This is a genomic window from Litorilinea aerophila (assembly GCF_006569185.2).
GTDB classification, from domain to species: Bacteria; Chloroflexota; Anaerolineae; order Caldilineales; family Caldilineaceae; genus Litorilinea; species Litorilinea aerophila.
On sequence record NZ_VIGC02000012.1, the window covers coordinates 57,672 to 173,014 of the forward strand.

92 protein-coding genes, 1 tRNA gene, 1 pseudogene and 3 riboswitches (1 of these 97 only partly in view) are annotated in these 115,343 nt (G+C 65.9%); of the genes and pseudogenes, 60 read left to right on the forward strand and 34 right to left on the reverse strand.

What is annotated here, in order from left to right; genetic code table 11:
* Positions 1-144: 144 nt before the first annotated feature.
* Entirely contained in the window at positions 145-1,194 is a 1,050-nt protein-coding gene (locus FKZ61_RS10970) for a YheT family hydrolase (protein WP_141610167.1), read from the reverse strand.
* 197 nt (positions 1,195-1,391) lie between these two features.
* On the opposite strand from FKZ61_RS10970, the gene FKZ61_RS10975 reads away from it, so the two are divergent.
* The 8 genes from FKZ61_RS10975 to FKZ61_RS11010 all read left to right on the forward strand — a co-directional run bounded on the left by FKZ61_RS10975 (position 1,392) and on the right by FKZ61_RS11010 (position 11,099).
* Positions 1,392-2,678, forward strand: coding sequence for an aminotransferase class I/II-fold pyridoxal phosphate-dependent enzyme (locus FKZ61_RS10975; RefSeq protein WP_170199571.1), 1,287 nt, complete (start codon positions 1,392-1,394; stop codon positions 2,676-2,678).
* A 7-nt stretch (positions 2,679-2,685) separates the two neighbouring features.
* The gene (locus FKZ61_RS10980) at positions 2,686-3,585 is read left to right on the forward strand and encodes a quinate 5-dehydrogenase (RefSeq protein ID WP_141610169.1); all 900 of its coding nucleotides are present in this window, start codon (positions 2,686-2,688) and stop codon (positions 3,583-3,585) included.
* Positions 3,586-3,611: 26 nt separating this feature from the next.
* Positions 3,612-5,018 (forward strand): 8-oxoguanine deaminase, encoded by a 1,407-nt coding sequence (locus FKZ61_RS10985; RefSeq protein WP_141610170.1) that lies wholly within the window; start codon positions 3,612-3,614, stop codon positions 5,016-5,018.
* Positions 5,019-5,032: 14 nt separating this feature from the next.
* Positions 5,033-7,813, forward strand: a complete 2,781-nt coding sequence (locus FKZ61_RS10990; protein WP_141610171.1) for a CBS domain-containing protein — start codon at positions 5,033-5,035, stop codon at positions 7,811-7,813.
* 1 nt (position 7,814) lies between these two features.
* Complete coding sequence (locus FKZ61_RS10995; RefSeq protein WP_170199572.1) at positions 7,815-8,831, forward strand: NAD-dependent epimerase/dehydratase family protein; 1,017 nt, start codon at positions 7,815-7,817, stop codon at positions 8,829-8,831.
* A 205-nt stretch (positions 8,832-9,036) separates the two neighbouring features.
* A complete protein-coding gene (locus FKZ61_RS11000; protein WP_141610173.1) occupies positions 9,037-9,357 on the forward strand; it encodes a hypothetical protein in 321 nt (106 codons plus the stop codon).
* Complete coding sequence (locus FKZ61_RS11005; RefSeq protein ID WP_141610174.1) at positions 9,347-9,553, forward strand: hypothetical protein; 207 nt, start codon at positions 9,347-9,349, stop codon at positions 9,551-9,553. The genes FKZ61_RS11000 and FKZ61_RS11005 overlap by 11 nt, the downstream gene beginning before the upstream one ends.
* A gap of 124 nt (positions 9,554-9,677) precedes the next feature.
* Positions 9,678-11,099: an FAD-dependent oxidoreductase gene (locus FKZ61_RS11010; RefSeq protein ID WP_141610175.1), complete on the forward strand. Its 1,422-nt coding sequence runs from the start codon at positions 9,678-9,680 to the stop codon at positions 11,097-11,099.
* Positions 11,100-11,171: 72 nt separating this feature from the next.
* Here FKZ61_RS11010 and FKZ61_RS11015 read toward each other — a convergent pair.
* The 5 genes and pseudogenes from FKZ61_RS11015 to FKZ61_RS11035 all read right to left on the reverse strand — a co-directional run.
* A pseudogene (locus FKZ61_RS11015) lies at positions 11,172-11,738 on the reverse strand (DsbA family oxidoreductase); the annotation flags it as partial.
* A gap of 522 nt (positions 11,739-12,260) precedes the next feature.
* Entirely contained in the window at positions 12,261-13,646 is a 1,386-nt protein-coding gene (locus tag FKZ61_RS11020; protein ID WP_211358523.1) for an ABC transporter substrate-binding protein, read from the reverse strand.
* Positions 13,647-13,746: 100 nt separating this feature from the next.
* Positions 13,747-14,589, reverse strand: coding sequence for a carbohydrate ABC transporter permease (locus FKZ61_RS11025; protein ID WP_141610178.1), 843 nt, complete (start codon positions 14,587-14,589; stop codon positions 13,747-13,749).
* Position 14,590: 1 nt separating this feature from the next.
* The gene (locus FKZ61_RS11030) at positions 14,591-15,529 is read right to left on the reverse strand and encodes a carbohydrate ABC transporter permease (RefSeq protein ID WP_211358518.1); all 939 of its coding nucleotides are present in this window, start codon (positions 15,527-15,529) and stop codon (positions 14,591-14,593) included.
* 445 nt (positions 15,530-15,974) lie between these two features.
* Positions 15,975-16,047, reverse strand: a tRNA-Arg gene (locus FKZ61_RS11035).
* Between the two features lie 158 nt (positions 16,048-16,205).
* Positions 16,206-16,328: riboswitch (glycine riboswitch) on the forward strand.
* 2 nt (positions 16,329-16,330) lie between these two features.
* A riboswitch (glycine riboswitch) is annotated at positions 16,331-16,398 on the forward strand.
* A gap of 102 nt (positions 16,399-16,500) precedes the next feature.
* Here FKZ61_RS11035 and gcvT point away from each other — a divergent pair.
* The 3 genes from gcvT to FKZ61_RS11050 all read left to right on the forward strand — a co-directional run bounded on the left by gcvT (position 16,501) and on the right by FKZ61_RS11050 (position 19,371).
* Positions 16,501-17,592: a glycine cleavage system aminomethyltransferase GcvT gene (gcvT, locus tag FKZ61_RS11040; RefSeq protein WP_141610179.1), complete on the forward strand. Its 1,092-nt coding sequence runs from the start codon at positions 16,501-16,503 to the stop codon at positions 17,590-17,592.
* A 94-nt stretch (positions 17,593-17,686) separates the two neighbouring features.
* Positions 17,687-18,088 carry a glycine cleavage system protein GcvH gene (gene gcvH / locus FKZ61_RS11045; protein WP_141610180.1) on the forward strand — a complete coding sequence of 134 codons (402 nt, stop codon included), beginning with the start codon at positions 17,687-17,689 and terminating at the stop codon, positions 18,086-18,088.
* The gene (locus tag FKZ61_RS11050; RefSeq protein WP_170199574.1) at positions 18,085-19,371 is read left to right on the forward strand and encodes an ABC transporter substrate-binding protein; all 1,287 of its coding nucleotides are present in this window, start codon (positions 18,085-18,087) and stop codon (positions 19,369-19,371) included. Before gcvH ends, FKZ61_RS11050 begins: the two co-directional genes overlap by 4 nt.
* A gap of 173 nt (positions 19,372-19,544) precedes the next feature.
* Here FKZ61_RS11050 and FKZ61_RS11055 read toward each other — a convergent pair whose 3' ends face one another.
* The gene (locus FKZ61_RS11055; RefSeq protein WP_141610182.1) at positions 19,545-20,024 is read right to left on the reverse strand and encodes an SdrD B-like domain-containing protein; all 480 of its coding nucleotides are present in this window, start codon (positions 20,022-20,024) and stop codon (positions 19,545-19,547) included.
* 327 nt (positions 20,025-20,351) lie between these two features.
* On the reverse strand, positions 20,352-22,133 hold the full coding sequence (locus tag FKZ61_RS11060; protein WP_211358519.1) for a matrixin family metalloprotease: 1,782 nt from the start codon (positions 22,131-22,133) through the stop codon (positions 20,352-20,354).
* A gap of 415 nt (positions 22,134-22,548) precedes the next feature.
* Between FKZ61_RS11060 and FKZ61_RS11065 the strand changes: the two genes are divergently transcribed.
* From FKZ61_RS11065 to FKZ61_RS11095, 7 genes are all read left to right on the forward strand, one after another.
* Positions 22,549-23,979, forward strand: a complete 1,431-nt coding sequence (locus FKZ61_RS11065; protein WP_141610184.1) for an FAD-linked oxidase C-terminal domain-containing protein — start codon at positions 22,549-22,551, stop codon at positions 23,977-23,979.
* Positions 23,976-25,103, forward strand: a complete 1,128-nt coding sequence (locus tag FKZ61_RS11070; protein ID WP_211358520.1) for an FAD-binding protein — start codon at positions 23,976-23,978, stop codon at positions 25,101-25,103. Before FKZ61_RS11065 ends, FKZ61_RS11070 begins: the two co-directional genes overlap by 4 nt.
* A gap of 5 nt (positions 25,104-25,108) precedes the next feature.
* On the forward strand, positions 25,109-26,383 hold the full coding sequence (gene glcF, locus FKZ61_RS11075) for a glycolate oxidase subunit GlcF (protein WP_141610185.1): 1,275 nt from the start codon (positions 25,109-25,111) through the stop codon (positions 26,381-26,383).
* Between the two features lie 271 nt (positions 26,384-26,654).
* Entirely contained in the window at positions 26,655-27,029 is a 375-nt protein-coding gene (locus FKZ61_RS11080; protein ID WP_141610186.1) for a DUF1257 domain-containing protein, read from the forward strand.
* Positions 27,030-27,056: 27 nt separating this feature from the next.
* Positions 27,057-27,251: a DUF2997 domain-containing protein gene (locus FKZ61_RS11085; RefSeq protein WP_170199578.1), complete on the forward strand. Its 195-nt coding sequence runs from the start codon at positions 27,057-27,059 to the stop codon at positions 27,249-27,251.
* Positions 27,229-27,438, forward strand: coding sequence for a hypothetical protein (locus FKZ61_RS11090; protein ID WP_141610188.1), 210 nt, complete (start codon positions 27,229-27,231; stop codon positions 27,436-27,438). Before FKZ61_RS11085 ends, FKZ61_RS11090 begins: the two co-directional genes overlap by 23 nt.
* Positions 27,422-28,171, forward strand: a complete 750-nt coding sequence (locus tag FKZ61_RS11095; RefSeq protein ID WP_141610189.1) for a hypothetical protein — start codon at positions 27,422-27,424, stop codon at positions 28,169-28,171. Before FKZ61_RS11090 ends, FKZ61_RS11095 begins: the two co-directional genes overlap by 17 nt.
* Positions 28,172-28,185: 14 nt before the next feature.
* Here the strand turns inward: FKZ61_RS11095 and ruvB are convergent, their stop codons facing one another.
* Positions 28,186-29,262, reverse strand: coding sequence for a Holliday junction branch migration DNA helicase RuvB (gene ruvB / locus FKZ61_RS11100; RefSeq protein ID WP_141610190.1), 1,077 nt, complete (start codon positions 29,260-29,262; stop codon positions 28,186-28,188).
* Positions 29,263-29,661: 399 nt separating this feature from the next.
* On the opposite strand from ruvB, the gene FKZ61_RS11105 reads away from it, so the two are divergent.
* Complete coding sequence (locus FKZ61_RS11105) at positions 29,662-30,039, forward strand: TraR/DksA family transcriptional regulator (RefSeq protein WP_141610191.1); 378 nt, start codon at positions 29,662-29,664, stop codon at positions 30,037-30,039.
* Positions 30,040-30,074: 35 nt separating this feature from the next.
* Positions 30,075-30,755 (forward strand): uracil phosphoribosyltransferase, encoded by a 681-nt coding sequence (upp, locus tag FKZ61_RS11110; RefSeq protein ID WP_326838561.1) that lies wholly within the window; start codon positions 30,075-30,077, stop codon positions 30,753-30,755.
* Here upp and lipA read toward each other — a convergent pair.
* From lipA to FKZ61_RS11150, 8 genes are all read right to left on the reverse strand, one after another.
* Positions 30,737-31,705: a lipoyl synthase gene (gene lipA, locus FKZ61_RS11115; RefSeq protein WP_141610192.1), complete on the reverse strand. Its 969-nt coding sequence runs from the start codon at positions 31,703-31,705 to the stop codon at positions 30,737-30,739. The genes upp and lipA overlap by 19 nt on opposite strands.
* Before the next feature lie 113 nt (positions 31,706-31,818).
* On the reverse strand, positions 31,819-33,372 hold the full coding sequence (locus tag FKZ61_RS11120) for an O-antigen ligase family protein (RefSeq protein ID WP_141610193.1): 1,554 nt from the start codon (positions 33,370-33,372) through the stop codon (positions 31,819-31,821).
* Between the two features lie 7 nt (positions 33,373-33,379).
* Entirely contained in the window at positions 33,380-35,284 is a 1,905-nt protein-coding gene (locus tag FKZ61_RS11125) for a glycosyltransferase family 39 protein (RefSeq protein ID WP_141610194.1), read from the reverse strand.
* Entirely contained in the window at positions 35,281-37,662 is a 2,382-nt protein-coding gene (locus FKZ61_RS11130) for a hypothetical protein (RefSeq protein ID WP_141610195.1), read from the reverse strand. Before FKZ61_RS11130 ends, FKZ61_RS11125 begins: the two co-directional genes overlap by 4 nt.
* A gap of 81 nt (positions 37,663-37,743) precedes the next feature.
* The gene (locus FKZ61_RS11135) at positions 37,744-40,179 is read right to left on the reverse strand and encodes a hypothetical protein (protein WP_141610196.1); all 2,436 of its coding nucleotides are present in this window, start codon (positions 40,177-40,179) and stop codon (positions 37,744-37,746) included.
* A gap of 2 nt (positions 40,180-40,181) precedes the next feature.
* Positions 40,182-40,964, reverse strand: a complete 783-nt coding sequence (locus FKZ61_RS11140) for a glycosyltransferase (protein WP_141610197.1) — start codon at positions 40,962-40,964, stop codon at positions 40,182-40,184.
* An 8-nt stretch (positions 40,965-40,972) separates the two neighbouring features.
* Positions 40,973-42,130 (reverse strand): DegT/DnrJ/EryC1/StrS family aminotransferase, encoded by a 1,158-nt coding sequence (locus FKZ61_RS11145; protein WP_170199580.1) that lies wholly within the window; start codon positions 42,128-42,130, stop codon positions 40,973-40,975.
* Between the two features lie 32 nt (positions 42,131-42,162).
* Positions 42,163-44,142, reverse strand: a complete 1,980-nt coding sequence (locus FKZ61_RS11150) for a glycosyltransferase family 39 protein (protein WP_141610198.1) — start codon at positions 44,140-44,142, stop codon at positions 42,163-42,165.
* Positions 44,143-44,522: 380 nt separating this feature from the next.
* Here FKZ61_RS11150 and FKZ61_RS11155 point away from each other — a divergent pair, with 380 nt between their 5' ends.
* The 3 genes from FKZ61_RS11155 to FKZ61_RS11165 all read left to right on the forward strand — a co-directional run bounded on the left by FKZ61_RS11155 (position 44,523) and on the right by FKZ61_RS11165 (position 46,913).
* Positions 44,523-45,524 (forward strand): trypsin-like peptidase domain-containing protein, encoded by a 1,002-nt coding sequence (locus tag FKZ61_RS11155; RefSeq protein ID WP_141610199.1) that lies wholly within the window; start codon positions 44,523-44,525, stop codon positions 45,522-45,524.
* A gap of 336 nt (positions 45,525-45,860) precedes the next feature.
* On the forward strand, positions 45,861-46,676 hold the full coding sequence (gene trxA, locus FKZ61_RS24275) for a thioredoxin (protein WP_141610200.1): 816 nt from the start codon (positions 45,861-45,863) through the stop codon (positions 46,674-46,676).
* A 15-nt stretch (positions 46,677-46,691) separates the two neighbouring features.
* Positions 46,692-46,913: a DUF2905 domain-containing protein gene (locus FKZ61_RS11165; protein WP_141610201.1), complete on the forward strand. Its 222-nt coding sequence runs from the start codon at positions 46,692-46,694 to the stop codon at positions 46,911-46,913.
* Between the two features lie 134 nt (positions 46,914-47,047).
* Here the strand turns inward: FKZ61_RS11165 and FKZ61_RS11170 are convergent, their stop codons facing one another.
* Positions 47,048-48,163, reverse strand: coding sequence for a mandelate racemase/muconate lactonizing enzyme family protein (locus FKZ61_RS11170; RefSeq protein WP_170199582.1), 1,116 nt, complete (start codon positions 48,161-48,163; stop codon positions 47,048-47,050).
* A 187-nt stretch (positions 48,164-48,350) separates the two neighbouring features.
* Here FKZ61_RS11170 and FKZ61_RS11175 point away from each other — a divergent pair, with 187 nt between their 5' ends.
* From FKZ61_RS11175 to FKZ61_RS11185, 3 genes are all read left to right on the forward strand, one after another.
* A complete protein-coding gene (locus tag FKZ61_RS11175) occupies positions 48,351-48,863 on the forward strand; it encodes a MarR family winged helix-turn-helix transcriptional regulator (RefSeq protein ID WP_141610203.1) in 513 nt (170 codons plus the stop codon).
* Positions 48,864-49,006: 143 nt separating this feature from the next.
* Positions 49,007-50,749, forward strand: a complete 1,743-nt coding sequence (locus FKZ61_RS11180; protein ID WP_141610204.1) for an ABC transporter ATP-binding protein — start codon at positions 49,007-49,009, stop codon at positions 50,747-50,749.
* Positions 50,742-52,601 carry an ABC transporter ATP-binding protein gene (locus FKZ61_RS11185; RefSeq protein WP_141610205.1) on the forward strand — a complete coding sequence of 620 codons (1,860 nt, stop codon included), beginning with the start codon at positions 50,742-50,744 and terminating at the stop codon, positions 52,599-52,601. The genes FKZ61_RS11180 and FKZ61_RS11185 overlap by 8 nt, the downstream gene beginning before the upstream one ends.
* A gap of 101 nt (positions 52,602-52,702) precedes the next feature.
* Here FKZ61_RS11185 and selB read toward each other — a convergent pair whose 3' ends face one another.
* A complete protein-coding gene (gene selB / locus FKZ61_RS11200; RefSeq protein WP_141610206.1) occupies positions 52,703-54,637 on the reverse strand; it encodes a selenocysteine-specific translation elongation factor in 1,935 nt (644 codons plus the stop codon).
* A 9-nt stretch (positions 54,638-54,646) separates the two neighbouring features.
* Positions 54,647-55,969 (reverse strand): coiled-coil domain-containing protein, encoded by a 1,323-nt coding sequence (locus FKZ61_RS11205; RefSeq protein WP_141610207.1) that lies wholly within the window; start codon positions 55,967-55,969, stop codon positions 54,647-54,649.
* A gap of 683 nt (positions 55,970-56,652) precedes the next feature.
* On the opposite strand from FKZ61_RS11205, the gene FKZ61_RS11210 reads away from it, so the two are divergent.
* The 8 genes from FKZ61_RS11210 (at position 56,653) to FKZ61_RS11245 (ending at position 62,600) form a co-directional block, all read left to right on the forward strand.
* Positions 56,653-57,825, forward strand: coding sequence for a glycosyltransferase family 4 protein (locus FKZ61_RS11210; RefSeq protein WP_141610208.1), 1,173 nt, complete (start codon positions 56,653-56,655; stop codon positions 57,823-57,825).
* A gap of 26 nt (positions 57,826-57,851) precedes the next feature.
* A complete protein-coding gene (locus FKZ61_RS11215; protein WP_141610209.1) occupies positions 57,852-59,141 on the forward strand; it encodes a glycosyltransferase in 1,290 nt (429 codons plus the stop codon).
* Between the two features lie 21 nt (positions 59,142-59,162).
* Positions 59,163-60,254 (forward strand): Gfo/Idh/MocA family protein, encoded by a 1,092-nt coding sequence (locus FKZ61_RS11220; RefSeq protein ID WP_141610210.1) that lies wholly within the window; start codon positions 59,163-59,165, stop codon positions 60,252-60,254.
* A gap of 143 nt (positions 60,255-60,397) precedes the next feature.
* Entirely contained in the window at positions 60,398-60,937 is a 540-nt protein-coding gene (locus FKZ61_RS11225; RefSeq protein WP_141610211.1) for a glycine/sarcosine/betaine reductase selenoprotein B family protein, read from the forward strand.
* 18 nt (positions 60,938-60,955) lie between these two features.
* Complete coding sequence (locus FKZ61_RS11230; RefSeq protein ID WP_141610212.1) at positions 60,956-61,264, forward strand: hypothetical protein; 309 nt, start codon at positions 60,956-60,958, stop codon at positions 61,262-61,264.
* Positions 61,264-61,638: a hypothetical protein gene (locus FKZ61_RS11235; RefSeq protein ID WP_141610213.1), complete on the forward strand. Its 375-nt coding sequence runs from the start codon at positions 61,264-61,266 to the stop codon at positions 61,636-61,638. The genes FKZ61_RS11230 and FKZ61_RS11235 overlap by 1 nt, the downstream gene beginning before the upstream one ends.
* A 72-nt stretch (positions 61,639-61,710) precedes the next feature.
* Positions 61,711-62,196, forward strand: a complete 486-nt coding sequence (locus tag FKZ61_RS11240; protein ID WP_141610214.1) for a peptidylprolyl isomerase — start codon at positions 61,711-61,713, stop codon at positions 62,194-62,196.
* Positions 62,197-62,315: 119 nt separating this feature from the next.
* Positions 62,316-62,600 (forward strand): Lrp/AsnC family transcriptional regulator, encoded by a 285-nt coding sequence (locus tag FKZ61_RS11245; protein ID WP_141610215.1) that lies wholly within the window; start codon positions 62,316-62,318, stop codon positions 62,598-62,600.
* A gap of 21 nt (positions 62,601-62,621) precedes the next feature.
* On the opposite strand, the gene FKZ61_RS11250 is transcribed toward FKZ61_RS11245, so the two are convergent.
* Positions 62,622-65,450, reverse strand: a complete 2,829-nt coding sequence (locus FKZ61_RS11250) for a hybrid sensor histidine kinase/response regulator (protein ID WP_141610216.1) — start codon at positions 65,448-65,450, stop codon at positions 62,622-62,624.
* Between the two features lie 66 nt (positions 65,451-65,516).
* Positions 65,517-66,569 carry an ABC transporter substrate-binding protein gene (locus FKZ61_RS11255; RefSeq protein ID WP_141610217.1) on the reverse strand — a complete coding sequence of 351 codons (1,053 nt, stop codon included), beginning with the start codon at positions 66,567-66,569 and terminating at the stop codon, positions 65,517-65,519.
* A gap of 378 nt (positions 66,570-66,947) precedes the next feature.
* Between FKZ61_RS11255 and FKZ61_RS11260 the strand changes: the two genes are divergently transcribed.
* The 6 genes from FKZ61_RS11260 to FKZ61_RS11285 all read left to right on the forward strand — a co-directional run bounded on the left by FKZ61_RS11260 (position 66,948) and on the right by FKZ61_RS11285 (position 75,093).
* Positions 66,948-67,541, forward strand: coding sequence for a GIY-YIG nuclease family protein (locus tag FKZ61_RS11260; RefSeq protein ID WP_170199584.1), 594 nt, complete (start codon positions 66,948-66,950; stop codon positions 67,539-67,541).
* A gap of 93 nt (positions 67,542-67,634) precedes the next feature.
* Positions 67,635-68,045 (forward strand): MGMT family protein, encoded by a 411-nt coding sequence (locus FKZ61_RS11265; protein WP_229964212.1) that lies wholly within the window; start codon positions 67,635-67,637, stop codon positions 68,043-68,045.
* 24 nt (positions 68,046-68,069) lie between these two features.
* Positions 68,070-69,239 (forward strand): baeRF7 domain-containing protein, encoded by a 1,170-nt coding sequence (locus FKZ61_RS11270; protein WP_141610219.1) that lies wholly within the window; start codon positions 68,070-68,072, stop codon positions 69,237-69,239.
* Between the two features lie 88 nt (positions 69,240-69,327).
* Positions 69,328-71,055, forward strand: coding sequence for an NrfD/PsrC family molybdoenzyme membrane anchor subunit (gene nrfD, locus FKZ61_RS11275; RefSeq protein ID WP_141610220.1), 1,728 nt, complete (start codon positions 69,328-69,330; stop codon positions 71,053-71,055).
* Positions 71,056-71,237: 182 nt separating this feature from the next.
* A complete protein-coding gene (locus FKZ61_RS11280) occupies positions 71,238-74,075 on the forward strand; it encodes a molybdopterin-dependent oxidoreductase (RefSeq protein WP_407659900.1) in 2,838 nt (945 codons plus the stop codon).
* A gap of 4 nt (positions 74,076-74,079) precedes the next feature.
* Entirely contained in the window at positions 74,080-75,093 is a 1,014-nt protein-coding gene (locus tag FKZ61_RS11285) for a TorD/DmsD family molecular chaperone (RefSeq protein ID WP_170199586.1), read from the forward strand.
* Here the strand turns inward: FKZ61_RS11285 and thiD are convergent.
* The 10 genes from thiD to FKZ61_RS11335 form a co-directional block, all read right to left on the reverse strand.
* Complete coding sequence (gene thiD, locus FKZ61_RS11290) at positions 75,060-75,866, reverse strand: bifunctional hydroxymethylpyrimidine kinase/phosphomethylpyrimidine kinase (protein WP_141610222.1); 807 nt, start codon at positions 75,864-75,866, stop codon at positions 75,060-75,062. The genes FKZ61_RS11285 and thiD overlap by 34 nt on opposite strands.
* Positions 75,863-76,495: a TenA family protein gene (locus FKZ61_RS11295; protein WP_141610223.1), complete on the reverse strand. Its 633-nt coding sequence runs from the start codon at positions 76,493-76,495 to the stop codon at positions 75,863-75,865. Before FKZ61_RS11295 ends, thiD begins: the two co-directional genes overlap by 4 nt.
* On the reverse strand, positions 76,492-77,178 hold the full coding sequence (gene thiE / locus FKZ61_RS11300) for a thiamine phosphate synthase (RefSeq protein ID WP_141610224.1): 687 nt from the start codon (positions 77,176-77,178) through the stop codon (positions 76,492-76,494). Before thiE ends, FKZ61_RS11295 begins: the two co-directional genes overlap by 4 nt.
* 108 nt (positions 77,179-77,286) lie before the next feature.
* Complete coding sequence (locus FKZ61_RS11305; protein WP_141610225.1) at positions 77,287-77,925, reverse strand: thiamine phosphate synthase; 639 nt, start codon at positions 77,923-77,925, stop codon at positions 77,287-77,289.
* Positions 77,922-78,701, reverse strand: coding sequence for a thiazole synthase (thiG, locus tag FKZ61_RS11310; protein ID WP_141610226.1), 780 nt, complete (start codon positions 78,699-78,701; stop codon positions 77,922-77,924). The genes FKZ61_RS11305 and thiG overlap by 4 nt, the downstream gene beginning before the upstream one ends.
* Before the next feature lie 101 nt (positions 78,702-78,802).
* A complete protein-coding gene (thiS, locus tag FKZ61_RS11315; RefSeq protein WP_141610227.1) occupies positions 78,803-79,015 on the reverse strand; it encodes a sulfur carrier protein ThiS in 213 nt (70 codons plus the stop codon).
* A 3-nt stretch (positions 79,016-79,018) separates the two neighbouring features.
* Entirely contained in the window at positions 79,019-80,173 is a 1,155-nt protein-coding gene (gene thiO / locus FKZ61_RS11320; RefSeq protein WP_141610228.1) for a glycine oxidase ThiO, read from the reverse strand.
* Positions 80,174-80,209: 36 nt separating this feature from the next.
* Positions 80,210-81,562: a putative hydroxymethylpyrimidine transporter CytX gene (gene cytX, locus FKZ61_RS11325; RefSeq protein WP_141610229.1), complete on the reverse strand. Its 1,353-nt coding sequence runs from the start codon at positions 81,560-81,562 to the stop codon at positions 80,210-80,212.
* A gap of 184 nt (positions 81,563-81,746) precedes the next feature.
* A riboswitch (TPP riboswitch) is annotated at positions 81,747-81,853 on the reverse strand.
* A gap of 227 nt (positions 81,854-82,080) precedes the next feature.
* Entirely contained in the window at positions 82,081-82,728 is a 648-nt protein-coding gene (locus FKZ61_RS11330; protein WP_170199588.1) for an AAA family ATPase, read from the reverse strand.
* Between the two features lie 11 nt (positions 82,729-82,739).
* Positions 82,740-83,693, reverse strand: a complete 954-nt coding sequence (locus tag FKZ61_RS11335; protein WP_170199590.1) for a hypothetical protein — start codon at positions 83,691-83,693, stop codon at positions 82,740-82,742.
* 466 nt (positions 83,694-84,159) lie between these two features.
* On the opposite strand from FKZ61_RS11335, the gene FKZ61_RS11340 reads away from it, so the two are divergent.
* From FKZ61_RS11340 to FKZ61_RS11385, 10 genes are all read left to right on the forward strand, one after another.
* Positions 84,160-86,247: a beta-galactosidase gene (locus FKZ61_RS11340; protein WP_141610230.1), complete on the forward strand. Its 2,088-nt coding sequence runs from the start codon at positions 84,160-84,162 to the stop codon at positions 86,245-86,247.
* A gap of 35 nt (positions 86,248-86,282) precedes the next feature.
* Positions 86,283-88,409 carry an alpha-amylase family protein gene (locus FKZ61_RS11345; RefSeq protein WP_229964214.1) on the forward strand — a complete coding sequence of 709 codons (2,127 nt, stop codon included), beginning with the start codon at positions 86,283-86,285 and terminating at the stop codon, positions 88,407-88,409.
* A 455-nt stretch (positions 88,410-88,864) separates the two neighbouring features.
* Positions 88,865-90,910, forward strand: a complete 2,046-nt coding sequence (locus tag FKZ61_RS11350) for an ABC transporter substrate-binding protein (protein ID WP_141610231.1) — start codon at positions 88,865-88,867, stop codon at positions 90,908-90,910.
* 160 nt (positions 90,911-91,070) lie between these two features.
* Positions 91,071-93,119 carry an ABC transporter substrate-binding protein gene (locus tag FKZ61_RS11355; protein ID WP_170199592.1) on the forward strand — a complete coding sequence of 683 codons (2,049 nt, stop codon included), beginning with the start codon at positions 91,071-91,073 and terminating at the stop codon, positions 93,117-93,119.
* A 103-nt stretch (positions 93,120-93,222) separates the two neighbouring features.
* On the forward strand, positions 93,223-94,209 hold the full coding sequence (locus FKZ61_RS11360; RefSeq protein WP_141610233.1) for an ABC transporter permease: 987 nt from the start codon (positions 93,223-93,225) through the stop codon (positions 94,207-94,209).
* 57 nt (positions 94,210-94,266) lie between these two features.
* Positions 94,267-95,424 carry an ABC transporter permease gene (locus tag FKZ61_RS11365; RefSeq protein ID WP_141610234.1) on the forward strand — a complete coding sequence of 386 codons (1,158 nt, stop codon included), beginning with the start codon at positions 94,267-94,269 and terminating at the stop codon, positions 95,422-95,424.
* 248 nt (positions 95,425-95,672) lie between these two features.
* A complete protein-coding gene (locus FKZ61_RS11370) occupies positions 95,673-96,743 on the forward strand; it encodes an ABC transporter ATP-binding protein (RefSeq protein WP_141610235.1) in 1,071 nt (356 codons plus the stop codon).
* A gap of 31 nt (positions 96,744-96,774) precedes the next feature.
* Positions 96,775-97,851, forward strand: coding sequence for an ABC transporter ATP-binding protein (locus tag FKZ61_RS11375; RefSeq protein ID WP_141610236.1), 1,077 nt, complete (start codon positions 96,775-96,777; stop codon positions 97,849-97,851).
* 13 nt (positions 97,852-97,864) lie between these two features.
* Complete coding sequence (locus tag FKZ61_RS11380) at positions 97,865-98,218, forward strand: hypothetical protein (RefSeq protein WP_141610237.1); 354 nt, start codon at positions 97,865-97,867, stop codon at positions 98,216-98,218.
* A gap of 27 nt (positions 98,219-98,245) precedes the next feature.
* Positions 98,246-99,418: a TolB-like translocation protein gene (locus FKZ61_RS11385; protein ID WP_141610238.1), complete on the forward strand. Its 1,173-nt coding sequence runs from the start codon at positions 98,246-98,248 to the stop codon at positions 99,416-99,418.
* 30 nt (positions 99,419-99,448) lie between these two features.
* On the opposite strand, the gene FKZ61_RS11390 is transcribed toward FKZ61_RS11385, so the two are convergent.
* Positions 99,449-100,042 carry a protoglobin domain-containing protein gene (locus FKZ61_RS11390; RefSeq protein ID WP_141610239.1) on the reverse strand — a complete coding sequence of 198 codons (594 nt, stop codon included), beginning with the start codon at positions 100,040-100,042 and terminating at the stop codon, positions 99,449-99,451.
* A gap of 968 nt (positions 100,043-101,010) precedes the next feature.
* Between FKZ61_RS11390 and cynR the strand changes: the two genes are divergently transcribed.
* Positions 101,011-101,928: a transcriptional regulator CynR gene (cynR, locus tag FKZ61_RS11395; protein ID WP_141610240.1), complete on the forward strand. Its 918-nt coding sequence runs from the start codon at positions 101,011-101,013 to the stop codon at positions 101,926-101,928.
* A 132-nt stretch (positions 101,929-102,060) separates the two neighbouring features.
* Here the strand turns inward: cynR and FKZ61_RS11400 are convergent, their stop codons facing one another.
* Complete coding sequence (locus tag FKZ61_RS11400; RefSeq protein WP_170199594.1) at positions 102,061-103,218, reverse strand: mandelate racemase/muconate lactonizing enzyme family protein; 1,158 nt, start codon at positions 103,216-103,218, stop codon at positions 102,061-102,063.
* A 587-nt stretch (positions 103,219-103,805) separates the two neighbouring features.
* On the opposite strand from FKZ61_RS11400, the gene FKZ61_RS11405 reads away from it, so the two are divergent.
* The 9 genes from FKZ61_RS11405 to FKZ61_RS11445 form a co-directional block, all read left to right on the forward strand.
* Positions 103,806-105,002 carry an efflux RND transporter periplasmic adaptor subunit gene (locus FKZ61_RS11405; RefSeq protein WP_141610242.1) on the forward strand — a complete coding sequence of 399 codons (1,197 nt, stop codon included), beginning with the start codon at positions 103,806-103,808 and terminating at the stop codon, positions 105,000-105,002.
* An 8-nt stretch (positions 105,003-105,010) separates the two neighbouring features.
* Complete coding sequence (locus FKZ61_RS11410) at positions 105,011-107,935, forward strand: ABC transporter permease (RefSeq protein ID WP_141610243.1); 2,925 nt, start codon at positions 105,011-105,013, stop codon at positions 107,933-107,935.
* 31 nt (positions 107,936-107,966) lie between these two features.
* Complete coding sequence (locus tag FKZ61_RS11415; RefSeq protein WP_141610244.1) at positions 107,967-109,013, forward strand: ABC transporter ATP-binding protein; 1,047 nt, start codon at positions 107,967-107,969, stop codon at positions 109,011-109,013.
* A gap of 86 nt (positions 109,014-109,099) precedes the next feature.
* The gene (locus FKZ61_RS11420; protein WP_229964215.1) at positions 109,100-109,870 is read left to right on the forward strand and encodes an ABC transporter ATP-binding protein; all 771 of its coding nucleotides are present in this window, start codon (positions 109,100-109,102) and stop codon (positions 109,868-109,870) included.
* A gap of 54 nt (positions 109,871-109,924) precedes the next feature.
* Positions 109,925-111,019 carry a Gfo/Idh/MocA family protein gene (locus FKZ61_RS11425; protein WP_141610245.1) on the forward strand — a complete coding sequence of 365 codons (1,095 nt, stop codon included), beginning with the start codon at positions 109,925-109,927 and terminating at the stop codon, positions 111,017-111,019.
* Between the two features lie 14 nt (positions 111,020-111,033).
* Positions 111,034-111,753 carry a haloacid dehalogenase type II gene (locus FKZ61_RS11430; protein ID WP_141610246.1) on the forward strand — a complete coding sequence of 240 codons (720 nt, stop codon included), beginning with the start codon at positions 111,034-111,036 and terminating at the stop codon, positions 111,751-111,753.
* An 18-nt stretch (positions 111,754-111,771) separates the two neighbouring features.
* Complete coding sequence (locus FKZ61_RS11435) at positions 111,772-112,767, forward strand: Gfo/Idh/MocA family protein (RefSeq protein WP_141610247.1); 996 nt, start codon at positions 111,772-111,774, stop codon at positions 112,765-112,767.
* A 186-nt stretch (positions 112,768-112,953) separates the two neighbouring features.
* On the forward strand, positions 112,954-114,966 hold the full coding sequence (locus FKZ61_RS11440) for a hypothetical protein (protein ID WP_141610248.1): 2,013 nt from the start codon (positions 112,954-112,956) through the stop codon (positions 114,964-114,966).
* Between the two features lie 84 nt (positions 114,967-115,050).
* Positions 115,051-115,343 carry the 5' end (the start) of an alpha-L-fucosidase gene (locus FKZ61_RS11445; RefSeq protein ID WP_326838563.1) on the forward strand. 1,042 nt of this gene lie beyond the right edge of the window, so only the first 293 of its 1,335 coding nucleotides appear in the window; its start codon is at positions 115,051-115,053; its stop codon lies off the right edge, out of view.

Genomic DNA, 115,343 nt, shown 5'->3' on the forward strand with positions numbered 1-115,343 from the left:
GCACGACGCCCTGGAACGCCAGGAACCGCGCGCTGTTTCGGCGCCTGGCATCCTGGGGCCGATTGTAACACAAAGAGAGAGCAGCTCGAAACGTCAACCAGGGCAAGGGGTGCCCATCCCCCCAGGGGCCAGGCCCGGCGGGCTCTACCCCTCGTCGGCCTCGTCTTCGGCCAGCGCAGCCAGCAACAGCTCGGGCAGGCAATGCTTGAAGGGGAAAAGATCCACAAAGCCCACGTGGCCGCCCACCGGGTAAATCTGAAGATCCAGCAGGGGGTGGGGGGTCAGGGCCTGGAGGTCGACCACAGGGATGACCGTGTCGTCGGCGGTGGCGATGATGGTGGTGGGCACGGTCAGGCGCTGCAGCAGGGCGTCGTGGACTGTGTAGCGGCGGAAGTAGTCGTCCGCATCCCGGTAGGGCGTGTAGTGGCGCACCAGCCACTCGGTCATCTCCCGCAGCCGGGGCAGTTTCAAGAGGGGGCCGAAGTGGTAACGCTCCGGGAAGAGGCGCTCTTTGGCCAGCAGGGAACGGACCCAGCGCCGGCGGAAATAGAAGCGCACATCCCGATGGGCGTCGATGTTGTCCGAGGCCCGGGCCGGGTTCACCGCCGGGCAGATGGCCACGACCCGGCGCAGGTTGGGGAAGGGGACCGCCCGATGGCGGATGGCCAGGCGCAGGGCAAAGTTGCCGCCCAAAGAGGCGCCCACGATGTAGAAGGGGCGACGGTCCGCCATCTCTGCCACCCGCCCTACCGCCACAGCCACCTCGTCCAGGAGGGTCCCCAGGAAGAGGCCGGGATTCAGCGCGTACGGATCCACGTGGTAGCCGGGCCCGTGATCCCGCAGGTTGAGCCGAAAGACATCATACCCGGCCTGGGCCAGCGCCCGACAGAGGACCAGGTTGTAGGACGAGTGGCTACAACCTTCCCAACCGTGCAGGGTCAGGACCAGCCCCCGGCTGGCTCCCTCCGCCTGGTGGGGCACGTAGTACCCCAGGAGCCGCACCCGTCCTCGGGGATCCATGCCGGTGACATCCCGGCCTGCATCCAGCAGGATCGGCTGCTCCAGCCGCCGGAGCACCGCCACGCTGCGCGGCGTCCACCGGGCCAGCAAGGTCTGGGCCCGGGCCGAACGGACCCACGGATGAGGCCGAAAGGGCCGGAAGGTGGATGGCGATGGGTGGCGAAGTTGCATCATGGCCTCCTTCTTTGCACTGGAGCCCCCATTACGCTACAATGGCAGGATAGTTTGTTTGCTCACCCAGGACGTTCGTCCCTGCCGGTCAGGGCCGAATGCAGGCTCTCCCTGCACACCCGGGCAGGGATGGGACGCTCCAGGGTTGCAGACAGACGTATATCCCATCTGGCTGCGGAGTTCAACCCAGGAATATTCAGATGCTCAAACGCTCAAAGGACATGCACGTAAGCCCCGACTGGTCAACGACTGACGGCGTCGACGCCGTCGCCAATGGGTCTGACACCCCCCCACCCCAGGATGGATTCACCGCCCGGATCGAGGCGCTGTGGGAGCGCATCGAGAACGCCAAGGCGGAGAAAGTTTACTATTACCTGCAACCCATCGACGAAATCGATGGCCCTTGGGTCCAGACGGAAAACCAGCGCAAACTCATGTTTGCCACCTACAGCTACCTGGGCCTGTTGAAACACCCCCGCATTATCCAGGCGGCCCAGGCTGCAGCGGAGAAGTACGGCACCGGCACCCACGGCGTGCGTATCCTGGGTGGTACCCTGGACCTCCACGTGGCCCTGGAGGAGCGCATTGCCCGGTTCGCCGGCCGGGAAGATGCCATCGTCTACAGCAGCGGTTACGTCACCAACCTGGCCACCATCAGCACCCTGGTGGGCCGGGGCGACTGGGTGATCTCGGACCGGTGGAACCATGCCAGCATCGTGGATGGCTGCATCCTGGCCCAGGGCAAGTTCAAGCGCTTCCGCCACAACGACATGGACGACCTGGAGCGGGTCTTGAAACATGCACCCGCCAGTGCCGGTAAACTGGTGGTGGCGGACGCGGTCTTCAGCATGGATGGCGACATTTTCAACCTTCCCGACGCGGTGGCGCTCTGCCGCAAGTATAACGCACGGCTGATGGTGGACGAAGCCCACAGCCTGGGCGTGCTGGGGGCCACGGGCCGGGGCATCGAGGAGCACTTCGACATGCCCGGCGCCGTGGACATCAAAATGGGCACCCTGAGCAAGACCATCCCCGGCATCGGCGGCTACATCGCCGGCGACCGCAAGCTGATCACCTACCTGCGCCACTCGGCCCGGGGTTTCGTCTTCAGCGCGGCCCTACCCCCCCAGGTCACCGCCGCCATCCTGACCGCCTTCGACGTGCTGGAGGAGGAGGGCGTGGCCCTGAACCGCATCCTCCAACGCAACGTGGAGCACTTCATCAGCGGCCTCAAGGCGGCCGGCTTCGACACGGGCATGACCTGCACCCCCATCGTGCCCATCATGGTGCAGACGGAAGAGCGGGCCATGGGCATGACCAAGTACTGCCAGGACCACGGCATCTTCGTCCTGCCGGTGCTGCCACCCGCGGTCCCCGAGGGCACAGCACGGCTGCGGGCCAACGTGACCGCGGCCCACACGCCCGAGGATATCGACTTTGCCCTGGAGGTCTTCGTCCAGGCGGGCAAGCAGGTAGGCGTCATCTGAGCCGGCCATGAAACGCGCGGTCTCCATCAGCCTGGGCAGCAGCCGCCGGGATCATGCCATCGAGACGACCCTGCTGGGGGTGCCCATCCGCCTGGAGCGGGTGGGCTGTGACGGCAACCTGCGCCTGGCCCGGGAGCGCTTCCTGGCCCTGGACGGCCAGGTGGATGCCTTCGGCGTGGGCGGCGCGGACCTGCAGCTCCAGGTGGAGGACCGGGTCTATCCCCTGTATGCGGTGCAAAAGCTGGTGGCCGGCCTGCGCACGCCCGCGGTGGACGGCGGCGGCATCCGCCGGGTGGTGGAGCGTCAGCTGGTCCCCCGCCTGGAAGCCCAGCTGCCCGTGCCCATCCAGCCCCGGCGGGTCCTGATCGGCACGGCCGTGGCCCGCTATGACCTGGCCTGCAGCTTTGAGGCGGCCGGCTACGAGGCCATCTACGGCGACTTCGGCTTTGGCCTGGGCCTGCCCATCCCCATCCGCAGCCTGGCCACCGTCCGTCGGCTGGCCCGGCTGCTCATGCCCATCATGGGGCGTCTCCCCTTCCACTGGCTCTACCCCACGGGCGACAAGCAGGACGAGATCGTGCCCCGCTTCCAGGCCTGGTACCGCTGGGCCACGGTCATCGCCGACGACTTCCACTACCTCAAGAAACATCTGCCTGAACGCCTGGACGGCAAGATCGTGGTCACCAACACCACCACGCCCCAGGACGTGGAGCTGTTGCGCGAGCGGGGCGTGGCCTACCTCTGCACCATCACCCCCCGGCTGGAAGGGCGCACCTTCGGCACCAACGTCATGGAAGCGGCCCTCACCGCCATCGCCGGCCAGGGTCGGCCGTTGACACCCCCGGAATTGCGCGCTATGCTGAGGGAGGAGGACCTGACGCCCACGGTGCTGGCGTTGAATCCGTAAATCACCCCAGCCAGCGGAGGAAAGGCATGGCCATCAAAAACGGGGCCAGAACGGTCATCGAACACGCAGAGATGCTGGTCACCATGGACGCCCAGCGCCGGGAGATCCGGGATGGCGCCGTGGTGATCGAGGAGAACGCCATCGTGTGGGTAGGCCCCACGGCACAACTGCCGCCGGAACTGGTGCGGGAGGATGCCCGCCGTATCCAGGCCCGGGGCCAGATCGTGCTGCCCGGCTTCGTGAACACCCACCACCACTTCTACCAGACCCTTACCCGGGTGATCCCGGCCGCCCAGGACGCAGTCCTCTTCGACTGGCTCAAAACCCTCTACCCCATCTGGGCCGAGCTGCGGCCGGAAGATGTGCGGGTGAGCACCCAGCTGGCCCTGGTAGAGCTGCTCCTGAGCGGCTGCACCACCAGCAGCGATCACCACTACCTTTGGCCCAACGGCAGCCGGCTGGACGACCAGTTCGAAGCGGCCGAGCAGGTGGGCGTCCGCTTCCATGGCGCGCGGGGGAGCATGAGCCTGGGCGAAAGCCAGGGCGGTCTCCCCCCGGACCGGGTCACCGAGGACGAGGAGTCGATCTTACAGGACTGCCGGCGGGTGGTGGAGGCGTACCACGACAGCCGGCGCTTTGCCATGCGCCGGGTGGTCCTGGCGCCCTGCAGCCCCTTCAGCGTCACCGGGGAGCTCATGCGGGAGAGCGCGGCCCTGGCCCGCAGCTTCGGGCCGGAAGCCAACGTCCACCTCCACACCCACCTGGCCGAGACCCTGGACGAGGAGCGCTTCTGCCTGGAGCGCTTCGGCCAGCGGCCGGTGGAGTATGCCGGGGCGCTGGATTGGATGGGCGATGACGTGTGGCATGCCCACTGTGTCCACCTGAACCAGGAGGAAATCGGCCACTTCGCCCGCACCCACACCGGCGTGGCCCACTGCCCCACCAGCAACATGCGCCTGGCCAGCGGCATTGCCCCCGTGCGCGCCCTCTGTGCAGCCGGGGTGCCCGTGGGTCTGGGCGTGGACGGCAGCGCCAGCAACGACAGCAGCCACATGCTGGCCGAAGTACGCCAGACGCTGCTCCTGCAGCGGGTGCTGGGGGATCCCCAGGCCATGACCGCACGCCAGGCCCTGGAGCTGGCCACCCTGGGCGGCGCCGCGGTCCTGGGCCGGGACGACATCGGCGCGCTGGCGCCGGGCATGGCCGCGGACATCATCGCCTTTGACCTCAACGCCCTGGCCTACGCGGGCGGCGCCGTCCACGACCCGGTGGCGGCGCTGGTCTTCTGCCACCCCCAGCCGGTGACCTGGGCCATGGTCAACGGACGCCTGCTGGTGGAGGGGGGCGAGGTGCGCACGGTGGATTTGCCGACCCTGGTGGCTCAACATAACCAGGCCGCGCGGGCGCTGCTGGCCCGGGCGGGCTACGCCTGAGGAGCCCAGCCCCCATGGCCGGCGAAACCTTCGATGTCATCCTCACCCACGAGCACACAGACTTCGACGCGCTGGCGTCCCTGCTCGCGGCGGCGCTGCTCTTTCCAGAGGCGCTGCCGGTGTTGCCCCGCCAGCTCAACCGCAACGTGCGGGATTTTCTGGCCCTCCACAAGAACCACCTGCCCTTCCTCACCGACCGGGAGCTGCCCCGGGGCCGGGTGCGGCGAGCCATTTTGGTGGACACCCAGTCGGCCAACTGGGTCAAGGGGATGGATGAAAACGTAGAGCTCTTCATCATCGATCACCACCCGGCGGATGGCGACCAGAGCCGGGCCAGCCGCTTCTGGTTCGAGCCGGTGGGCGCCAACACCACCATCCTGGTGGAGAAGCTCATGGAACAGGGGCAAGATCTGACCCCGGTCCAGGCCACCCTGCTGGCCCTGGGCATCCACGAGGACACGGGCAGCCTCACCTATTCGTCCACCACCCACCGGGACGCGCGCTGTCTGGCCTGGCTGCTGCAGCCCGAACATCACGTAAACCTGGAGGTGGTGGCCCAGTTCCTCCACCACCCCCTGAGCGAGGCCCAGCGGGCCCTGCTGGAACAGCTCATCGCCCACAGCGAATTCCTGGAAGTGGCCGGCCACACCATCGTCATCGCCCAGGCCACCGCGCCGGAGTTCAAGGAGGAGATCAGCGCGCTGGCCAGTCGCCTGCGGGATTTCCACGAGACCGATGCGGTTTTCCTGGTCATCGACCTGGGCGACATCGTCCAGGTGGTGGCCCGCAGCACCACCGACGAGATCGACGTGGGCAAGGTGGCCGAGGGATTGGGCGGCGGCGGACATACCCGCGCGGCCGCGGCGCCGGTCCACGGCCCGGGCGTGAACACCCAGACGGTGCGCGACCGCATCGTGGCCCTGGTGGAGCAACACAGCCGCTCGGCCTTGACGGTGGGGGACATCATGAGCGCGGGCCGCCCCCAGATCCTGCGCCCCCACATGACCATCCAAGAGGCCCTGGAACTCATGCAGCGGTACGGCCACGAAGGCTTCCCCGTGGTGGAAGAGCTGCCCGACGGCCGAGAGGTGCTGCTGGGCGTCCTCACCCGGCGGGAGGCGGACCGGGCCGTCAGCCACAGGTTGGGCAACGAGCCGGTCACCCGCTTCATGCGAGCCGGCCAGGTGACCGTGCGCCCCGACGACGCCGTCTCCACCCTGCGGCGGCGGATGATCGAGAGCAACTGGGGCCAGATCCCGGTGGTGGACGACCAGGGCCACATCATCGGCATCGTCACCCGCACCGACCTGATCAAGCTCTGGGACGAGAAGGCCCTGCCCCGGCGCCATGCCGAGGAAATTGCTGCCCGGCTCCAGTCCAGCCTGACGCCGGTACAACACCACCTGCTGGCGCTGATCGGCGATGAGGTGGACCAGATGGGCTACACCGTCTACGTGGTAGGCGGCTTTGTGCGGGATCTGCTCCTGGGCACCCGGCAGGCAGGGAGCCTGGCCCTGGACATGGACATCGTCATCGAGGGCAATGCCATCGAGTTCGCCCAGCGCATGCAGCGCCTCTACGGCGGGCGGGTAGTGCCCCATCGCCGCTTTGGCACGGCCAAGTGGCTGCTGGACGACCCGGATCACCCGGTGGACCGGGAAAAGCTGCTGGCCGGGCTAGAGGCAACGGAGAAAGAGGCGGCGGACCTGCCCCCGCACCTGGATTTCGTCACGGCCCGGACGGAGTTTTACACCGAGCCTACCGCCCTGCCTACGGTGGAGCGCAGCAGCATCAAGCTGGACCTCCACCGCCGGGACTTCACCATCAACACCCTGGCCGTCTGCCTGAACCCGGAACGGTGGGGGGAATTGCTGGACTTCTACGGCGGCCTGAACGACCTCAACGCGGGCATCATCCGGGTGCTCCACAGCCTCAGCTTCGTGGACGATCCCACCCGCATCCTGCGGGCCGTGCGCTACGAGCAGCGCTTCCGCTTCCGCATCGAGCCCCGCACCCTGGAGCTGCTTCAAGATGCCCTGGAGCTGCTGGATCGGGTGTCGCCGGCCCGGCTGCGCCATGAATTTGAACGCATCCTCCAGGAAGAGGAGCCAGAGCGCACCCTGGCCCGGCTGGCAGAGCTGGGCGTGTTGGCCCGCATTCACCCCGAGCTGGAGGTGGACGAATGGCTGGCCGACCGCTTCGCCCGCCTGCGGGCTGCCCTGGCCGCCCCGCCCGAAGACCCGGAGAGCGACCCGGCCCTCCGGGAAGAGGCCATCGAGCGCCTCTACTGGGGGCTGCTGGTCTTCCGGCTCACGCCCAAGGCCAACCAGGCCCTCTTCCGCCGCCTGGGCCTGCGGGGAGAGACCCAGCGGCTGGTCCAGGGGCTGATGACCTTCCGGGCGCACCTGGAGGAGCTGGACACGCCCGGGTTGCCGGCCAGCCGGGCGGTGGCCATCCTGGATGAGGTGCGGCCGGCAGCTGTGGCCCTGGCGGCCATCGCCTGCGCCGACCGGCCCCAGATCCAGCAGGTGTACCGCCAGTATCGAGACGTCTGGCGCCATGTCCAGCCCGAGCTGGACGGCAATGACCTGATCGCCCTGGGGCTGCCCCGGGGCCCCCTGTACCGGCGCATCCTGACGGCCCTGCGGGCAGCCCGCCTGGATGGCAAGATCCAGAGCCGGGAAGAGGAGGTGGAGATGGCCCTGGCCCTCGCGGCGGAGGCAGGCGCGGACAAGGTCCAGCGCACCGCCAGGAGCCGGGCCCAGGAGCATGGGCAGGCCGGGAAGGGGATCTGACATGGGGATGCAGGCGGGAGACACGGTGCTGGTGACCGGCGCCACCGGCTACATCGGCGGGCGCCTGGCGGAACGGCTGGTGACCGAAGAGGGGGTGCACGTCCGTGGGCTGGTGCGCAACCCGGCCAAGGCCGCTGAGCTGGCCCGGCGGGGCATCGAGGTGGTCCCCGGCGACATCACCGATCCGGCCTCCCTGCAGGGAGCCATGGCGGGCTGTCAGGTGGTCTTCCACGCGGCGGCCTGGGTGAGCGAAGCCGGCAGCCGGGACGAGGTTTGGGCCGTCAACGTTCAGGGCACCCAGAACGTGGTAGACGCCGCCCTGGCTGCGGGCGTTCAGCGGCTGGTCCATGTCAGCTCCTGTGCGGTCTACGGTTCCCTGCAGCAGTTCGACATCGACGAAGAAACGCCGCCCCGGCGCACCGGCAACCTCTATGCGGACTCCAAAGTGGAGGCAGAGGAGGTGGTCTTCCGGGCGTGGCAGGAGCAGGGTCTGGCGGTGGTGGTGGCCAGGCCTTCCCAGGTGTACGGGCTGGGTTCGCCCCAGTTCACTTTACGCCCGCTGGAGGCTATCCGCAGCGGGAAGATGCTCCTCATCGACGGGGGCCGACACCTGTGCAAGCCCATCTACATCGACAACCTGGTGGACGGCCTCATCTGCTGTGCAAAGGTGGAGGCCGCCGTAGGCCAGGCCTTCAACTTCACCGATGGCCCGCCCGTCCCCTGGCGGGAATTTTTCGGTGCCTATGCCCGCATGCTGGGCGTGGAGCGGCTCCCTGCCGCCCCCTATCCGGTGGCCTGGCTGGCTGCGGCCCTTTTTGAGCTTCAGGCGGCCGTGCGGGGACGGAAGGCCAGCCTGAACCGGCGGGTGGTCAAGGCGCTGCGCAGCAACAACAGCTTCAGCAACCGCAAAGCCCGCACGGTGTTGGGCTGGGAGCCCAGGGTGGATCTGGCCGAGGGCATGCGCCGGACCGAAGCCTGGCTGCGGGCCAATGGCTATCTGGAGAAGAAGCGGCCGTAGGTTCCATTTCCATACGGGACGCCTTCGTGCGGTATGGAAACCGCATCTACCCGCCTGATGCCCCTTCCTGATTCGCACCCAAGATCTGGGATGTACCCAATCCCGGGGGGTGATTTTGTCCGGTCCTCCCCTTTTGTTACAATAGGCCTGTACTGGGTAATCCGCCGTTGCCAGTGCAACGGCAGCCGTCAACAGGGATGCAGACGTGGACCTGGCCTTCTGGCGTGACATTTCGCTCATCTGGTTGTCGTTGATCTGCTTCGTGGCCCTGGTGATCCCCCTCGGGATCGCCTATTTCGCGGTCAAGGGCATCAACGCCCTGTCTGCTCGAGTGCCCCCGCTTCTTCACCAGGCCCAAGAAATCAGCCATACCGTTCGAACCCGGACAGAGAGCGCCAGCCTGCAGGTGGCGACGCCTGTGATCCGCACTCGCCGCCAGGCGACACGGCTCACCACGGCCCTCCGCGCCCTCTGGCCACGATCCCCGCGTGACCTTTCTGCCAAGGAGACAATCCATGAGCCATAAGACCCGAGCTTTGCTGATCGGCATGGTCGCCGGCGCGCTCCTGGGTGCCGCCTTCGCCTGGGTTGCCAGCGACGATGTCGATCAAAATGGAGAAGAAAGCCCCCTGGCCCATCTGGGTCCTGCTGATTATTTCCAGCTGGGCATCAGCATTTTGACCCTGGCGCGCCAGTTTGGCGGCATGCTCAAACGAGTTTAATGGGCGCTCATCTTCCCCAAGGGCGCGCACCTGGCCAGCTGGCAATCAGCGGTGAACTCGGTCAGGCAGCGTCCATGCCGGGCAGATGAGCCATCGAGGGAGAGAAAGGCAGAGGTGATCCATCGTGTCTACCCGACTTGGTACCCCCGAACGTCCCCTGTACGTGGCCATCATCGGTGCGGGGCCTTCGGGCTTCTATGCAGCCGGGGCCTTGTTCAAAGAGGATATTGTCGTCCACGTGGACATGTTCGAGCGGCTGCCCGCGCCCCACGGCCTGGTCCGCTATGGCGTGGCGCCGGATCACCAGAACATCAAGGCCGTGTCCAAGGTATATGACCGCACGGCCAAGGAGCCGGGCTTCCGCTTCTTCGGCAATGTGGAGTTCGGCCGGGACATCACCCACGACGAGCTGCGCCGCCACTACGACGCCATCATCTACGCCGTGGGTGCCCAGACCGACCGACGGCTGAACATTCCCGGCGAAGATCTGCCCAACAGCATGTCGGCCACCGAGTTTGTGGCCTGGTACAACGGCCACCCCTACTTTGCCGACCTGGCCCCGGACCTGAGCGTGGAGAGTGCCGTGGTGGTGGGTGCCGGCAACGTGGCCATGGACGTGGCCCGCATCCTGGCCAAGTCCGCCGACGAGCTGCGCCACACGGACATCGCCGACCATGCCCTGGCTGCCCTGGCCGAGAGCCAGATCAAGGAGATCCACATCCTGGCCCGCCGTGGTCCGGCCCAGGTGAAGTTCACCAATGCCGAGATCCGGGAATTTGGCCACCTGGAAAACGCGGATCCCATCGTCTTTGAGCGGGAGCTGAAGCTAGACCCGGCCAGCAGCGCCTCCATCAAGGATGACACCGCAGCCCAGAAGAACATCGACTACCTGCGCGCCTATGCCGAGATCGGCGCCACGGGCAAACCCCGGCGGGTCTACTTTCGCTTCCTCCTTTCGCCGGTGGAAATCATCGGCGAGGATGGGCGGATCGTGGCTGTGCGGGCAGAAAAGAACCAGCTTCGCCCCACCCTGACCGGCTACATCAATGCCTATGGCACAGGCGAGTATGAGGAGATTCCGGCCGGTCTGGTGCTGCGCGCCGTGGGGTACAAGGGCATTCCCCTGCCCGGCGTCCCCTACGACCCTCGCACAGGTGTGATCCCCAACGATGTGGGGCGGGTCATGAACCCGGAGACCGACAAGTTGGTGCCTGGGGAGTATGTGGTGGGCTGGGCCAAGCGGGGTCCTACGGGCGTCATCGGCACCAACAAGCCCGACGCGGTGGAGACGGTGAACAGCCTGCTGGAGGATCTGCAGGCCGGCAAGCTGCCCCCTGCACCGGAGCCAGACCCTGATCGGGTTGTGGCGCTCCTGGAGGAGCGGGGGGTGCCCTACGTGTCCATCGACGACTGGTGGAAACTGAACGAACTGGAGATCCAGGCCGGCAAGGAACAGGGGCGGCCCCGGGTCAAGTTCGTTCACATCGACGAGATGCTGGAGATCCTGGGCAAGCGGGTCGCCCGGACCGCCCAGGACACGCCCTGAGGATGGCGCACAGTTACCACGACAGCCAGTAAAAACCAGGGCCGCCGGTTGGTGCCGGCGGCCTTTTTCTGTTCAGGATGGGCCAGACTCCTCCGCGGCCAGTTCGGCGGCCACATGCCGCACCACCTTTTCCAGCAGGTGAAGGGGCTGGGCGCCAGAAACCAGATATTTCTCCGCAAAGACCAGGGCCGGCACGGCAGTGAGTCCATAGGCCTGGGCCTGGGCGATGTCCTCATCCACAGCCTGCTGGTAAACGGGATCTGTCAACGCCTGGAGGAAGGCCGTGGCATCCAGGCCCACCTCCCGGGCCAGCTCCGTCAATACGTCCGGCTGGCCAATGTCCTGGGCCTCTTGCCAGTAGGCGCGCATGACCCGGTCGTGATAGGCGGCGCCTTTGCCCTGGGATTCGGCGTATTTGTGGCCGATCAGGGCAGGGCGGCTGTCAATGCCGAACGGCCCCGGGTTCATCTCCAGCCCGTACTGCTCCCGGGCGATGGCGTAGAGACGAGGTCGGGATTCCTCAATCCGCGCCCGATAGTCGGGTGAAATGGGGGTACCGGCCGGGCGCAATTCAAAGGCGCGCCAGCGGACGGTGACCGGGTGTCGTGCTTCGAGCTGCTCCAAACTGGAGGCCACGAGAAAGCACCACGGTCACGCAAAGTCGGACCAGACGTCGATACGGATTCGCTCTTGGGACATAACAAACTCCATGAAATGCGGCCTGCTGACCTGCGGGAGATCCCTTCTGGAGGCCGGGTCAGCCGCTTCACAGCCGCACCAAGACCGGCAGGGAACTGACAGGATTGTACGGTGGAACCCTGTCTCCTGTCAATCCAGGGGCCGGTTAGGTCTGGCGACAGGGGCGCAGGGCGGGTCTCTGGCCCGCCGAACGTGGCCGAATCCACCATCCGGGGTTCCACCGCGACCCACACCACGACGGAGGCTTCCACACCTGCCTGGGCGCTGGTTTTTGGTCCCATCCCGACCAACAGGAACAGCAGCCCCCAAACAAAATCACCAGACTGCCGGGGATTCGCTGGTTGGCCATGATCTCCGTTGGTCCAGGGACAGCCGATGGAGCCGATGGAAAGGGGGCGATGAACAGAATGGCCCGATCCTGAAACGGATCGGGCCACCGAATGCAATGGGCCATCGCCCGGCTCAGATGAAGCCCTGCTGGCGCCACTTCTCGAAGATGGGAACGATCTCCCCTTCTGCCCACGCCACCGCCTCTTCGGGCGTCATTTCCCCCCGGGCGGCCAGGGCAAACATGTTGGGAATGATGAAGGTGTCGAAGACCTCGCCGATGGCCGGGCTGGCCACCCCCGGATAGCCCACGTTGGTCGCCCAATCCTGGGCGGTGGCCAGGATGGCGTATTTGTCCGGCGGATCGGCCTTGGGATCTTCGGCCACCAGGTCGGCCAGGTCGGGCACAGTTTCCGGGAAGGAGGGGAAGTTGTAGAACTCGCTCTTGATGAAGGCCGTCCGATAGTCGGCGGTCAGGTCCAACAGGAACTTCTTGGCGCCCTCCACATTCTCGCTGAAGTTCCAGATGGCGTAGACGCCCATCACGTGCTCCAGGCCGATGCGCCGCACCGGACCGGCAGGGGCCGACCAGAGGCCGATGTTGCGGGCCAGCTCCGGGTCGTCCTTTTCGGCCGTGCGCAGGGCGGAGATGGCGTTGAGGATGAGGGAGCCCCGGCCGCTGAGGAGGAAGCGGTTGTTGGAGGAGGCATCCCACGCCAGGACCTCGGGTTCCATGGCCTCCTGGAAGAGGGCCACGCCCATCTTCACCGCCTCCACCGTCTCCGGCGAGTTGATGACCACGTTGGCGTCCTCATCCTGGACGGACGAGCCGTAGGAATACATCAGGGCGCGCAGGGCCATGTTGGAGTCGATGTCTGGCGAAATGCCGATGCCCAGGGGGTGGCCCATCTCTTTCAACTTGCGGCCCACCCGCAGGATATCCTCCCAGGTGTCCGGCGTGGAACCGGGCTCGGCCTGCTCCCACAGGTCGGTGCGCCAGTGGATGGGATCCGGTACCCAGTTGTCTGAAAAGCCGAACCATTTGTTGGTCTTGGGGTTGTAGGTGCTGGCCCGGGCCAGGGGATGCATCTGGCCGAAGCGGTTCTCCGCCTCCTCGATCACATCGGCGTGGTCGATCACTTCTGGCTCGAAGGCAGAGGGCGGGCTGATGAAACCGAAGAGGTCGTGCCCGCTCTGGGCGGCCACCTCGGCCGAAGCGCGCGCCAGCAGCTCCGAGAAGGCGATGTGATCCACGATCACCTCGGTGTTGTTCTCCGCGCCCCACTGCTTGGTGAATTCGCCGTCGAACCACTCATCATAGGCCGGCACGAAGTGGCTCCACTGGATGATCTTCAGCGTGGTGGGCGCCGCGGCAGCCGGCGCAGATTCGGCCGCGCTGCCCGCCTCCCCGGCCGGGGGCGTAGCCACCGGCGCACAGGCAGCCAACCCGGTGACGGCCAGCCCTGCTCCTACTCCTCTCAGAAAGTCCCGTCTCGAAATGCGTCTGCGTTGGCGGTCCATGGATATTCTCCTTTCGAAATCATCGAAAAACCCATGCTCCTGGAGAAACGAAAACCGATGGACAGAGAACCAGGCCGGGTTTGCCCCGGGGGACGCGCCCCTACTTCAGCGCGCCGCCGGTGATGCCGGCGATGAAACGGTCTAGAAAAGCGTTGTAGATCAGGGCGATGAAGACGCTGGGCAACAGGGCCGCGGCCATCAGCGAGCCCCAGTAGAAGACATCGCCCCGGATCAGGTCCGTGGGCACCCCAACGCTGATGGTCTTGTGGGCCGAGGATGAGATGAAGGTCAGGGCGTAGACGAACTCCTGGGTGGAGAGGGTGAAGGCGAAGATCACCGTGGTGAGGATACCCGAGATGGAAATGGGAAAGATGATGCGGACCAGCGCCCCCAGGCGGCTGCAACCGTCCACCAGCGCGGCATCCTCCAACTCCAGGGGAATGGATTTGAAGAAACCCATCATCAACCAGGTGCAGAAGGGCACGGTAAAGGAGGGATAGACCAAAACCAGCGACCAGAGGGAATCCTGCAGCCCCAGCAGGCTGATGACCCGGGAGAGGGGAATGAAGAGCAGGGTGGGCGGAATCAGGTAGGCCAGGAAGATCATGATGGCCAGGCGTTCCCCCCAGCGGCCGATGAGGCGGGCCAGGCTGTAGCCCGCAGGCACGGCCAGCACTACGGTGATGAGCACCACAATGATCCCCACCAGGCTGGTGTTCCCCAACCAGCGCACGTAAGGCGTGTTGAAAAAGAGCAGCCGGATGTGATCCAGGGTCGGTGGCTCGTTGAACAGGAATGGGTTGTTGGTTGGGTTATAGAGATCCCGGTTGGCCTTGAACGCGGTGATGACCATCCAGAAGAAGGGGAAGGCCGACAGCAGCGCAAAGCCGATGGCAATGCCATAGACCAGCAGGCGGGTGGCAAGCTTGCGGTTGAGGCTCATGTCACACTCCCACGTCAGTCCGACTGGCCAGCCGCAACATGAAGATGCTGGCGATCAAAAGCACCGGGAACAGGAACAGGGAAATGGCAGCGCCCTGGCCCAGATCGTTGGAGATGATACCGATCTGGAAGGCCCAGGAAGCCAGCACATGGGTGGCGTTGACCGGCGGCCCGCCCCGGGTGAGCACGTAGACCACGCCCATATCCGTGAAGGTGAAGACCACGCCGAAGAGCAGGGCCACACTCATGATGGGCAGCATGAGGGGGATCAGGATGTGGACCAGCCGGGTCCAGAAATTGGCACCGTCCACCGCCGCCGCGTCCATCACATCCTGGGGAATGGAGGTCATCCCCGCCAGCAGGATCACGGTGGCAAAGGGCAGCATCCGCCAGACGTGGACGAAGATCACCGCGGCCATGGCCAAATGCGGTTCGCCCAGCCACTGGGGAAAGTCGTAAGGCCCGATGATGTGGAGGGCCCGCAGCAGCCAGTTGACCACGCTGTACTGGGAGTCAAACATCCACTTCCAGCCGATGGTGCTGAGCGCGATGGGCGCGGCCCAGGGCAACAGGATCAAAAAACGCAACAGATTCCGCCCGCGGAACTGATTGGCCAGGGCCAGGGCCAGGATCTTGGCCAGCACCAACACCAACACCTGGGAGATGATGGTGAAGATGAACGTATTGGCCAGCGAGCGGCGAAACAGGGAACTCTGCAGGATGTCGATGTAGTTTTGCAGGCCCACGAAGCTGTAGTCAAAACGGCCGGCGATGGTGGTGTTGAGGCTGAGGTAGATGGCGTAAAAGAAAGGGACGCCGGTTAAGAGAAACACGAAGAGGACGGCCGGCGCCAGCATCAGGATGCCCAGCAGCCGTTCACTATCCACCACATGCCTGAAATCGAACCGTCGGACTTGAGGTTTGGGTGCGACCGCTTCCAAGGTTTCTTCCTTTCCTCCCCCCTGAGTCCACTGCAGAAACCACGGACTTCACCACTTTCTTTACACTTGGGTTCAGCCACAGATTCCATAGAAAACACGGATTACACAGATCGAGCTGGATAAAAATCTGTGTTCATCTGTGGGCTCTGTGATCGAATTCAATCTGCAAAGGTGGTGACAGATTTCGCCAGATTTCTCGCTGGGAGTCCTCTGCGCCTGCTGCGTTTCTGCGGTAAAAGAACGCCTTTTGCAGGGGAATCAAAAAAGAAAAACACCGACAACCAAGATGCAACCACCAGATACGACCAATGTGAGGGAATGGAACCGGGCCTGAAGCCAGAACCTGACCGGCAGACAGGAACCCACGTGGGGAAGATGTAGGAGGGCAGTCAGTTGGTTCCTGCCAGGACACCGTTGAAGACGGTGTCAGGGAGCCACAAGTCAGCACCCCCTCCAGGATTCGAACCTGGGACCCACAGATTAGAAGTCTGTTGCTCTATCCACTGAGCTAAGGGGGCAGGACGACACCTTTCAGCGCGATTGTAGCCAACATCCCGGCGAAAGTCAAAAAACAGCCGTTTTACCCTGGACACCGCCCCTGCCCACAGCGACCTGACCTTGCCAACATCTGCCGCTCCGGGTATACTGGCCCTGCAAAACCAGGATCGACAGCCGTTTGAAGAACACGAGAGAGCGCCTCCCAAAAGCCACCGGCCTGGGAGGCCGCCGAAGGTGCAAGCGCCATTCGCCACCCGAGGGATGGCGTGACTCTCTCAGGCAAAAGGATCGTGTTCGGACGGAACTCTGGAGAGAGCTCGCTGCAGGCGAGTCGCCGACGGGGATGAAACTCTCAGGCGCCAGGACAGAGTGGACACCGGGTAACTTCCTGGTATCCACTCTTTTTGATTGGCGCCTGGATGAAACAGCGCCTGTCTGGCCTGGACAGGGCCACCCACAGAAAGGACGACGGCATGCAACGAACCCGCCTCTACGCAACCCACGTGGCCATGGGCGCCCGCATGGTGGACTTCGCGGGCTGGGAACTGCCGGTTCAATACCCTTCCGGCCCCACAGCCGAACACCACGCAGTCCGCAACGCAGCCGGCCTCTTCGACATCGACCACATGGGCCAGTTCGAGCTGCGGGGACCCGACGCCGAAGCCTTCCTCCAGCTGGTCCAGGTCTACGATGTAGCCGCCATGCAGCCCTACGACGCCCATTACAGCCTGCTCACCTATGCCGACGGCACCATCGTGGACGACATCTTCCTCTACCGCCTCCCGGAACGCTGGCTGGTGGTGGTCAACGCGGCCAACCGGGCCAAAGACCTGGCCTGGCTCCAGGCCCACCTGAACGGCTTCCAGGTCACCCTGGACGACATTTCGGACACCACCTACATGCTGGCCCTGCAGGGGCCCAAAGCCGAAGCCATCCTTCAACGGTTGACCCCCGCGGACCTGGCCTCCATGCCCGCACGCACGGCCCGGGAAACCACCCTGGACGGCGTCCCGGTGCTCTTGGGGCGCACCGGCTACACGGGCGAAGACGGCTTCGAGATCTACGCACCCGACGCCCAGGCAGAACACCTCTGGCAGCGCATCCTGGAAGCCGGTGCCGACGATGGCCTCCTGGCCTGCGGCCTGGCCGCCCGGGACAGCCTCCGCTTCGAGGCCTGCCTCCCCCTCTACGGCCATGAAATCGACGCCGCCACCAATCCCCTGGAAGCCCGGCTGGGCTGGGTCATCGACTGGGGCCACGACTTCATCGGCCGGGAGGCCCTGCTGAAAGTCCGGCTGGAAGAGCCCCAGCGGCTGCTGATCGGCTTCGAAATGCTAGACCGGGCCGTCCCCCGCCAGGGATACCCCATCGCGGTGGATGGGGAGGTGGTGGGCCACGTGACCACCGGCATGAAAAGCCCAACCCTGGACAAATTCCTGGGGCTGGGGTACGTGCCCCGACAGCACAGCAAACTTGGCACCGAGCTGGAGATCCTGGTGCGGGGCACCCCTCGCCGGGCCCGGGTGGTCAGGCGCCCCTTCTACAAGCCCCGCTACAAGGGGTAAACGACGCCGCAAAGAAACGCCCCGCCAGGGCGGCACCGAACCCAACGCTTTCAGGTCACAATCCATTGCATGCACCATGACAGGAGACGAAACCATGGCGGACTACCAACTGGACAGCAACGCCAAGTACGCTCGGACCCACGAATGGGTTCGCATCGAAGATGGGCTCGCGGTGGTGGGCATCAGCGACGCAGCCCAGGACATGCTCAGCGACGTGGTCTATGTGGAGCTGCCCCAGGAAGGGGACGAGGTGGAAGCGGGCCAGGAGGTGGCCGTGGTGGAATCGGTCAAGGCCGCCGAGGATGTGATCGCGCCGGTCAGCGGCAAGGTGGTTGCGGTCAACCGCGCCCTGGAGGATAAACCGGAGCTGGTCAACGAGCAGCCCTACCAGGCCTGGTTCTTCAAGCTGGAGCCCACAGCCGCGTTGGAAGAGGAGCTGGCACAGCTCATGTCGCCCGAGGAATACGACCGCTTCGTCGACGAAGAGTCCCATTGAGGCGTTGTTCCCATCCGTTCAGTCGATATCTGGTCCTGCTGGCCCTTCTGGCCGGGCTCACGGCCGGCTGTCGCGCCCTGCCCCTGGAGATCCCCCTGCCCGACTTTCTGGCACGCCAGGAAGCAGCCCAGGAGGAGCCGATCCAGCTGCGTTGGGGAGGGGGGGCCACATCTCCAGGAGAGCGGGAACTGATTCAGGCACAGCTGGCCCGGTTCCAGGCCACAGAGGAGCGCATTACTGTGGAGGCCCGGTGGACAGACAACCTGGCCGAGACCCTGCCGGGTGCCCAGGCCACGGGCGAGGCGCCCGACGTTTTTCTGGCCACCGGCAACCTGCTCCCCCAACTGGTGGCCGACCAGGCCCTGGTGATCCTCCCCAACGACTGGATTCCAGCCGCCGACCTGTACCCGGGCCTGGAAGGGGCCTGGCTGCAGCGGGGCACGACGGCCTGCCTGCCCCGGGATCTTGCCACCCTGGCCCTGGTGTACAACCGGGAGCGCTTTGACAGCGCCGGGTTGACCTACCCGGACAGTAGCTGGGGCTGGCAGGAGCTCTACAACGCGGCCGCCGCCCTGACGGATGCCAACAACGGCCTGTACGGCCTGGTGCTGGCTGCCGATATCAGCCGCTGGCTGCCCTTCGTCTACCAGGCAGGAGGCCGTCTGCTCAGCGCCGACGGCCAGACCCTGGCCCTCCACAGCCCGGAGGCCCTGACGGCCACTGAGTTTTTCCTCTCCCTCTTCCAGGAGGGGCTGGCAGTGACTCCCGACCAACTGGACAGCACCTGGAACGGTGAAGGCTTTGGCCGGGGACGGGCCGCCATGACCCTTGAAGCGAACTGGATCGTCTCCTACCTGGCTGCGGAGTTCCCAGAGCTGCGCTATGGGGTGGCTGAACTGCCGGCGGGGCCGGCGGGACGGGCTACCCTGGCCTTCACCACCTGCTACGCCGTGGCCGCGTCCAGCCCCCACCGGAACGAGGCCGTGGCCCTGGCCGATTTCCTGAGCCAGCCCGGACATCTGGCCGAATGGGCAGAACACACCCTGCACCTACCCGGCCGGCGGACCCTCCTGCCCAGCTGGCGGGCCGCTCACCCCGACCTGGATGCCTTTGCCCGAGGAGTTGACTACGGGCAGCTCTGGCAATTGCCGTCCCCCCTCCAGGGGCTGATCCCCCTGGCCAACAGCGACCTGCAGGCCGCCATGGACGGCGACCTGACCGCGCAGGAGTTCCTGGACCAGCTGAACGCCCGGGGGCAGCGCGCCCTGGGCACAGGCCCCTGACAGGGCGTCCCCGACCATCCCTCCGACGCGGTGGAACGCCGATGAAACCGCAGGAGCGCCGGGAACGTGCAAAGCTCCCCAATAAAAAAGGCCCCGGCGCCAAACCGGGACCTTGAAGAGGCCACCCCGACGGGCACACCAGCGCCCGTCGCTCCAGATAACTGATGCCGAGCCTACCGCACCACCACCGGCAGATAGAGCGCAGTGCTCACATCCAGCAGGAATTCCGAAGCGATGGTCACCTCATCCAGGATGATCACCTGGGCATTGGCCTCCCCGTTCCGTTCTGACCAGATGCGATAGGTGCCGGGTTCCAGGTTGCGAAAGACAAACTGGCCGGCCTGGTCAGTCACCTCCACCATGATGGGCCGCCAATCTTCCGACTGCTGAGGCCAGGCCTCCAAAAACACCGGCGTATCCGCGGCCACAGGTTCGCCCACATCCAGCCTGCCATTCTGGTTCAGATCGGACCAGACCACGCCCGACAAAACCAGCCCCCCTGCTTCAGCGGCCTGAACGTGGCCGGGCTGCCCCACAGCCAGCAACAAAAGTGCCAGACCGACCCAGGCCAGCCAGCGAAAACGGGCGCTCCGCCTGCGGGCTTCTCTCGTCCTCTGGGTTAACTGCTGGAGATAATGATTTCGGCTCTGCATGTGTCACCTCTGTCTGTCTGCCTTGTGGCCGCTCTGCTCCATCCCGGAGCGCGTCTGTCTCTCCGTGGCTGTCACCCGGCAGGGTAACAGCTTTTGCTGTCCCCAATATATCCCAATTTTGCCGTTTGAAAGCCGTCAAAATGCTGTCAAAATGGCCATGAAGCAGGCAGAAAGACAGGAACGGCACCGTTTCGGTGCCGTTCCTGTCAAAAACATTTCCAGATGGGGAGTGGGTCAGAGATATTGTTCAAGCTCGTCGGTGCAGGATGGAGGGGCAGGACATGCCCTGTCCGTGACTCCGACGATTGCGAACCATGCCCGAATCGGTCAGCGTTCGACCAGGGGAAGGAACACGTATTGGAGCCCGGGCCCGTCGGAGGCCCCGGTCAGGCTGAACAGGGCAAACTGGGCAGCCCGATCTGTGGTCACCGAGAGCCAGTTTTCGTCCGGGTTGCGATCATAGGCGGCGGGATCGGTAGCCACGTCGGTCCACTCATCCTCGGGCCGCAGGCGGTAATACAGGTACAGGGAGGTCTCATCCAGGCCGGCCACGGCCTGGTCGCTGTAGTGCAGGGTCACGGTGATGGGTTTGAAGAAGCGCAGCCCGACCACCACTTCCCCCTCCTGTTCCGCCTCCAGGCTGAAGGCGTGGTTGGCATACTGGAGGCCGGCCAGGGCGCTGGCGTCCACCAGGGAAATGGGAGCATAACGCAACAGGGTGGGCCGATCCACCGCCCCGCTGGGCACATCCACATCCACGGATACAGGCCCAGGCTGGTTCACCTGCAATTTCACATGGGCGTCCGGGTTGACCAGCACCTGGGTGGGTGAGCCCGACGTGGGCGTCGGTGTGGGCGTGGTGGGCTCCACGGTCAAGGTCGGCGTCAGGGTGACGCGAGCCGTGGGCGTGGGGGTGGGAGTCGGCACCGTGGGCGCCGGTGTGGGCGTGGACGACGGCGTAGGGGTGGGGGTGGGCACCGTCGGCCCGCAGGGCACGCTGTTGCAGGGGTAGATGAAGCTGATGCCGGCCCGATCGTTTGGGTGAAGGGTACGGCGAATGCTGGCCGGCCCCATGGTGATGGAGGCATACATCACCGAATCGGGCTCGCTGTCGTGCCCCAGGGCCAGCCAATGGCCCATCTCGTGGATAACCACGCTTTCCAGGTCCAGTTCGTTGTAGGCGGGCGACCCCACTGCATCCCAGCGCAGATCATCGTTGAGCCAGATGTCCGCCTCTCGAATGTACCCGGTGCTGGAGCTGTACCAGACCTGGGCCATCCCGGCGGCGCCATCCGTCCCCTGATGCATGAAGAGGATCTCATTCGCCTGGTTGTAGCCGATGGCGGTGGAGTCGGTGGGGCCGTCGTACACCAGCAGGAAGTCAGCCGTTTCGACCTGATTCCAGACGTCCGCAGCAGCCAGGATGGCCCGCAGGAAATCCTCGGCCGTGCCGTTGTCACCGTTCACCTGGTCAGTGTTGATGTTGACCCGGAAGTGCACCTTCGGGCTGGGGCCTTCCCAACGAAGCTCCCGGTAAACGAAATCGGCCGCCTGCACCGGCGACGGCGGCACCTGGGCCTCGCGCGCCTGCCAGTCGGCGGGGAGGCTCACAGGGCGCCCCTGCCCATGTAACCGGTCTACGATGGCCTGGAGCAGGGCCTCCAGGGTATACGACTGGCCATGCCCGGAGATGGCGTGGCCGTTGACCACCGTGAACACCCCCTCATCGCCGCCGACCACCGTCCACCCATCGCCCTGGGGGGCCAGGAGCAGCAGGACCTCTTGCCCCACCGCCAGGCGGGCCGCATGGGCCACCAGCAGCGCCACATCTTCCTCCGGCAGCGTACCGCCCGGGGTCTGCACCCACAGGGGTGAAGGAGCCTCGCCGGCCACCGGGTAGTGCACCTGGATCTGATTGTCGGTCACCAGGGCGGTGTGATCCTGATTCCATCGGCTCTGGGTAGCGGCCACCTGGCCCCGCACGATGAGGGGCGCAGCGTCCACCAATGCCAGCGCCTCGCCGCCCGTCTCGTCCTGTGCCACGGCGCTACGGCCATCCAGCAGGACGGTGGCAAGGGTGAGGGTCAACACCATGGGTAGAAACAGCAACGAAAAAATTGCAACCGCGATTCTTGGGGTATGGGACATCGGGCCGCCTTGATGATTCATAGTTAACTCCGCTATTAGAACACCGCAGAAATCCGGCAGGCGTCAAGCGCTTCTCGACTCTCGCGGTGATCTCCTCCTTTTGGGATGGTGCATCTGGACGATGCACGCTCTCTACTCCCAGTATGACGGGCCCGGGAGGAAAATGCATGGGGCCAATGTCGAATCCATCTTGGGCGAATGATGGATCTACTTTTTTCCCAGGATGAACATACCCTGGGGCAAAAGTCCTAGTGTAAATGTATGGCCCAGGTGAATTGACCGGGCAGTGGCGGATGCGCTACAATCGAATCACCCACAATCTCACGTCAATGGTCCACCCGTGTTTGGTTGACCTGTGCCCAAAGGACATGCTCGGATGGTAACCGCTCCGTTTTTCGCCGCCCTGGCCCGACTCATCCCCCCGCAGCGGCTCCTGCAACGCCCGGAACAGCTGGCTCCGTATGAATCGGACGCCCTGACGGCCTTCCGCGCCCGTCCGGCCGCCGTGGTTCTGGTGGAAAGCCAGCAGGAAGTCATCGACGTAGTTCGCCTCTGCCATGAACACGGCGTCCCTTTTGTGGCCAGAGGCAGCGGCACCAGCCTCTCCGGGGGCTCCCTCCCCCTGGCCGACGGCATCGTCATCGCGCTGAACCGGCTCAACCGGATCCTGCAGCTGGATCCCCGGCAGCGCATCGCGGTGGTGGAACCGGGGGTGATCAACCTGGACGTCACCAAGGCGGCCGCGCCCTACGGCCTCTACTACGCACCCGATCCCTCCAGCCAGCTCATCTGTACCATCGGCGGCAACGTGGCCTTCAACTCCGGCGGCGCCCACTGCCTGAAGTACGGCATGACCAGCAACCACGTGCTGGGCATCAAGGCCGTCCTGCCCGACGGCGAGGTGGTGGAGATGGGCGGCCCCAGCCTGGAGAACGTGGGGCCCGACCTGCACGGCTTCTTCGTGGGCAGCGAGGGCCTGTTCGGCATCGCCCTGGAGATCACCCTGCGCCTCCTGCCCAAGCCCGAGAGCTACCGCACGGTGCTGGCCGCCTACGCCAGCCTGGAGGCCGCCGGCGACGCCGTGGCCCAGGTGGTGGCCTCTGGCCTTTTGCCCGGGGCCATGGAGATCATGGACCACCTGGCCATCCAGGCGGCCGAGGCCGCCGTCCATGCCGGCTATCCCCAGGACGCCGCGGCTCTCCTGATTGTGGAGCTGGAGGGCGAGCAGATCCAGGTAGACGCCGAGTTCCAACAGCTGATGCAGGTGATCCAGGCCAGCGGCGCCACCGAAATTCGGGTGGCCCACGACGAGGCCGAACGGGCCCGCATCTGGAAAGGGCGCAAGGGCGCCTTCTCCGCAGTAGGCCGCCTGAGCCCCGACTACATCGTCCAGGACGGCGTGGTGCCCCGCAGCCGCCTGGGCCAGGCCCTGGCCCAGATCGAGAAGCTCAGCCAGGCCTACGGTCTGCGGGTGGCCAACGTCTTCCATGCAGGCGACGGCAACCTCCACCCCCTCATCCTCTTCAACGGCCGGGAGCCAGGCGCCCTGGAACGGGCTGAGGCCCTGGCCGGCGAGATCCTCCGCATGTGCATCGAGCTGGGTGGGTCTATCACCGGGGAACATGGCGTGGGGATGGAGAAGCGCCAGTACATGCCCGAAATGTTCAATGAGACGGACATGGCCGTGATGCACCAGGTCCGCCGCCGGGTGGATCCCAAGGAACTGGCCAACCGGGGCAAGATGTTGCCGGGCATGGCCCCCCACCCGCAGCCCATCCAAACGCAGGAGGTGATGGTACAACCATGAAGACGCCAACCATGGATGCCTCCGTGCAACGGCTCCGGCCCACCACGGTGGAAGAGGTCCAGGAAGCCGTGGGCCGCCATCCCCGGATCAAGCCGGTGGGCAACGGCAGCAAACGTGCCCTGGCCCGTCCTGGACCCGGGGAAACCGTGTTGGAGCTGGGGGGGCTTGCCCAGATCCTGGAGTATGAGCCGGCCGAATACACCTTCACTGCGCTGGCCGGCACGCCCGTGGCCACCATCCAGGCCGCCCTGGCCGAACATGGCCAGTATCTGCCCTTCGACCCGCCCCTGGCTGAACAGGGCGCCACCCTGGGCGGCACTGTGGCCGCCGGCCTGAGCGGATCCGGCCGATATCGCTATGGCGGCGTGCGAGACTTCCTCCTGGGCGTGCGCTTTGTGGACGGCCAGGGACGCCTGGTGCGAGGCGGCGGCAAGGTGGTCAAGAACGCCGCCGGCTTCGACTTTCCCAAGCTCATGGTGGGCAGCCTGGGCCGGCTGGGCGTGCTGGTAGAGGTCTCGTTCAAGGTCTTTCCCCGCCCCCCTGCCTATGCCACCCTGGTTGTCCCCCGCCCCTCCCTGGAGGACGCCCTGGAGACCCTGGCCAGGGTGGCCACCGCGCCCCTGGATGTGGAAGCCCTGGACCTGGTGCCCGGTGAACAGCCCCAACAACAGGCGACCCTCCACCTGCGCCTGGGCGGCCTGCCCGAGGTGATGGCCGCGCGGGCAGACCGGCTGCGAGAGTTCGTGGGCGGCGGCGAGCTGTACCAGGGCGAGGAGGACGCGGCCCTCTGGCGTCAGGTGGCCGGGTTCCAGTGGGCGCCGGCAGACCATACGGTGGTCAAGATCCCGGTCACGCCGACCACCATTCCGGCGCTGGAGGAGCGCCTGGCCTCCGTGAACGCCCCCCGGCGCTATGCCGTGGGCGGCCACCTGGCCTGGCTTGCCTGGCCTGGCCCCCTGACCCAGCTGGACAGATGGCTGGCGGAGCTGGGGCTGGGCGGCCTGGCGATCCTGGGGTCGGCCGAGCCGGTGGAGCTGGGGGTGCGCCGGGGGCTGCCCTTTTTGCGGCGCATCCAGGAAGCGCTGGATCCGGAGAAGCGTTTTTCAACCACAGAGCGGACATAGTACCCATGCAACACGCCATACCCGTGGAACACCTTGGGCCCCAGGGCGATGCCATGGCCCATGCGGTGGAGAAATGTGTACACTGCGGCTTCTGCCTGGCTGCCTGCCCCACCTACAAAGTGCTGGGCGAAGAAATGGACTCCCCCCGTGGCCGCATCTACCTGATGAAAGAAGCCCTGGAAGGGCATCTGACGGTGGACGCCATGGCCCCCTACATCGACCGCTGCCTGGGCTGCATGGCGTGTGTCACCGCCTGTCCGTCCGGCGTGGAATATGGCGAGCTGCTGGCGCCTTTCCGGGCCTTTGCCGAACCCAAACGCAGTCGCACCGGTCTGGAACGGCTGACCCGTCTTCTGGTCAAGGAGACCCTTCCCTACCCCGGCCGCTTCCGCCTGGCCGCCTCCCTGGGCCACCTGGCCAGGCCTTTCCAGCGCCTGTTGCCCGGCCCCTTCGCGGCCATGCTGGAGCTGCTGCCAGCCAGCCTGCCCACGGCGCCCCGCCTGCCGGAGCGCTACCCGGCTGTCGGTCGGCGGCGGGCCCGGGTGGCACTGCTGGCCGGCTGCGTCCAGCAGGTGTTGGCGCCCCAGATCAACTGGGCCACCTTGCGGGTGTTGGCCCGCAACGGCGTGGAGGTGGTCATTCCCCGGGGGCAGGGCTGCTGTGGCTCCCTCTCCATGCACATCGGCGAGGCAGAGCAGGCCCGGGCCCTGGCTCGACGCAACCTGGCTGCCTGGCCCGAAGACGTGGACGCGGTGCTCACCAACGCGGCCGGCTGCGGCTCGGGCATGAGGGAGTACGGGTTACTGTTCAAGGGCGAGCCAGAGGAAGAAGCGGCCCGGCGCCTGGCGGAAAAGACCCAGGACGTCAGCGTCTTCCTCCAGGAGCTGGGACTGGAGCCGCCTCCGCCCCTGCCAGAGGCCATCACCGCGGCCTATCATGACGCCTGCCACCTGGCCCATGCCCAGCGGGTCACCGCCCAGCCCCGTCGGCTTCTGGCCAGCGTGCCCAACCTCTCCCTGGTGGAGATCCCGGAGGGCGAGCTCTGCTGCGGCTCGGCCGGCACCTACAACCTGGAACAGCCCGAGGTGGCCGCGGAGCTGGGCGAACGTAAGGCCCGGAACATCCTGGCCACCGGAGCCCAGGCCGTCATCACCGGCAACATTGGCTGCATGACCCAGATTCAGGCCCACCTTCAGGCCTTGGGCCATGACCTGCCCGTCTGGCATACCATGGAAGTGTTGGATCGGGCCTACCGTGCGGCGCAACCCTCCCGCGGTTGAGATTCCCCATCTGTCATTGTGAGGGAGATGGCGCCGCATCGGGAGAGTGCGCCTCTGAGGATGCGCCCTCCACGAAAGGAGCGCCACTACAACGCGGAGTCGGCATCCTCAGAGGCCGCCCCAGACAGAGTGGATCCGCCGGTGGGCAACCATCGTGACGTGCTGAATCTGCACAGGTAGCTGAAGTGATGGTGTGGTATAGTTGAAAGGGACTGTGTGGGAGGTCTCAGGCCGGCCAGGCCCATGGCCGTGCAGAAGAGCGAGGGATCGGATGTCCAAGTTTGTGAAAGTCAAGACAGAACTGCGAGATGTGGCCCTGATCAAGCGGGCCCTGGACGACCTGGACATGGCGTACCAGGAAAACGCCGAGTTTGTCCACCGCTGGAGCGGCTTCCGGGGTGTGTTGCCCCTGGTGGTCCGCCAGGGCCATGTCCAGTTTGGCCTGCGTCCCACCGACGGCGGCGCCTACGAAGTAGTGGGCGACGACATGCAGATGGCCACCATCAGCAAGGCCCTGCAACAGCTCCAGCAGCGTTATGCCTACCACAAGGTGCTGGAGGAAGTGTCCCGGGCCGGCTTCGACCTGGTGGAGGAGAAGACCGGCCGCGATCAGGTGATCCGCCTCACCGTGCGGCGCTGGGCCTGAGCGAGCATGAGCGCGAAGGAGCCATCCATGAACCGGCAAGAGATTGAGATCGCCATCCTGCCCGATGGCCGCATCGAGTACACCATCAAGGGGGTCAAGGGAAGCGCCTGTGAGAGCATCAGCGCGCTGCTGGAGCAGTTGGGGCAGGTGGAGGTGGAAGAGCGCACCGGCGAGTACTACGACCAGGATGTGACCGGCCATGTCTCTCTCCACAACGCCTGAGACGCCGGAGGCCACCCCGGCTTCCAGCACCCGCTGGCCCATCGAAACCGAAGTCTACATCCTCCCCGACGGACAGGTCGTTTTCGCCGATCTGCCGGCCGAGCTGGCCACGCGGCTGGAGGTCATCGGCTCCGTCGAGCCCTGGACGCCGCAAGGCGATGCGGTAAGCGATGGCAACGAACAGTAGCATTTTTCTGACCGAAGAGACCACCCAGCCAGTCCGGATCCGCCAGCTCTTCCAGCATCTGGAGCTCTTCAGCGAGGGGGAGCCGCCCCGCCATGCCCTCTTTGTCCTGGGGCGGCCGAACCTGGCCGATGCCCTGTCGGAGCCAGGCGCCGGCGACCAGCTCCTGGTGATCGATCCGCCGGCCCGGGCCACCGAGCGCTTCCGCCTGGAAGGCCAGGTGGCAGCCCTCTACACCGGCCCCACGCCCCAGGAGCCGGCCCTGCCCCTGGTGCAGACCCAGGCCGGCGGCGTGGCCCACATCCGGGTGGGCGAGCACTTTCTGGACATCCACAGCCAGCAGCACCACACGGTGGTGCACCTGCCGGCCCTGGGCATCCTCTGTGGCGGCGATTTCGGCAGCGACGTCATCCCGCCGATCCTGGCGCCCGGTTCCACGGGCGACGACGAACTGGCCACCCTGCGTCTGCTGGCCCGGCTGGTGAAGGGGCACCGCCTTCAGATCTACGTGCCCCGCACAGGTGATCTGGGTACCGACAAATTCCAGGTGATGCAGCGGCTGGCCGCCGATGTGGCCTACCTGCATGGCCTCCGGCGGGTGGTGTCGGCGGCCGTCAGCCGGGGGGAAGATCCTGGGGCGATCCAGGCCCTGGCAGTTACCTTGCTCCCCACCAGCTGGCAAACCCCGCAAGGGCAACAGGTCCACGCCCGGAATGTGGACAACTTCCTCTCCTGAGGGCTGCCGGTATACTAGCTAGAGGAGTCGTCAAAGAGGCTGTTTTGGGCGGGCCGTTCCGGGTAGGGAACGCCCATGTGCTCGTAGGCGGCCCGGGTCGCCACCCGTCCCCGGGGCGTCCGATCCAGAAAGCCCAGTTGCAGCAGATAGGGCTCCACCACATCCATGATGGTGTCCCCCTCCTCGCTGATGCTGGCGGCCAGGGTCTCCAGGCCCACGGGGCCCCCGCCAAACTTGTTGATGATCCCATCCAACACCCGCCGATCCAGTTCGTCCAACCCCAGCTCATCCACATCCAACAGAGCCAGGGCCTGACGGGCCACGGTGCGGTCGATGACGCCGTTGGCCCGCACTTCCGCATAATCTCGCACCCGGCGCAGGAGCCGCAGGGCCACCCGGGGCGTTCCCCGGGAACGGCGGGCGATCTCCATCGCGCCGGCCGGGTCGATCTCCACCTGGAGGAGGCGGGCCGCCCGGCTGACGATCTCCTGGATGGCCTCCTGCTCGTAGAAGTCGAAACGCTCCACCACGCCGAAGCGGGCCCGCAGGGGCGCCGTCATCAGGGCCAGGCGGGTGGTGGCGCCGATGACGGTGAATTTGGGGAGCCGCAACTGGATGTTGCGGGCGCTGGGGCCGCTGCCCACCACAATGTTGAGGGAGTAGTCCTCCATGGCAGGATACAGGATCTCTTCCACGGCCCGGCCCAACCGATGAATCTCGTCGATGAAGAGGATGTCATTCTTGCGCAGATTGGTGAGGATGGCGGCCAGGTCGCCGGCCTTTTCAATGGCCGGGCCGGCGGTCACCTTCAGGTTGGCCGACATCTCGTTGGCCAGGATGTGACTGAGGGTGGTCTTGCCCAGGCCGGGGGGACCGTAAAGCAAGACATGATCCAGCGCGTCGCCCCGGCGCCGCGCAGCCTCCACCAACACCTGGATTTTTTCCCGCAGGCGATCCTGGCCGATCATCTCCCGCAGGGTGCGGGGACGCAGGGCGTGGTCGATGGGCCCATCATCCGGCTGGGCCTCACCGGAGATGGCCCGGGAAGGTTTGGGAGCCTGGGGGCCAGTCATGCTACGTTCATCTGCCATGGTTCGCCTGCCAGGGGATAGGTGAGGATCCTGTTGACTTTTCGTCCTGCACAATCATGGATATTTGCCCCTTGCACGTTTGTTCTAGTGCCTCTATTATAGCATCGATTTTGACCTTTGCCCTAAAAGCTGCTATAACCTGTCTATTCTTTTGCCGTAGACTCCTTGACAGCAAAACTCCTGTAGGGGCCGTCTCCTGCCGCCCATGCTGAAACCGAATGGAGGGGCAGGCAAGAATTGCAACCTGGACCACAGCCACAGGCCGACGGGGCGTGGACAATAGGCTCATCCACCCCATGGTCCGAAGGTTTTCCCGGCAGCCGGCGGCAACTTCGGGGGCTGGCACGCCCAGGATGGAAGTGTGCAGGAGTTCAAGAAAATCCTGAGGAGAAAATCAGCATGTTACGTGACGATTTTGTAGAAAAAGAAAAACAAAAATTGCTGGAAGAGCGGGAGCAGGTCCTCGATGAACTCACCCATCTGCGGGAATTGATGCAGAGCGAGGTGGATGTGGAGCCCGATGAGGGCGACGCAGAGATCTTCGAGCGGGAGAAGAACGCCGCCCTGATCGCCGTGCTGGAAAACAAGCTGCAGGGCATCGAGGCCGCGCTCCGCTCCATCGAAAAGGGCCAGTATGGCATCTGCGAGCGCTGTGGCCAGCCCATTGAGCTGGAGCGGCTGGAAGTCAAGCCGGACGCCACCCTCTGCGTCAAGTGTCAGCAGGAGGTGGAGCGCCGCAACCGCCGCAGCCGCCCCACCCGGCCGTTCGAATGGTAATCCAACCCCACGCCAGCCAGTAAGGATTTTGCCTCGTGTCACGTTCCGATCTGTCGTCCGCGTGGGGCACCGCCGGCAACGTCTATCCGTCGGCCCATCCTTTGGCCCGCCACAAGCTGACCCTGCTCCGCCGCAAGACGACCGAACCCAAAAAGTTCCGGGAGCTGGTCGCGGAGCTGGCCATGATGCTGGTCTATGAGGCCACCCAGGACCTGCCCCTGCACCTGGAGCCCATCGAAACACCCCTCACCGTGACCCAAGGGGCCACCATGGCCGCCAAGATCGGCCTGATCCCCATCCTGCGGGCCGGGCTGGGCATGGTGGAAGGGGCCTGGAAGCTGCTGCCCCAGGCCGAGGTGTGGCACCTGGGCCTCTACCGGGACGAGAAAACCCTCCAGCCGGTGGCCTACTACAACAAGCTGCCCACGGAACCCACCGTCCAGCTCTGCCTGATCCTGGACCCCATGCTGGCCACGGGCGGCTCGGCCATCGCCGCGGTGGATGTGCTCAAGAACTGGGGGGTCTCTCGCATCAAGTTCGTCGGCCTGATCGCCGCGCCCGAAGGGATCACCGCCCTCCACAGCGTTCACCCGGATGTGGACATCCACGTGGCCGCCGTAGACGAGCGGCTGACCACCCGGGACGATCCCTTCCCGCCGGGTTTCATCTGGCCCGGCCTGGGCGATGCCGGGGACCGTCAGTTCGGCACAGGCTGAAACTGACGGGCCTGCAGGGCCAGGTGCGCCTGGCCATCGGCGTGATAGCTGCTGCGCACCAGCGGGCCACTCTCCACCCACTTGAACCCCCGCCGTTCACCCTCTTCCTTGAGCCGGGCAAACTCGTCGGGCGTGTAGTAGCGCACGATGGGCAGGTGAAAGCGGCTGGGCTGCAGATACTGGCCGATGGTCATGATATCCACATCATTGGCCCGCAGGTCGTCCATCACCTGGAGGATCTCCTCCCACGTCTCGCCCAACCCCACCATAATGCCGGACTTGGTCAAGGTGGACGGATCCATGGCCTTGGCCCGCCGCAACAACTCCATGCTGCGGGCGTACTTGGCCTGGGGCCGCACCGTGCGATAGAGGCGGGGCACCGTCTCGGTGTTGTGGTTGAGGATCTCCGGCTGCGCGTCCATGACGGTCTGCAGGGCTGCCCAGTCGCCCTTGAAGTCCGGGATCAGGACCTCCACGGTGCAGCCCGGCACCAGTTTCCGGATCCAGTAGATGCTCTCAGCAAAGACCCAGGCGCCGCCGTCGGCCTGCTCGTCCCGGTTGACGCTGGTCAGCACCGCGTGCTGCAGGCCCATGGCCCGCACGCTTTCGGCAACCCGCCGGGGTTCGTCCGGGTCCAGGGGGCCGGGCCGGCCCGTCTTGATCTTGCAGAAACCGCAGCTCCGGGTGCAGGTGTCCCCCATGAGCAGGAAGGTCGCGGTGCCCCGCCCCCAACATTCGCCGATGTTGGGACACAGGGCCTCCTCACAGACCGTGTGCAGGTGCTTGCCCCGGAACAGCCCCCGCAACTCCCGGAATTTGGGGCTGTCCGGCGCCTTGACCCGCAGCCACGGCGGCCGCCGCCCCCGGGTTAACTGGCCCGGTCCCTGGGGAGCCGGCTCCAGGGTGATGGTGCCCAGTTCAGTCTTGGTCACATTGGTTTGTTCAGTCATGGATGCCTGCCTCTTTCAGGTGGATGGACATGTCCCGATTCAACCAGCTTTCAGAGTCTGGGCCTGTCAGGTTCCTTCCCATGGCCTGGCATGGCAGAAGGGACGGGTGCGTCTCAGGTGGGCGGAGTCTGGCGGGTGTAACGCTCTGCACCCTGGGGGGCCTCCAACGCCTGGTACGCATCCGAAGGGACAGTGACCGGCTGTAGGGCCAGGGATGGCTCCTGGGCCTGCTGTCGCTGGATCAAGATGGTCGCAGTGGCCAGCCCCACATGCAGCCAGAAGAGCACGGTCATGTGGGGGTAGGCCAGGTTGAACCAGTAGTGGTCGAAGATGCCGCTCACCAGCGCGCCCAGGACCGCGCCGGCCGATCCCAGCAGGATGGCCTCCAGCCGGGGGTCATAGCCCTGGCGCCAGGAAGAGAAGACCATGGCGAAGAAACCCACCATGACGGCCAGGAAGATGCCCAGGCCGATGATGCCCATGTTCTCGGCCATGATCAGGTAGAGCATGCTCACGCCCAGGTAGAGGTCGATGTCCGGCACGCCGGTGAAACCCACCCCGAAGAGGGGGTAGCGGCTGATCAGGATCAGCGCGTCCTTGTACTCGCCAAAGCGCATCTGGGTGGCCAGGTCCTCGCCGGCCAGCCCGGCCATCAGCCGGGCCACGTAGTCCTGGGTCTGGGGCAAGAGGAAAAGCAGCAGCACCCCGACCAGGCCCAGGGGAATCAGGCGCCGATACTTCAAAACGGCCAGCAGACCCAAGGAGGTGGCCAGACCCAGGAGGGCCGAGCGACTGTAGGTCAGGTAGAGGGCCAGGACCGCGGTCAGCAGCATCAGGGCCGTCAGCCAGCGGGGAAGCAGCCGCCGCGCGGCGAAGAGCTGGGGTGCCAGCAGCCCCGCCACCAGGATCAGCATGCCGCCCAGCACATTGGGATCCACGGCCGTCCCGATGGCCCGCATGGTACCCTCGGGGTCATCTTCGATCCAGCGCAGGGCTCCAAAGCCGCCCGGATAGTCGAAGCGGGCCAGGCGATCCAGGATGGCCACGGTCCACTCCTGGGGGATGTAGTAAAAGATCACCGCAATGAGGGCACAGCCCCAGCCTGCCAGCAACAGCCAACGCACCACCCAGGAGAGCTCGTCCGGCGTGCGCACGGTGTTCACCGCCACGAAGAAGAGGCTGATGCCCAGCAGGATCTCGGCGAAACGGCGCACGAAGTAGCTGTTGGCGCTGGCGTAGGTCAACCCCCGGGCGAAGCTGAAAATGGCCATGAAGATGAAGAGGAGCACCAGCAGCCCCAGGGGAGAAGCCTCAAAGGCCCGCTCCTGGCCGGTAATCAGGCGAAAAACCCAGACGAAAAAGAGCGCCCCCAGGGCCACGTCCAGAAAGGTGGGCTTGAAGCCGATGTCCACGGGCAGGGAGCCGAAGGGCAGCAGGTAGACCACCGCAGCCAATGCCACAAAGCCCCAATGGGTGTCGGCCAGGATCATCAGGCCGCCCACCAGGGCCACCGCGGCAGCCAGGGCCAGCAGGGGCCCCACAATGCCGATGAACAGGGCAATGAACAGGGCGCCCAGCCCCAGGATCCCGCCCAGGGCAGCCCGCCGCGCCCACGGGTTGGGCGCAAAGAGCAGCCGTTGAACCCTCTGGTAGCCGGTGGTTAACATCTCTCTCCTACTCTGCTGGAAGAACCACCACCGTGGCCAGCGCCACCCGGTCCTCTCCATCCCGGGTCAGCAGCCGGGGCGCACCGGACACGGCGGGATCATAGACCCCTGCGATCAGGGTGTAGGAACCCGACGGCAGATCGTCGGGTATCAGTATACCATAGGCGGCCACCACAGCCCCGTCCGCGCGCAAGGCGTCGGTGGGCAAGGGCCGGTCGTCCTGGGCCACCAGACGCCCGCTGCCGTCCAGGAGCTGGACGCTGACCTTTTCGCTGCCCTGCAAGGCCGCCCCGGCGGAGCGCTGCCAGGCCAGGTGAACGGCCAGCAGGCCACCCGGAGGCAGGGCCATCGGCTCTGCGCTGAAGCCGGCCAGGGTCAGCCCCCGATCCAGGGCCACGGCCAGGGGGGTCAGGGCCGGTGGCCGCACGTAGACGACCAGGGGCCAGTTGCCGATCTCCCGGCGCACCACCGGGCTGTACGCCTCCTGCAGGGCCGCCTCGGCAATGCCGTCCGGATCCCAGTTGGCCGCCGACTGGATCGGCAACAGCACCCGGCGCACGTCCGCCTCCACCAGGATTTCCACCAGCGCCTGGGCACCGGCCCGGTCGTGGGCAGCCGGGGGCAGCACCAGATGTTCCACCGGCCCCCGGTAGTAGTACCACAGGGTGGGGTCAGGATAGTTCTGCACAATGCGGACAGCCGCAGGCGGCATGGCCGCGCTGAAGCGCTCCAGGGCGGCCGCCAGGAGGCGCCAGCCCCGGGTCTTGCCGTAGGCCGGCTCTGTGTGGTACCGGTAGAGGCCGGCGACCATGCCGCCCACCATCAGCACCGCCAGTAGCCCTGCGGCCAGGCGGGGCCAGCTTCCCCGGCCTGCGCCCAGGCGAGTTACCCCGGCCAGCCCGGCCGCAAGGAGCAGGTAGAAGGGCGGCGCCGCGGCCACCAGATAGCGCTCATTGAAGATGGGCCGCCCCCGGGAACTCCAGGCGATGGCGGCCAGGGGCACAGCCAGGTAGAGGAGCAACAGCCACCCGCGCCACCGCTCCTCCCTGGCGCTCCACGCCCGAAGCAGGGTCACCCCGCCCAGAAGGACGAGGAACAGACTAAGCCCTGCCCACAGCCACTGCTGGCCCAGCGCGGCCGGAGGAGTCCCTGCCTCCCCCACGGCAAAGACGCTGAAGCTGCGCCGCAGCAGATCCGGCAGGGGCGGCGAATCGCCGTTGCCGTGGTAGCCGGCCAGGATGTGGCGGGCCGCCCAGAGCCATGGCCCGGTCCCGGCCAGGATGCCGGCTTGGATGCCGGCCCAGCCCAGCAACCGGCGACGGTGGTGCGCCCAGGGCCAGGTTGCCAGCAGGGCGTACAGGTTGAGGGCCACCAGGACGAAGGCGTTGAAGTAGTGGGTGTGCAGGGCCAACAGGCCGAGGATCACACAGGCTATGGCCCGGCCCCACCGGGGCTGTCGCAGCCAGGCCACGGCGGCCACGGTGACGGCCAGGGTCAGGGCCAGGCTCATGCTGTACATGCGCGCGTCCTGGCTGTGCCAGATGGCATAGGGGCTGATGGCCAGCAGGGCTGTGGCGCCCAGCAGCGTCCCCGCAGGCAGCGCCAGCCGGCGGCCCAGCGCCGCCATCAGGGCCACGGCCACGGTTCCAAACCAGGTGCTCAGGAAACGGAGGGCAAACTCGCTGTGGCCAGCCATCCCCAGCCAGTAGTGGGCCAGCACATAGCTGGCCACCGGGTGGGGCTCCTCCAGCTCCAGGGTCGCCTCCACAATGGCGACAGGCGAGGGCAGGCTGAAAAAGTAGCCAAAGGCCTCGTCCCCCCGCAGCTCCTGGGCGCCCAGCCGCCAGACCCGGAGGGCGAAGGCCAGGAGGAGGATCGCCAGCAGGGAAAGCCGTGCCCGCCGGAGACTCATGGCGGCGTCCCCTTGCGCCGTCGGCGAGCCCAGGCCACGCCCCCCCACAGCGCCAGCACCAGCAGCGTCCCCCCGCTGATCCACAGGCCCTGGCGGACGCTGGCCGGGCGGTAGGCCAGCTCCAGCTGCACCGGGCCGGCAGGCACGGGGACGCCCAGCAGGGTCAGGTCGGCGCGGGTCACGGCGAAAAAGGGCAGGCCGGGGATGGGGGACTCTCCCTGGGGACAGAGGGCGTCCTGAGCCGGTAGTCCTGCAGGTGTGCAGGAGACGTCTACCACCTGCCAGCCGGGCATCCAGTTCTCGCTCACCACCAGCAGACCGCCGTCCCGGCTCTCCACCTGAACCCGTAGCCGATCCGGCGCCAGGCGTCGCAGGGAAATTGCCGGGACTTCCTGCCCCTGGGAAAGAGACAGGGCGCTCCCGGCGGGCAGGGCCGACCCTGGGGGCAGGAGCGCGGTCTGCTCCAGATCGAAGCCATGGTCCGCCAGCAGAGCCAGGGCCTGGTCATCGTCCACCGCCAGCACGGCCCCGGCCAGCCAGGCCCGGGGGTTGGGCGTCTCCAGGCGGTGGAGGTAGGTGGTGTCGGTGGCCTGGGGAAACTCGGCCAGCAGCTGGGAAGGGACGAAGAGCTCCCGCCGCCAGGTCAACACGTGGGCCACGCCGGTGAGCTGCCACATGCGGTCCAGGGGGAACTGGTCGAAGAGCGCGGCGTAGGCGGCCAGGCGCAGGGGGCTGCTGCCCCACACGTCCTCGATCTGCAGCCGCATGCCGTAGTCGTCGTAAATGCGGTACTCGTTGTAGACCCGCCCCGGGGTCGATGGATCCCCGTTGTGGGGCCCCTGGGCCACGGCCGCGGCCAGGGCTTCCATCTCCGGCGCCAGCTGCACCTTCCGGGCCGGCGACACCCAGTCCAGGTTGGTGCCCAGGTTGGCCCAGAAGAGGTTGGCCAGGGCCAAAAGCAACACCCAGTGGCTCCGGCGGGGACTCCAGCCGGGCAGCCACAGCATCAGGCAGAAGGCCATGGCCAGGGCCAGGGTCACAAAGGCGATGAGCAGGTAGTGCCAGGGGCCGACCGCGGTCCGGCCGGGGAGTTGCCACAACAGGCCGAAGGCATAGACGCCCCCGGTCACCAGGCTGCCGAAGAGCAGGGCCACCCGCCGCCGCGTCCCCAGGGGCAGGCGGGGGAGGGCGGCCGCGCCATAGCCAGCCAGGACGCTCAGCCCCAGGGCCACCAGGTACGCGGCCCGTTCCTGCCCCCGAAAGAGGGACCAGCCCGGCGCGTAGCGGTAGAAGAGGGGGTAGAGGAAGCCGTGATCGCCGTAGGCGAGCAGCAAGGCCACCAGGGCGACGGCGCCGAAGAACAGGATGCCCGCGCGCCCCTCGCCATCCCCGGGCAGCCCCCGGAGCGCCCCCAGGGCCACCGCCACCAGCCCCAGGCCCATGACCCCGATGTACAGGGGCGAGTACTGGGTCAGGACGCCGGGCAACAGCAGCTGCCAGCTATCCTGCAGGGGGAAGCCGCCACTGACGAAGGCGTAGTCCACCCGGGCCCGGACGCTCAGCCGGGTAAATTCCAGGCCCGGCCAGAGCTGGGCCGCACTCAGCCCGAGGGCAACCAGCAGGAAGATGCCCACGCCCGGCAGCCGGTGCCAGCGCTCTTCCCCAGCCTGCCAGCCGCGCGCAAACAGGAAAACCAGCCAGGCCGCCACCACATAGCTGGCGTGCAGAAAAGTCTGGGGATGGCCGGCCAGGAAGGCGACCCCGTAGGCCAGGCCCGCAGCCACCCACCAGCGCCAACGGCGCGGCCCCCCCATGGCCCGGAGCAGCAGCCAGAGGACCAGGGGCAGCCAGATGGCCGTCCGCAGGATGGCCAGTTGCAGGGGCGGGTAGCCGGTCAGGTAGCCGGAGAAGGCGAAGAGCGCGCCCGCCAGGAAGGCCGCGCCGCCCACCCCGGTGAGCGCCCGCACCAACAGATAGACGAAGAAGCCGGCCAGGGCCACCTGGACCGCCGCCTCCACCTGCAGCAGGTAGAGACGGGCAGCCGGGCTCTGCCAGGGCAGGGTCAGGCCCAGCAGCAGGTTAGAGATGGGGTAGAAGACGGCCGCCTGCACATCGGCCAGGAAGGGATGGCCCGCATAGGTGTACGGGTTCCAGAGGGGGAGCCGCCCGGCCAGCAGTTCCCGCTGCTGAAAAAGCTGGAACGGCAAAAAATGGTGGGTGAAGTCCCCATCGGGAAAGGTGGCCAGACCCAGGAGCAGGGGCAAGAAAAAGAGGAGGGCCAGGCCGGCAAACCCCACCCCGGCGCGGGCCGTCCGCTCCCATCCGCCTGGACGGGATGCACCGACCCAATGGATGACGCCCTCGACGATCCTGGCCATCGCGTCCCAACCTTGCTCAAGGAACACCCTTCAGACAGCAACCCACTTCACCCAAACCGCCCCCAATCCCCCAGTCACCCATCACTGCACCACCACATTCCCCAACACCACAAAGTCCCCGCCCGTGGGCGTGCGCAGGCGCTGGGCCGCGGCCGGCATCTCGGGATCGTACAGGCCGGCGATCAGGGTGTAGGAACCCGGCGGCAGAGAGGTGGGCAACTGCAGCCCCGCCCGCTCGGTCAAGGCCTCTCCCGGGGGCAGCCCACTGAAGGACGCGTAGCCGTCGTCCGGCGCGGTGTCCAGCAGGGCCACCGGCACCCCGTCGGGCCCCAGCAACTGGACAAACCAGCGCAGGGGACGGTCCACCGGCTGGAGCAGCTGATAGGTCAACTCCACCGGGATCACGTCGTTGGCCACGGCCCGGCTCGGAGCCCGCACGGTCAGGAGCTGAACAGGAGCGGCCTCCGGCCCGGTCAGCGTCACGTCCAGGCGGTGGACAGGCGCCTGGGCCAGCAGGGGCGGCGTGGCGTAGCTCAGCAGCCGGTAGTCGTCATACCAGAGGTCGATGGCCTTGTAGGCATGCTGGCTGAGCCAGCGCTCCACCGTGTTCTCCGGCGCATTGGCCGGCAGCCCCCCGGTGATGAACCAGATCCGCCGGGAGGTCTCCAGTACGTCGCCCAACACCTGCTGCGCTTCCGGGTGCTCCATGCTGTTGGCGGCATAGCCAAAGATGGGCAGGGCTTCCCGACAGAGGCCGCCCAACCAGTTCATGGGCACCTGGTAGGCAAAGGGGGCCACGGTGATGAGGGCGTCGCCGGACTTCTCCTGGGCGCAGATGGAGGCCAGGGCAGCCCGGTACCCCCGGTCGGGCTGACCGTAGTGGGGATCCTGGCCCGCTTCCCCCAGCCAGGTGCCCATCAGCACCAGGGGCACCAACAGGACCAGGATGCGGGCCGGCCGGCTGGGGAGCTCCGGCCCGCCGGATGCATCCATCCCCCGCCACCAGAGGCCCATGCCCACGGCCAGGGTCACCAGCGCAGCAGTCCCTACCCACACCACCAGCCAGAGCACCGTGCCGTCGGCCCGCAGCCAGGCCAGGTCGGTGTTGGCCACAAAGCCTTGCCCCCACAGGCGCAGCTGCCCAAAGACGGGACTGTAAAGGAAGTCGCCCATGCCTTGGGCCGGTGGGCCAAAGCGCAGGGGATCCGACCAGTCGGTGGGGAAGATGGAGCGCAGCTGGATCTCGTAGTTGACATAGTTCAGGGAGACGGCCAGGAGTTGCACGACCATCGAAAGTCCGGCCACCGCGGCCAGGGCCAGACCCTGCCCCCCCAGGGCCGCCACGAGCGGGCGCAGTGCGCGCACGCTCATCCGCCGGCGGCGGGCCTGCCACCGCCGCAGGTTCACATCCAGCCGGGCCAATGGGATCACCAGGGGCAGGCACCAGAAGGGTGTCAGGGGCACCAGGAAACGTGGCCCCCAGGCAAAGCCCCCCCACCACATCCACCAGGTGCTGTACAGCCCCACCAGGGCCAGGCTCAGGACTGCGATGAGGGTCGCCTCGGCCCGGTGGCGTCGCCAGAAGGCGGGCCAGGCTACCAGCCCGGCCACCAGCAAGGGCGTATGCCAAAAGACGCCCCGGTACGGGCTCAGCAGAAGCCCCCAGGCGCCCTGGAGGATGGGCGTGGTGAAGCCCTCGCCCTGGTCAAAGTGATAGCCCGTGTCCAAAGGGTTGCCGAAGCGCAGGAAATTGTAGGCCAGGAGGACAAGGCCGGCCAGGGCGAGGGGCGCGCCGAAGGCCAGGCCCAACGCCAGCCAGCGCCGAAGGGGGACGCCCTCCTGCCAGCGGCGGCGGACACACCAGAGGCCATAGCCGGCCAGGATGGCGATCAGCACTCCGTGGGCGGTCACCGTGGCCAGGGCCACGCCCGCGGCGCTCCCCGCCAGCCACATCCAGCGGCGGCGGCCATCCTGGGACCAGGCCAGCAGGCCGTAAAAGCAGGCCAGCAGGCTCAGGGCGCTGAGGGGCTCGCCGAAGAAGTGGTTGGCGTAGGGCCAGGCGATGGTGCCCAGGCCGAAGAGAAGGCCCAGCACCAGCCCCACCCGGTCGTTGTAGCCCAGCCGCACGGCCGTTCCCCAGAGCAACGCCGCGGTGAATGCGGTCACGATGCCATTCCAGAGCAGGGTGGCCTGGAGCAGGCCCACACCGATGCCCAGCCGGGCAATGGCCAGCCAGAGCAGATACCAGGGCAGGGCCAGGAAGGCAGGAGCCGGCCCCTTTTTGCTGTAGACCTGCCCGTCGGGACCGAAGGCGCCCAACACCTCGCCGGGGCTGTTCACCCACTGGGTCCAGGCGATGGCGTTGGTATCCACATCGCCCCGCAACCCCACGGACTCGGTCACGGCGAAGAGGCTGACCTCGTCCACGATGTGGAAGCGGCCGGCATTGGTGAGGGTGTAGACGCAAATCAGGGCGGAAACCAGCAGGGTCATGCCATATCGTCGAACCTGAGCCATGCTCACACCCCGAAGATCCGAAGCTTGATCACCGCGATGGTGTAATCCCGGAAGATGCGCCAGAAACCGGTCTTGCTGTCCCCGTGGCGACGAAGGATGTAAAAGACCGGCACCTCCAGAATCTTCCAGTTGTTGCGCCAGGCCACCAACAACAGACGGATGAAATAATCGCCGTAGCCGTAAAAGATGCGGGAAAACTTGGGCTCCAGCTGCAGGAGACGCTCCCGGCGCACGGCGAAGAAGCCGCTCAGGTTGTCCTGGATTTGGGTGTGGAAGAGGAAGCGAATGAAGACGTTGTAGAGCAGGCTCAGGCGATAGCGGAGGGCATCTTCCATGCCGCCCCGCATGACAAAGCGGCTGCCGATCACCAGGTCGTAGTAGCGCAGCAGATCCACCATCTGGGGGATCATGGCTGGATCGTGGTTGAAATCGGTGTCCATCACCACCAGGGTATTCCCCTGGGCCCGCAGCAAGCCATCGCAGATGGAGCGGGCCAGGCCCCGGTCCCGGGTGCGCACATACAGGCGGATCCGCCCTTGCCCGGCGGCCACGGGGCCGGTTTCACTGCCGTCGGGCGCCTGGGCAAGCCCGTAGCGCTCCCGCACCACCTGGGCCGTACCGTCCGGGCTGCTGTCGTCCATCACCAGGATCTCATAGCGCCAGGGGTGGGGTGCCAGCTCCTGCTGGATGGCCTCGATCAGGTCGCCGATGTTGTCCCGCTCGTTGTAGGTGGGCAGCACAATGGAGACGTCCACAGCGCCCTCCGATGGTATGGTATCAGGCATGATCTGGCTTACCGGGCTAGTTTGCGGATGGTCTCGCAGATGAACGCCACCTGGCCGTCGGTCAGGCGCGGAGAACTGGGCAGGTTCAACCCCACCCGGCTCAGGGCCAGCGCGGTGGGGCGCGGCTCGGCGGACCGGTACGGCGGCAGGGTGTCCAGGGGATGGAAGAAGGGGCGGCTGTCGATCCCCTCGGCCCGCAGGGCGACGATGAGTTCATCCCGACTGAGGGGATAGGGCTTCTGAACCAGAATGGAGTACATCCAAAAGATGTTGGTATAGCCGGGCGCCTCGGTGGGCAGAGTGATGCCTGGGATGTCGGCCAGGCCGGTCTGGTAGAGGCCGGCGATGGTCCGCTTGCGGCGTAAGAACTCCTCGATGCGGGTCATCTGGGCCACGCCGACGGCTGCCTGCAGGTTGGTCAGGCGGTAGTTGAAGCCCACTTCGTTGTGCCAATAGCGGCTTTCGGGCGGCATGGCGTGGTCCCGCAGCATGCGACAGCGGTTGGCCAGGGCCTCGTCGTTGGTGGTGACCATCCCCCCCTCGCCGGTGGTGATGACCTTGTTGGCGAAGAAGCTGAAAGCAGCCACATGTCCCAGCCCCCCCGTTCGCCGGCCGCGGATGGCCGCGCCGTGGGCTTCGGCCGCGTCCTCCACCACCCACAGGTTGTGGGCCCGGGCCAACTCGTTGATGGCGTCCATGGGCGCGGGGTGGCCGTAGAGGTGCACGGGCATGATGGCCCGGGTCCGGGGGGTGATGCGGCGGGCCACATCGTTGGGATCCAGGGTCCAGGTGACGGGATCCACGTCGGCGAAGACGGGCGTGGCCCCCGTGTAGTGGACGGCATTGGCCGAGGCCACGAAGGTGAGGGCAGGGACGATCACCTCATCGCCCGGACCAATGCCCAGGGCATGGAGGGCCAGGTGGAGGGCGGTGGTGCCATTGCTGGTGGAGATGCCATGGGCCACGCCACAGAAGCGGGCGAACTGGGCCTCGAACTGCTGGACATATTTGCCCAGGCTGCTGATCCAGCTACTGCGCACCGCCTCGGTGACGTACTCCAACTCCAGGTCGCCCAGCCAGGGTTCGTAGACCGGGATGAAGTTGGCCGGCCGGGGCGACTGTTCATGTTCCAGAAAAGGCAACAGCGATAATTGGGTCGGTATCATTATTCACAATGGAGTTTGTAATGGTATACGGCTCATTCGACCGTGATCTCCCCCAACAGGCCTTCCAGGCCGAGGGGATTGCCGGCCCCGTCCACCAGGCCGAGGGGCTCCAGCGTCTCCGCGTCGTAGACCAGCAGACGCAGCTCATAACGGCCAGGCGGGATCTCCGGCGGCTCCAGCATGTAGACGTTCAGGGGCCGGTCGGTAAACGTCCACTCGGCCGGCAGCAGGTGCCGGTCGTTGAGCAGCCGCTGGTCGCTCTGGGCCAGCCGGGCACCCTCGCCGTCGTACAGGGCCACCCGGGCCTTCAGGGGCCGGTCCACGCTGCCGTCTGGCACCCGCTGCCAGCGCAACACCACGGGGATCTTCTCGCCGGGGGCCAGGGGCCGGGTCGGCAGGGAGACGGCTTCCGTCTCCACCGCGGCGGCGAAGCGAAGTTGCAGGGGTACCAGGTTGGGGGCCAGCTCAAAGTGGTTGGGCGGCGCGAGCTGCCACCAGTCGATGGAGTAGCCCTGGAACCACTTTTCGCCGGCCCGTTCGCCCTCCTTGTCCAGCAGGAACGCCACGGCCCTGCGGGGATCGGTGTCGCTTTCGAACCACTGCACCCAGAAGACCCGCTCTGCCTCCCCTGCCCACTGGTTCAGGCGCTGGTCCACGGTGTTAATGTCCACGAACAGATAGCGGGCAGGGGCAGCCTCCGGCCCCTGGGGCTCCACCTCCGGGTCGATGGCGTAGCGCCCGTAGTAGAAACCAAAGGGATACTTCTGGTCCACAAACACCACATCCCCCGGCTGGACCGTCTCCCGCAGCCAGGCAGTCACCCCGCGGATGTCCTCCCGGGCAAAGCGGGGATCGTACAGGTCCCCATGGACGCCAGCAGCCAGGCCCACTCCCAACACCAGCAGAACGGCCGGCCATAGGGGACGCCAGAGCCGTCCCAGGCGGGCCAGGGCCAACCCCATGAGCGCGTACAGGGCCGGGGTGACGAAACTGCTGTAGCGGACGTTGAAGGCGCCCCGATCCAACACTGCGATGTAGTATAGGCTCAGTCCACCCAGGAGCCAAAATACCAGGAAGGGGATATGGCGCCCGCCCCAGGAGAGCCGGGTCAGCCCGACCCCCACCAACACCAGGACGCCCCACAGCCAGAGCGGCCCCAAGCCGGCCAGGCGCTCCGGGGTGAAGGCATAGCCGCCCAGGTAGGCCTGCCAGTTCTGCCACAGGTATTCGGCGACGGTGGGCACCACCAGGTTCGGGTTGGCGTAGGTGGGGATCTGGCGCAGGGCAATGGGGGTCACCGGCGCCACCAGGATCAGGCTGGCCAGGCCGCTACCCAGGAGGCGCCGCCACTCCTGTCGAGGCTGCTCCTGGAAGAGGGTCCACAGGCCCCACCAGACGTACCAGGCCACCAGGATGAAGGCTGCGTTGTAGTGGGTCAGAAAGGCCAGAGACGAGAAGAGGGCATACAGCCCCACAGGCACCCACCCCCGCCAGCCGGGCGGCCGGAGTCGGGCCGGCTCGGTGGCGGCCAGCAGGGCCAGGGCCGCGGCCAGGAGCAGGGCAAAGCCCACGGTGTACATGCGGGTCTCCTGGCTTTCAGCCAGCCAAAAGGGGGAGACCGCGGCCAAAAAGAGGACCATCCCGGCAGCTTCCTGGCTGCCCACCCGCCGGGCCAGGGCAAAGAGGAGGGCCACTCCCAGCACGCCGGCCCAGACACTCAGGAAACGCATCAGGAAGGCCAGATGTACGGGATCCAGGGAGGGGGTGGCGCCGGCCAGGCGGCCCCACAGGTGCAGCAGCCAAAAGTAGACGGGGGGATGGATGTCCAGCTCGGGCGCAGTGGCGATGTGGAGAAAGGGGCGCAAGGCCACGTCGATGTTGCGGGCCTCGTCCCACCAGATGTCCTGGCGGGTCAACTCCTGGAGGCGCAGGGCAAACGCCGCCAGCAACAACACCATCGCCACCCCTGCCCCCGACCAGGAGCGGGATGGCCTGATCCTGCGTCGAGCCATGTCCACATCCACACTCACTGAAAGCCATCCTCAACTTGCTGGCGCTAGTCCAGTCTGGCGTCAATACCACGGCAGAAATTCCGGGTGCCCTCTGGGCGCACCCCCTCTGGTGGGAACTGTCGGCGAATTTCTGTCGGGATTGACCAGGCCCCGGTCGTACGGGGTCGCCGAATGGCCCATTTTAAACGACCCCAGCCGGGTACGCCAAAGTATCGGGGCCCGCAACGGGCAGGCACAGGGGGCGGCCCCTACAATTGGGCGCGGCCCTCGGCCCCGGTGGCCGGGTGGGCAGGCTCCGGCTTGACATCCCGCCCAAGTCCGCCTACGATCCCAGGGCCGTTGGACGCGTCCATCCCCCCATTCCCACCTGGAGGATACCCATGCCCTGGGATACCAACCTGATCAATCTGCGGGACATGCTGGCCGGTCTCTACTGGGACGTGGGCGAGGCCCGCCGGGTGGCCCAGGAGGCGGGCCTGAATGTGCTCCAGATCAGCTTCCAGCCCAAGCCCATCAACAACTGGCACAACATCCTCACCGAGGCCATGAACCAGGGGGGCGATGCCATCCAGGCCATCATCGACGTGGCCCGCAAGGAGTACCCGCGGAACGAACAGCTGCTGGACCTGGCCCAGCGCCACGCCCTCTCCGCCGTCCGCGGGCCGGACATCGCCACCGAGCTGGAATGGAAGGTGCCCGAGGAGGGCGAACACTGGGAGAAGATCATCGGCGTCCAGAGCACCCTGCTGCCCATCGCCTTCCTGGAAATCGGGCTGCAGAAGGCTCGCTCCGTGGCGCGGGTGGTCCGGGGAGACGGCGACACCGGTTCCGGCTTCCTCACCGAACACAACCTGCTGGTGACCAACCACCACGTCCTGCCCACCGCCCAGGAGGCCCACCAGGCCCGGGTGGAATTCAACTACCAGAAGACCGCGGACGGGCTGGACTGTCCGGTCAGCACCTTCCGGTTGGATCCGGACAGCGGCTTCGCCACCGCTGCGGAGGATGACTGGACCCTGGTGCGCATCCTGGGCGACGCCAACGCCGAGTGGGGCGCGCTGCCCCTGCGTCCGGCCACCCCCCGCAAAAACGACCGGGTGATCATCATCCAGCATCCCAGCGGCGGCCCCAAACAGATCGCCATGTACCATAACATGGTCGCCTACGTGGACGACCGCCGCATCCAATATCTGACCGACACCCTGCCCGGCTCATCCGGTTCCCCCGTCTTCGACCACGACTGGAACGTGATCGCGGTCCACCACAGCGGCGGCTGGCTGCGGGAACCGGGCTCCAAACAGGCCTTCTACCGCAACGAAGGCATCCACATCAACCTGGTCATCCAGGGCATGCAGCGCCTGCTGGGCACCTCCTCCGGATGATGCCCCAGCGAGGCATTGAAATGCCTCGCCATCGGGCGGATGGATGGACCACGGTTGAATGGGGTCCTACCCTCTGCGCCCTCTGCGTCTCGGCGGTGTTTGTTATCGTGACATCAAAGGCGCTACTGCACAAAGGTCAAATTAGGACGCTGACCCACGCAGATGGACGCTGATTCGGGTGATTCTCTCCTGCGCTTCTTTGCGCCTTTGCGTTCAAAAACGCCCTTTTTGCAGGGGAGTCGTCAAACAGATCGCAAACACAACGCTGATGCAGCGTTGACACGCAGATGGGAGAATGGAGGGGAAGCAGAAAGAACGAGGGCAAGGGGGAACATTATGGCCATCGATACGGTCATTCATACCAATCAATATAGCATCGACCGGGTGCTGAAGGCCGGCGTGCCGGTCTTGCTGGTGTTCTGGCGCCCGGATGCCAAACCCAGCACCGAGCTGGATCCCACGTTGACGGATCTGGCCGCCCGCTTCGCGGGCAAGGCGATCATCGCCAAAATCCATGCCGGCGAGGAAGAGACCCTGGTGCGGCGCTACGGCGTACGCGCCCTGCCGACGCTGGTGTTCGTCAAGAACGGGGAAGTGGTCGCCCAGGCCGAGGGGGCCGCCCAGGCCGGGGCGTTGGAAGCCTGGCTGCGCTATCTGGTGGAGGGCGGCAGCCGCCCGGCCCTGCCCAGCGGACCGGCGGTGCCCCTGCGGGAGCCGGCCCGCACCATGGCGGGAGCCAGCACAGGCCAGCCACAGCCCAGGCCCGCCAGCCGGCCCACCGGGCAACGTCAACGCCCGCGGCAGCCCGCGGGCCAGCAGCCCCCGGCCAACGGCAAGCCGGTCACCCTGACCGACGCCAATTTCCAGCAGGTCATCAACGGGCCGCAGCCGGTCCTGGTGGACTTCTGGGCGCCCTGGTGTGGCCCCTGCAACATGGTGGCGCCCGCGGTCGAACAACTGGCCCAGGAGTTCCAGGGCCGGGCCGTGGTGGGCAAACTCAACGTGGACGAAAACCAGCGCACGGCCCAGCAGTATCAGATCATGAGCATCCCGGCGCTCTACATCTTCAAGAATGGCCAGGTGGTGGACCGGCTCATCGGCGTGCAGCCCCTGGCCGCCCTGCGCCAGCGCCTGGCTCGACATGTGAACTGACGCGAGGGACGAATCATGGCGGAAATGGGTCGCATGCTCATGTGGATCGGGGCCATGCTGTTTGTCATTGGCCTGATCTTTGCGTTCGCCGGTCGCATCCCCGGGCTGGGTCATCTGCCGGGAGACATCGTCTACCGGCGGGGGAACTTCACCCTCTACGCGCCCCTGGGTACCATGATCCTGCTGAGCATCCTGCTCACGGTGGTGCTCAACCTGGTGGCCCGGTGGATGCGCTGACCGCTGATAGCGACTGGGTCGGCATCCTCAGATGCCGACCCAGTCGCTATGGTGGTCCATGGGCGGCGTGAGCATCCTCAGACGCGTTGTAATCTGTGGAATCTATGGCTGAAAAGAAAATGCAAAGATAGGGATCAATGGGCCACCGACCCATCGGCATGGAAGTAGCCGGTAATCTTCTGGGGTCGGTAGGGGAATTGGGCCAGGCGGCTCTCCACGATCTCCACGCCGATGCCGGGCCGGTCGGAGACCCGGATGTACCCCCCTTCCCGGGTGACGGGCTCATCCACGATTTCGTTGTAGGCGTCGGCGAAGGTATGGCTCTCCATGAGCACGTAGTTGGGGATGGCCGCGTCCAGGTGCACGAAGGCGGCCACGTTCACCGGGCTGCCCATGAGGTGGGGGAAGATGCCCACGAAGGCGGCCTCCGCCATGCCGGCGATCTTTTTGAGCTGGGTGAAACCACCGGCCAGGGAGAGGTCCGGCCGGATCAGGCTGACCACCTGACGGTCGATCAGATCCTTGAACTGCTGGATGGCATAGAAACGCTCGCCCGTGGCGATGGGCAGATGGACGTGGCGGGCCACATAGGCCAGCGCCTCCACACTCTCCGGCGGCAGGGGATCCTCGTAGTAGAGGAGCCGGTACGGGGCCAGCTCACCGGCCAGCACAATGGCCTGCTCCGGCCGCAGGTTGCGGTGGATCTCCACCCCCAGGTCGATGCCATCGCCCACGGCTTCCCGGATGGCCGCCACAATGGCCACCGCATCGTCGATCACCTGGGTGGGGGTCTTCTGCTCCCAGTCGGGGAAGAAGGGCATGGTGCGCAACGACAGATAGCCGGCTTCCACCTGCTCCCGGGCGCTCTCGGCCCGGGCCTCCACACTGTCCCCCACCACGTTGGCGAAGACCTTGACCCGATCCCGGCATTTGCCGCCCAGCAGCTGGTGGACCGGCAGCCCCACCGACTTGCCCAGGATGTCCCACATGGCCATGTCCAGCGCACTCAGGGCCGCGCTCAACACCGCGCCGGCAAAGTGGGTGTTGCGCGAGACCACCTGATAGTGGTGCTCCATCCGCCGGGGATCCTTCCCCACGTAGTAGTCGCTCAGCTCCTCGATGGCATGGTAGACGCTCTTATGGTGCGCCCAGAGACCCGCCTCGCCGTTGCCCACGATCCCTTCGTCCGTGTAGACCCGGACCAGCAGGAATCGGTCCACCAGAAATGGGGTAATCCGCTCGATTTTCATGGCTACTCCTGAGCTGGGGTTTGTGAGCTGGGGTTGATAAAGGATGCCCACCCATTGTACCACAGCCTTCCGCCCCACCCCCGTTCCATTTTGACAGAAATTACTTTGCCGGCTAATATTATGCCGGCAAAGTAATTCACGTGCAGTCCCCGTGGCCGGGATTCGTACGGCCACCGTCAGGAGCACCATGGACCATCCACCGGGCGACCGCCCCCCTGAAAACCCAGCCAGAAGCTCATCAGGCGAAAAGACACCCCAGGATACCCCGGGGCACGACGAGTCCCTGGACCGGCTGCTGGTCCACGTCTGCCGGCTCCACTACGTGCGCGCCCACGCCCTGCTGGAAGAGATCGGCCTCTACCGGGGCCAGCCGCCCCTGTTGGAGGCCCTCTGGCAGCAGGAGGGGCGCACCCATTCCGAGCTGGCCGCCCTGCTCCACATCCATCCCGCCACCGTCACCAAGATGATCCAGCGCATGGAGCAGGCGGGCTTTGTGGAGCGCCGCCGGGATCCCCAGGACCAGCGCGTCTCCCGGGTCTACCTCACCCAGGCGGGCCGGGATATCCGCCAGCAGGTGCGGGCCATCCAGCGGCAGATGGAAGCGGACGCGTTCGCCGGCCTGGAGCCAGCCGAGCGGGAGCAGATTCGCCGGCTGCTGGAGCGAGTCCGGGACAATTTGGCGCGTCTGGCCAGCCTGTGACGGGTAGGTGGCCGCGTACGTAAACCCATGCTTCTGGCATGGTGCGTAGTCCGTGGAGAGGCCCACGCACCATGCGCCACAACATCCACAGGCACATTGACGCCGCTTTGCACGACACAGACACAAAAAGGCTATCTGCTGCAATGAAATCCTTTCGAGAACTGATCCCCTTTCTCCGGCCCTATCGGCTGGCCGTCTTCATGGCCCCGCTCTTGATGCTCGTCGAAGTCGCCATGGACTTGATGCAGCCCCGCCTCCTGGAGCAGATCGTGGACCGCGGCATTGCCCAGGGCAACATGCGCCTGGTGATCCAGACCGGCCTGCTCATGGTGGGCCTGGCGCTGGTGGGCGCGGTGGGCGGCGTGGGCAACACCTTCCTGGCTGTGCGCATCGCCCATCGCTCCGGCGCAGACCTGCGGGATGCCCTCTTCGCCCGGGTACTGGACTTTTCCTTCGGCAACCTGGATCGCCTGGAGACAGGACAGCTCGTCACCCGCCTCACCAACGACGTGACCCAGGTCCAGGAGGTGGTCCTGATTCTGGTGCGCATTCTGGTGCGCGCGCCCCTGCTGCTGGTGGGCAGCCTGATCATGGGTGTCCTCACCAGCCCCAGGCTGGCCCTCCTGCTGCTGGCCCTCTCCCCCTTCATCCTGGGGCTGCTCTTCTGGGTGATCGCCCGGGCCCATCCCCTCTTCGCTGCGGTGCAGGAACGGCTGGATCGGGTGAACACGGTGATGCAGGAGAATCTGGCCGGCGTGCGGGTGGTCAAAGCCTTTGTGCGCAGCGCCTATGAGCAGACACGCTTCGGCCAGGCCAACGACGCCCTGCGGGACCAGACCATCCAGGCCATGCAGCTGATGGCCCTGGTGATGCCCCTGATGATGCTCTTCGTCAACCTGGGCGTGGTGGGGGTGATCTGGTTCGGCGGCCGCATGGTGGTGGGTGGCCAGCTGGCCGTGGGTCAGATCATCGCCTTCGTCAACTACCTGCTCCAGGCCCTCTTCTCCTTGATGATGGTGGGCATGCTGCTGGTGCGGGTCTCCCGAGCCGCGGCCTCGGCCGATCGCATCGTCGAGGTGCTGCATAGCCAGCCGGACATCCAGGACCGCCCGGACGCCGGCGACCTGGCCCAGGTGCAGGGCCAAATCTGCTTCGAGGATGTGACCTTCAGCTACAACGGCCAGGCCCAGCCGGTGTTACAGGAGATCCGCTTCAGCGCCAGCCCCGGCGAGACGGTGGCCATCCTGGGTGCCACCGGTTCCGGCAAGTCCAGCCTGGTGCACCTGATCCCCCGCTTCTACGATGTGAAGGCCGGCCGGGTGCTGGTGGATGGGGTGGACGTGCGCCAGGTACGGCAGGCGTCCCTGCGGCGTCACATCAGCGTAGCCCTCCAGGAAGCCGTGCTCTTCACCGGGACCATCCGGGACAACATCCGCTACGGCTGTCCCGACGCCAGCGAGGAGGAAGTCATCGCCGCGGCCAAAGCAGCCCAGATCCACGATTTCATCGTCCAGCTTCCCGAAGGCTACGACACCCGGGTGGGCCAGCGGGGCGTCAACCTCTCCGGCGGCCAGAAGCAGCGCATCGCCATCGCCCGGGCCCTGATCCGCCGTCCGGCCATCCTCATCCTGGACGACAGCACCAGCGCGGTGGATGTGGAGACGGAGGCCTGCATCCAGGAGGCCCTGGCCAGTGCCATGGCCAACCACACCCGCATCATCATTGCCCAGCGCATCAGCTCGGTGGTGGCTGCCGACAAGATCATCGTCCTGGACAACGGCCGCATCTGCGGCATGGGAACCCACCAGGAGCTGCTGGCCACCAACCCGATCTACCAGGAAATCTACACTTCCCAGTTGGGAAATGGGGTGAAACAACATGGCTGAACAACGGACCCAACCACGCCAGGTTCCTCCGCTCTTGGGGCCGGGCGGCCCCGGCGGGCCGGGTGCCGGCCTGGGCAGCGGCCAGAAACCGCGGGATGCCCGGGGCACCCTGCGCCGCATCTGGGGCTATTTGCGCCACCAGAAACAGGGATTGGCCTTCGTCTTCCTCATGAGCGCCCTGAGCACCGGCCTGGGCCTGCTGGGCCCCTGGCTCATGGGCATGGCCATCGACGACTACATCATGGCCGGCGACCTGGTGGGGCTGGCCCGCATCGCCTGGCTGATGCTCATCGTCTACCTGCTCACCTCCCTGACCACCTGGCTCCAGACCTACGCCATGGCCGCGGTGGCCCAGCAGGCGGTCCACGCCATCCGCCGGGATCTCTTCGCCAGGCTGCAAACCCTCTCCCTCCGCTTCTTCGACCAGCGCCCCCATGGCGAGCTCATGAGCCGCCTGACCAACGACGTGGAGAACATCTCCAACGTCCTGACGGAGGGTGTGACCCAGTTTTTCGCCAGCATCCTGATGCTGGTGGGCGTGGCCGCCATGATGCTGGCCCTCAACGTGCGCCTGGCCGCGGTCAGCCTGGTGACCATCCCCCTGATGGTCTCCCTCACCTCCTGGGTGGCCCGGCGGACCCGCAGCGGCTTCCGGGCCCAGCAGCGTACCCTGGGCGAACTGAACGGCCTCATCGAAGAAACGGTGACGGGCGAGCGGGTGGTGAAGGCCTACGGCCAGGAGCAGGCCACCCTGGACGCGTTCCGCAAGGCCAACCAGGCCTATCGGGATGCGGCCATCCACGCCCAGACCTACGCGCTGATCCTGGGGCCCATGACCAACTTCGTCAACAACGTGGGCTATGCGGTGGTGGCTTGCGCCGGCGGCTGGATGGCCCTGCTGGGCTGGGTGACCGTGGGCACCATCGCAGCGTTCGTCAACTATGCCCGGCAGTTCGGCCGCCCGCTGAACCAGATCGCCAACCTCTACAACGCCATCCAGTCCGCCATCGCCGGCGCCGAGCGGGTCTTTGAAGTGCTGGACGAAGTGCCGGAGATCACCGATGCGCCCGGCGCCATTGCCCTGTCCCAGATTCGGGGGGAGGTGATTTTCGAGGATGTCTCTTTCAGCTACGACGGGAAGACGCCGACCCTCAAGGGGGTGAGCCTCCACGCCCGACCGGGCCAGGTGGTGGCCCTGGTGGGCCCCACCGGCGCGGGCAAGACCACCATCGTCAACCTGCTCACCCGCTTCTACGACGTGGACTCGGGGCGGATCACCATCGACGGCCACGACATCCGTCACATCCAGGTGGATACCCTGCGCCGGCACCTGGGCATCGTGCTCCAGGACACCTTCCTCTTCTCCGGCACGGTGATGGAGAACATCCGCTACGGCCGGCTGGACGCCACCGACGAAGAGGTCTACCAGGCAGCCCGGCTGGCCAATGCGGACCACTTCATCCGCAGCCTGCCCCAGGGGTACCAGACCCTGCTTTCCGAACGGGGCAGCAACCTGAGCCAGGGGCAGCGCCAGCTCCTGGCCATCGCCCGGGCCATCCTGGCCGCGCCCCAGATCCTGATCCTGGACGAGGCCACCAGCAGCGTGGACACCCGCACAGAGCTCCAGATCCAGGAAGCCTTTCTACGCCTGATGCAGGGGAGAACCAGCTTCGTCATTGCCCACCGCCTGAGCACCATCCGCAACGCCGACCAGATCCTGGTCATCCGCGACGGTCAGGTGGTGGAGCGGGGACGCCACGAGGAGTTGCTGGCCCGCCGGGGATTCTACCACCAGCTGTACACCAGCCAGTTCCACTTTGTGCTGCCAGAACACCCGTACAGCCCGGCGTAAAAGCCGCGGCAGAAATTGGCGGCGTTAAAATTGGCGGCGTTAAGAGGCATCCTGGGCGGCCCGGCGTGTTGGATGCCCCCATCGTCTGGCGGGCGCCGTCCTCAGCCATCCACCAGGCCGGCCCGCAGCACCCGCAGGTCCCCCTCCCGGCGGGTGATCCGTCGGGCGTCCATCTCTTCCAGCAGGGCCTGGGCATACTTGCGGCTGGTCTGGAGCAGGTCCCGAGCCTGGGCCAGGGTGATGGTCCCTTGCTCCTGGAGGAAGGCCTGGACCTGGGCCACCGCGGCTTCGAATTCTTCCCGGCGGAACAGGACGCCGCCCCCCAGGCGCACCAGTTGCCCCTGCTCGATGAGCATCTCCAGCAGGGGCTCGTCGCCGCCCAGCAGGCGGAGGACGTCGCCAGGGTTGGGGGGAGACATGCCGGCCCGGGCAAAGGCCGCGAGCAGGCGGTCCACCCGGGCCTGCTGCTCGGGGGAGGGGCGGGGCACAAAGCCCGGCAGCCAGACGACGCTGTCGTCGGCCTCCAGCAGGCCCTGCTCCTGGGCCCGCTGGATCAGCGCGTTGAAGATCCGGACGGAGAGGCTGCCGCCATCCCGCTGGCCCAACACCCGGCTACGCAACTCCCCCCGGGGCATCCCCCGCCGCAGGGGAAACTGGGCATGGAAATGCTCCACCTGGCGGGCCATCCGCCCAACCAGCTCCTCCCACGCCTCGGGCGTCAGCCAGACCGGCTCGCTGCCGGCATCCAGGGCCAGGGCCGCGCCGCTCCGCTGGAGCTCGGCCAGGGTTTCCTGGGCCACGGCCAGGTCCAGGCCGCTGTGGGCGAAGAGTTCTGCCGCCGGGGTGAGGGGGAAGCGGGCGAGGGTCTGAAGCAGGATCTCGTCCGGCGTGCCCTGGGCCAGGGTCTGAAAACGTGCCAGCACGGCGGGGTCAAAGCGGCGCCATCGGCGGCGGGGATGGGGGTTGAGGATCTGGCCGCCGCCCAGGGTCATGCTGGGAGAGGGCTGGCGCAGGATGTAGCGGTCGCCGGCTGCCACCACCACCGGCCGGGCCAGGCGCAGCTGGAGCCAGCCCTGCTGGCCGGGTTCCAGGCGTTCCGTCCCCAGGAGGCGCACCCGGGCCGGCACCTCCGCGGCGCCGCTGAAAAAATCCACAGGCTGGTTGTGGGTCAGGGGCTTGGGCGCGTCGGCCAGGAGGCGAAAGGAGACGTCCACCAGGAGGGTGGGCTCCAGCGTGCCGGGCTTGACCACCACATCCCCCCGGTGGATGGCGTCGGCGCTGACGCCGCTGAGGTTAATGGCCACCCGGCTGCCCGGCGCTGCCCGCTGGATGGGCTGCCGATGGGACTGGAGCCCCCGGATCCGGGCCGAAATGCCCGGCGGCAGGATCTCCACGGCGTCCCCGACGGCCAGGTGACCGTCGCTCAGGGTGCCGGTGACAATGGTGCCGAAGCCGCTGAGGGTGAAGACCCGGTCCACAGGCAGGCGGGGGCGTCCCCGCTGGCGGCGAGGGGGGAGATCTCCCAAAAGCCGGGCCAGGGTCTGGCGGAGCTCGTCCAGGCCGGCGCCGGTGCGGGCGCTGACGGGGACGATGGGCGCCCCGGCGAAGCGGGTTTCCTGGAGCAGCTCGGCCACGTCCAACTCCACCAGCGCCAGCCACTCGGGATCGTCTACCAGATCAACCTTGGTGAGGGCGACCATGCCCGTGGGCACGGCCAGCAGGTCCAGGATGGCCAGGTGCTCCCGGGTCTGGGGCATGACGCCTTCATCGGCGGCGATGACCAGCACGGCCGCGTCGATGCTGCCCACGCCGGCCAGCATGTTCTTGATGAAGTCGATGTGGCCGGGCACATCCACAATGCCCACGCTTTCCACCGAGCCATCGGGCTGGGGCAGGTCCATCCAGGCGAAGCCCAGGTCGATGGTGAGTCCCCGGGCCTTTTCTTCCTGGAGGCGATCCGGGTCGATGCCGGTCAGAGCCCGAACCAGGGTGGACTTGCCGTGGTCCACGTGGCCGGCGGTGCCGATAACGCGCATGGAAAAGCCCTAGCCCCGGGGGGCGCCGTTCTTCTGCTCGGCCGAGTTGTCGCCGGTCATCACGCCGGGCGTGCGACGGCCGGCCACCTGGCTGGCGTAGAGTTCGGCGTTGCGCCGCTGGCGCTGCCACTCCTCCTCCATGGTGCGCACCTTTTCGTCCCGCTCTTTGACCGCGTTCTGCATGCCTTCCAGCCAGGCCTGGGCGGTGGTCAGGAAGTAGTTGCCGTAGGTTTCCTGCAACTTCCAGAGCTGTTGGATGAGGGCCTCGTGGACCTTCAGGTCGTGGTGGATGGGGGGGAAGCGCTCCACGATCTCCCGGTTGAACTTGTCCTGCTCGGACCAGAGATGTTCCTGGCGTAGCTCGGCCTTGCGGCGTTTCTTCTCGAAATCTTCCCGGAACTCGTCCATCTCCCGGCGGGTGCGCTCTTCGGCCAGGCGCTGGAGCTCCTGCACCTGGCTCTGCTCCCGCAGGATCAGGTCCTTGAACTCCTGCATCTCGTGGACGGCCCGGCGGCTGATGTCGATCTGCTGGGCGAAGTTCTGCACCCGCTCGTAGGCCTGGTTGACCAGGGACTTGTGTTCTTCCAGGGTCTCCTGCCAGCGGGCGATGACCTGTTCCCGGTCGACGATGGTGGAGCGGACCTTCTCCATGAAGGTGACCTGCTGCTCCCGCAGGTTCTCCACCATGGGTGGGATCTTCTCCACCTCGTTGGCCGTCTTGCGCACGCTTTCTTCCAGGATGGGAATGCGGCCGGACACGGCTTCGATGCGCTTGAAGAGCTCCACCGTCTCCTGTTGAAGCTGGGCGATGCGTTTGGTGTCGCTGGTGCGCTGCTCGGCCAGGAAGGGAATCTGGCGGGTGCGCTCCTCGATCTCCTTGGCCAGGGCGCCGATCTGGTTGCGCACGCCCATGATCAGCTCGGAGAGCCGGTCGTCCTCCACCGAGCGGATGTCGATGGCTTCTTCCAGGCGGGTGATGCGGGGCAGCTCCTTGCGCAGCTCGCTGATCTCCCGGCTGAGCATCTCCCGGTCGCTCAAGCGGGCCCGCTCCAGCTCCCGTTGCCCCTGGACCCGGGCCTCTTCGATGCGCTCGATCATGCCGGCCAGCTCGTGCTTGGTGTTTTGGATCGCGTGCTCGATCTGGCCGAACTTGGCCAGGTGTGCCTGGGTGCCGGCCACCCGGCTCTCGAGTTCCTGGATGCGCCGGGCCTGCTCGATGATGTCGGCGGATTGGGCCTCGATGCGCTGCTGCAGCCGTGCGATCTCGGCGCGATCCCGACGGTGTTCTTCGTCCAACCAGTTGACCATCTGGGCAAGTTGGGCTATGTCCATGGTATCTCACCTCAAGTGTCAGGCTCATCGACCGCCTGGGTCGATTCAGCCAGCGGCAGCGCGCTGGCGAAGGTCTGCATCCAGGTTCGCGGAGTAGATGAGCGAAGTATCAGATCCATCCTATTGGCGCGAAACGTTCTTGATTATACCATTGCCGGAAGTGGGCCATCAAACGGGCCTGGATCGGGGGGTATAGTTCAAGATCGTCGGCGTTCGCCCATCGGACGCCGACGTAGGGGCGCTGCTTGCTGCGCCCGGCACGGACAGGGCAAGTCACGGACAGGGCAAGTCACGGACAGGGCGGGGACCCCTCTGGGCCCCTGTCCCTACAGCCTGCACCGACAAATATGAAATATACCTGGATCGGGGATGCGTCGCTGTTCAGCGTTCATCGGCGTGAATCTGCGTCCTTTTTTCACGGCTTTCACGGCAGGATGCCGATTCCCCGTCGAAATCGTAAACGACTGAAACTGACTCTGGCGTCTGGAGGGAGCGGAGAAAGGCGCGGCTTTGGTTTGACCAATGGCAAAGTCGGCTGCTAAAATGCCGTCAACTTTTGGTTGCACGGGCCACCTGGGTAGGTGTCAGCGTAGACAGATGACCCTGGCTGTGGTAGCAGATGGCATTGTGGCCGGCACGGTCGGTGTTCGTTCCCTGCAGAGCTTCCCAATGAGAATACCACTATGCAAATTGGCGTTGATGCTCGGCTGATGTACCATCAGCCTGCCGGGATCAGCCGGTATACCTGGCACTTGCTCCATGCCCTGGCGAAACTGAACCAGCGTGATACGTTTACCATTTTCCAGCACCGCAAGCACCGGACCCCCCTGATTTCTCAGCCCAATTTCCGCCGGGCTACCTTGTTCGCGCCGGTCCACACACGGCTCGAGCAGTTCATGCTTCCCCTGGAGCTGCTCCTGCACCCGCTGGACCTGCTCCACAGTCCGGACTTCATTCCGCCCCTGCACGCGGCGGTGCCCACGGTCATCACCGTCCATGACCTGGCCTTTCTCCACTGGCCCCACTTCCTGACCAAGGACAGCGCGGCCTACTACGGCCAGATCGACCGGGCCGTGCGCCGGGCGCGCCACATCATCGTGCCCAGCGAAAGCACCCGCCAGGACCTGATCGCCCAACTGGGCGTCCCCCATAACAAGGTGAGCGTCATCTACGAAGCCGCGGACGCCCGCTTCGTGCCCCTGCCCCAGGAGACCACCCGGCAGGAGGTCTGCCGCAAGTTCGGCCTGCCGCCCACCTACGTGCTCTTCGTGGGGACCATCGAGCCGCGCAAAAATGTGAACGGCCTGCTCCACGCCTTCCGCTACCTGCTGGACAAGTACGGGTTGCGGGATGTGGGCCTGGCCATCGCCGGGGGCAAAGGCTGGCTATACGAAGAGACCCTGGCCACCATCGAAACCCTGAACCTGCAAAAGCAGACCTTCCTCCTGGGCCGGGTCAGCGACGACGACCTCCATAAGCTCTACGTGGGAGCTCGCTGCCACGTCCACGCCGCCCACTACGAAGGCTTTGGCCTCCCACCCCTGGAAGCCATGGCCTGCGGCACCCCTACCATCGTCAGCAACGTGAGCAGCCTCCCCGAAGTGGTGGGCGACGCCGCCCTCCTGGTCCACCCCAAAAACTGGGAGGAGATCGCGGTGGCCCTCCACCGTCTGCTCACCGACGATGACCTCCACGCCGAGCTGCGGGCCAAGGGGCTGCAACGGGCCCGCTGCTTCAGCTGGGAAATCGCCGCCCGCAAGACCCTGGAAGTCTATCAACAGGCGCTGACATCGCCGTCCTCCCTGCCCGCCGCCGGGCGCACGCCCGCGTCCTCCCGGCCGGCCAATCGCCTGTAGCCCGCGGAGTGATCCAGGCCAAGGACATGCGGATTCTGGTACTGACGCCCCAGCTTCCCTATCCCCCGCGCCAGGGCACCACCATCCGCAACTACAACCTGATCCGGGAGCTGGCCAGGCGACACCAGGTTGACCTGGCCACCTTCCTGGCCCCTGGCGAAGCCCTGAGCCCGGAGAATCGCCTCCACCAGCACTGCCGGCGCATCCTCACCGCCTCCCAGCCAGCACGCAGCCTGGCCCAACGGGCCTGGACCACCCTCACCTCCAGCCGGCCCGACATGGCTCTGCGGCTGGAAAGCCCCGCCATGCATCGCCTGGTACAGGAGCTGGCCCAGACAGAGGCCTATGACATCGTCCAGGTGGAGGGGATCGAGATGGCCCAGTACGGCCTGCAGGCGGTGAGGGCCAGCCGGGAAGGCCGCCCAGCCCTGATCTTCGACGATCACAACTGCGAGTACCTGCTCCAGCAGCGCAACGCATTCACCGACCTTCGCCAACCCCGCCGCTGGGTGGCCGCCGCCTACAGCCTGATCCAGTGGCTGAAACTCCGCCGGTACGAGGCCCACATCTGCCGGGCCGCGACGGCCACCGTGGCCGTCAGCCCGGCCGACCGTGAGGCCCTCCAGCGCATCGTGCCCGACGTCCCCGTGGCGGTGGTGCCCAACGGCATCGATCTGGAAGCCTATCGCCCGGCCCCGGCCCAATCAACCAGTCCCAACCTGGTCTTCACCGGCAAGATGGACTACCGTCCCAACATCGACGCCGCCCTCTGGTTCGGCCAACAAGTGTTGCCCCGGGTTCGGGAGCAGATGCCCGAAGCCCGCTTCCAGATCGTGGGGATGAACCCCCACCCGCGCCTGGACGTATTGCGCAGCGACCCGGCGGTGGAGATCACCGGTGCCGTGCCGGATACCCGACCGTACATCCACGCCGCGGCCGTCTACGTCATCCCCATGCGGGTGGGCGGCGGCACCCGCTTCAAGGCGCTGGAGGCCATGGCCTGCGGCAAGGCCATCGTCAGCACCCGCCTGGGGGTGGAGGGCATTCCCGTGACCCACGGCCAGGAGCTCCTCCTGGCCGACACACCGGACGCCTTTGCCGCCGCCGTGGTTCATCTGCTGCAGGATCAGGCCGAGGGCGGCGCCCAGGGCCGGCAGCTGGGCCACCAGGCCCGCCGCTTTGTGGAAGACCACTACGGCTGGGCCCAGATCGTCCCCAGGCTGGAGGCCGTCTATCAGGCTGCCCTCCAGCCTGGAACCGGAACTGGAAACGGCCCATCCGTCTTTCGTCCTTCGTCGACCTCGACCGAAGAGTGAACGATGACCGAGGAGTGAACGATGCAGACAAGCGAACGAACCGTCCGGGTCGGTTTTATCGGCGCAGGCTGGACCGAACGGGTCCAGATCCCCACCTTCCAACTGGGTGGCCTGACCGCCCAGGCCATCTGCGCGGGCCACGTGGAGAACGCCCAACGGGTGGCCCAGCGCTGGGGCATCCCCGAGGTGTACGCATCCTGGCAGGAGCTCATCACGGCCGAAACGGTGGACGTGGTGAGCATCGTCACGCCGCCCTACCTCCACCGGGAGATGGCCGTGGCCGCCCTGCAGGCCGGCAAGCACGTCATCTGTGAAAAGCCGGCGGCCCTCAACGTAGCCGAAGCCGAAGCCATGCTGGCCGCGGCCCAGGCCGCGCCCGATCAGATGGCCATCCTCGACCATGAGCTGCGCTTCCACCCCCTGCGGGCCCAACTGCGCCGGCTGGTGCGTAACGGCTACGTGGGCAACGTGCTCACGGTCAACATGGACTGGCGCTACCCCTACCGGCTGGACCCGGCTACGCCCTTCAGCTGGCACCATGACGCGACCCGGGGCGGCGGCATGCTGGCCGCGCTGGGCAGCCATCTGTTGGACCTGGCCCGCTGGATCTTCGGGCGCATCGAGGCCATCAGCGCCCGGCTTCAGATCGGCCACTACTATCGCACCGACCCGGCCACCAACACGCCCCAGCAGGTCACCGCGGACGACCACGCGGAGCTGTGGCTGCGCTTCCACAGCGGCGCCCAGGGCACCCTGGTGGTCACCGGTCTGGACCCCGAACACCGGGGCATGGCCCTGGAGGTGGTGGGCACCGATGGCGCCCTGCGCCTGGACCGGTCGGATCGGCTCTGGGGCAAGCGAGGGGCCGCCTTCCCCAACGGCGAGTGGGAGCCCATCGAGCCGGAGGAGCCCCTGGTGGATCGCGCCCAACTGCCCATCGACACCCCCTTTGCCGTGGGCAGCTACTACCTGGCCCGGGCCGTGGCCGGCGCCCTGAGCACCGGCGTCACCACCCTGCCCGATGCGGCCAGCTTCTACGACGGCCTGGCCGTCCAACGGGCCCTGGACGCGGCCCGGCGCAGCCATGGGGAGATGCGTTGGGTGCAGCTATGACGGGCGCAGCCAGCAGCACCCGCCTGCGCCGCCCTGTTGTTGACGTTATTGCGCGGGCGGTGATTTCCCACTACAATGAAGACCTGTTGGCCCGCCCCCAGACTGCAACCGGTGACAACTGCAACCGGTAAAAGAGGAAACATATGGCCCAAACCGACCGTGGCTCCTGGCTGGAACGTCTCAGCAACCGCATCTTCGCCATCCCATCGGTGGCCCAGTGGTGGGCCCGCTGGCGGGCCGGGCGCATGCCCGCCGTGATCGATCCAGCCACCGGCATCCCCTTTGCCCGGCTGGCGAAGCCCCTGGCCCAATGCCGGGCCGCCCTGATCACCACCGGCGGCGTCCATCGGGTCGACCAGCGCCCCTTCGACATGGAAAACCCGGACGGCGACGCCACCTATCGGGAGATCCCGGGGGACGTGGCCCTGGCCGAGCTCACCATCACCCACAAGTATTACGATCACCGGGACGCGGACCAGGACATCAACGTCATCTTTCCGCTGGAACACTTTCGCGACCTGGCGGCGCAGGGCGTCATCGGCCAGGTAGCCCCACGCCATTTTGGCTTCATGGGCCATATCGATGGCGAGCTGATCCAGGTACTCACCCGGCGGACCGCGCCGGAGGTGGCCCAGAAGCTGCGGCAGGATGAGGTGGACTTTGCCCTCCTGACGCCGGCCTGAGGGCTGTGCAATCGGTCCGTGGGACTGATCGCACGAGCCATCGAATCGGTGGGGATCCCCACCGTGGCCATTTCCCTGGCCCGGGATCTGACCGAGGCCGTCGGCGTGCCCCGGGCGGTCTTCGTCCGCTGGCCCCTGGGCCACCCGTTGGGGGAGCCCCACGCGCCGGCCCAGCAGCGCACGATGATCTTCGAGGCGCTCAAACTGCTGGTGCATGGCCGACAGCCAGGCCAGATCGTGGAGCCGGGCTTCCGCTGGCGGCGGGAGAGATACAACGAACCGAACTGGGACGCCTTGCAAAACCCGGAAACCCTGGATACGCCCTGATGAGCCTACACGACCGTCCGTCGGCCCCGGCGCCGAGGCTGCGCTGGACCGGCATCCTGTTCGCCCTGGCCGCCAATCTCTTCCTGGTCACCGCGGCCCACCTGTTCGTCGGGCGGCTGTTCGGGCCAGGGGCCCTGGCGCCAGAGCTGTTGGCCACAGTAGCCGCGCCCGTACTGGCCGGCGTGGCCACGGCCCTCTACGTGGAGAGCCGGGGCGCCATGCACGCCTTCATCGGCGGCATGGCCAGCGCCGTTCTCCTGGGCTTGCTGGTCTTTGCCGGGGTGTGGCAGATGGCCATCTTCGCCGGGGCCTTCTGCACCCTGGGCGGTGCGCTGACGGAGATCCTCCTGCGGCGTCGCCGCCGGGATCGTTGACCAGGTGAAACTTTCGACTGAAACCTTGATTGAAACCTTGATTGAAATCTTGTAAGGAAAGGACAAAACCCCATGCCCCATAAACAGTGGTCGCAGCCCCCCGCCATGCAGATCGACCCCGACAAGCGCTACACCGCGCAGATCGAGACCAACCGGGGGACCATCGTCCTGGAGCTCTATCCCGAGTACGCGCCCAAGACGGTCAACAACTTCGTCTTTTTGGCCCGGGAAGGCTTCTACGATGGCGTCTCCTTCCACCGGGTCATCAGCGACTTTGTGATCCAGGGGGGCGACCCCACGGGCACCGGCCGGGGTGGCCCAGGCTACCGCTTCGAGGACGAGGTGAAGGACAACCCCCTGCGCCACGAGACCGGCGTCATCTCCATGGCCAACGCCGGCCCCAACACCAATGGCAGCCAGTTCTTCATCACCCACTCGCCCCAGCCCCATCTGGACGGCAAACACACGGTCTTCGGCAAGGTGATCCAGGGCCAGGATGTGGTCAACGCCATCCGCCAGGGGGACAAGATGCTCAAGGTGGTCATCCGGGAAGAGTGAGGGAGGCGGCTTCAGGGTTCGTCGATTGGCAATAGCAACGTAGTGGGTGGTGCGTAGAGCGTGGTTCATGGATCGGTGGATGCCCTACGCACCTCGCGCCAGAAGAGAGGAGGCAAGCGATGGTAACCGCAATTGTGCTGATCAACGTCCAACATGGTCGCATCAACGAGATTGCCGAGCAGCTGGTGGAGATGGATGGGGTGGCCGAGGTGTACTCGGTGGGCGGCCGCTTCGACCTGGTGGCCATCATCCGGGTCAAGACCAACGAACAGATGGCTGACCTGGTCACCAACCGCATGTTACGCATCGACGGCATCGAAAAGACCGAGACCCTGATCGCGTTCAAGGCCTACTCCAAGCACGACCTGGAGCGCATGTTCGCCATCGGCATCGAGCGGGCATAGGCCCACCCGCAGCCGGGGCGACTACCGGGAACTCGCCCCGGCCTGGGTCGCAGAAGCCTCTCCGGCCGGCAGACCATTCACGGGTGGCGGTTCCCCTTCCACCGACTGGGCCAGCCAGCGCTCCAAGAGAGCCTTCAGATCCTCCAGGCGCACGGGCTTGGCCAGGAAATCGTCCATGCCCGCCGCCAGACAGGCCTGCCGGTCGCTCTCCATGGCATTGGCCGTCATGGCGACGATGGGAATCGGCTTTCGACGCCCATGTTCCGCCGCCCGGATGGCCCGGGTCGCCTCGAAACCGTCCATTTCGGGCATCTGGCAATCCATCAAGATCAGATCGCAGGCCAGGTGAAGGGCTGCCTGTACAGCTTCTTTGCCGTTGGCTGCCAGATGGACTCGATAGCCCAGCCGTTCCAACATGCGGCGGGCCACCTTCTGGTTGACCAGGTTGTCCTCGGCCAGCAGAATGAGGGGAGCTTGCTCGCCGGCGCGGCTGGCCGGGAAGCTCTCCGGGGTTTGGGTCGGCGACGGCGTGGGCAGCCCAACCCGGCGGCTATGGGTACGGTCGGCGGCGTTGGCCAGGGTGTCCAGCAGCCGGGATTGGTGGAGCGGTTTGGCCAGGCAGGCGAAGGCCCCGTCAGCCTGCCACTGGGCGACGCGAAGTCGCTGGTCCACTCGATGGGGGACCACCAGGTGCGCCTCTCCCGGCGGCATTTCCTGCCGCAGCCTGACCAGGAAACCAGGCTCTTCTACGGAGGGCCAGGCTGCGTCCAACAGCGCCACGGTGACCTGCTCTGCCGGACAGGCCCGTCGCAACGATGCCAGGGCCTCCTCCAGATCGCCGGTAATGGCGTGGCAGACGCCCCATGCCCGAAGGTACTGCTGCAAAATCTGCCGCTCCAGGGGATGGCGGATAACCGCCACGACCCGGATGCCGCTCAGGTCAGGGGAAGTCTCGGGCGCGGCGTCGGTGGAGGCTGTGCCGGCCACCAGGGGCAGGGTAAACCAGAAGGTGCTGCCCTGGCCGGGCACACTTTCTACCCCAATCTCGCCACCCATCAGCTCCACCAGGCGCCGGGAAATGGCCAGCCCCAGGCCCGTCCCGCCGAAGCGTCGGGTGGTGGAGGCATCCCCCTGGACGAAGGGCTCAAAGAGGTGGGTCAACACGGTCTCGGGGAGGCCAGGTCCCGTATCCTGAACAGCCACATGGAGACGGGGCTGGATCGGGCCGTCCCCTGGTCCGGGCGGCTGGCTTGTGATCCGTACCACCACCTCTCCCTGTCGGGTGAACTTGACGGCGTTACCCATCAGATTCAGGAGCACCTGACGGAGCCGAACTGAGTCGCCCCGAACATAGGGGGGCAGCCCAGGCTCGACAAAGGTGAGCAGGTCAACCCCCTTTTCGCAGGCCCGGGCCGCCAGGAGATCCGCCACTTCGTCCACCAGCTTGCGCAGGTCAAAATCCTGGAATTCCATCACCAACTTGCCGGCCTCGATCTTGGAAAAATCCAGCACGTCGTTGATGATGGTCAGCAGGGCGTGGGCACTGGTGCGGATGGTCTCCACCGCGTCGGCCTGCTCCGGCGAGAGGGGACTCGCGGCCAGCAGGTCGGTCATGCCCACGATGCCATTCATGGGCGTGCGGATCTCATGGCTCATGGTAGCCAGAAATTCGGACTTCAGGCGGGAAGCCTCCAGGGCCTGATCCCGGGCAATGGCCAGCTCCTCCTGGATCCGCCGCCGCTCCTCCACCTCGGCTGCCAGAGATTCGGCATGGGCCAGGAGCTGCTGGTTTCGGGCTTCCAGCTCGCCTGCCATGCGGTTGAAGGCCCAGGCCAGCTCGCCCAGCTCGTTGCGGACATGCAGGCGGATGCGATGGCTCAGTTCGCCGGCGCCGAGGCGTTCCACCCCTTCCTGCAGCCGTTGCAGGGGCCGGAAGAGCTGACGCTCCAACAGGGAGGCAGTCCCGAACAGGACCACCCAGCCAAAGAGCAACATCAGCCCTCCCAAAATCAGCAGGGCATTGCGGCTGGCAGCCACAGCTTCGTCGTAGTCTATCTCTGTGAAGATGTACCAGGACGTCTCGGGCAGAGGGCGCACCGTCCCCAACACCCGCTGCCCTTCCAGGTTGGTGTAGACCCCACTCCACGCCTCCCCGTTCAGCACCGCCTGAAATTCGGGCCGGTCGGCGATGGAACGCTGATTCTGCACGTACTCGACCTGGGGATGGGCGATCACCTGGCCAAACTGATTGACCAGGTAGACCTGGCCGGTCCGACCGAACTGGAGGCGGCTGACCTCCGTCAACAGCTGGGCCAGATCCAGTCGGGCCGCCACCACGCCGCCATCCGCGGCTGGTTGGGCAGCGATGGCATAGGGCATGCCCTGGGGCGTGAAGTAGACATCGCTGAAATAGGCCTGCCCTCCTTTGGCCGCGAGGTACCAGCGGGACTGGGGTGGAACGAAGGGCTCCACCAGGGAGGCCCGGTCCCGATAGACGTTCACCTGGGTTCGGCCCTCGGCGGAAACCCGGATCAATTCCAGCAGAACGGTGTCGTGGTGTAGAATGCCACGGTACAAGGCTTCCAACGACCCCGCCTGATCGGTCGATACCAGGCCGGCCAGGCTCAGGGTGGCATCCACGATGTGGTCCAGGTAGTGGGTGAGGGCGGTTTCCGCCTCCTGGGCCTCGGTCAACTGGCGCTCCAGCCACATCTCCCGTTCCAGCCGAGAAATGTGGCTCACCACCCCAACGACCAGGAAGCCCAGGGCAGCGAGCAAGATCAGGCCCACGCCCGCCAGCAACGTGGTGCGCAATTTACCGGTACGACGAAATTGAAACTGGGAAACCATAACCAACCACTTTCATGAGATGGGGAGCTGGTTTACCTTATTGGCTCATGCAAGGAACCGATTCGGTCACGGCGCCACGGTCGCCCCGGCCGACCGGAACTGCTGCCAGATCTGGTCGTAGCGCTCCAGGGTAGCAGCATTCAGGGGCAGGAAGAGCTCGGCGTGCTCCAGCGCCTCCAGGGGAGGGTATACCCCTGGGTTGGCCAGTAGGGCCGGATCGATGTAGGGCCGGGCCAGCTCATTGGGTGTTGCCACGGCCAGCTCGTTGACCATCCGCGCGCTGATCTCCGGTCGCAGGATAAAGTTGATGAATTGCTGGGCCTGTTCCCGATGGGGGCTGTTGGCCGGGATGGTCAGATGGTCTACCCACAGCAGGGTTCCTTCCCGCGGCAGCACATAGTCCACCGTCTCCACTTCTTCCCGGGCCGCCAGGTAATCGTAGCCCCAGCCCATGGCCAGCACGATTCGGCCAGATACCAGCTCCGGGGCCAGGGTGGCGACGGTGCTGTCCAGAATGAGCACACGGCCTTGCAACTCTGCCAGGCGGGCGGCCGCGGCCTCCAGTTCAGCAGGGTCCTCAGAATTCAGGGAATAGCCCAGGGATTTCAGGGTCATACCGATCACATCTCGGGGCATGTCCCAGATGGCTACCCGGCCGGCATAGGCCGGATCCCAGAGTGCAGTCCAACTGTCCACCGGGCCGGCCACCAGATCGGTGCGAACCAGCAGCCCCGTGGTGCCCCACTGGAAGGGAACCGAGTAGTGGTTCCCGGGATCGTAGACCAGGTCCCGAAAATTGGGTGAGAGGTTTTTCGTGTTGGGCACAGCCGCCGGATCCAGCGGTGCCAGCAAGTTTTCAGCCGAGGCGCTGGCGACCCCATCATTGCTCAAAACCACCACGTCGTAGACCTGGCCGGCCCGGATCTCAGCCAGGGCCTGCCGGTAGCCCGCAAATTCCAGATAGGTCACCGGCACACCGAACTCGGCCGTGAAATCGTCCAGGATGGACTGGGGCATGTAGCCGGCCCAGCCGTAGACGGTAAGGGCCGGCGAGGCTGTGGGTGTCGCGCCGGGGGGTGCGGCCCGTACGCCCAGGCAGCCGGTAGCCAGCATCGTCATCCAGGCTGCCAGCAGGATCGACCAGCAGCGCCCCGGGACGCAGGATGGCCCGATGGCGCCGATGTTCTGTCGACTTCTCCAACTCCATCCAACTGCCCAATTTCCCCCAAACAAAATTACTTCACCTCCTGTCTACGCTTGAAAGTATAGTCGAGTCCCCTGGAGAAACCAGCGATTTCAAATCCATCGCCCATGCACAGGCGTCTGGTATTCTCCACTCCGGACAACAGGATACTCCACATGAAAGGATGCGAAAAGGGGCTTTTGTCGTACGCGAATTGCCGCCACGTCCAGTTTCAACCGCTTTTCCAGATGACCGCTGGCGATGGTATGATAGGGCCTGCAGTGCCACATCCTTATGTGCGAAGGTGAATGACCATGGCTGAAGTCCCGCCCGCGATCTGGGTCGGCGCCCGGGTCCTTCCCTGGGGCGCCTACGTACTCCGCATCGCGCTTGGGGAAGATGCGAAGGTGGCTTTCGGCCGCTTCCGGGGTGGAGAGCCCATTCCCCTGCCGGCCGGCGATTATCTCTACGTGGGCTCGGCCATGGGGAAACGGGGCAGCGCCACCCTGGCCCGCCGAGTGCTGCGCCACGCCTGTCGCAGCGGCCAGGCGCCCCCGCACCCCATCTGGATGTCCCTGCAACGCAGCCTGCGCCGGGAGCTGCAGGAAGCTGGCTTTCCGACGGAGCTCCCCCGCCCATCCCCCAAGCGCTGCTTCTGGCATATCGACTACCTGCTGGACCGACCGGAGGCAGAGCTGGTCCAGGTCTTCCTGGTGGGTTCGGATCAGCGGCTGGAGGCTTCCCTTGCCCGCTCCCTCGCGGCCGATCCCCACACCCGGGTGGTGGCGGCCGGTCTAGGCGCGCGGGACTCGGACCAGGCTACCCATCTGCTGCGGGTGGAGGCGGCCCCTGTCTGGTGGCAAACCCTGCCCCATCGGCTGGTGTCCCTCAGCCAGGGTGGGCGTTGAGGGGCGTTGCTCCTGTCACCTGGAAGCTGCGACACAGCCAGCAAGGCCAAAAGACGGTATCCTGGTTGCATCCACAGGGAGGAGGCGAAAACGGTGAAAACCGGAGACCGGATCCGAAGGCGCCCGGGCGAGGCCACCTATGAGCGCATCTATGCGCTGGTGCGCCAGATCCCGGCAGGCTACGTGGCCAGCTACGGCCAGATCGCCGCCCTGGTGGGTCGGTGCACCCCGCGCATGGTGGGCTATGCCCTGGCAGCCCTGCCTGCGGACAGCGACGTGCCCTGGCAGCGGGTCATCAACGCCCAGGGGAAGATCAGCCCCCGGGCCGACAGCCAGGGTACCGCCCGGCAGCGCCAGTTGCTGGAGGCAGAAGGGATCCGGTTCGACGCCCAAAACCGGGTGAACTGGCGCCAGGTCCGTTGGCCTGGGCCAGAGCTGGACTGGCTGCTGGCGAATGGTTTTTCGCCAGAGCCAGCCTGGACCCCGGAGAATGCGAAATCATAGCAGGTGACATCGGAGGGAAATTCTATGCGAGACAACTTCACTGAACAGGATTTGCGCCAATTGCTTGGCCGTCGAGACACACTGTGTGTCTCCATTTATCTGCCCACCCAGACGGCAGGCCCGGAGATTGAGCAGAACCCCATCCAGCTGAAAAATCTGCTCAACGAGGCCGAAGAGAAGCTGGTCCAGGGGGGCGTGCGCGCGGCAGAGGCCCGGGAATGGCTGGAGAAGGCCCGGAGCTACCTGGACGACCGCTACTTCTGGCAGCACCAGAGCCACGGCCTGGCCCTCTTCATCGAAGGGGCCACCACCCGCCTGTACCGGCTCCCCCTGGAATTCAAGCCGGAGGTGGTGGTGTCCGACCGCTTCCACATCACGCCGCTGCTCCCCCTGCTGAGCGGCGATGGCCTCTTCTACCTGCTGGCCCTGAGCCAGAAACAGGCCCGCCTCTTCCAGGGCAGCCGATTCGAGATCGAGGAAGTCCCGGTGGAGGAGATGCCCAAGAGCCTGGCCGACGCGCTGCGCTACGACGAATTTGAACCCCAGACCCAATATCATTCGGCCGATGCGCCAGGCGCAGCCGGCGGCGGGCAGATCATCTTCCACGGCCACGGCGGCGGTGAGGAGGACCGCAAGGTCCACCTGGCCCGCTACCTGCAGGGGATCGACCGGGCGCTGGCTGAGGTTTTGCAGAAAGAGCAGGCCCCCCTGGTGTTGGCCGGCGTGGACTACCTGCTGGGCATCTACCGGGAAGTCAACACCTATGACCACCTGCTGGAAGAGGCCATCCTGGGCAACCCAGACGATCTGAGCGCCCAGGAACTCCACCAGCGAGCCTGGCCCCTGGTGGAGCCCGTCTTCCGCGCCCCTCGCCAGGAGGCCGCAGAACGCTACAAGGCCCTGGCCGGTACCGGCAAGACGGCCAACGACATCCAGGAGATCGTGCCGGCCGCCTACCAGGGCCGGGTGGATGTCCTCTTCCTGACCCGGGAACACCATGTCTGGGGCACCTTCGACGTGGAGAGCCAGCGCGTCCACCTGGACGAGGCGCCCGGCCCGGACAATGAGGACCTGTGTGACCTGGCCGCGGCCCACACCTTCCTCAACCGGGGCAAGGTGTACGTGGTGGATCCCGACCAGGAGCCGGATGCCATGCCGGATACCAACGGGCTGGCCGCCATCTTCCGCTACTAACCTGCCCGCCCATCTTTCCAATGGGGCCCAGCCGCCTGGTGCAGGGGCGGGGCTCCATTGGGGAGATGGGCCCACCTGAAAGCCCGCCATGAACTACGGATTCGTCATCGACAACCGCAAGTGCATCGGCTGCCACGCCTGCTCGACCGCCTGCAAGAGCGAGAACGAGGTCCCCCTGGGCGTCTACCGCACCTGGGTGAAGTACGTGGAGACCGGGGCATACCCGGATACCCGGCGTCACTTCCAGGTGACCCGCTGCAACCACTGCGCCAACCCACCCTGTGTGCGCATCTGCCCGGTCACGGCCATGTACCAGCGGGCCGATGGCATCGTGGAGTTCGATCCCGACGCCTGCATCGGCTGCAAAGCCTGCATGCAGGCCTGCCCCTACGACGCCATCTACATCGACCCGGAGAGCCACACCGCGGCCAAGTGCCACTACTGCTCCCACCGGGTCGAGCTGGGGCTGGAGCCGGCCTGTGTGGTCGTCTGCCCGGAGCACGCCATCATCGCCGGGGACATGGACGACCCCGCTTCGGAGATCAGCCGCCTCCTGGCCACCCAACAGGTGACGGTGCGCAAGCCGGAGCAGGGCACCGCGCCCAAGCTCTTCTACATCGACGGCAACGACTGGGCGCTGCACCCCACGGCCACCGAACGCACGCCGGAGACCTTCCTGTGGGCAGACGTGATCCCGCTCCACGCCGGACCTCGAGACGGTAAGCACGAAGCGGAAACGGCCGGCAGCGATCCGGCGAGGGGAGCCTCTCCCCCGGCAGTCAACGCCGCCCTCTATCCGGCCACCCGCCGGACCGCCCCCTCGGGCGTGTCCATTCGCTCTCCCCAGCCCCAGGGCGATCCGATCGGGGGCCCCATCCACATCGGCCAGGGACGCATGGCCGAACAGATGGTGCAGGTCTCCTACAACGCCCAGCACAAGATCCCCTGGCACTGGCCGGTGCCCGCCTACCTGGTCACCAAGGGCATCGGCGCGGGCCTCTTCCTGCTCCTGGCCCTGGCCTTTGGCCTGGGCCTCAGCCCCTTCGACGGGTTGACCGCCTCGCTGGGTGGCCTGATTTCGCTGCTCTTCATCGCCATCACCACCGGGCTGCTGGTCTATGACCTGGAGCGACCGGAACGTTTCCTGTCCATCCTCCTGCGGCCCCAGTGGCAGAGCTGGCTGACCCGGGGCGCCTTCATCCTGGTGGGCTTTTCCGCCGTCGCCGGCCTGTGGTGGCTGCTGGAGACGGGGGCGCTGTTGCACATGCTGCCCCCCGCGCTCAGCCAGGTCCTGCGGCAGCCACTCCTCTGGATCGGTGGTGCGCTGGCGGTGGGGGTGGCCACCTACACCGCCTTTCTCTTCGGCCAGGCAGAAGGGCGAGATCTCTGGCAGAGTCCGCTCTTGCCCTTCCACCTGGTGATCCAGGCCCTGATGGCTGGCTCCGGTGCGCTGCTGGTGCTTGACCTCTTCCTGGCCATGCCCGTCGAGCTGACCCGATTCACCCAGGTGACCTTGGCGGTAGCGCTGCTGGTGGACCTCTTCGTGACCCTGGCCGGCGAGTTCGCCATGCCCCATGCCACAGAGCTGGCCGCCCGGGCCGCCCACGAGATCCGCCACGGCCGTTATCGCCGCCACTTCTGGCAGGGGGGCGTGCTGCTCGGCCATGGGGCTCCGCTGGCGTTGATGGCGCTGGCTTTCCTGGCCACGCCGATTGCGCCCCTGTTGGCGGCTCTGGCCGGCCTCTGCGCCATTGTCGGGCTGTACTTCTTCGAATACGCCTTCGTCATGGCGCCCCAGGAGTTGCCGAACAGTTGATTGGGTGATTGGAAATAAAGAACCATCGAAAGCGTAGCGACATGACCGAACAATCCAAGATCCACCGGCTTTTGTCCGCCCTGTTGGGTCGGAACACCGACGCCCACCCGTCCCCCCGACAGGCGGACGACTTCGGTCTGCCCACCTTTGCCCCTACAGAACGGGTGCCCGAGCCTGTCCCCATGACCGTCGTCCATCACCCCGACGGCCGCATGAGTCAGTACCCGCCGGCTGAAAAGTGGGATGACTGGGTGGAGTGGGACGGCAAGGCGTGGCCCCGACGGGTGGCCCGGCGCTACATGCTCATCCCCACGGTCTGCTTCAACTGTGAAAGCGCCTGTGGCCTGCTGGCCTACGTGGATCGCGAGACGCTGGAGATCAAGAAATTCGAGGGCAACCCGGTGCACCCTGGCAGCCGGGGCCGCAACTGCGCCAAAGGCCCCGCCACCCACAACCAGACCTACGACCCGGAGCGCATCCTCTATCCGCTTAAGCGGGTGGGCAAGCGTGGGGAAGGCCAGTGGAAGCGGGTCACCTGGGAGGAGGCGCTGGAAGACATCGCCGCGCGCATGCGGGAAAGCCGCCTCCAGCGCCGGGATGGCATCGTCTACCACGTGGGCCGGCCGGGCGAGGACGGCTACACCAACCGCTGCATCAGCGCCTGGGGCGTGGACGGCCACAACAGCCACACCAACATCTGCTCGGCCAGCGCACGGCTGGGCTACTCCCTGTGGGGCGGTTTCGACCGGCCCAGCCCCGACCACGCCCACGCCCGGGTCATCCTGCTCATCTCCAGCCACCTGGAGACCGGCCACTACTTCAACCCCCACGCCCAGCGCATCATCGAGGGCAAGATGGCCGGCGCCAGGATCATCACCCTGGACCCCCGGCTGAGCAACACCGCCAGCATGAGCGACCTCTGGCTGCCTACCTGGCCCGGCAGCGAGACGACGGTGCTGCTGGCCATAGCCAACCACCTGATCCAGACCGGCCGCTACGACAAAACCTTCGTGCGCCGCTGGGTCAACTGGCAGGAGACGCTGGCGGCAGTGAAAGATCAGAGGCTAAAGGTTGAAGATGAAGAGCTCCGGACCGCAATCTTCAATCTTCAATCTTTCTCCTTCGAATACTTCGACGCATTGCTCAAACACCTCTACAAGGACTTCACCTTCGAGCGGGCGGCGGAGGAGGCGCAGGTCCCGGTGGAGCGCATCCGCCAGGCCGCCGAATGGATCGCCGACTGCGACGGCCGGCTGGCCGCGCACGTCTGGCGGGCCGCCAGCATCGGCAACCTGGGTGGCTGGCAGGTGGCCCGGGCCCTCTTTTTTCTGAACGTGCTCACCGGCAGCGTGGGCACGCGCGGGGGCACTTCCGGCAACGAGTGGAACAAGTTCGTACCCAAGCCCTTCGCCAGCCCGCCGGCCGGGGAAGCGTGGAACGAACTCCACTTCCCCCTGGAATATCCCTTCGCCCACTACGAGATGAGCTTCCTCCTCCCCCACTTCCTGGAGGAAGGCCGGGGCAGCATCGACGTCTACTTCACCCGCGTCTACAACCCCATGTGGATCAACCCGGACGGCTTCATGTGGCTCAAGGCGCTGCGGGACGAGTCCAAGATCAAGCTGCACGTGGCCCTCACCCCCACCTGGAACGAGTCGGCCTGGTTCGCCGACTACGTGCTGCCCATGGGCCACGCCGGCGAGCGCCATGACCTCATGAGCCAGGAGACCCACGCCGGCCAGTGGATCGCGTTCCGCCAGCCGGTGCGCCGGGTGGCCATGGAAAAGCTGGGGCGCCAGGTCCGCTACACCTACGAGGCCAACCCGGGCCAGGTGTGGGAAGAAAACGAGTTCTGGATCGAGCTGTCGGCGCGCATGGACCCCGACGGATCCCTGGGCGTACGCCAGTGGTTCGAGAGTCCCTACCGACCGGGCGAGATCATCACCGTGGAGGAGTACTACCGCTGGATCTTCGAAAACAGCGTGCCCGGCCTGCCCGAAGCCGCGGCCGCTGAGGGGCTGACGCCGCTGGCGTACATGCGCAAGTACGGCGTCTTCGAGATCAAGCGGGAGAACTACACCCCCTACGAGCAGCCAGCGCCGCCAGGCCAGGGGGTGGAGGTGGACGGCGAGCGCAAAGTTGGCTTCGACACGCCCAGCCGCAAGCTGGAATTCTTCAGCGAGACGCTTTACGCCTGGGGCTGGCCGGAGCGGGAGTATACCATCCCCTGGCCCCTCAAGAGTCACGTCCATCCAGACCACATCGACGTGCAGAAGGGGGAGATGATCCTCCTGCCCAACTTCCGCCTGCCGACCCTCATCCATACCCGCAGCGCCAACGCCAAGTGGCTCTACGAGATCAGCCACAAGAATCCGGTCTGGATGCACCCCAGCGACGCCCGACGCATCGGCGTCAAAACGGGCGACCTGGTGCGGGTGACCACCGAGATCGGCTACTTTGTGGATACCGTGTGGGTGACCGAGGGCATCAAGCCGGGCGTGATCGCCATGAGCCATCACCTGGGGCGCTGGCGCCTGCAGGAGGATCTGGGGGTTAACCCCGGCATGTCGGCCCTGGCCCGGCTGGAGGAGGACGAATCGGGGCACTTCCAGCTTAACCACATCCACGGCGCGCGGCCCTGGCAGAGCTTCGACCCCGACAGCGAGCGCATCTGGTGGGAAGACGTGGGCGTGCACCAGAACCTGACCCACGCCGTCCACCCCGACCCGCTAAGCGGCGCCCACTGCTGGCTCCAGAAGGCGGTGGACGTGCGCAAGGCCGAGCCCGGCGACCGCCACGGCGACGTGTGGGTAGACACCAATCGCTCCATGCAGGTCTACCGGGAGTGGCTGGCCCTGACCCGGCCGGCCAACCGGGTCAGCCCCGATGGTAACCGCCGTCCCCTGTGGCTCAAGCGGCCCCTCAAGCCGACCCCCGCGGCCTACCGGCTGCCCACGGCGGAAGGCCATCTCCACGACTCCGAAGCAGGGCCGCCCGTGGACACCCCGTCCGGTGCGTAGCCCCATGTTTTCCAGCCACCAGGCAGCAGTGGCCTGCGCCCGGGCCTTCGACCTCTTCGGCCACCTCTACCGCCATGGGCTGACGCCCGCTCTCTGGGACCAGGTGGAGGGGTTGCCGGCGTTGTCTGCCGTGATGCCCCGCCCCTACAACGCGGACGCGGCGGCGGCCAGTTTCCAGACCCTCTTCGGCCTCAACGTCTTCCCCTACCAGAGCCTCTTCCTGGACCCTGCCGGGCTGCTGGGGGGTGCGGAAACGGAGCGGGTGCGGGCCAGCTATCGGCAGATGGGCTTTGCCGTGGACGAGGACAGCGAGCCGGCCGATCACCTGGCCCATGAGCTGGCTGCGCTGGCGTTCCTGTGCCAGGCAGAGGCCGAGGCGTGGGAGGATGGCCGCGCAGACATGGTGGCCCGGGCCCGGCAACTCCAGGCCAGCTTCCTGGACGAGCACCTGCTGGCCTGGCTGCCGGCCTTCACCGTGGCCGTGCAACGGCAGGGCGATCCCTTCTACGCCGAGTTGGCCGGATTGACCCTGGCCCTGGCCGTGGAGCGACGGCACTCGCTGACGGAGAACAGCCGGGCCCAGCCAACACTGCCGGCAGGGGAAGGGTCCACCCTACCCGACCTGGATGCCCCCCACACCGACCTGGACGCCATCGCCGGCTTTCTGTTAACGCCGGTCCACAGCGGCCTCTACCTCTCTCGCGGGGACATCAGCCGGATGGGCCGTGCAGCCGGTGCGCCCCACGGCTTCGGCGAACGGCGGCAGATGCTCCGCACCTTCCTGCGCAGCGCCGCCGAATTCGACCGCTTCGGCCCGGCGCTGGCGACCCTGCAGGCGCTGGTGGACGAAACAGCGCGGACATTGGGCCGCTGTGGGGAAGAGCTCGGCAGCCAGGCCGTGGTGGAGCCCTGGCTGGCACGGCTGCGCGCGACAGAAGCGCTTTTTCAGAAGCTGACCGCGGCCCTGGATGGCCCCCAGGGGCCTCAGGGAACGGCCACTGCCTGGCCCAGGAAGTGATCCACCGGGCCGTGGCCACGGCCCAGCCGGAGCGCGGCACCGGCCCGCAGCGCCGCGGTCAGGTAGCGTTTGGCTGCGGCCACCGCCTGGGCCACATCGGCGCCTTTGGCCAGCTCCGCGGCGATGGCCGCGGCGAAGGTACAGCCTGTGCCGTGGGTGTTGGGCGTGTCCACCCGGGGCGCGCGGAACTCCTGAAAGTCTCGCCCGTCGTAGAGCACGTCCACTGCATCTTCCGCGGCGGGCAGATGCCCCCCCTTGACCAGCACATAGCGGGGGCCCAGGCGGTGGATACGCCGGGCCGCCTCCCGGGCCTCCGCCAGGGTGCCCACAGGCATCTCGGCCAGGACCTGGGCCTCGTGGTGATTGGGCGTCACCAGGTAGGCCAGGGGTAGCAGGTGCTCGACCAGCGCGGTCCGGGCCGTTGGCTCCAGCAGGGGATCGCCGCTCTTGGCCACCATCACCGGATCCACCACCAGCCGCTCCACCCGGTAGTGGCGGGCCCGCTCGGCCACCACCTGGATGATGGCGGCGTTGGCCAGCATCCCCGTCTTCCAGGCATCCGCGCCCAGATCCTCCATGACCGCGTCGATCTGCTGGGCCACGAACTCGGGCGTGACGGGGAAGACCCCCTGGACGCCTACGGTGTTCTGGGCGGTGAGGGCCGTGATGGCGCTCATGCCGTAGGTGCCCCGGGCGGCGAAGGCCTTCAGATCGGCCTGGATGCCCGCGCCGCCGCCAGAGTCCGAGCCGGCGATGGTCAACACTTTCTTCATGATTTTCCTCCTTCCCAGGCAGCCTGGAAGAAATCCAGCTCGCAGGCCATGGCATAGGCGTAGGCGCTGCGTGTCAGATCGTCGTCCCGGCCGTAGCGGTCCACCAGCCCTTCCAGCCGGCGGGCCAGGGCGTCAAACTCGGGGCTGCTGTAGGTCTGGATCCACTCCCGGTATGCGGAATCGGCTGCCGGTCCCTGCTCCGCCAGGCGCTGGCCCAGGTAGGCATAGAGGCGCATGCAGGGGGCCAGGGCCGCGGCCGTCACCCCCACCTCCTGGCTCCAGGCGGTGGCCAGGAGAAAATCGGTGTAGCGCCGGGTGGCGGGGCTGGGCGTCACGGCGCCCAGGTTTACCCCCCAGCGGTGGGCGTACTCGTGATGCAGCCGCAGCTCTTCCAGCACGCCGCCGGCCAGCTCGTGGAAGGCCTGAAAGCCCTCCCAGTCCGGCGAGCGGGCCGCGGCCACGCTGTAGCCCCGGGCAAAGGCCTGCAGGAAGTAGGCATCCTGGCCCACGTAGAACTGGAAGGCCTGGATGGGCAGCTTCCCTGTGGCAATTCCCTGGACGAAGGGATGTGCCAGGCAGGCCTGGGCCAGCTCCCGGCTGGCCTGCCACAGGTCGGTGGATAAGGTCATGGGGAACGCTCCTCCTGTATTTCATCCAGGTTTTTCGCCGAAGGTTCGACCAGAGCCTGGCGCACCCGGCTCCGCAGGGTCCGAGCAGCGACGGCCGGATCTGGCGCGCCCAGCACGGCGGAGATGACGGCCACACCGGCGGCGCCTGCCTGGATGACCGCGGCCGCGTTGTCCAGGGTGACGCCGCCGATACCCACCACGGGGATGCGCACCGAACGGGCGATGGCAGCCAGCCCCTCCAGGCCGATGGGCGTGCCCGCGTCGGGCTTGGTGGTGGTGCCGAAGACATCCCCCACGCCCAGGTAGTCGGCGCCGGCCTGCTCTGCCTGGCGCGCCACCGCCACGCTGTCCGCCGAGACGCCCAACAGGCGCTGGGGGCCGATGAGCGCCCGCGCCAGCGCGGGCGGCATGTCGTCATCGCCCACGTGGACGCCCTCCGCGTCCAGAGCCAGGGCCACGTCCACCCGGTCGTTGACGATGAGGGGAATGCCCGCGGCCTGGGTGAGCTGGTGCAGGGCACGGCCCAGCTCCAGCAGTTCCCGGGTGGTGGCGCCCTTGTCCCGCAACTGGACCACCGTGGCGCCCCCTTGAATGGCCGCCCGCACCGCCGTCAACAGGTCCCGCCCCCCCACCACACGCCGATCCGTGATCACATACACGGACCAATCCACGTCACATTTCATCTTGGACTCCGTCCTGTTGCTCCATCCGGTTGAAGGTTGAAGGTTGAAGATTGAAGATTGAAGATTGAAGATTGGGTAGTGACGGAAAGGGGTTCCAGGCCCCAATCTTTAATCTTCAATCTTCTTTCTTTTCTTGAGTCCCGCCACCAGTTGACGCACCACCCGGGTTGGATCCGCCGCACGCATGACCGTCCCCATCACGGCCACGCCGGCCGCGCCAGCCCGGAGACAGGCGGCTGCGTTCTGCGGGGTGATGCCCGCCAGGGCGATGACCGGCACAGGAACGGCCTGGCTGACCCGATGCAGTTCCGAGAGGCCCAGGGCCGGGCCATAGCCAGGCTTGCTCTCGGTGGGGAAGATGGGGCTCAGGGTGACATAGTCGGCGCCGGCCGCAGCCGCAGCCTGGGCTTCGGCCAGGGAATGGGCGGAAACTCCAACCCACCGGTCCGACCCGACCACCTGCCGGGTGGCCTGGATGTCCTGCCCCCAGGGCAGGTGGACGCCGTGGGCCTGGGCCTCCACCGCGGCGTGGGCATCGGCGCTGACGCTCACCCAGGCGCCGTAGGGCCGGGCCAGGGCTACCACTTCCTGCACCAGCGCAGTCAGGGCTGGCCGGGGCAAGTCCTTCTCCCGCACCAGGATCCAGCGGCAGCCGCCGGCCAGCGCATCGGCCACCACTGCGGCCAGCGGCCGGGGGGCCATCCGCCGATGGGTGATGACCAGCAGGGGCGGATCCGGCAAGGTCATAGCTGGATGCGCCCTTCCAGGGGGCTGGATGCGCTGGCGTAGAGGCGGCGGGGCATGCGGCCTGCCTCGTAGGCCAGGCGGCCCGCTTCGATGGCCAGCCGCATGGCCCGGGCCATCTTGACCGGATCCCGGGCCTGGGCCACCGCGGAGTTGAGGAGGACGCCGTCGCAGCCCAGCTCCATGGCGATGGCCGCGTCGGACGCGGTCCCCACGCCGGCGTCGACGATGACGGGCACCTGGCACTGTTCCCGGATGATCTGGATGTTGTAGGGGTTGCGGATGCCCATGCCCGAGCCGATGGGCGCGCCCAGGGGCATCACCGCGGCACAGCCGATGGCTTCCAGCTTCTTGCAGGTGACCGGGTCGTCGTTGCAGTAGGGCAGGACCACGAAGCCGTCATCCACCAGTTCCTGGGCCGCCTGGAGGAGCTGCTCCACGTCGGGGAACAGGGTCTCATCGTCGCCGATGACCTCCAGTTTGATCCAGTTGGTGCCCAGGGCTTCCCGAGCCAGTTGAGCCGTCAGCACCGCATCCCGGGCGGTGTAGCAGCCGGCGGTGTTGGGCAGGATGTGATAGCGTCCCCGGAGCAGGTCGAAGAGGTTCTCCGCCTGGCCATCCAGGCTCACCCGGCGCATGGCCACGGTCACCACCTCGGCGCCGCTGGCCTCCAGGGCATCCAGCATGACCTGCTGGTTGGGGTAACGGGCTGTCCCCAGGAAGAGACGGGAACGAAACGTCTTGCCCGCGATGGTGAGTGGAACGGTAGGTGTTTGCATGATTTTTTCTCCGTGTGAAAGGGAAGAGAGGTAGACGGTAGTCGGTAGTCAGTAGACAGCATGCGCCGACTACCGTCTACTGTCTACCGTCTACTGTCCAACTATCTCCCGCCCGCCACCGCCCGCACGATCTCGACCCGATCGCCGGGCTGGAGGCGGTGTTCGTGCCAGCGGCTGCGGGGGATGACCGTGGCGTTGACGGCCACGGCGATGCCAGGTCGATCGGGCGGGATCTCCCGGGCCTGCAGGAGTTCGGCCACGGTCTGCTCCTGGTAGGGTTGGGGCTCGCCGTTCACGGTAATGGTTCTCTCCATCTTCTACCCTCGCTGAAAGCGCTGTAGCCCAAAGGGGCGAATGATCTCCGGCGTCTCGCCGGTGCGAATCAGGTGGCTGATGGCCTGGGCGGTGACCGGCGCCAGGAGAATGCCGTTGCGATAGTGGCCGGTGGCCAGGATCAACCCCTCCACCGGCGTAGTCCCCAGGATGGGCGCGTCGTCCCGGCTGCCCGGCCGCAGCCCGGCCCAGGTCTCGACGATGGGCAGCTCGTCGATGGCGGGCAGGGTCTCCCAGGCACGGCGCAGCAGGTTGTACACGCCGCCTGCGGTGAGCCGGGCGTCGAAGCCCTTCTCCTCCACGGTGGCGCCGATGAGCAGCCGGCCGTCCTCGCGGGGGACCAGGTAGACATCCCGCCCCCAGATCACGTGGCGCAGCAAGGGTGGGTCCGTGGGCATCTGCAGGGCGATCATCTGCCCCTTGACCGGACGTACCGGCGGCCGGGCCTCCGGTGGAAGCCCGGCCAACCCGGCCGACCAGGCGCCGGCCGCGATCACCACCACGGGCGCCGACAGGGTTTCCCCCGACTGCAGCCGGACGCCGCACACCCGGGGAGCGCTGTCGCCGGTTGTCACCAACACCTCGGCCACCTGGGTGCGTTCCCGCAGGGTGCCACCGGCGGCCAAAAAGGCCTTGCGCAGGGCCAGGATCACCTTGCGGTTGTCCACCTGGTGGTCCAGGGGGCTGTAGATGGCAGCCAACACGTGGCGGGTCAGGTGGGGTTCCCGCTGCCGGGCCTCCCGGCCAGAGAGCCAGCTCAGCTCCAGGCCCAGGCTGCGCTGGAACTCATACTGGAACTGGAGGCGCTCCGCCTGATCCCGGTCCACCGCCACGACCAGGGTGCCCTCCGTCCGATAGCCCACGTCGATGCCGCTGGCCTCCTGCAGTTCCCGGCTGAAGTCAGCCCAGCGGGCGCGGCTTTCCAGGAGCAGGGGCAGCAACGACTCCTCGCCGGGTTCTGCCTCCACCTGGGGAGCCAACATGCCGGCAGCGGCCCAGGTGGCTGCCGGCAAACTCCCGGGCCCCACCTCCCCCCGTTCCAGCACGGTCACCGGCTGGCCGGTCCGGGCCAGCTCCCAGCCGATACCCAGGCCACAGATCCCGCCGCCCACGATCAGAACATGCTCAGGCCGCTGCATGGCACGCGATCCTCCTCTTTTTCTATTTCCGTTTTTCTATTCCCGCCCGAGATGGGGACCGGCCAGCCGGGCCAGGAGCAGATAGAGCAGGAAGGCCACGGCAAAGCCGGGGATGGATGCGCCCAGCCAGGGCAGTCCCCGGGCGATGGCGTGATAGACCACCACGCCTACCAGCCAGGCGCCCACGCCCAACCAGTTGACGCCACCCCGATACCAGTACGGCCCTTCCTGCCGGTAGAGGGCGTCCACCTGCAGCCGCCGCCCGCGCACCACAAAGTAGTCCGCCGCCAGGATGCCGAAGAGGGGCACGAAGACCGACCCGATAAGGAGCAGGAAGTCGAAGTAGCGGCCCATGGTCAGGAAGGCGGCCAGGCCCAGGGAGACCAGGCCGATGATCACCACCAGCAGCCGCTGGCTCACCTGGGGGAAGACGTTTTGAATGGTCACCGCCGCGGAGTAGATGTCCGCGAAGGCGTTGTCCGTTTCATCCACCAGGATGACCAGCAGGGCCAGCGCGCCGCCGGTGAGGGCCATGATGGCCGTGGCCAGGTGTTCTGGCGTGGGCTCGCTCACCTGCAGGGTGAGGATAAAGAGCGCGCCCAGCCCATAGAACCAGATGTTGGCCAGGCCGTAGCCCAGGAAGGTTCCCCAGAAGGAGCCCCGGGAGCTGCGGGCAAAGCGGGTGAAGTCGCAGACCAGGGGCAGCCAGGAGATGGGCATGGCCACCACCAGGTCCACGCCCAGCCAGAAGGGCATGTCGCCGGTGCCCGGCTGCCGCCACAGCGCCCCCAGGTCGTACTGGGTGAAGAGGGCGTAGGTCATCCACAGGGTGACGCCGTAGACCAGCCAGACGCCGAACTTCTCCAGCCACTCCCGAACCACCACCAGCGGCCCGCCCAGGGCCAGCAGGATGCACCAGGCGGCGAAGATCACCAGCCACACGCCATAGCCCGAGACCCCCCACAGGGCCAGGCTAATGCGCTCGGCGGCCAGGGCCATGACCCAGAACTCGAACGCAGTCCAACCGATGAGCTGGATGAGGTTGAGGAGGCTGGGCAGGTAGGAGCCCCGGGTGCCCAGCACCGGCCGTAGCAGGACCATGGTGGGCACGGCGTGGTCGCTGCCGGCCACGCCGGTCAAGGCCAGCAGGAGGTTCCCCAACAGGGTGCCCAGCCCGATGGCCAGCAAGGCCTGGCCCAGGCTCAGGCCCGGCACCAGCAGCGCTCCGGCCTCCAGCACCAGCAGTCCTACCCCCAGGCTGGACCAGAGCACGAAGAAGTCCAGAAAACGGAGAATGCGGAAGTCGGGGGTGACGGGACGGATGCCCCACTCCGGAGGTGCCTGGAGTTTGGGCAAAAAGGTGCGTCCCACGGTTTGTTGTGATTCCATTGACGCTGCTCCTTTCCTGTGCATTCATGTTGCTGTTCATGCTCCAGGTAGCAGCGTTCAGGGAGTCGGGCACCTGCCCCGGTTGTCCAGGCGGAAGGTGGCCCGAACGGCGTTGGAGGAAGGCAAGGGGCTCTTCAGGTACGGGGCAACGAAAAACGCCACCCCGCAGGGTGGCGTCGCCTTCTCCAAAGCGAATCCGTTTCCCTGCGCTGGCATTACCCAGATCAGGTTCATGGGGTCGACCATGCAATGGTCCTCTCAGCCTGTGACCAGGCTCCCCCAACGGGTATGAACAACAGGTTCGGTTGGTATGGTGCGGAGGCTCAAACGACCACCGGAGGAAACCGCCAGGCTCCTCCGGCCGATATGTTTGAACCCGGATGCCGATACCGGTATGACCCTTTCAGTCTAGCAGCCTGGTTGCCGTGATGTCAAATTGTGGTGTCAAACTCGAAGGGAGAGGGCGCCGCCCCAAGGTGGCGGCAGAAGTCAACGGTATGGTCAATCATGGGGTTTCCTCAAGTCGTTGAACCGTTGGAACGTTCTAACGTTCCAACCACCCAGCGGCGGATCTCTGCGGCACAGGCAGCCACCGGGCGGTCGGTGGTGTCCAACAGGCGGACGGGCGGAGTCTGCCGGGGACCTTCCTGACGGAGCCAGCGGTTGAAGGCCACCTGTTGGTCGATGAAGGGGGCATTGCTACAGTTACGCCAGTCTGGCCGTGCCCGCAGCCGCTCGGCCAGCACCTGGTCGTCACAGACCAGGGCCAGGATGTGCAGCGCCGAAAAGTAGCGGGCTTCCACACAGGCGGTGAGATTGGCGGGCACGGCCAGGCCCGCGCCGGCCAGCAAGACGGGCCGCCCCGACTGGCCGATGTTCTTGCACAGCCGCAGCCAGAGGTTGGTGTACTTGGGCCACTGTTCCGGCGCGGCGAACTCATCCATCCAGAGGATGTCCGAATCCAGCACCACCACCTGGGGAAGCGTGTGGACCAAAGCGGCGACGAGGGTCGACTTGCCGCTGCCGGACGCGCCGCCCAGCACGAACAGGGGTTGCTGCAGGAAGGGGTGGCGGTGGCCACATTCGGGGCAGATGGCGTCGGGCCCGGCCGGATCCACCACCTTGTCCGCCCGGTACTGGCCACAGTTGATGCAGACGTTGAACATGGCGGGCTCCGTCAGTCGGCCTTTGCCAGGCGGAGGACCCGACACACCTGCCCCCACGCCGCGGCGGGATCTTCGCAGGCTTCGGTGGTGCCGATCTGGCCCTCCCACGCCCAGACATAGATGGCGTCGGGCCGGGCCTGAACCAGCCGCTGGCCCTGGTCGAAGATGCGCGGCTCCCGGCCAGCCTGCACCCGCCAGCACTGGAGCCATTCGTGGTGGACTTTGCCATGCTGTCGGGTCACATCCGTCATCTCCTGCAGCAGGGGCGTCATCTCGTCCAGGGGTCGATCGTTGTTGACCCAGTAGATGTCGGTGCCGATGTTGTCCAGGCTGTCGATGGCCGCGGCCGCGGCCCACATGGCCCGGTCCACCGGCATCAGACAACAGAGGGTCTCCAGGTGGGGATGGTGCGCCTTGCAGTAAGCGGCGATGGTGCGCACATAGTCGACGACGCAGCGCTGGCGAAACTCCTCCTGTAAGGGCTCGGGGGCGGCGGCCAGCTCTGCCCCGTCGTAGAGGGTGGCAAACTTCTCCCGACAGGCGGGACAGTAGCACGCCCGCAGGGGGGTGGGCTCGTCCACGAAGTAGCCGGCATAGCCCGCCTGGGCGATGATGTCGATCATCTCCTGGATGCGGGCCACCGACGTGGGATTCACGTAGCAGCCAGCCGGCCGGTGGCTGCCGTCGCGCCCCACCTGGAAGCACTCGGGGTGTTCCAGCAAAAACTGGCTGGAGCGGCCGCCGCCAAAGAGGTTCAGCGCGCCCCAGAAGATAGCCAGGGGACGCAGCCCGGCTTCCCGGGCGATGGAGGGGGTGAAGTGCACCTTGCCGGTGAAATGGACGAAGTCGTTCTCCTGCAGGCAGACCAACACGTCGTCGAGTTGTAACTCCTGCATGGCGCGCAGATCGGTCGCCAGGTGTTTGGGGTTGTGATGACCCATATAGGCCACGCCGGTTCGGATCATGGGGCCTCCAATTGGGGAAAGGGGATGGGAAATGGCTAGAACTGGGCTCCATTGTATCACCGCTACCTGGGGATAGGCTAGTGGGCGGTAGTACGTCCATCCACAGATGACGAGACGGGGGAAGGTCTCGCTGGGGCAGCAAATCCGTTCAAAGCGGATTCAAGCCAGGTGCCATCCGTGCCGTGGAGTGCGTTTTAACGCACCTGGGGTGTGCCAGCCGATGATTGAAATCATCGGCCCCAAGGCCGGCCACGATCTCATGCCACGGTCTCATGCAGAGCTCCCCAATGGGGCGGCTTCCGTGCCAGGGCCAATTTCTCCCTCGCGCAGAAATCGATGTACACTAGGGAAAACCTCCTTAAGTTCCCTGCAACCACCACATTCACACGGAACATCAATCACACTGAACATGCGGCCAAGGTGCTCCCTGTAGCCCTTGACCGTCCATCCGCCAAAGGAGGAGCACATGACCACCCCGCCCTTGCCCCGTTTTCCCTACGGAGCCGTCTATTTCCGCAAGTCCAATCCCCCCCGGGAAGATTGGGAACGGGACTACCGCACTGCCTCGGAAGATGGGATGAATAGCTTCCGCCACTGGTTCCTCTGGTCCGCCGTGGAGGTGGAACCGGGCGTCTTCGACTGGTCCGACTACGACCGTCAGCTGGACCTGGCCGCCCAACACGGCATGAAGACCATCATCGCCGAATTCTCCATGGCGGCGCCCGAGTGGGCCTTTCGACGGTACGCCCATGCCCGCTACCAGACGCGCGAAGGGCAGCCGGTGGAAAGCCGGATGAGCGGCAGCTGTGTCACGGGCGGCTTCCCAGGCCTTTGCCTGGACAACGAAGATTATCGAGAGCTGGTGGCCAGCTTTCTGCACACCCTGGTCAACCGCTACAAGGATCACCCCGGGCTGGGCGGCTACGATGTCTGGAACGAGTGCAACTTCGGCGAGGAGCTCTGCTACTGCCCGGCCACGGCTGCCGCCTTCCGCGCCTGGCTGCAGGAGAAGTACGGCGACCTGCGCGCCCTGGGCGAAGCCTGGCACCGCCACAGCTTCGCAGCGTGGGAAGATGTCTCCCCGCCTCGCCACCTGGGCCCCTACCCCCATGTGCTGGACTGGCTCCAATTTCGTATCGACAACGCCTACCGCCTCATGGCCTGGAAGGTCGACCTGATCCGCCAGCTCGACCCGGTGCACCCCATCACCGCCCATGGCATCGTGGGCAGCCTGACGGTCATGGCCCCCCGGGGCGCCGACGACTGGCGGGCCGCGGCCCAGGTGGACAGCTACGGCTACACGTGGGGCTCTTCACGCCATGGCGATGAGCCCTGGAAACAGTTCCACGCGGTGGACCTGGTGCGCGCGGCGTCTCGGGGCAAACGTTTCTGGCACGCAGAGACCTACGCCGGGCCGCTCTGGATGCAGCCCCAAGTGATCGGCAAACCACGGGACCAGGGCCGCATCGCCCAGCCGGAAGACATCCGCTACTGGGACCTGGTGAGCTTCATGTTGGGGGCCACGGGCATGTACTACCTGCGCTGGCGTCCGCTACTGGACGGCCCCCTGTTCGGCGCCTTTGGCGCCTACGGCATGGATGGATCCCGCACGCCCCGCTCCGAGATGGTGAGCCGCATCGGCCGCTGGGCCACTGCCCAGGACGAGCTATGGCGCTCCCGCCCCGTCCAGGGCGAGGTGGGCATCGTCTATGTGCCGGAGACCCAACTCTTCACCTATGCCCAACAGGAGAGCACCGACTTCTACGCTCGCTCCATGCAGGGCGCGTACCAGGGCTTTTTCGACAACAACATCCAGGCCGACTGGGTGCACATCGACGACATCGACAGCTACGACTTCCTCTACCTGCCCTTCCCGGTGATGCTGCCCCAGGCCGTCGCACAGCGGCTCAAAGAGTGGGTGGCGGCCGGCGGCACCCTGGTGGCCGAAGGGTGCCCGGCCTACTTCGGCGACCGGGGCCATGTGGGCCCCCACCAGCCCAATTTCGGGCTGGACGAGCTCTTCGGTTGCCAGGAGAGCTACGTGGAGTTCACGCCGGACCTGCTGGACGATCTGCGTTTCAACTTCAACGGCATTCCAGTTTGGGGTGGGATTTTCCTGCAGGCCTACCGGCCCACCACCGGCACCGCCGTGGGCTGGTACGCCGATGGGCAGGTGGCCGCGGTCGAACACCGCTACGGCCAGGGCAAAACCCGCCTGGTGGGAACCATGGTGGGGGCCGGGCATGGCCGACACCCTGGCAACGGCTCGGCTCCCTTCTTCGCCGATTGCCTGGCCTTTGCCGGCAAGGCGCAACACATCCGCAGCAGCGATCCCCAGGTGAAAGCCCGGCTGCACCACGGCGAGGGCGGCACCTACCTGTGGGTGGCCAACCCCACCCGCCAGGAGCGACCGGTCCGCCTGTCCCTGAGCCCGGCGTGGGGACCCTTCCAGGGGAGCGAGACCTTGTGGGGTGCGCCAGCTGCCGTGACGGGACGGACGGTGGAACTCACCGCGCCGGCCCGGGACGTGACGGTGCTGCGGCTGGCCTCCTGACAAGCAGATCCGCCGCCTATCAGGAAAGGAGCACCATGGTGGCCGATTCCAATCACAGCCACGGGAACGCCGACTGGTTCGACCGGCCCATGCGGTGGGCCCAGCTGACCCTGGTGGAGAACGACCCGGGGAACTACGATCCCCACTTCTGGCTGGACTACTTTCGGCGGGTCCACGCCGACGCCGCCTGCCTGAGCGCAGGTGGCTGCGTGGCCTACTACCCCACCCAAATCCCCTTCCACTACCGCTCTCCCTGGATGGGAGACAGCGACCCATTCGGCGAGCTGCTGGCCGGCTGCCGGGCCATGGACATGGTGGTCATCGCGCGCACCGACCCCCACGCCATCCACCAGGACGCATACGAAGCCCATCCCGAATGGGTGGCCGTAGACGTGGACGGGCAGCCCCGCCGCCATTGGGCGTCGCCGGAGCTGTGGGTGACCTGTGCCCTGGGCCCCTACAACTTCGAGTTCATGACCGAGGTACACCGGGAAATCGTCTCCCGCTACCAGGTGGACGGCATCTTCAGCAACCGCTGGACAGGTCACGGCATCTGCTACTGTGCCAGCTGCCGTCGCCTGTTCCGGGAGCGCCATGGCCTGGATCTGCCCCGCAGCCAGGACCCGCGCGATCCGGCCTGGCGCGCCTACCTGGGCTGGCGCCAGGAGCGGCTCTTCCAGCTGTGGCGTCTGTGGGACGGGGAAATCCGGGCCATCAATCCCCGAGCCCGCTTCATCGCCAATTCCGGGGGCGGCGCGCTCAGCAGCCTGGACATGAAGACCATCGGCGAGCTGTCGGACACCCTCTTTGCCGACCGCCAGGCTCGCCACGGGCTGATGGCCCCCTGGGCCAACGGCAAGAATGCCAAGGAGTATCGGGCCACCCTGGGCAACAAGCCCATCGGCGGCATCTTCAGCGTGGGGGTGGAGGAAAAGTACCGCTGGAAGGATTCCGTCCAAAGCCCGGCGGAGATCCGCCTCTGGGTGCTGGATGGCATCGCCAATGGCCTGCGCCCCTGGTTCACCAAATTCGCCGGTTCAGTCTACGATCCCCGCTGGCTCCAGGTGGTGGAAGAGCTGTACGGCTGGCACCACCGACACGAACGCTACCTGCGCAACCAGGCGCCCCTGGCCCGGGTTGCCCTGGTCTACTCCCAACAGACGGCCCAATTCTACGGCGGCCAGGAGGCCTATGAATGGGTGGAGACGCCCATCCTGGGCTGGTATCAGGCGCTGGTGGAGGCCCGCATCCCCTTCGAAATGGTCCACGATGGCCTGCTGGATGCAGAGCACGTGGACCGCTACCGCACCCTGATCCTGCCCAACATCGCGGCCCTTTCGGACCATCAATGCCGCCAGCTCAGTGAATTTGTGGCCCGGGGCGGCAGCCTGGTGGCCACCTTTGAAACCTCTCGCTACAACCAGTGGGGCGAATTGCGGCCGGACCTGGGCCTGGGACATCTCTTCGGCGTGCAGGCGGCGGGCAAGGTGGAAGGTCCCATGCGCAACGCCTACCTGCGGCTGGAACGGGAGGCCGACGGCCGCATCCACCCCCTCTTGGCCGGCCTGGAGGACGCCCCTCGCATCATCCACGGCGCGTACCGGCTGCCGGTCCAGGCCACAGCCCCCCTGGCCCACGCGCCCCTCACCCTCATCCCCTCCTACCCCGACCTGCCCATGGAGGCCGTCTATCCCCGGGTGGAACGGACCGAGGTGCCGGAAGTCTACCTGCGGGAGACGGCGGGTGGACGGGTGGTCTATTTCCCCTGGGACATCGACCGCATCTTCTGGGAGGTGCTGTGCGTGGACCACGGCCGGCTGCTGGCCAACGCGGTGCGCTGGGCCACCGACGAGCCGCCGGTGGTGACGGTGGAAGGGCCCGGCGTGCTGGATGTCACCGTGTGGCGGCAGGAAGCATCCATGACGGTCCATCTGGTCAATCTGACCAACCCCATGATGATGAAGGGGCCGGCCCGAGAGCTCCTGCCGGTGGGTCGCCAGGTGGTGACGGTGCGTCTGCCCGTGGGGACCCGACCCCGTCGGGTCCAGTTGTTGAACACCCCGGGCCCGGCCTCCTGGGAAGAAGGGCAGGGTGTGGTGCGAGTGGAGGTGCCATCCGTGCTGGATCTGGAGGTGGTGGCCATCGACCTGGATTCTGCCTGAGGGGCAGTTGGTAGCCGGGGGCGTCAATGGGGTTGGCAAGGTTGAAAAGTCGTTTGGTGATTTCCACTATATCATATATAATCGAAGCACACTTGCCCGTACCATAGTTCAACGCCCAAACAAACATCGACTCACACAACAGACACCCACCGGCCGATTGATTAGGCCCAACGTCGTCCAGACAACTTCGCTGTCATCCTGTCTGACGGAGAGCCCGTCAGGCCAGCCGATATCTGCGCCGACTCCACCCGTTCTGCCCTCGGGGGAGCCCACCGGCTGCCCTCTGTCGGGCTACACGAAAAAAAGGGGGGGCATGCTACCGCTTTCCACTTACCGCAACGACGACCGTTTGACGACCGGTTAAAGACAGAAGGTCACACGACGGTTGCCGCCAGGTAACACTTCAATCTGTTTCAGGTAGCTCTTTAATTTACTTTCGAAAGGGGAATACGCATATGAACCAACCATCCATGAAGTGGCTGTTCCGCACGCTGGCCGTGCTCCTCCTGGTCGGCCTGGTGGCCGCCTGTGGCGCGCCGGCTGGGACACCCCAGGAGTCAGCACCGGCGGAGCAGGCCCAACCGCAAGGCCAGCAGGAAGCGGCACCGGCCGCCCCCCAGGAAGCGCCGGCAGTCGCCACCGACCAGAAAGAAGCCCCCATCCTGGCCGAAAAGGTCGCCGCCGGTGAGCTGCCTCCCCTGGAGGAGCGCCTCCCGGCCGACCCCAAAGTGGTACAGCCGGTGGAAAGCCTGGGCCAGTACGGCGGTACCTGGCGCATGGGCCTGCGGGGCGGCCAGGACAACGCCCTGCTGGTGCGCACCATCGCCTATGAACACCTGGTGCGCTGGACGCCCGACTGGACCGGCATCGAGCCCAACATCGCCTCCGCCTACGAGGCCAATGAAGACGCCACCGAGTTCATCTTCCACCTGCGGGAAGGCATGAAGTGGTCCGACGGCGAGCCCTTCACCGCCGACGACCTGGTCTTCTGGTGGGATCACGTGGCCACCAACAGCGAACTGAACCCCGGCGGCCCGCCCTCCTGGATGGTCACCGGCGGCGAGCCGGGCAACGTGGAGAAAGTGGACGACTACACCGTTCGCTTCACCTTCAAGACACCCAATGGCCTCTTCCTCCAGCGCCTGGCCACCCCCTCCGGCGCGGACGCCACCCGCTACCCCCAGCACTACTGCCAGCAGTTCCACCGGGAGTTTAACAGCGACAACCTGGACGCCCTGATCCAGGAGGCCGGCGCCAACGACTGGGTGAACCTCTTCCAGCTCAAGTGCTCCGGCGTGCCCGGCACCCCCTACGATGCCCGCTGGCAGAACGGCGACCTGCCCACCCTCAACGGCTGGATCCTGACCACGCCCTACGGCGCGGGCACCCAGGTGGTGGCGGAACGCAACCCCTACTACTGGAAGGTGGACCCCGAAGGCCGCCAGTTGCCCTACATCGACAAGGTGGTCTACGAAGTGGGTGAGGACGTGGAAGTGCTGGTGCTCAAGGCCCTCAACGGCGAGATCGACATGCAGGACCGCCACATCGGCACCCTGGCCAACAAGGCCGTCTTCGCCGACAACATGGAGGCCGGCGGCTACCACTTCTACGACACCATCCCCTCCAGCATGAACACCATGATCATCGCGCTGAACCTGACCCACAAGGATCCGATGAAGCGGGAGATCTACCAGAACAAGGACTTCCGCATCGGCCTCTCCCACGCCATCAACCGGCAGGAGATCATCGACGTGGTCTACGTGGGCCAGGGCGAACCGTGGCAGCTCGCGCCACGCCCCACCTCGCCCTTCTACAACGAGCGGCTGGCCAAGCAGTACACGGAATATGACGTGGACCTGGCCAACGAGTACCTGGACAAGGTCCTGCCCGACAAGGATGCCAACGGCATGCGCCTGGGCCCGGATGGCCAACCCTTCGCCATCGCCGTGGATGTGACCGCCACCCAGCAGGACCGCATCGACGCGCTGGAGCTGGTCAAAGGCTACTGGGCGGCCGTGGGCATCGAGCTCCAGATCAAGACCATGGACCGCTCCCTCATGTACACCCGCAAGGACTCCAACGAGCACGACGCGGCTGTGTGGGGCGGTGATGGCGGCCTGGATGTGATCCTGGAGCCCCGCTGGTACTTCCCCTTCAGCAGCGAGTCCCTCTATGCGGAGGCCTGGCAGAGCTGGTACAACAACCCCACTGGCGAGGGTGCGCTGACCCCGCCCGAGGAGCCGCCGGCCGGCCCCAAGAAGCAGATGGAACTCTACGACCAGCTGAAGGCCACGGGTGATGCGGACAAGCAGGCCGAGCTCATGCGGCAGATCCTGGAGATCGCGGCGGACGAGTTCTACGCCATCGGCATCAGCCTGCCTGCGCCTGGCTACGGCATCGTGCGCAACAACTTCCACAACGTGCCCGAGTCCATGCCCGGCTCCTGGCTCTATCCGAACCCCGGCCCTACCAACCCGGAACAGTACTGGATTGAGCAGTAGCGGGCTGGCCCGGCGTCCCGTCCTGACCTGAACAAGGGCAACGGGCGCCCCAGGGCATACACCCTCCGGCTGGCGTGGACGGACTGTCTGCCCCAGCCGGAGGGCTGCCACCGGCGACATGGTAGGTTGTATGAAAAAGGAAACTGAAGGAGGTGGTGCCATGAAAAAAATCAGCCGAGGGTGGAGCCGTCACGTTGGCCTGGTAGTCACCATGCTCGGCCTCATCGCCCTTTTGGCTGCCTGCGGCGCGCCCGCTCCCCCGGGCAGCGACGCAGCCCAACCCCCAGGCGACGCGGCGTCGGCTCCGGCCGATGCCGGGCAACAGGAGGCAGCCACAGCCGCTGTGGGCAATCCCCACGAAGCGCCCATGTTGCAGGAACTGGTGGCCGCCGGCGAGCTCCCCCCACTGTCCGAGCGGCTGCCGAAGGAGCCCCTGGTGGTGGAGCCGGTGGAACGCATCGGCAAGTACGGAGGCACCTGGCGCACCGCCCTGATGGGCGGCCAGGACAATGCCTGGCTGGTCCGTACCATCAGCTATGACCATCTGGTGCGGTGGGACCGCCAGTGGACAACGGTAGAGCCCAATATTGCCAAGGAAGTGGTTCCCAATGAGGACGCCAGCGAATACACCTTCTACCTGCGGGAAGGCATGAAATGGTCCGACGGTGAACCCTTCACCGCCGACGACATTGTCTTCTGGTGGGAAGACATCGCCATGAACGCTGAGCTTTCGCCCGGCGGACCGCCTTCGTGGATGAAGGTGGGCGATGCCGACCCCAGCGTGGAAAAGGTGGACGACTACACGGTGGTCTTCAAGTTCCCGGTCCCCAATGGCCTGCTCCTCCAGAACCTGGCCACCCCTTCCGGCGACACGCCAACCCGCTATCCCAAGCACTACTGCCAGCAGTTCCACGCCCGCTACAACCCGGATGGCATCGACGCCCTGATCCAGGAAGCCGGCGCCACCGACTGGGTGAACCTTTTCCAGCTCAAGTGTGATGGCGTGCCCGGCACCCCCTACGATGCCCGCTGGCAGAACAGCGAGCTGCCCACCCTCAAGGCGTGGCGGCTGACCACCGCCTATGGTGCGGGCACCCAGGTGGTGGCGGAACGCAACCCCTACTACTGGAAAGTGGACCCGGAAGGCAATCAGCTCCCGTACATCGACCGGGTGGTCTACGACGTGCTGGAGGACCGGGAGGTTCTGTTGCTCAAGGTGTTGAACGGCGAAATCGACATGATGGCCCGCCACTTCAACACCAACGACAACAAGGCCGTGCTGGCGGACAACATGGAGGCGGGCAACTATCGCTTCTTCGAGACCCGCAGCGGCGGCAACACCCTGGGCTTGATGTTCAACCTCAACCACAAAGATCCCCGCATGCGGGCCATCTTCCAGGACAAGAACTTCCGCATCGCCATGTCCCACGCCATCAACCGGCAGGAGATCATCGACGTCATCTTCGTCGGTCAGGGTGAGCCCATGAACAACGCCATGGACAAGACCAGTATCCCTGAACTTTATGACGAAGAGATGTATACGATGTATACTGAGTTCGACCCAGAACTGGCGCGGGAATACTTGGCCAAAGCGGGCATCACCGAGATAGGTCCGGATGGGTACTACCTGGGGCCCGACGGAGAGCCTTTCTCCTTCGTGGTCCAGACGACCCAGGCCTTTGGCCATTCCGACATCGCGGAAATGGTGGTCCAGAACTGGCAGGACCTGGGCATCCACGCCGAGCTGGCCGTGCTGGACCGCTCCCTGCTCTACACCCGCAAGGATACCAACGACTTCGACGTCCACGTGTGGGGCGCCGGGGGCTCCTCGTCGGTCTTCCTGGATCCCCGCCACTTTGTGCCGGTCACCAGCGAATCGGCCTATGCCATGGCCTGGTACACGTGGTATGTGAATCCCAGCGGCGTCGGCGCCCTGGTGCCGCCGGAGGAGCCGCCGGATATCGTCAAACATCAGATGGCCCTCTACGACCAGATCAAGGCCACGGGTGATTACCAGAAACAGCTGGAGCTGATGAAGGAGATCCTGGCCATCGCCAAAGATCAGTTCTACGTCATCGGCATCTCCTCGTCTCCTCCGGGCTATGGCATTGTCAAGAACAACTTCCACAATGTGCCCGAATCCATGCCCGGCTCGTGGCAATATCCCACTCCGGCACCCACCAATCCGGAGCAGTACTTCATCGAGTGACGGGGCCGCCGGGGTTAAACCGGCCGAAGAGGCAAACCAGTTGGAGTATAGGGGATCGGCGTGACCGCGCCGATCCCCGGTCCGTCAAGCGGAGATAACGATTATGTTACAGTTCCTGATCAAACGCATTCTGTACATGATCCCTACCCTGTTGGCCATTTCCATTGTGGCCTTCATCATCATCCAGTTGCCGCCTGGCGACTACCTGACCACCCTGGTGGCCTCCCTGGCCTCCCAGGGCGAGGACATCGACCCGGCGGCGTTGCAGGCGTTGAAGGAGCGCTATGGCCTGGGGCAGCCCATCTACGTCCAATACTACAAATGGATCTCCGGCATCGTCCTGCGGGGAGACTTCGGCCAGTCCTTCGCCTGGAACATGCCGGTCAAGGATCTCATCTGGAGCCGGCTGGCCCTGACCTTTGTACTCTCCCTGAGCAGCCTGCTCTTTGTCTGGATCGTGGCCTTTCCCATCGGCATCTATTCGGCCGTGAAGCAATACTCCATCGGCGATTACATCGCCACCTTCCTGGGCTTCATTGGCCTGGCCACCCCCAACTTCCTGCTGGCCCTGATCCTGATGTACATCGCCTTTAAATATTTCAACCAAAGCGTGGGCGGCCTCTTCTCGCCTGAGTATCAGGACGCGCCCTGGAGCTGGGCCAAAGTGGTGGACATGCTGAGCCACCTCTGGATTCCGGTGATCATCATCGGCACCGCGGGCACCGCCGGCCTGATCCGGGTCATGCGGGCCAACCTGCTGGACGAACTGCGCAAGCCCTACGTGGTCACGGCCCGGGCCAAGGGGTTGCCCGAGTGGAAGCTCCTCTTCAAGTACCCGGTGCGGGTGGCCCTCAACCCCTTCATCAGCACCGTGGGCTGGGTCTTGCCCACCCTGGTTTCCGGCGCCGCGATTACGTCCATCGTGCTGAGCCTGCCCACGACCGGTCCCCTGTTGATCCGGGCCCTCATGTCCCAGGATATGTATCTGGCGGGCAGCTTCATCCTGATGCTCAGTGTGCTCACGGTGATCGGCACGCTGGTTTCGGACCTGCTACTGGCATGGCTGGATCCTCGCATCCGGTTGGAGTAAGCCAGAACGGGTAGGCTAAAGACCGGAAACGAATTCGCACATGAGGAAAAGATTCGTATGGCAACCGATGTAAGACCCCTGTCACCCGCCACCACCCCGGCGGAGACTCCGGAGACGGTGGAGAGCAGCGTCTCTGTGGCCTCCCAGTGGCAATTGATGTGGTGGAAGTTCCGCAAACACCGGCTGGCCATGCTGGGCGGCATCGTCACCATCTTCATCTACCTGGTGGCCATCTTCGCGGAGTTCCTGGCCCCCTTCCCGCCCGATGCCTTCAGCGCCCGGCATACCTACGCACCGCCCCAGCCGCTGCATCTCTTCGAGCGCACGCCGGAAGGGCTGCGCTTCAAGCCCCATGTCAACGGCTACAAAGTGGAAATCGATCCTGTCGCCCTGCGTCGCACCTTTGTGGTGGATGAAGAAGCCAAGCATTACGTCCGCCTCTTTGCCAAGGGAGCGCCCTACAAGCTTTTGGGCCTCTTCGAGACCGACATCCACCTCATCGGCCCCGAGGACCCGGACGCGCCCATGTACCTGATGGGGGCAGATCGCCTGGGACGGGATGTCTTCAGCCGGCTCATCTACGGCACCCGCATCTCCATGTCCATCGGTCTGGTGGGTGTGGCCATCAGCTTTGTCCTGGGCATCCTTTTGGGCGGCATCTCCGGCTTCTACGGCGGCGCCATCGACAACCTGATCCAGCGGGTCATCGAGTTCATCCGCTCCATCCCCACCATCCCCCTGTGGATGGGCCTGGCCGCCGCCCTCCCGGCCGACTGGTCGCCCTTGCGGGTCTACTTCGGCATCACCATCATCCTCTCCTTCATCGGCTGGACTGGCCTGGCCCGGGTGGTGCGGGGGCGCTTCCTGTCCCTGCGCACGGAAGACTTCGTGCTGGCTGCCCGGCTGGACGGCTCCAGCGAGTTGCGCACCATCTGGAAGCACATGGTGCCGTCCTTCTTCAGCCACATCATCGCCTCCCTTACCCTGGCCATCCCCGGCATGATCCTGGCGGAGACCTCCCTGAGCTTCCTGGGGTTGGGATTGCGGCCACCCATCGTCAGTTGGGGCGTGCTCATGCAGGAAGCCCAGAACATCCGCTCGGTGGCCACAGCCCCCTGGCTCCTCATCCCGGGCCTGGCCGTGGTGGTAGCTGTCCTGGCCTTGAACTTCCTGGGCGATGGACTGCGGGATGCGGCGGATCCGTACAACCGCTAGTACCGAACCGCCAGTACCGAGAGGTGTAACTGCCCCAGAGAGCAGAAGGTGCGTAGACGGATTCACGACTCTCACCGTAGGTCCGGCCTCCCGGCCGGACATGGATGCCAGGGCGTTTCCTATGCCCCTGTCACGCAAGGATGCGTGACCTACGTCACTACCACCCACCCCGGACTATGGGCCTACTTACACCGTTGTGTACCAGTCAATCCCGGCAGAGACTCGCCATTCGTCTAAGTGGACACAGCATGAATACACAAAACGACATCTTGATTGAAATTCGCGGTTTGAAAACCTATTTTTTCCTGGACGAAGGGGTCGTCCAGGCGGTGGATGGTGTGGACCTGGACATCTACCGCAACAAAACCCTCTGCGTGGTGGGGGAAAGTGGCTGCGGCAAAAGTGTCACGGCCCGCTCCATCCTCCAGATTGTAGACCCGCCCGGGCGCATCGTGGAGGGGGAAATCCGTTACCACCGCCGGGTGGAGCGAAATGGCAGCGTCAGCACCGAGGTGATCGACCTGGCCGCGCTCCATCCCCGTAGCCGGGCCATCCGGGAGATCCGGGGCAAGGATATCTCCATGATCTTCCAGGAGCCCATGACCTCCCTCAGCCCCATCCACACCATCGGCGATCAGATCACCGAGGCCATCCTCTTGCACACAGACATGAACAAGAAAGAGGCCCGGGAGCGCACCATCGAGCTGCTGCGGCGGGTGGGCATCCCCCGGCCGGCAGACCGCTTCGACCACTACCCGTTCCAACTGAGCGGCGGTATGCGCCAGCGGGTGATGATCGCCATGGCCCTCTCCTGCAACCCCAGCCTGCTCATCGCCGACGAGCCCACCACCGCGGTGGATGTGACCACCCAGGCCCAAATCCTGGAGCTCTTGTTGGAGCTGCAGGAAGAGTTCGGCATGGCCATCATGCTGATTACCCACGACCTGGGCGTGGTGGCCGAAATGGCCGACGACGTGGCCGTGATGTACCTGGGCCGGGTGGTGGAGCGGGCCGATGTGGATTCCATCTTCCACGATCCCCAGCACCCATATACCCGGGCTTTGCTACGCTCCATCCCCAGGCTGGGCTTCACCCTCGAAGGCAAGCGGGAACGGCTGGACTCCATCCGGGGGATGGTGCCCGACCCGTACAACCGGCCCCAGGGGTGCGTGTTCCATCCTCGCTGTGATGAGATGATCCCCGGCCTGTGCGACCGGCTCGTACCGCCTCGCACCCTGCTGGACGATGGCCGGGAGGTTCGCTGCCTGCTGTACGAGGACGTGGCCCAGACGTACCAGGCAGAAGCAAAGGTCAGCTAACCACATGGAGTCACATCAGAACGACATGAACATGGAGACACAGACCAGCAACGGGGCAGCGGCGCCTGCCTTCTCCGACGGCCAGGCGCTGCTGGAAGTGAAAAACTTGCAGATGCACTTCCCCATCACCGCCGGCTTTTTCCGCCGGGTGGTGGGCCACGTCAGAGCGGTGGATGACGTCAACTTTGTGGTCCGGGAAGGAGAAACCCTGGGCCTGGTGGGCGAAAGCGGCTGTGGCAAGACCACCACGGGCCGCTGCATCCTGCGGGCGTACAAGCCCACCGGCGGCCAGATCCTCTACCGGCGTCCCGATGGCCGGGTGGTGGACCTGGCGCCCATGTCCGAAAAGGAGCTGAAGCCCTACCGCCAGCAGATCCGCATGATCTTCCAGGATCCCTTTTCGTCCCTCAACCCCCGCATGCCGGTGCTGGACATTGTGGGCGACCCGTTGAAAGTCAACAAGATCGCCTCGGGCAAGGAGCTGGAGGAGCGGGTGGCCATGCTGCTGCGGCGGGTGGGGCTGCGACCCGAATACATGCGCCGCTATCCCCACGCCTTCAGCGGCGGCGAACGTCAGCGCATCGGCATCGCCCGGGCCCTGGCCCTGGATCCCCGGCTGGTGGTGGCGGATGAAGCCGTCTCCGCGCTGGATGTCTCCGTTCGCGCCCAGATCCTGAACCTGCTCCAGGACTTGCAGGCGGAGTACAACCTGACCTACCTCTTCGTCTCCCACGACCTGAGCGTCATCGAATACATCTGCGACCGGGTGGCGGTGATGTACGTGGGCAAGATTGTGGAGCTGACAGAAACGAAACGGCTCTTCAACACACCCAAGCATCCCTATACAGAAGCGCTCCTCTCGGCCGTGCCCAAGCCAGATCCCCGGCTGCGCCGGCGCAAGCAGCGCATCGTGTTGGAGGGGGACGTGGCAGACCCGGCCAACCCGCCCAGCGGCTGCTACTTCCACCCCCGCTGCCGCTATGCCAAAACCCGGTGCAGCCAGGAGACGCCGCCCTTGCGCATGGTCGAACCTGGCCATCTGGTGGCATGTCATTACGCGGAAGAACTGCAGCTCCAGGGGGTTCGCTCTCTGGCCCAGGTAGCCTGAAAACGATAGACCCATGCGACAACATTCAACCAACGGATTCTGGTCCCAGGCCCTCCTCTACGCCTCCTGTTACGGGGCATGGCTGGTGACGGCAGGGCTGGCCCTGTGGCTCATGTTGCTGCTCCGCATCAACCTGCTGGATCTCAGCATGTGGCTGGATGTGGGGCCATGGGTGATGGGCGCCGTGGACAAATTTGGCATTGTGCTGTTGGGCCTCTTCTGGCTCATCGCCGCCATGGCCATGGAGGCCTACTTCCGCCTGGGGGTCTCCAAGGGCCAGCTCTGGCCCCGGGTAGGCCGGGTGTTGGGCGTGGAAGTTCTGCTGATTGCCCTCTCCTACCTCCTGCAGTGGCTCTACGTGGGGTAGCCAATGTAGCTCCAAGGACAATCCATCATGGCCATTGGACGACGCTTTCCCACCGAGTGGCTCACGTACAGCGACCCGGACACCGGCCGCACCATCCGACAGCTCACCTCGGCCCAGGCCAACAGCTATCCGCTCTACTACTTCATTCCCAGCATCACCCGGGAAAATGACGCCCTGATCTTCCACAGCGAGCGGACGGCCTGGGTACAACTCTACAAGCTGGACCTTCACAGCGGGGAGATCGTCCAGCTCAGCGATGGCCATACCCGGGATTCCGGCTGGGCCATCTGGTGTGAGCATCACCTGCGGGGCATCTACAACCACCTGAGCGCGCTGAACCAGACCCGGCGGGAGGTCTACTACTTCCAGGATGAGGAGATCCGGGCCACCCACATCGACACCCTGGAGAATCGGGTCGTCCACACCATGCCTGGCCGTATCCCCGTGGGCCAGACCGGCTTTTCGCCGGACGGGCGCCTCTTCGCCTTCATCCACGCCGACCGGGAGCTGTTCAAACAGGCCATCGCCGACCGGGAGGCCATCCAGAACATGCGCCAGCCCTTTGACCACGAGGCGTGGCGGCGTCAGGTGCCCACCACCATCGGCGTGCTGGACACCGAAACGGGGGCCTACCGGGAGGTGATCGCCCTGGACTTCCACGTTCACCACGTCTTTTTCCTGGACAACCAGCGGCTGTTGGTCAACCATGTGGAAGGCGAAAACGGCATGTGGACCATCCGGCTGGACGGCAGCGGCCGCCGGGAGCTGCGGCCCGAGGCTGGCCATGGCAAGGTCTGCCACCAGGTGGTGACCGAGCGGGGCCTGCTCTACGAGGCCAACGAATGGCGGGATGGCAGGCGGAAGGTCTGGTTTGGCCGTTACGACCTGGAGACGGATACCTACGAGGAATTCCTGTTGCCCGGCGTGGGCTATGTCCACACAGGCTACGACCCGGCCGGGCGCCTCTACTTCATCGAAAACCAGGGCGATCGCCACGAGCTGTTGACCATCGAGCACCCCGGCGACCCCTATGAGTTTCGCCTCAAATTGCTGCGCCGGTTGAGCCCCATTCCTCGGGGACAGCGCTTCCACGCCCATCCCTTCCTGGGGCCCGACCGGCGCTGGCTCTACTACACCGAGGTCATCGACGGCTTCTCCCAGGTCTGCGCCCTGGACGTCCAGGACCTGACCCAATCTTGAACCTGTTTGGAATCCATAGCCTCCACAGATTCAGAAGTCCCCTTCCCGGGCGTAGGGATAGCTCCACAACGTCACCTGCAACACAATGGACTTGAACCAGGCCTGGTGCATTTTGGCCACTTCTTCCGGGCTGTGCCCCTTTTTGGCCAGGAAGGGCTCGATGGTGGCTGTGATGGGCACAATGAACGCGATCAGGTAGCGCAGGGGAATGATGGGCGGCGCCTCCACGCCGTCCACCTGGTTTTTCTTGGTGCGGTGATGGCGAAGGGCGATCTCATGCTGATAATTCAACCACGCCTGATCGTAGGGCCGACGGCAGGTATCCAGGATCCACTGGCCGAAACGGGCCCGCACCCGCTCCAGGTACGAGGCAATGGGCTGTCCATCGGGCCCGGTAAAGTAGTGGAGCAGGTGGGGATGGGAGCCCACAAAGCCGTACCAGAGGTCTAAAATCTCGTCCACCTGGTCGGCCAGGACTTCCCCCGCCATCTGCAGGTAGCGGACATCCTCCTCGCTCCACAGGATGGTTTCCTGGAGTTGGGCCAGCGCTTCCAGGGAGATGGGCGATTGGGCTACTTCGGGCTGGCCATAGGTGTAGCCGGGAATGGAGGTGGAAACGGTCATGGTCAACGCTCCTTTCTTGCCTGGGTTCCTATCTTTGTACTTTCCTTTGAGCCAAGGTACGCAGTCACGCATCCTTGCGTGACGGGTGCCGCCCCCTTGTCCGGCCAGGAGACCGGACCTACGATGCTCTGGACAAAACCCGGTGTTCACCCGTGGACCGAGTACATGGTGGTACGTAGGTCACGCATCCTGGCGTGACGGGTGCCGCCCCTTTGTCCGGCCAGGAGACCGGACCTACGATGCTCTGGGTAACACCCGGTGTTCACCCCTGGACCGAGTACGGGGTGGTACGTAGGTCACGCATCCTGGCGTGACGGGTGCCGCCCCCTTGTCCGGCCAGGAGACCGGACCTACGATGCTCTGGGCAACACCCGGTGTTCACCCGTGGACCGAGTACGTGGTGGTACGTAGGTCACGCATCCTGGCATGACGGGTGCCGCCCCCTTGTCCGGCCAGGAGACCGGACCTACGATGCTCTGGGCAACACCCGGTGTTCACCCGTGGACCGAGTACGTGGTGGTACGTAGGTCACGCATCCTTGCGTGACAGGGGTGCCGCCCCTTTGTCCGGCCAGGAGACCGGACCTACGATGCTCTGGGCAACACCCGGTGTTCACCCGTGGACCGAGTACGTGGTGGTACGCAGTCACGCATCCTGGCGTGACGGGTGCCGACCCCTTGTCCGGCCAGGAGACCGGACCTACGATGCTCTGGACCAAACCCGGTGTTCACCCGTGGACCGAGTACGTGGTGGTACGTAGGTCACGCATCCTGGCGTGACAGGGCTGCCGACCCCTTGTCCGGCCAGGAGACCGGACCTACGGGGAATCCGTGGATCTGACTTGACAATGGTAAGATAGCCCAGGCATAATCATAAGTAAAATACATGAATTGGATAACAACCATAAGAATTATTTATCGCACAGGGTAGGCCAGGAGGCAGTGAGGGAGAAAGGGAGTCGAGGGATCATGGAGCTGCGTCAACTGCGCTATTTCCTGACCGTGGCAGAGGAGGGGCATTTTACCCGGGCGGCCGAGAAACTCTACATCTCTCAACCCGCCCTCTCGCAACAGATCCGTCAGTTGGAGGAGGAGGTGGGGATGGCCCTCTTCGAGCGGCTTCCCCGCGCCATCCGCCTGACCACGGCCGGCGCGACCCTGGCCGTCCACGCCCGGCGGATTCTCCAGGCGGTGGAGGAGGCCCAGACCGCCCTGGCGGAGCTGGCCGGCCTCGCTCGGGGCTCCCTGCGCATTGGTGTGGTGCAGACAGTCAACGCCTACTGGATGCCCCAGCTGGTAGCCCGGTTCACCCGCCAATACCCGGCCATCGAGCTCCACGTGGACGAACTTCCCGCGGACGACATTGAGGCCGGCCTGCTGGATGGCACCCTCCATGTGGGCATCGGTTTCGTGCCCCCCACCAGCCGGGATATCCAGACAGAGAGTCTCTTTACCGAGGAATTGGTGCTCATCGTGGCCCAGGAACACCCTCTGGCCGCCCAGGCCGAGGTTCCGGTGCAGGAGGTGGCCCAATTTCCGCTGATCCTGCTGCCGCGGAGCTTCTGCACCCGGCGGCTGTGGGAGGCAAGCGCTGCCCAGGCCGGCGTGTCGCCCAAGGTGCTCATTGAAATGAACACCATCGGCAGCATTCTCGCAGCCGTTCGACAGACCAACGGCGCCACAGTGCTACCAGCCCTGGCGCTGGCCGGCGATGGTCAGCCCGGCCTGACGGCCGTCCGGCTGGTGGCGCCTACCCCCCGGCGTACGGTGGGCCTCATGTGGCGCCGCCGGGGCTGCCGGGATGTGGCAGCCCGGGCCTTCGCAGAGATCGTCCGTCAGGAGAGCCTCCACCTGGACGGAGCGCTCGCGGCCGGGCTGGTGCAGTAGCCCACGGAGCGCCCGGTAGGGTTGCCCCACAGAAAGGCCACACAGGGAGACGAATCGGATGCCTGCCCCCCAGGGTGGAAGGGGGCAGGCACAGCCGCTCACCAGGCACAGCCACTCACCAGGCACAGCCACTCACACGGTGAAGCGGGCCACCGCGTCTTCGTCGATCTCCACCCCCAGGCCGGGCACGTCCTCCACCGGGAAAGCGCCATCAACCGGTTCGGGAAAGCGGCGGGCGATGCGTGCCTTCTGGGCGTGGGCACGGTGGGCATGTTCCAGGATTTGAAAATTGGGGATAGCGGCCGAGTAGGCCACGGACGCGGCCACGGCCAGGATGCCACCGCCGCCCACATGGGGAGCAATGGGCAGGTTGAAGCTGTCACACAGGGCGGCGATGCGCTTTCCCTCGCTCAGGCCGGTACGGGCGATGTCCGGCATGGCCACGTCAAAGGCGCGATGTTCAATCCACTGGCGCCACTCCCAGGTAGTGCGCAGCCACTCCCCCGTGGCCACCTGCATGTCCAGGGCGCGGGCCACTTCCGCCTGGCCGTGGACATCCTCCGGCTGGGTAGGCGACTCCAGCCAGCGCACACCCAGTTGCTCCAGCCCGCGCCCCAGTTCAATGGCGCCGGACACGTCTCGCAGCATGTGGATGTCCACCATTAACTCCACCTGGGGCCCCACTACTTCCCGCACAGCCTGGACAATCTGCAGAATCTCCGGTGTCGAGACGCGCAGGTGCAGCTTGAGGGCCTGGTACCCCTCAGCCACGTGCTCCTGGGCCTGGCGGACCAGGGTTGCTTCATCGGTGCCGCCGATGCCGGCATAGACCCGGACCCTATCCCGGAACTGGCCGCCCAGCAACTTATGGGCCGGTTTGCCCAGGGCCTTGCCCATCAGATCGTACAGGGCCAGGTCGACGCCGGCCAGGGCATCCACATAAAAGCCCGTGACATGGCCTCGCTCACGCATGGCACTATACAGCCGGTACCAGAGATACTCCACATCGAACGGATCCTGGCCCAGGAGCACGGGGCGACAGAGATCCTCCACAATCGCCCGCACCGCGCGGCCGCCTACTGGGGCCTGGCCTTCGCCCCAGCCGACCAACCCGTTGTCAGCTTCCACCCGCACCAGGCAAGTCTCGTGGGCGCGGGAGTAGATGGACGTCCAGGCGTCCCGGGCGATAAAATAATCGCCGTACGTATCCAGATTTTCCGTTGTACCCTCGTTGCCGGTATCGGCCGGCGGAAGTTTGATGGCAAAAGCATCAACCCGGGCAATTTTCATGGCGTTATACACTCCTTGGATTCGGTGGACCTGGGGTGGGTAGGATGGGAATCCGGGCAGGTGCAAGAAGCCCAGAACCAACAACCCAAGTGTAACCCAGACGGCTACCAGGCTCAAATGGCCCGCGCATTTGGCCCGCCAAATTGCCAGGCTCGCGGGAATCGCGTATACTATCCATCGGGTATCGGTAACATAGGGTGGCTCTACGGCAGTAAAGCCCATCGTTTGCCCCCGGCAAGGGTTTCCCCAGACGACACCATCTCACCGTCATCTCACCATGCGCTATCGCCATAACAGACGGGCAGCAGGACTATGGGGACCTGGCCAGCGGTGCCGTACACGACAGCGCGCCTGGCCAGCCGGCCTCATGAGGCCACCCGCATAGTTCGACATCCAAAGCGATCCTGAATTCATGGGAATTCAGGGTTTGTGTGGTAAACTAAAGATGATTGAACACCCTTTTCCCATCGCAGGCATCATCTGGCTGAATCTTCACGTCGAAGCAAACATCCCACCGGAATGGTCAGGGCAACCTGTGCCCCACGTGCCGTATCTGCGTGTTTCCCAGGAGTAGCTAGAGGAGTGACATGTTGCCAGCAAACAAAATTGCCCCCATTTTCCTGACGCTTGTGGCTGCGCTGGTGCTCAGCGGCTGCGCCCTGCTGCCCAGCGGCGGTCTGGCCGACCGGGCAGCCGCCGAAGAGCCCACCCCCACCCCCATCCCCACCCCGGTGGTGGCCGTCAAGCCCACCTACAAGGTCCAACGGGGTGAAATTGTTCACGAATTGGAATTTAGTGGCCGCATCTCACCGGTCAACGAAGAGGACCTCTTCTTCCGGGCCAGTGGCCGGGTTCGAGCCGTTTTCAAGAAACGCAATGATTTCGTGACCGCCGGGGAGATCATCGCCGAGCTGGAGATCGACAGCCTGGAACGGCAGCTGGAAGCCGCTGAACTGGAGCTGGAACGGGCCCAGGTGCGGCTGGACCAGGCCCAACAGGCACTGGCCTACCAGCAGAAGGTGGCCCAGACCAACCTGGAGATTGCCCAACTGCGCCTGGCCGCGCTCCAGGCGGACGCCCAGCCCGACACCACGGCCATTGCCATCCAGCAGAAGCAGGTGGAGCTGGCGCAGCTGGAGGTGGAGCGACTGAGCCAGGGGGTGGATCCCCTGCTGGTCAGCGACGTGACCCGGGCCGAGCTCAACGTGCAAAAGCTGAAGGCCGACATTGCCGAACACCAGGTCATCGCACCCTTTGACGGCCAGCTGCTCTCCGTCTCCCTGACCCCCGGCCAGGCGGTGGACGCCTACAAGCCCGTGGCCACCCTGGCCGACGTCACCGAGCTGGAGGTGAGCGCGGATCTGATCAGCACCCAGATGCAGGATCTGGTGGAAGGCATGCCGGCTTCCATCATCCTGGTCAGCCGCCCCGGCGTGGAACTGACCGGCTCCATCCGCCGCCTGCCCTACCCCTACGGCAGTGGCGGACGCGGTACCACCGTGGAAGATCTGGACAAGTCCACCCGCATCACCCTGGATCAGTCGGCGGCCGAAGCCGGCTACGAACTGGGCGATCTGGTCCGGGTGCGGGTAGAGCTGGAACGGAAGGCCGACGTGCTGTGGCTACCGCCCCAGGCGCTGCGGGTCTTTGACGGCCGCCGCTTTGCCGTCATCCAGGACGGCGACGTCCAGCGCCGGGTGGATGTGACGGTGGGCATCGAGACGCCGGAGCGGGTTGAGATCGAAGCAGGCCTGGAAGAGGGTCAGGTCGTCATCGGACAATAGGCTACGCCATGCGATTCATCCTGCGAACGTTAGCAATCTTCGCGGTTGCAACAAGGCGGCTATTTGCCCAGCGCGGCCTGGCCCTGGCCACCGCGCTGGGCCTGGTGGCCTCCGTGGCCATCGTCATGAGCATCCCCCTGTACACTGATGCGGTCTACTACCGCATCCTGCAGGAAGAGCTCCAGAAGTCCGACACCAGCGGCGAGTTGCAGCGCCCTCCCTTTGCCTTCATGTTCCGCTACGTGGGCTCCCTCTACGGGCTGAAGCAGTGGGAGGACGTGCAACAGGTGGACACCTACCTGATGGAGAGCGGCGCCCGGCTGTTGGGGCTGCCCCACAAACTCACCGTCCGCTATTTCCGCACGGACAACTTCCGGCTCTTCCCCACCGAAGATCTGGCCTATGCGGACGTGAAGGATCCCCTGGCCTGGATCAACTTCGCCTTTGCCAGCGACTTCGACCAACACATCACCCTGGTGGAAGGGACCTTCCCTGCGGTGGCCGACTCGGATCCCGAGACGGACATGGAAGTGCTGATCAGCCAGGCCATTGCCGACGAGTTTGGCATCCAGGCTGGCGAACGCTTCGTCACCTTCCGCCAGGTTCAGGAGGGGGAAACACGCCGGGTGGTCCAGATCCCCATCCGGGTGGCGGGCATCTGGACGGCGACCGATCCATCCGAGGAATATTGGTTCTACCGCCAGACGGTCTTTGAAAATCAGTTCTTCATCCCGGAGGAGAGCTTCCTCCTGCGCATCGTCCCCTTACTCAACGACGAAGTGGCCCAGGCCCTGTGGTACTTCGTCATGGATGGGTCAGGCGTCAACTCCAGCGACGTGGGATGGCTGTTGAGCCGCATCAACACGGTGCAGCAGCAGGCCTCTTCCTTGCTGGCCAACACCCGGCTGGAGGTCTCGCCCCAGGATGCCCTCTACCGCTATCGCACCTCCTCGACGCTGCTGAACATTCTGCTCTACGCCTTCAGCATTCCCATCATCGGCCTGCTCCTGGCCTTCATCGGCCTGGTGGTGGGCCTGTCGGTGGGGCGTCAGCGCAACGAGATCGCGGTGCTGCGCAGCCGGGGGGCCACCGTCTTCCAGGTGTTGGGCATCGCTGCGCTGGAGGCCCTGGTGCTGGGCGCCATCGCCCTGGCCACGGGGATGCCGGTCAGCCAGCAGATCGCCCAGGCCATCGGCGCCACCCGCAGCTTCCTCAACTTCACCATCGAATCCGACCTGCGGGTTACCATGACCATGGCCACCCTCCGCTTTGGGTTGGCCGCGGTGGTCGTCACCATGGTGGCCCAGGTCTTCCCTTCCTTCGGCGCAGCCCGCCACACCATCGTCACCTACAAGCAGGAACAGGCCCGCACCATTCGGCCACCCTGGTGGCAGCGGGCCTGGCTGGACCTGCTGCTCCTGATTCCTGCTGGCTACGGCGCCTATCTGTTGCAACAGCAGGGCTCCATCGCCCTGCCCGGCAGCCCGGCCCTCAGCGGCGGCCCCTTCGACAACCCGTTGCTCTTCCTGGTGCCGGCCCTGGCTGCCTTCTCGTTGACGCTGCTGATGCTGCGCGTCCTGCCCCTGGTCATGGCTGGTATCGCCTGGCTGGCCGGCAAGATGAACAGCGTGGGCTTCCTGCTGGCCACCCGCTACCTGGCCCGCAACCCCGGCTTCTACTCGGCACCGCTGGTGCTCCTGATCCTGACCCTGAGCCTCTCTACCTTCACCGCGTCCCTGGCCCAGACCCTGGATCATCACCTCTACGACCAGAGCTACTACCGCACCGGCGCAGACATGCAACTGGTGGAGCTGGGCCAGAGCAACGAAACCGCGGGCACACCGCCAGGAGAGACGGGCGCCGGAGGTGCGGCGAGCGGTGCTGCCAGCGGCGGCGAAAGCAGCACCATTCCCGAAGCCCGCTGGGTCTTCGTCCCTGTCTCCGAGCACCTCAAGGTGCCGGAGATCCTGGCGGCCACCCGGGTAGGCCGCTTCGGCGCCAGCATCCAGGCCCAGGGCTCCTGGGTGGAGGCTGAATTCATGGGCATCGACCGGGTGGACTTCCCCAAGGCGGCCTACTGGCGCCGGGACTTTGCCTCGGCCAGCCTGGGCGCCCTGATGAATTCCCTGGCCGTGGCCCAGGACGGGGTGCTCCTCTACCGGCCCTTCATGCGCCAGAACGCCATCCGGGTGGGCGACCAGGTCCAGATCCGGGTCTCCAGCTATGGCCAGCGGGCCGACATGACCGTCACCGTGGTGGGGGATTTCAACTACTTCCCCACCTGGTACCCCGACCCGGAGGAGCCGACCCTGATCGTGGGCAACCTGGACTACTTCTTTGAGCAGGCAGGCGGCCAGATGCCCTACAACGTCTGGGTCAAGACGGTGCCCAACGTGGACTACGAAAAGATGATCCGGGACCTGCGCAGCCTGGACATCTCGGTGTTGAACTGGCGTTCGGCCCGCCAGCGCATCGCCGAAGAGCAGCGCCGGCCCGAGCGGCAGGGTCTCTTCGGCGTGCTTTCCGTTGGTTTCCTGGCTGCGGCCTTGCTGACGGTGTTGGGCTTTTTCCTCTATGCCCTTTTCTCCTTCCGCCGTCGCTTTATCGAGCTGGGTACCCTGCGGGCCATTGGGCTGTCCCCCGGCCAGATGACGACTTTCCTCGCCTGGGAACTGGCGTTCGTGATTTTGCTGGGGTTGGGGGCCGGCACTGTGCTGGGTGCCCTGGTCAGCAACATCTTCATTCCCTATCTCCAGGTGGGCGCGGACATCGAAGCCGTTACACCGCCCTTCCTGGTGGAGATCGCCTGGGATGCCATCAGCCGCATCTACCTGCTCTTCGGCCTGCTCTTCGTGGCGGCCTTGAGCGTGCTGGCAGCGCTGCTGCTGCGGATGAAGATCTTCCAGGCAATCAAGCTCGGTGAGACGGTGTAGTGATTAGCCATGAGCCCAGGGAGTATTTTGCATGTCTGAGCCCTTTATCTTATGTGAAGGCCTGGTCAAGATCTACCAGGTGGCTGAACTGGAAATGGTGGCCCTGCAAGGGCTGAACCTGACCATCGAGCAGGGAGAGCTGGTGGGTATCGTGGGCGCCAGCGGCAGCGGGAAATCGACCCTGATGAACATCCTCGGCGGCCTGGACCGGCCCACCGCCGGCAAGGTACGGGTGGATGGCCACGACCTGCTGAAGATGCCCGACCGCCAGCTCAACCGCTATCGGCGGGAGAAGGTGGGCTTCGTCTGGCAGCAGAGCACCCGCAACCTGGTCCCCTACCTGAATGCCATCCAGAACGTGATGCTCCCCATGACCCTGGCCGGTGTCACCGGCCGGGAAAAACGGCGGCGGGCCGCGGAACTGCTGGAGATTGTTGGCCTGGGCGACCGGATGTACCACCACGTGCCGGAGCTCTCCGGCGGTGAACAACAGCGGGTAGCCATCGCCGTGGCCCTGGCCAACAACCCCACCCTGCTCCTGGCCGACGAGCCCACCGGCGAGCTGGATTCAGTCACCGCCAAGGCCATCTACCGGACCTTCCAGATGCTGACCCGGGAACTGGGCATCACCACCCTGATCGTCAGCCACGACCCGGGCATTGCCCGCCACGTGGATCGGGTGGTGGCCATCCGGGATGGCATGCTGGCCAGCGAAACCATCCGCCATGCGGCGACCCCGCAGCCCACCGCCGACGGCGAAAGCCCCGCAACCGAGGAAGAAGAACACTCCTTTGCCGAACTGGTGGTGCTGGACAGCGCCGGCCGGGTCCACATTCCTCAGGAATTCCTGGAGCAGCTCAATATCCAGGGCCGGGCCCAATTGGAGCTCACCGAAGAGGGCATTCTCATCCGGCCCGCGGTCCATACCCGCACGGAACAGGTCCGGGTGGACGGCAACGGCGCGACCGACGGCGTCCTCAAAGTCGCCGTCCAGGAGGAACAGCCAGCCGCCAACGGCAAACAACGGGGCGGCGTCCGGCGCCTCTTCGGGCGGCTGGGACGACGGAAGAAAGAGTAGGGCCCATTGTGCTCCGGCGATGGGCCACGGCCCACCGCTGAGGATGATGAGCGTACTCGATGAGTTAAAAATGAGGGAGTGCCATCTTGTCTGAGACAAACGGGACAACCAACAGCGGCCCCATTATCGAAACGGTGGATCTCTGGCGCATCTACCGCCTGGGCGACCAGGAGATCCCGGCCCTGCGGGGCATCAACCTGCGCATCTACGAGGCCGAATTCATCGCCCTGAAGGGTCGCTCCGGCAGCGGCAAGACGACCCTCTTGAACTGCCTGGGCGGCCTGGACAAGCCCACCCGGGGCGAGGTACGCATCTTCGGCCAGGAGATCGCCAAGTGGAACGAGCGACAGCTCACCAACTGGCGTCGCCACCAGGTGGGCTTCATCTTCCAGTCCCTGGGACTGCTGCCGGCCCTGTCCGCCTACGAGAACGTGGAGCTCATGCTGCGCATGATCGGCGTCAAAGGCAAGGAACGTCACCGGCGCACGGTGGAGTGCCTGGAGCTGGTGGGCCTGGGCAAATGGATGGACCACCGTCCCTATGAGCTCTCCGGCGGCCAGCAGCAGCGGGTGGCCGTGGCCCGGGCCCTGGCCAACCGCCCCAGCCTGATCCTGGCCGACGAGCCCACCGGCGAGCTGGACAGCAAGACCGGCCGGGAGATCCTGACCCTCTTCCGGACCATCGTCCGGGAACAGAAGGTGACCATGTTGATGGCCACCCACGACAGCCTGGTGGATGAGCACGTGGACAAGGTCCTCCATCTCCGGGATGGCCAGATCGTCACCCAGGCTGAATATGACGCGGAGCTGGCGCCGGACGAAACCGACAGCGCCCAACAGCCCGCGGCGGTACCCTGAGCACCGAACCAACCATCCAATACCGTCACCAATACTTCACGAACGAGGATTGTTATGGCCAAAATTGGCGTCGTCGGATGCGGCCATATTAGCGGCGTCTACTTGAAATCCCCCCAACTCTTCCCCATTCTGGAAATCGTCGCCTGCGCGGACCTGGATCTGGCCCGTGCCCAGGCCAAGGCCCAGGAGCATCAGATCCGCGCCTGCACGGTAGAAGAGCTTCTGGCCGACCCGGAGATCGACATCGTGGTCAACCTGACCATCCCGGCAGCCCATGCCGAAGTGGGCCAGGCAGCCCTGCGGGCCGGCAAGCATGTCTACAGCGAAAAGCCCCTGGCGCTGAACACGGTCGACGGCCAGGCCCTCCTGGAACTGGCCCAGGCCCAGGGGCGACGGGTGGGCTGCGCACCCGACACCTTCCTGGGTGGCGGCTTGCAGACCTGCCGCAAGCTGATTGACGACGGCTGGATCGGGGAACCGGTGGCCGCCACGGCCTTCATGATGTCCCATGGCCACGAACACTGGCATCCCAGCCCAGAGTTCTACTACCAGCGGGGCGGCGGCCCCATGTTCGACATGGGCCCCTACTACCTGACCGCCCTGGTCTCCCTCCTGGGCCCGGTCCGCCGGGTGACCGGCTCCACCCGCATCACCTTCCCCGAGCGCACCATCACCAGCCAGCCCAAATTCGGGCAGAAGGTCCAGGTGGAAGTGCCCACCCACGTGGTCGGCGTGCTGGACTTTGCCAGCGGCGCCATCGGCAACATCATCACCACCTTCGACGTCTGGGCGGCCGAACTGCCCCGCATCGAAATTTACGGCACCGAAGGCACCCTGAGTGTCCCCGACCCCAACACCTTCGGCGGACCGGTACGGCTGCGGCGAGCTGGCAGCAGCGAGTGGCACGAGATCCCCCTCACCCACCCCTACACCACCAACAGCCGGGGTCTGGGCGTGGCCGACCTGGCCCACGCCCTGCGGAGTGGACGCCCCCACCGGGCCAGCGGCGAACTGGCCTTCCACGTACTGGAGATCATGGAGGCCATCCACCTGGCCAGTGACGAAGGCTGCCACGTGGAGCTGAAAAGCCTCTGCGACCGACCCGCGCCCCTGCCCCTGGGCATGCAACCCGGCATCCTGGACGATTGAACGCCAGCAGCACCATGCCTCCTCAGCCTCTGGGCCAGGTCAAAGCCCTGACCTTCGACGTCTTCGGTACAGTGGTGGACTGGCGCGGCAGCCTGATCCGGGCCGGGGAGGCACTGGGGCGCGCGCTGGGCGTCACCGTGGACTGGGCTCGCTTCGCCGACGACTGGCGGGCCGGTTATGGGCCGGCCATGGATCGGGTGCGCCGGGGCGAGTTGCCCTGGACCCGGCTGGATGCGCTGCACCGAATGATTCTGGACGACCTGCTGGTGCGCTATAACCTGACGTTCCTGGACGAAGCCTCCCGCGTCCACCTGAACACCATCTGGCACCGGCTGGACCCCTGGCCCGACAGCATCCCCGGCCTGACCCGGCTGCGCAGCCGCTACATTGTGGCCACCCTCTCCAACGGCAACGTGGCCCTGCTGGTCCATATGGCTAAACACGCGGGCCTGCCCTGGGACTGCATCCTCTCGGCGGAGCTGGCTCGCCACTACAAGCCGAACCCCGAAGTCTACCTTAAGGCGGCAGAACTTCTGGACCTGCGCCCGGAGGAGATCCTGATGGTCGCGGCCCACAACGGGGATCTGGCCGCAGCCCGGTCAGTGGGTTTCCGCACAGCCTTTGTGGCCCGACCCCTGGAGCACGGACCCGGCCAGTCCACCGATCTGGCCCCCGATGCCGATGTGGACCTGGCCGCCACGGACTTCCTGGATCTGGCGGATCAACTCCTGTAGCCTGGGGAAATTCGCGCCATGGCTTCAGACGCACCCCTCCGTTTTGGTATTCTGGGCGCGGCGCGCATCGCGCCCAAGGCCCTCATTGGGCCGGCCCGTCAGGTGCCCGGCGTGGTCGTGGCAGCCATCGCGGCCCGGAATCCGGACCGTGCCCGGCGTTTTGCAGCCCGGCACGGCATCCCCCGGGTGCATGAAAGCTACGCCGACCTGGTGGCGGATCCCGATATCGATGCCCTCTACATCCCCCTGCCCAATAGCCTGCACCACCCCTGGACCCTGCGCGGCCTGGAAGCCGACAAACACGTGCTATGCGAAAAACCCCTGGCCGCCAATGCCACCGAGGCCGCCGCTATGGTCCAGAAAGCGCACCAGAGCGGACAACTGCTCATGGAAGCCTTCCACTATCGCTATCATCCCCTGGCCGCGCGCATGAAGGCCATCGTGGATAGCGGCGAACTGGGCGCCATCCGCCATGTGGAAGCCCATTTCTGCATCCCTACCTGGCGCCCGTGGGACATCCGCTACCGCTATGACCTGGCCGGCGGGGCGCTGATGGACACGGGCTGTTACTGCGTCCATCTGGTGCGTTTCCTGGCCGGTGCGGAACCGGAGGTGATACAGGCCCGGGCCTGGCTGCGCTCGCCCCAGGTGGACCGACGGATGGAGGCGGATCTGGGTTTTGCCGACGGCCGTACCGCCCGCATTGTCTGCTCCCTCTGGTCCGCCACGCTGTTGCGGGTCCTGGTGCGGGTGGAGGGCGAGGCAGGCGAACTCACCGTCCTCAACCCCATCCTGCCCCACCTGTGGCACCGACTCCAGGTGCGAACGGCTACAGGGGTACGGCGAGAACAGGTGCCGGGCGACAGCACCTACGTTCACCAGCTGCGCGCCTTTGTCCAGGCGGTGCAGAACGGAATCCCCATCCCCACCAACGGTGCTGACGGCCTGGCCAACATGCGGGTGCTGGATGCCATCTACCGGGCGGCAGGGCTGGCTCCCCGGAGTACAAAGTAATCCGATGTGGGAGGGGAACGGCCATTGAGTGGGCCTGGAGTCCCGCTGTGGGAATTGATAGTGCTGGCAATCTGGCTGGCAGGGCCTTTTCCCCTGGCCAGATGGTGGCTGCATAGGAGGGCCCAGGGACAGGCATCGCCTCTCGGTACCACCCTGTTTTTGGGAGAAGCCTGGTGTATTCTGCAAATGGCCCTGGGCCTGGCTCTGGGTGCACTGGGGCTCTTCCGGCTCCTCCCCCTCATCCTGGCCCATGGCGTCCTCCTGGCGGCCGGCCTGGCCCTGTGGCAACGGGGGCGGCCTGCGACGGCGTCGTCGATGGGGCGGAAACGGCCATTCTCCTGGCCGTTTCTCCTGTTGGGAGCCCTCGCGGTCGGGTCAGGCTTTCAGCTCTTCCTTTGGAGCGTCCGCCAGCCCATCTACGACTACGACTCCCTGGCCTACCATCTGCCGACCATTGCCAACTGGATCCAACACGGCCGGTTGGTCCTGTTGGACCAGTTCGCCCACGAGCAGATCGGCCGTTACCCCTACAACTGGGAACTGTTAAGTGCCCTGCTGCTGCTCTGCCTGGGAGACGACCTGCTAGTCGCCCTCCCCAATCTGCTGGCCTGGATGCTGCTGGGAGTGGCCATCTATGCCTGCGCCCGGGAACTGGATGCCCGTCCAAGTCACAGCCTCACCGCCGCGCTTGTCGTACTCAGCATGCCCCTCTTGCTGGCCAGCGTCAATCGCATTCAGGTGGACCTGCCGCTGGCGGCGTTTTTCACAGTAGGCCTCTACTGGCTGCTGACCCGAAACGAAGGGGATCGTCGGCTGGCAGGATCGGGCCTGCTCATGGCCATCGGGCTGATGGCAGGCATCAAAATGAGCGGACTGGCCTATGGTGGCCTGCTGGCGCTTCCATGGGCTGTCGCGCATCTGTCTCGGCTCCCAGGGATTTCACTGCGTCCCTGGCTGCGGCAGGACCTTCTGGCCGGCGTGCTGAGCGTCGGGACGGGCGCCTTCTGGTACGTGCGCAACTACCTGGATCTGGGCAATCCCCTGGCCTACCTGGCGGTGTCCGTGGGGAATATGGAGATTTTGCCCGGCAATCCCCGCTTCACCGCGCGCACCGCACGTACCACCCTGGCCCATCTCTTCGACCTGGGCAATGCGTCCCACTGGCAGATCTGGCTGGAGCAGCTCCGCCAGCAGATGGGCCTGCCGTTCATGCTGCTGGGCGGACTTGTGTTGGCCTACGGCATGTGGCGCCTGGCAAAGCGCGGTACAAAGCTCCTGACAGCCCTTGGGCAGCCAGGGAGCCGACCCCATCGTCCAGCCCTATTCTGGCAGGGGTCAACGGTAACGTCGGCCGGCGACGAACAATCGGGACCGGCATGGCGGACCATGGCCGTCGCTGCCCTGGTGCTGGGTGCGTCTTTGCTGTACTGGTATACACCCTACAGCGCCGACAACGGCCAGAATGGCTGGCAGATCACCCCCTGGCTGGGTGACGCCATGCGCTATGGCTTTGTGGCGGCGGCCCTGGTGGCCGTTCTGGCCGCGGCTGTGGCCAGTCGGCTCTCCCTGCCCGATTGGGTGGGGCTGGTTGTGGCGGCCTGGGCCCTGACACAGACCATGCTCCGCCTGGCGTGGTACAGCCTTCCCCTCTGGACTGGGCTTGCCCTGCTCCTGATCCTGGGCTACCATCGCCCAGGATGGCTTCTTCCCAGGGGAGACAGCGGCCCCACCGGCGGGATTGCGGGATGGGCTAGAAGCGTGGTGGTATGGATGGTTGGGGGCATGCTATTGGCCGGGCTGGGCCCTGGCCTGTCCTTCCTGGCAGCCCAGCGAGCTCAACATCGCGCCGCCCTATATGGACCTGCTTATGTCTACCTGTCCCAGGCCCACCTGGACGGATCCGTTGCCTACCTGTGGAGCCATCGCGCCTATCTCTTCTACGGCGACCGCTTCCAACAGAAGGTGGTCTATGTCCCCGCCACCGATGGAGAAAGCCGGGAAGACTGGATCCAGCGGCTTGAGGCCCTGGGCGTGCAGGTGGTGGCTGTGGGGCCGTTACGCCCTGCCTGGCAGGATCGTCCAGAGCTGGCCTGGCTGGCTCAAAGCCCGGAGGTATTCCGCCCGCTGGTGGGGGCCGATCCCGCCCAGGAGGTGGTCCTCTGGCAACTGGCCAACAGCTCCATGAGCCGGTCCCCCTGAAAAACGTTGCGGTTCCGAAAGCCAACCTGGCTTAAGCGAACAAATACCGGCATCATGTTCTTGTGGACATGACCACGCAAGAACATGGATCAAACCCTGGGGGCAACTCCACAAAATGCCCCCTACATGCAAAATCAGGAGGATTTTATGCCCGACAGCAGTTGGTTCACCCATGATCGTTTTGGTCTTTTCATCCACTGGGGCATCTATGCCCTGCCGGCCCGCCACGAATGGGTGAAAAGCCGGGAGATGATCAGCGACGAGGAGTACCAGAAGTACTTTGACCACTTCGATCCAGACCTGTACGACCCATCCACCTGGGCCCAGCTTGCCAAAGCCGCTGGCATGAAGTACTTCGTAGTGACCACCAAGCACCA

Excerpts from the sequence above, each read along its gene's own strand:
- FKZ61_RS11305 (WP_141610225.1), bottom strand. The coding sequence starts at position 77,925 with ATGACCTTGCCGGATCCGCCCCTGCTGGTCATCACCCATCGGCGGATG.
- FKZ61_RS11175 (WP_141610203.1), top strand. The coding sequence starts at position 48,351 with ATGGACCATCCACCGGGCGACCGCCCCCCTGAAAACCCAGCCAGAAGC.
- FKZ61_RS11280 (WP_407659900.1), top strand. The coding sequence starts at position 71,238 with ATGACCGTCGTCCATCACCCCGACGGCCGCATGAGTCAGTACCCGCCG.
- FKZ61_RS11380 (WP_141610237.1), top strand. The coding sequence starts at position 97,865 with ATGCGACAACATTCAACCAACGGATTCTGGTCCCAGGCCCTCCTCTAC.
- FKZ61_RS11155 (WP_141610199.1), top strand. The coding sequence starts at position 44,523 with ATGCCCTGGGATACCAACCTGATCAATCTGCGGGACATGCTGGCCGGT.
- FKZ61_RS11425 (WP_141610245.1), top strand. The coding sequence starts at position 109,925 with ATGGCCAAAATTGGCGTCGTCGGATGCGGCCATATTAGCGGCGTCTAC.
- FKZ61_RS11360 (WP_141610233.1), top strand. The coding sequence starts at position 93,223 with ATGTTACAGTTCCTGATCAAACGCATTCTGTACATGATCCCTACCCTG.
- lipA (WP_141610192.1), bottom strand. The coding sequence starts at position 31,705 with ATGACTGAACAAACCAATGTGACCAAGACTGAACTGGGCACCATCACC.
- FKZ61_RS10980 (WP_141610169.1), top strand. The coding sequence starts at position 2,686 with ATGAAACGCGCGGTCTCCATCAGCCTGGGCAGCAGCCGCCGGGATCAT.
- FKZ61_RS10970 (WP_141610167.1), bottom strand. The coding sequence starts at position 1,194 with ATGATGCAACTTCGCCACCCATCGCCATCCACCTTCCGGCCCTTTCGG.
- FKZ61_RS11235 (WP_141610213.1), top strand. The coding sequence starts at position 61,264 with ATGAGCCTACACGACCGTCCGTCGGCCCCGGCGCCGAGGCTGCGCTGG.
- FKZ61_RS11095 (WP_141610189.1), top strand. The coding sequence starts at position 27,422 with ATGGCAACGAACAGTAGCATTTTTCTGACCGAAGAGACCACCCAGCCA.
- FKZ61_RS11130 (WP_141610195.1), bottom strand. The coding sequence starts at position 37,662 with ATGGCCAGGATCGTCGAGGGCGTCATCCATTGGGTCGGTGCATCCCGT.
- cytX (WP_141610229.1), bottom strand. The coding sequence starts at position 81,562 with ATGGAATCACAACAAACCGTGGGACGCACCTTTTTGCCCAAACTCCAG.
- thiO (WP_141610228.1), bottom strand. The coding sequence starts at position 80,173 with ATGCAGCGGCCTGAGCATGTTCTGATCGTGGGCGGCGGGATCTGTGGC.
- gcvT (WP_141610179.1), top strand. The coding sequence starts at position 16,501 with ATGCAACGAACCCGCCTCTACGCAACCCACGTGGCCATGGGCGCCCGC.
- FKZ61_RS11220 (WP_141610210.1), top strand. The coding sequence starts at position 59,163 with ATGCAGACAAGCGAACGAACCGTCCGGGTCGGTTTTATCGGCGCAGGC.
- FKZ61_RS11340 (WP_141610230.1), top strand. The coding sequence starts at position 84,160 with ATGACCACCCCGCCCTTGCCCCGTTTTCCCTACGGAGCCGTCTATTTC.
- FKZ61_RS11295 (WP_141610223.1), bottom strand. The coding sequence starts at position 76,495 with ATGACCTTATCCACCGACCTGTGGCAGGCCAGCCGGGAGCTGGCCCAG.
- FKZ61_RS11355 (WP_170199592.1), top strand. The coding sequence starts at position 91,071 with ATGAAAAAAATCAGCCGAGGGTGGAGCCGTCACGTTGGCCTGGTAGTC.
- FKZ61_RS11250 (WP_141610216.1), bottom strand. The coding sequence starts at position 65,450 with ATGGTTTCCCAGTTTCAATTTCGTCGTACCGGTAAATTGCGCACCACG.
- FKZ61_RS11120 (WP_141610193.1), bottom strand. The coding sequence starts at position 33,372 with ATGTTAACCACCGGCTACCAGAGGGTTCAACGGCTGCTCTTTGCGCCC.
- FKZ61_RS11070 (WP_211358520.1), top strand. The coding sequence starts at position 23,976 with ATGAAGACGCCAACCATGGATGCCTCCGTGCAACGGCTCCGGCCCACC.
- FKZ61_RS11385 (WP_141610238.1), top strand. The coding sequence starts at position 98,246 with ATGGCCATTGGACGACGCTTTCCCACCGAGTGGCTCACGTACAGCGAC.
- FKZ61_RS11135 (WP_141610196.1), bottom strand. The coding sequence starts at position 40,179 with ATGGCTCAGGTTCGACGATATGGCATGACCCTGCTGGTTTCCGCCCTG.
- FKZ61_RS11180 (WP_141610204.1), top strand. The coding sequence starts at position 49,007 with ATGAAATCCTTTCGAGAACTGATCCCCTTTCTCCGGCCCTATCGGCTG.
- trxA (WP_141610200.1), top strand. The coding sequence starts at position 45,861 with ATGGCCATCGATACGGTCATTCATACCAATCAATATAGCATCGACCGG.
- FKZ61_RS11210 (WP_141610208.1), top strand. The coding sequence starts at position 56,653 with ATGCAAATTGGCGTTGATGCTCGGCTGATGTACCATCAGCCTGCCGGG.
- FKZ61_RS11410 (WP_141610243.1), top strand. The coding sequence starts at position 105,011 with ATGCGATTCATCCTGCGAACGTTAGCAATCTTCGCGGTTGCAACAAGG.
- FKZ61_RS11400 (WP_170199594.1), bottom strand. The coding sequence starts at position 103,218 with ATGAAAATTGCCCGGGTTGATGCTTTTGCCATCAAACTTCCGCCGGCC.
- nrfD (WP_141610220.1), top strand. The coding sequence starts at position 69,328 with ATGAACTACGGATTCGTCATCGACAACCGCAAGTGCATCGGCTGCCAC.
- FKZ61_RS11105 (WP_141610191.1), top strand. The coding sequence starts at position 29,662 with ATGTTACGTGACGATTTTGTAGAAAAAGAAAAACAAAAATTGCTGGAA.
- FKZ61_RS11370 (WP_141610235.1), top strand. The coding sequence starts at position 95,673 with ATGAATACACAAAACGACATCTTGATTGAAATTCGCGGTTTGAAAACC.
- FKZ61_RS11005 (WP_141610174.1), top strand. The coding sequence starts at position 9,347 with ATGAGCCATAAGACCCGAGCTTTGCTGATCGGCATGGTCGCCGGCGCG.
- FKZ61_RS11260 (WP_170199584.1), top strand. The coding sequence starts at position 66,948 with ATGGCTGAAGTCCCGCCCGCGATCTGGGTCGGCGCCCGGGTCCTTCCC.
- FKZ61_RS11240 (WP_141610214.1), top strand. The coding sequence starts at position 61,711 with ATGCCCCATAAACAGTGGTCGCAGCCCCCCGCCATGCAGATCGACCCC.
- FKZ61_RS11440 (WP_141610248.1), top strand. The coding sequence starts at position 112,954 with ATGGCCCTGGGCCTGGCTCTGGGTGCACTGGGGCTCTTCCGGCTCCTC.
- FKZ61_RS11365 (WP_141610234.1), top strand. The coding sequence starts at position 94,267 with ATGGCAACCGATGTAAGACCCCTGTCACCCGCCACCACCCCGGCGGAG.
- FKZ61_RS11080 (WP_141610186.1), top strand. The coding sequence starts at position 26,655 with ATGTCCAAGTTTGTGAAAGTCAAGACAGAACTGCGAGATGTGGCCCTG.
- FKZ61_RS11225 (WP_141610211.1), top strand. The coding sequence starts at position 60,398 with ATGGCCCAAACCGACCGTGGCTCCTGGCTGGAACGTCTCAGCAACCGC.
- FKZ61_RS11140 (WP_141610197.1), bottom strand. The coding sequence starts at position 40,964 with ATGCCTGATACCATACCATCGGAGGGCGCTGTGGACGTCTCCATTGTG.
- FKZ61_RS11435 (WP_141610247.1), top strand. The coding sequence starts at position 111,772 with ATGGCTTCAGACGCACCCCTCCGTTTTGGTATTCTGGGCGCGGCGCGC.
- FKZ61_RS10975 (WP_170199571.1), top strand. The coding sequence starts at position 1,392 with ATGCTCAAACGCTCAAAGGACATGCACGTAAGCCCCGACTGGTCAACG.
- FKZ61_RS11255 (WP_141610217.1), bottom strand. The coding sequence starts at position 66,569 with ATGACGATGCTGGCTACCGGCTGCCTGGGCGTACGGGCCGCACCCCCC.
- thiE (WP_141610224.1), bottom strand. The coding sequence starts at position 77,178 with ATGAAATGTGACGTGGATTGGTCCGTGTATGTGATCACGGATCGGCGT.
- FKZ61_RS11090 (WP_141610188.1), top strand. The coding sequence starts at position 27,229 with ATGTCTCTCTCCACAACGCCTGAGACGCCGGAGGCCACCCCGGCTTCC.
- FKZ61_RS11165 (WP_141610201.1), top strand. The coding sequence starts at position 46,692 with ATGGCGGAAATGGGTCGCATGCTCATGTGGATCGGGGCCATGCTGTTT.
- FKZ61_RS11145 (WP_170199580.1), bottom strand. The coding sequence starts at position 42,130 with ATGATACCGACCCAATTATCGCTGTTGCCTTTTCTGGAACATGAACAG.
- FKZ61_RS10990 (WP_141610171.1), top strand. The coding sequence starts at position 5,033 with ATGGCCGGCGAAACCTTCGATGTCATCCTCACCCACGAGCACACAGAC.
- FKZ61_RS11335 (WP_170199590.1), bottom strand. The coding sequence starts at position 83,693 with ATGATCCGAACCGGCGTGGCCTATATGGGTCATCACAACCCCAAACAC.
- FKZ61_RS11270 (WP_141610219.1), top strand. The coding sequence starts at position 68,070 with ATGCGAGACAACTTCACTGAACAGGATTTGCGCCAATTGCTTGGCCGT.
- FKZ61_RS11415 (WP_141610244.1), top strand. The coding sequence starts at position 107,967 with ATGTCTGAGCCCTTTATCTTATGTGAAGGCCTGGTCAAGATCTACCAG.
- FKZ61_RS11375 (WP_141610236.1), top strand. The coding sequence starts at position 96,775 with ATGGAGACACAGACCAGCAACGGGGCAGCGGCGCCTGCCTTCTCCGAC.
- FKZ61_RS11170 (WP_170199582.1), bottom strand. The coding sequence starts at position 48,163 with ATGAAAATCGAGCGGATTACCCCATTTCTGGTGGACCGATTCCTGCTG.
- FKZ61_RS11390 (WP_141610239.1), bottom strand. The coding sequence starts at position 100,042 with ATGACCGTTTCCACCTCCATTCCCGGCTACACCTATGGCCAGCCCGAA.
- FKZ61_RS11405 (WP_141610242.1), top strand. The coding sequence starts at position 103,806 with ATGTTGCCAGCAAACAAAATTGCCCCCATTTTCCTGACGCTTGTGGCT.
- FKZ61_RS11285 (WP_170199586.1), top strand. The coding sequence starts at position 74,080 with ATGTTTTCCAGCCACCAGGCAGCAGTGGCCTGCGCCCGGGCCTTCGAC.
- FKZ61_RS11215 (WP_141610209.1), top strand. The coding sequence starts at position 57,852 with ATGCGGATTCTGGTACTGACGCCCCAGCTTCCCTATCCCCCGCGCCAG.
- FKZ61_RS11065 (WP_141610184.1), top strand. The coding sequence starts at position 22,549 with ATGGTAACCGCTCCGTTTTTCGCCGCCCTGGCCCGACTCATCCCCCCG.
- gcvH (WP_141610180.1), top strand. The coding sequence starts at position 17,687 with ATGGCGGACTACCAACTGGACAGCAACGCCAAGTACGCTCGGACCCAC.
- FKZ61_RS11185 (WP_141610205.1), top strand. The coding sequence starts at position 50,742 with ATGGCTGAACAACGGACCCAACCACGCCAGGTTCCTCCGCTCTTGGGG.
- ruvB (WP_141610190.1), bottom strand. The coding sequence starts at position 29,262 with ATGGCAGATGAACGTAGCATGACTGGCCCCCAGGCTCCCAAACCTTCC.
- FKZ61_RS10995 (WP_170199572.1), top strand. The coding sequence starts at position 7,815 with ATGGGGATGCAGGCGGGAGACACGGTGCTGGTGACCGGCGCCACCGGC.
- glcF (WP_141610185.1), top strand. The coding sequence starts at position 25,109 with ATGCAACACGCCATACCCGTGGAACACCTTGGGCCCCAGGGCGATGCC.
- FKZ61_RS11055 (WP_141610182.1), bottom strand. The coding sequence starts at position 20,024 with ATGCAGAGCCGAAATCATTATCTCCAGCAGTTAACCCAGAGGACGAGA.
- thiG (WP_141610226.1), bottom strand. The coding sequence starts at position 78,701 with ATGCAAACACCTACCGTTCCACTCACCATCGCGGGCAAGACGTTTCGT.
- FKZ61_RS11430 (WP_141610246.1), top strand. The coding sequence starts at position 111,034 with ATGCCTCCTCAGCCTCTGGGCCAGGTCAAAGCCCTGACCTTCGACGTC.
- cynR (WP_141610240.1), top strand. The coding sequence starts at position 101,011 with ATGGAGCTGCGTCAACTGCGCTATTTCCTGACCGTGGCAGAGGAGGGG.
- FKZ61_RS11025 (WP_141610178.1), bottom strand. The coding sequence starts at position 14,589 with ATGAGCCTCAACCGCAAGCTTGCCACCCGCCTGCTGGTCTATGGCATT.
- FKZ61_RS11020 (WP_211358523.1), bottom strand. The coding sequence starts at position 13,646 with ATGGACCGCCAACGCAGACGCATTTCGAGACGGGACTTTCTGAGAGGA.
- FKZ61_RS11150 (WP_141610198.1), bottom strand. The coding sequence starts at position 44,142 with ATGGCTCGACGCAGGATCAGGCCATCCCGCTCCTGGTCGGGGGCAGGG.
- FKZ61_RS11330 (WP_170199588.1), bottom strand. The coding sequence starts at position 82,728 with ATGTTCAACGTCTGCATCAACTGTGGCCAGTACCGGGCGGACAAGGTG.
- FKZ61_RS11350 (WP_141610231.1), top strand. The coding sequence starts at position 88,865 with ATGAACCAACCATCCATGAAGTGGCTGTTCCGCACGCTGGCCGTGCTC.
- FKZ61_RS11245 (WP_141610215.1), top strand. The coding sequence starts at position 62,316 with ATGGTAACCGCAATTGTGCTGATCAACGTCCAACATGGTCGCATCAAC.
- FKZ61_RS10985 (WP_141610170.1), top strand. The coding sequence starts at position 3,612 with ATGGCCATCAAAAACGGGGCCAGAACGGTCATCGAACACGCAGAGATG.
- selB (WP_141610206.1), bottom strand. The coding sequence starts at position 54,637 with ATGCGCGTTATCGGCACCGCCGGCCACGTGGACCACGGCAAGTCCACC.
- FKZ61_RS11085 (WP_170199578.1), top strand. The coding sequence starts at position 27,057 with ATGAACCGGCAAGAGATTGAGATCGCCATCCTGCCCGATGGCCGCATC.
- FKZ61_RS11125 (WP_141610194.1), bottom strand. The coding sequence starts at position 35,284 with ATGAGTCTCCGGCGGGCACGGCTTTCCCTGCTGGCGATCCTCCTCCTG.
- thiD (WP_141610222.1), bottom strand. The coding sequence starts at position 75,866 with ATGAAGAAAGTGTTGACCATCGCCGGCTCGGACTCTGGCGGCGGCGCG.
- thiS (WP_141610227.1), bottom strand. The coding sequence starts at position 79,015 with ATGGAGAGAACCATTACCGTGAACGGCGAGCCCCAACCCTACCAGGAG.
- FKZ61_RS11205 (WP_141610207.1), bottom strand. The coding sequence starts at position 55,969 with ATGGACATAGCCCAACTTGCCCAGATGGTCAACTGGTTGGACGAAGAA.
- FKZ61_RS11345 (WP_229964214.1), top strand. The coding sequence starts at position 86,283 with ATGGTGGCCGATTCCAATCACAGCCACGGGAACGCCGACTGGTTCGAC.